Here is a 115,343-nt window from a genome sequence, read left to right as displayed (position 1 = left end):
TTGGTCATTATATAGCAGAAGGAAGAAAGCTTTAACTCTCGAATAGAGAAGACTTTCGTTATTTGGGAAAGAAGGAAGAAAGGAGGAGATTAGTTGGGCTTTTCCTCTCCTTGTGCGTGCGCTAATCCCGATCACCCTCCCAACAAAAGATTTTTCCTATCATTAATCTGCTCCCATTCCGCAGGAATCTACCGAATTAGTTTCAGCAATTGAAAACCTCATAAATATCGAGGGCGGTTGCTATAGCAATATAATTAAATCAGAATTGGTGCAAATATTTGGTTTCTGATTTGAGCGGGCTGCTTTTGTTCGGAGGTTTTGTGCTGGTTGTCTCCACAGGAACAAAACCGTTTGCAAACAGCTACAGCAACTGTCGCTGATGGGGGGGCGGCTTTAGCCACAAAAACACAACTGTGCCTCAAGCCGATAAGTTTCCGTTTTGGAATATTTTATCAAGTTGACGCCCGCCATCGGGTCAATGCTAGCGATTGGTGCTGTTTGCCACAATTTTAAGTAAGGTACGATCGACAGTGGAGTTATGTCAGGGCGATCGAAGAACTGTATCCGGCTTCTGACACCCCACTACGACGATGGGGTCGATCGCGCCAATCGCCTGTCACTCAGAATCTGGCAGCATCTCAAGCACCATCTCGCTCTCGAAGCTGCCAAGAATTCACCTGAAATGTAGCCCCATATTACTCAACTGCAACAACTGACAGCTAAATGGTTTAACGAACACCTGACAAGATATTCACGGACAACACATGACTTGGAGCCCTAGTAAACTGTCCCGCATTTAAACAGTTAACTGTTTACTTTTCCCCTCTGCCATTCCCCAACTCCGACACTTCCACCTTCTCCCCCTCCCCCGCTCTGCCATAATGAGCCATTTATAGGCGTAGCAGCTTTATTTGTCTTCGCTCAACTCACCAAACATTAAATTATATAAATTAAACTTGACTTGGAGTCATAAAAAAGTTATATAAGGCTTTTTTATGGAAGACAAATCGATTTTTTTGCTATATTAACCTGCAATTAAGAAAATAATTGTGGTTAAGTGAGGAGTTGAACGGATGAAAAACTTGAATTGCTGGAATAAACCCGCTGCATTGCTGGGCGCGATCGCGATCGCAACCGGAAGTTTGCAGGCCAATGCCATCGGTGTTGCCGCCCCATCAACATCCACTGTCAGTCAAGATGCGGAAAATATTTCCTTTGAAGATAGCGCCACGTTTCAAATAGCCCAGTCTGGCAACCTTTGCCGTAAAGTCACTCCCAAAGAAGGTTTGACCGTTCGCCAGAACCCAGACCCCAAATCCCCTAGAGTTGGCGGGGTAGGACTTAACACTCAGGTAATGCTGTCCCAAGGCGCTACTTCTGTTAAAGCCTCCGACGGTCGCCTCTGGATTCAAATTAGCGCTCCCGTCACAGGGTATGTAGCTAGCGGCTATCCCAACGACGAAAGTAATTTAGGTTCGTGCACAATTAGTCAAACTCCTTCCCCAAGTCCCGCACCGGCACCAGCACCAGCACCAGCGCCTGCACCAGCGCCAGCGCCAGCACCAGCACCAGCACCGGCGCCAGCGCCAGCACCAGCACCAGCACCAGCACCGGCACCAGCGCCTGCACCCGCACCAGCAGCAACACCAGCACCAGCGCCTGCACCAGCGCCTGCACCAGCACCAGCGCCTGCACCAGCACCAGCGCCTGCACCAGCACCAGCGCCCGCACCAGCACCAGCGCCTGCACCCGCACCAGCACCAGCACCAGCGCCCGCACCAGCACCAGCGCCTGCACCCGCACCCGCACCAGCACCAGCCCCAGCAACTGGCCCAGTAAGTCTGTGTCGGCAAGTAGAACCTCGCGTAGCGCCGAGGGGTCTAGCTATCCGCACTGAGCCTTCAAAGACTTCTGTGGTTAAAGGCGGTGTAGCGGCTAACGGTCAAGTAACGCTTGTGCCGAATTTCCAGTTAGTGAAAGATAAGAATGGAGAAGACCGCAATTGGGTTGAGATTTCAGCCCCTGTGGCCGGATTCATCTCGGCTGGAAATTTGATCATGTGCAAGTAAACTTCTGAGTTCGATCGCTCTTTTTGACTAAAAGAGCGATCGACACCGAAAATAGTTTTAAGATTGTCGCGCAGCCAGAAAACAACGCGGAGCCCAGATTGCTTCCTGGATTTAGGCAGGAATAACTTATTTCTGTCGCGAGTCAGAGTTTTGCTGCGATATCTTTGGGGTTGGAGACGGTAATTTTGCGATCGGCAATGAACTGTTTAGCGTTAATTGCTTCGTAGTTCGATCGGGCGGCGGGCTGCCCCATTGCTGCGATGGGAATTTGGATGCAGGCGAAAACAGCTAGGAAAAAGAGCGATCACTTCACAATTGATTGCTTCAAGAGGCTTCAGCTTGTGCGAGAAATTTTTGTCTCCGAGATGCGAAAGCCGCCAAATCTGCTTCCGTGAATTGAGTTTGCTGCCATGAGGGGCGGGCAAGCAGTCGATCGCACCAAGCTTTAATTTTAGGATAGCCGTCTAGGGACACATCAACCCAAGATAGCAAGGGCACGACGGTACCGGCAACGCACTCGGCAAACGTGACAGTGTTGCTAGCGAAAAAATGGCGATCGTCCAACAAACCTTCAAAGAATTTCAAGACAGTATCGACTTTTTCCTTAGCCTTTGCGATTTCCTGCGGTTGGGGAGTTCCCCATCCCATTTTTTCACTGCTGAGGGGGTAAAGTGCCGGCGCAAGTTCGTTAACCGTGACCAATTCTACCATTTTCACAACTGCCAAATCTTTCGGTTCTTTTGGCAGCATTGCCGGTTCTGGATACTTCGCTTCTAGATAGTCAAGAATTGCCAGAGACTCGACGACAGTGAAGTCATCATCGACCAAAACAGGGATGCGGTGAAAAGGATTCATTGCGACAAACTCAGGCTGCAAGTGATCGCCGTCCAAGTGGATTTCTACCAATTCAAAGTCGAGGTTTTTTTCTAAGAGGGCGATCCAGACGCGGCGGGAGTTGGGGGAAATGGGAGTGTGGTAAAGTTTCATGGCGGTTGCTATAATCAAAATATCATCATAACAAACTTCTAAAGATGCTATTATTGGCTGATTATTGGCTGATAGTGACTTCCTGACGCACAGACGAGGTAATAGCCTCTACTAGAAATAACCGCTCGCTAACTGACAATTTAAGCGTTAATTTCACTAATTCTTGAAAAGATAAATTTTGTGAATTTTCCGAATAATTATCATTTCGATCGGGAGAAAAACTCTCATCAAAACTTAAAGGTTTGGTATTCTGCTCTAAAGTTGTCGTCATGTCTGCGTGGAGAAGCTCTAAAAATTTAATATCGTTCCCTAGATCGGCAGCCTCATCCTCATCTACTTCTTCAATTACTTGCAAACGTTCTTTATAGGCATTGATTTGATGTTCAATGGCTTCTATAATAAACCTTAAATCTTTAAATGATAAATTCATGATACTTGCCTTGGTAAGAATAAATACTCATTGGCCGACTTGAGTTGAAAATACCCAAAAGATTATTTTTTCTATGCAGGTAATTTGATATAAAAAACTAATCAAATATACTATTAATTATATTAGGAGGTTGGGTTTATCTACTTACACCCAACCTCCTCTTAACTTATTCTATTTTACAGAAAAATGTGCCTATGAGGTGAAGTGCCTCTTTGTATTTTTCTAGAGTCATCGGTCTACTGGGCTGGAATAACCAATGACCGTCCCGGTCATTCACTAATTCCAGTTCTGGTGGAATGTCAGTGCCGAGGTCTAATTTATACCAATTTTTTCCTGAGCCTGGACTCTCAAAGGTTGATATTCCTTCTGACCGAGACATTCCTCCTGACAACCTTCCTTCTTTTAAAGTAGGCATAACCCATAATTCATCTTGCTGTTCATAAACGGTAATATCTTTATTGGGTCTGACATTATCCATTCTAGGTGAACTAGCATTCCCCTGTCGATACAGCGCAACGGGTGTTTTAGGCATCTTTAATCTCCTGAAATTGTAAAAAATTAACTGTCACGCAGGGTGAGGTTTTTGGGTATAACCTCGCTGATTACAGAGGCACGGGGGCCTTATAGATTGTGCGTTTAGTTAATTTCGCTTCAGAGTTAAAATTATGCCTACAGTAAAAGCACTTCCCAAAATAACAGGGCAGGCCCAAAAGCCCACCCCATCAAACGATCGACTATCGATTAGTAATCGAAGTCGCCGCCGCCCATGCCGCCGCCAGCGCCAGCAGCAGCGCCATCCTTCGGTTCAGGCTTGTCAACGACGATGCACTCGGTTGTCAGCACCATGCCAGCAATAGATGCGGCATTTTGCAGAGCAGAACGAGTTACCTTCGCGGGGTCAACGATACCAGCTTCAAACATATCGACAAACTCATTTGTCGCTGCGTTGAAACCAACGTTGAACGGCTTTTCTTTGACGCGCTCAGCAATCACAGCGCCATTCAAACCAGCATTTTCAGCAATCCGCTTCAGAGGAGCAGCCAGAGCCCGTGCCACAATCAAAGCACCGGTCAATTCTTCGCCCTTGAGAGTGCTGTTAGCCCACTCTTCCAATTGAGGAGTCAGGTGAGCCAAAGTTGTACCGCCACCAGGAACAATTCCTTCTTCTACTGCAGCTTTGGTTGCGTTGATCGCATCTTCCAAACGCAGTTTGCGATCCTTCATTTCTGTTTCGGTAGCCGCGCCGACTTTGATGACTGCGACGCCGCCAGCCAATTTGGCCAAACGTTCTTGCAGCTTTTCTTTGTCGTAGGAAGACTCGGTTTCGTCCATTTGACGGCGAATTTGTTCGCAGCGGGACTTGACGGCTGCTTCGTTACCTTCGGCAACAATTGTGGTGCTGTCTTTGGTGATGGTGATGCGGCGAGCTTTGCCGATCATGTCAAGCTTGGTGTTTTCCAGTTTCAAACCGGCATCTTCGGTGATTAGTTGACCGCCGGTCAATACGGCGATATCTTCTAACATGGCTTTGCGTCGATCGCCAAAACCGGGTGCTTTAACAGCAGTCACGTTCAACACACCGCGCAGTTTGTTGACAACGAGGGTAGCTAGAGCTTCTTTCTCAATGTCTTCTGCAATGATCAACAGCGGGCGGCCGGAACGAGCTACTTGTTCGAGCACGGGTACTAAATCTTGTACCAGAGCGATTTTCTTGTCTGTCAGCAAGATGAAGGGTTCTTCGAGAATCGCTTCCATCCGTTCGGTGTCGGTGACGAAGTAGGGAGAAATGTAGCCTTTGTCGAAGCGCATCCCTTCGGTGATTTCCAATTCGGTGGTCATAGACTTCCCTTCTTCCAGGGAAATCACGCCTTCTTTGCCCACCTTGTCCATTGCGTTGGCAATCATTTGGCCGACTTCATCGTCGTTACCAGCAGAGATGGAGCCGACTTGAGCGATGGCTTTGGAATCTTCTACTTGTTTGGCGTGTTCGGCAATTTTTTCTACCAAAAACGTGGTTGCTTTGTCAACACCGCGCTTGAGGGCGATCGCATTTGCGCCTGCTGCTACGTTACGCAGACCTTCTTTGACCATTGCGTGAGCCAAAACGGTAGCAGTTGTGGTGCCGTCGCCTGCTGCGTCGTTGGTTTTGGAAGCTGCTTGACGGATCAGGGCAACGCCTGTATTTTCTACATGGTCTTCTAGTTCGATTTCTTTGGCGATGGTAACACCGTCATTGACGATCTGAGGAGCTCCGAATTTCTTTTCGAGAACAACGTTACGGCCTTTGGGGCCGAGGGTTACGGCCACTGCTTCGGCCAAAATGTCCATACCGCGTTCGAGGGCGCGACGTGCATTTTCGTTGTAGATGATACGCTTAGCCATAGTTTTTGGGGATGAGAGGGTTTGAGATTTTGGATTGGGGATGATGGATTTTAGTCATTTGTCCCGTGTCATTAGTTGTTTGGCGGCGTTCGCTTTAAACTAATGACTGATGACTAAGGACTGATGACTAATGATTAATTAGTTAACGATCGCCAGAATGTCTTTTTCGGCTAGCAAGACGTATTCGTCTGTGCCGAGTTTGATGTCGGTGCCGGCGTACTTCGAGTAGAGAACTTTGTCGCCGACTTTGACTTCCATTTCAATGCGGGTGCCGTCGTCATTGCGCTTGCCAGGGCCCACGGCCGCGACTTCGCCTACTTGGGGCTTTTCCTTAGCTGTGTCGGGCAGAAGGATGCCGCCGGCGGTTTTTTCTTCGCTAGCGCTTACTTTTACGAACACGCGCTCGCCTAATGGTTTAACGGTAGAAACACTCAGTGATACTGCTGCCATAAATAAATCTCCAGATTACAGATCCTAGTCAGTCAGCCGTCAGGGTCGCTATGAAAGCAACAGCCGACTGCTTACAACTGACATATTAGCACTCTCGACTCCTGAGTGCTAATTTAGCTTTAGTCAGGGTCGATCGCAACTTAGTTGTCAGTACGGGTTCCCGAACCGAGACTGAGTTGGAGGGAAGGAGAGGGGAGAGTGGGGGCTGGGGTGATGACTTTAGACCGCTAACCAATTACTTTTGATTGATGAAGACAATGACAGAAAATAACGAAGAATCTTGCAGCCAAGGCTTGCGCGCTTGCGTCCAAAGCCTGGGAATCGATCGAATCGAGCGACATATTTTTATCTGTGCCGACCAAACCGTGCCCAAGTGCTGCGATCGGCAAACCAGTCTGGAGGCGTGGAATTACTTAAAAAAACGCTTGCAAGAATTGGGGTTGGACAAGCCCAGTGCCGATCGACCAACCTGTGTCTTTCGCACGAAAGCCAATTGCCTGCGAGTGTGCGCGTCTGGCCCGATTATGGTAGTCTATCCAGACGGAGTGTGGTATCGCGACGTTACTCCCCCCGTCATTGAGAGAATTATTCAGGAACATCTCCTCAACTCCAAGGTCGTTCAAGAATACGCTTTCTTGACTCATCCTTTGCCTGTGCCTGCTGAGGCCCAGCCAAACATTTAAGTATAGCGCTGTTTAAAGTACAGGGTTATAGGTAAAGTGTTAAATTTAAGGTTAAGGGTGAGAAATTGAGACAGTTTGGCGTCCGGGCGATCGCACCTGCTACAGCTCAATAAAACTATAGTTAGGTTCTTGTCTTCCCTGTGCGGCTTCCCGTGTTCCTTGTGTTTCTCAAAAGGTACAGTAACAAAAATAGATCGGAGGAACTGTGAAATTTTGTGCAAAAATTTCTCAGTGGCCGACACTAAGCAGGTTGCCAAACTACACTAGAAACAGTTAAATACGTAAGTAGGGAGCCTGCTTAAATTTCTCTATATCAGAAGTATCATTTAAAACCGGGGCATTAACCTGAAATTGAACCGATCGAGATTAAATATTTAACTTGGGCTCTGTTAGGGAGTCTCCAATCAATCAAGGCTGATCTTGATAGGGCGATCGTCCATTACTGGTTTGGGCTGCATTCCATGTCGTAAGACACTCACAAACAGCCGTCGATTATAGGTTGGAAAGCGGTAATACCCGCCCCGCTTTCCCTCACCGCCATCCCTTCAGTTGATCGTCGTCCTCCACCCCCAGCCGGGTGGCGGGGGACTGACGGAAAAAACAGAAGTGAAAACAAGGAAGTGTGCGGGATACTTTAGCGGGAATAAACATGACAAAGGACAATAATTCAGGAGAACAAAAACGGCTGATGCTGGTTGACGACGACCCCAATTTGATCTTGCTGGTCAAGGACTACTTGGAGTTTCGGGGTTACAACGTCATTACAGCAGAAAACGGCAGAGACGCTCTGGAAAAACTAGAACAAGAAGTTCCCGACTTGATTATCTGCGACGTGATGATGCCGGAAATGGACGGCTACACTTTAGTCAAACACATCAGAGAAGACCCTCGCACGAGCTGGATTCCGGTTCTTTTCTTGTCCGCAAAAGGTCAAAGTTCAGACCGAGTAAAAGGCTTGAGCACTGGGGCTGACGTTTATATAGTCAAGCCTTTTGAACCTGAAGAACTGGTAGCCCAAGTGGAATCTTCTCTGAAAGCAGCATCCCGCTTGATTCGCCACTCAAATCCCGGTATGGAGAGTGGCCCAAAAATTAAGGCGCGCCGCAATGTCGAATTGACTCCCACTGAGTTAAAGGTGGTACAGTTGCTAGCGCAGGGTATGGCAAACCGCCAAATCGCAGACGTGATGAATGTCAGCCAGCGGACTATCGAAAGCCACGTCAGCAATATGCTCGGCAAAACAGGTCTGCACAACCGGACAGAGTTAGCTCGCTGGGCTCTTGAAAGCAAAAAGGCTTGAGCCGAGGTAGTCTGCGCTAGGAAATCAGGGGAGCAAAATCTACTGCTATGCGCTTCGGTATGCCTGCTTGGCGGTACGGCTGTACGGCGGTAGTTTGAAGGCGCCATTAACCTTGACACGCCAGCCGGTATTGAGTTACTAGGCGTATAGTTTGTGAGGGTCCCTCGCTCAAATGCAAGCAGGTTTAAAAGAACCCTCTGGCGGTAGAGCCGAAAATATGAAATACTGGGGAGATGGAGTTTTCTGAAGTCTAATCTATTGCCTCAGTTAGCTCCATGTTGCTAAAATGTGATATTTAGATTAACTTCTTTCTACAATTATTAGGTCTAAGTTTCTATGACAAACTTAATGAACCGCCTTTCTATTTTTGTGGACGGGAACAATATGTTCTACGCTCAACAAAAGAACGGTTGGTTTTTTGATCCTCGCAGGGTGCTCGAATATTTCAAAACTTCGCAGCCGAATGTCATCTTGATCAATGCTTTCTGGTATACGGGTCTGAAAGACCCCCAAGATCAAAGGGGATTTCGAGATGCTTTGATCAGTCTAGGTTACACGGTTCGCACTAAAATTCTTAAGGAATATTACGACGATGCTTCGGGCAGATATTCTCAAAAGGCTAATTTAGACATAGAAATTGTGGTTGATATGTTTAATACCGTGGATCAATACGACCAAGTTGTGCTGTTTAGCGGGGATGGGGATTTTGAGAGGGCGATCGAGCTACTCCGCTCGAAAAATACTCATATTACTGTGGTATCAACCGAAGGAATGATTGCTAGAGAGTTACGAAATGCTACAGATAGGTATATAGACCTAAATGAAATTAGGGAACATATCGAGAAGATGGATTATTAGTCAGTAGTCATTAGTTATTAGTCATTAGTCATTAGTCATTAGTTATTAGTCATTAGTCAGCAGTCATTAGTCAGTAGTTATGGGTTAGGGGTTATTAATTATTCGTTATTGGCGCGAGACAGGGGACTGGTGACTGGAGGCTAAAATCCAGAAAAACGGACAAGTAAAAATCAGGAAAACACTTTTTAGAGCTATGAAAACTCAACCAAGTCAAGACCGGATTATTATTTTCGATACGACTTTGCGAGACGGAGAACAATCTCCGGGTGCATCTCTGAATGTGGATGAAAAGCTGACGATCGCTCGCCAGTTAGCTAGATTGGGCGTGGATGTGATTGAAGCGGGTTTCCCTTTCACCAGCACGGGAGATTTCGAGGCAGTCCAAAAAATAGCCCGATCGGTTGGCACGGAACATGGGCCGACAATTTGCGGTTTAGCACGGGCGAGAAAGCCGGATATTAAAAGAGCAGCAGAGGCTCTGAAACCAGCCGCCAATGCGCGAATTCATACGTTTCTGGCTACGTCTGATATTCACTTGGAGCATAAGTTGAAAAAGACGCGGGCTGAGATTCTGGAAATTGTGCCGGAAATGGTGGCTTACGCTAAGTCTTTTGTGGATGATGTGGAGTTTTCCCCGGAAGATGCTTGTCGATCGGAACCGGAGTTTTTGTATCAGGTTCTAGAACGGGCGATCGCAGCGGGTGCGACTACTGTTAATATTCCCGATACTGTAGGCTACACGACTCCGAGCGAGTTTGGGGCTTTGATTCGGGGAATTAAGGAAAATGTGCCCAATATCGATCGCGCAATTATTTCGGTGCACGGTCACAATGACTTAGGATTGGCTGTTGCTAACTTTTTGGAAGCTGTGAAAAATGGCGCCAGACAGTTAGAATGCACGATTAACGGGATTGGCGAACGGGCGGGAAATGCGGCTCTCGAAGAGTTGGTAATGGCGCTGTACGTGCGGCGCCAATATTATAATCCGTTCTTGGGCCGGCCTGCGGATTCTGAGGAACCGCTGACAAATATTGACTCGCGCCAAATTTACAAAACGTCGCGCTTGGTTTCCAATTTGACGGGGATGTTGGTGCAGCCAAATAAGGCGATTGTCGGAGCAAATGCTTTCGCTCACGAGTCGGGAATTCACCAAGACGGGGTGCTGAAAAATAAGCGGACATACGAGATTATGGACGCTGAGTCCATCGGCTTAACTGAAAATCAAATCGTGCTTGGTAAATTGTCGGGCCGCCACGCATTTCACACTCGCTTGAAAGAGTTGGGTTTTGAAATGGCAGACGATGAGCTAAATAAGGCTTTTGTCAAGTTCAAAGATTTAGCGGACAAGAAAAAAGAGATTACTGATTGGGATTTAGAGGCGATCGCCAACAACGAAGCCCACCAAGCACCGGAACTTTTCCGGTTAGAATTGGTGCAAGTTTCCTGCGGCGACAAATCTCGCCCGACAGCAACTGTCACTGTGCGGAATCCGGCGGGCGAAGAATTGACCGATGCTGCGATCGGCACTGGGCCTGTGGATGCGATTTACAGGGCAATTAACCGGGTGGTAAACGTACCCAACGAGTTGATCGAGTTTTCTGTACAATCGGTCACAGCGGGCATAGATGCGATCGGCGAAGTAACAATTCGCTTGCGCCATGAAGGCAAAGTATTTTCCGGTCACTCAGCAAATACCGACATTATCGTAGCCTCCGCAGAAGCTTACATCAGCGCTTTAAATCGGCTGTATCAGGCATTGCAGCATAGTGCTGAAAAAGCCTCCGAAAAACCAACTCCGATCGGAAATCAAGTTGTTGCAGAAGCACAGCGCTGATAAATTTACTGTCAGCCATTTTTCTTGAAACAAACCGCAGACGAACGCACATAACAGCAGATAGATCTAAATAAATCTGCGTTAATCCGCGTTCATCTGCGGTTAAAAATTAAAATCTTTTTTAGCAACAACAAACCCTAAAAAATGCAAGAAGAAACTTTAAAAAAAGAGCGACAATTCCACGATGCTTGGGCATCCACAATCGATATTGACGGCATTCGAGTCAATGATTACTTTGAAGCTTGTACCGCCCCAGAAAATAGATTTATAGTCCAGCAAATGGGCGATATTACAGGCAAACGCCTGTTAGATTTAGGCTGCGGCGCGGGAGAAAATAGCGTTTATTTTGCGAAAAAAGGTGCGAATTGTGTGGCGGCTGACTATTCTCAGGGTATGGTAGAAGTTGCCTTGAAATTGGCTGAGAAAAACGGCGTCCAAATAGACGGCTGCACGGTGAATGCAATGGCGCTGGATTTCCCGGATAATAGTTTTGATATTGTTTATGCTTCTAATTTGCTGCACCATTTGCCGGAACCATCCAAGGCGATTCGCGAAATGCACCGCGTGCTAAAGCCTGGCGGCAAAGCTTGTTTTTGGGACCCGATGAAGCACAATCCGGTGATTAATGTTTACCGCAGGATGGCTACTGAGGTGCGGACGGAGGATGAAACTCCTTTGGATATTAATATTGTGAATTTTGTCAAGTCTTTGTTTTCGGAGACGGCTTACGATACGTTTTGGCTGACATCGCTGTGGATTTTTTTACGCTTTTATTTGATAGAAAAAGTGCATCCAAATGAGGAGCGTTATTGGAAAAAGATTATCATTGAACAAGAGAGATTGAAACCGGAATACTCTCGGTTAGAAGAGTTGGATGGATTTTTGAAAAAGTTGCCTTTGATGAAGCGCTTGGCTTGGAATTTGGCTGTGGTGGCAACGAAGTAAGACGATTGTAGATTTTAGATTTTGGATTTTCGATTAAAGAATCGGGAATGACTGATGATATCAGTGGTAGGGTGCGTCAGTTTTGAGATTTTAAATCAGCGCCAAAAGTATTATTCTGACGCACCATTTGTTGTCAGGTGCGTCAGTTCCGAGATTGTTTGTTTGGAGCAAAAATAATCACAACTGACGCACCCTACTGAAAACTCTAAAAGAATTACAATAAGTCAAAGCATTTAATTAAGAGGCTAATTATGCCAGAAACTATTACTGCTATCTACGAAAACGGGGTTTTTCGTCCCTTGAGTCCTTTGTCATTGAATGATGGGGAAACTGTGCAAATCACAATTGTAGCGGAAGTGTCGCCGGAAGAACTCAAGGGCGATCGCGAAAAGGCGATTAAGTTGATGGATGTGCGAGGATTGGTGCGTTTGCCAAAGAAACAGGGTAAGCTCGATCGAGCAGAATTAATCAAGCGCGCGCAGCAGTGGCGGGAGTTGATGCAAAAAATGGAACCGCTACCAGGTAAGCCTATCTCAGAAATCGTTATCGAGGATCGTGGCCCGTGGTAAATGCTTATTTTCTGGATACTAGCGCTTTAGTCAAACGATACGTGCCGGAAATAGGCAGTGACTGGATTTTATAGATTACCGATCCTGCTACAGATAACCATTTAGCTATTAGCCAGATTACTTGGGTGGAGGTACACAGCGCTTTTGCACGCCGTCTGCGGGATAGAAGTTTGTCTGCGGAGCGTTTTGATTTAATTGTGCAAAAAGTTAGGGAGGATTTTGAAAATGAATACCGAGTCATAGATGTCGATCAAACTTTGATAGAAACAGCCACCGAATTGGTGATGCAACATCCGCTGCGCGCTTATGATTCTGTACAGTTAGCCTCTGCTTTGCGCTTTCAATCTACTACTCTCCTTTCCCAGCCAGAAACTCAACTAATTTTTGTTTCGGCGGACAACAGATTGCTGGATATTGCTCTGTCGGTAGGGTTGGCTATTGACAATCCTAATAATTATCAGTAATCAAGATGTTTGTAGTGAGGAATGCCAGTCTCCATAAAAATCAGAGGACTTGCATTCCTCACTAGAAACTAATTTGAGTGCGATCGTTATTTAGAGAATTTCTTTCAAAGTTTTAACTAAGATTTGATTCTGTTCCTCCGTACCTACACTAATCCGCAATTTGTCTTCTAATCGCGGCTGATTGAAGTATCGAATCAATATTCCCCGTACTTTCAGTGTTTGATAAATTCTTTCTGCATCGCCGCTTGGTGGCCTAACTAACAAAAAGTTGGTTTGCGAGGGCCAAACTTCAAAGCCTAATTCCTGGAAACTAACGGCTAGTTTTGCTCGCGAAGCCTTAATCTTTTCGGCGTTGGCTATTTTGTGGTCTTGATCTGCGATCGCAGCCGCCCCCACTGCATAGGCTAAAGCATCTACATTATAGCTGTCTTTGATTTTATTTAATTCTGCCAGCAGCGCCGGATTTGCTATGCCAAAACCTAGCCTCAATCCTGCGAGGGAATAACCTTTTGAAAGCGTCCTCAAAACTATAACATTACTGTACTTTTTTGTCAAGTTCAAAGCATTTTCTTCGGCGAAATCTACATAAGCTTCGTCGATGACAATAATGCCCGATAACTCTTTAGCCAGTTTCTCCAAATCTGCAACAGATATCGCTGTTCCCGATGGACTGTTTGGCGAAGCTACAAATGTCACTGCACCCTGGGCTGCTATTAGCAAATCGACTGGTAACTTGTAGTCGTCGGGATAAGGAACTTCAACAAATTCTGCATCTTGAATTGCTGCCAAAGTGCGGTACAATACATAGGTTGGCGCGGGACAAACAATCTGTTTCCCAGATTCGCCCACAGCGCGAACTATCAAATTTAATAAATCGTCGCTGCCGTTACCTACAACAATCCAATCGTCAGCAACTCCCAAAACTTGACTAGCAGCAATGCGGAAAAGTTTGCCAGTCGGATCTGGATAGCGGCGCAGCATTTCTCCGTCTATTTCCTGAAGCACTTTTAAGGCTTTGGAAGAAGGCGGATAGGGATTTTCATTAGAATTTAGTTTAATAATTTTTGTGCCTAGCGGGGGCTGTTCCCCCGGCACATAGCCAGACATTTCGTGGATGTTTTTGCGAAAGTAATTCATCTATTATCTGCGTTAATCTGCGTTAATCTGCCTGCATCTGCGGTTAAAAATATCATATCAAACAATTAGTGACTATCCGGGTTATACCCAAATCAAGTAACTTTTGCATATCCGCTCGATCGTCCACCGTCCAGGCCACAATGTCAACTCCCTGACTCCGGCTTTCTTGAATTAGTGCGGGGTTTTCCAGCAACACGCGATACAGACTGCTAATCAAATTATCCCGATGCGCCACAACTTGAGCTAATTGAGTTTTGTATGCTTCTAGATTAGCAACAATGTGTCCGATCGCCAAATCGCCAGATAGCCGCCGCACTTGTTCCAGAAATCCATCGTTAAAGGAGGTAATAACGCATTTATGTTGGATGTTTTCGCCCTTCAGAGTATTGACAAAATCAGCGACATCTGAATCAGACCACTCACAGTGCGGCTTGACATCAAAGTAAAGAAATTTGTCAACATTTTTGAGGATAGCTAATGATTCTTTTAAGGTAGGAATTTTTTCTTGTGAAAATTCATCGCTAAACCATTTTCCCGCATTAAGTGTCTGCAATTGAGACAGAGTTTTTTCCCTAACTTTGCCAGAAACTCCAGTGATTCTATCTAATGTTGCGTCGTGAAAAATCACTGGTACGTTGTCGGCGGATAGCTGGATGTCAAATTCGATCGAATGAGCTCCACGGGCGATCGCCAGTTCAAAAGCTGCTAAAGTATTCTCCGGGGCGATCGCCGAAAATCCCCGATGTGCAATAATTTCTAAATTCACTATCTTGTGCCCTCTAAAAACTCTGTCACAGTTTGATTAAAAGTTTCCGGTTCAGTCAAAAAAGACCAGTGATTACCCGGTACTTTTGCAACGGTAAGATTTTTCAAGTATCTATTGTATGGCTGCATTTGCCAAGCCATGCGATTTACGCCTTTTTCTGGCTGTACAAACAAAGTCTGGATATCAATATTTTCAGTTAAACCGGCAACTTTCATCACTTCTGCAAATATCTGATTTCTGGCTGTAATCGCAAATTTACTGCCCCAAGTTCCGTCGGATTTTTGTTCGATTTGGTGTTGGAATACCATTTGCTGCACGTCACTCCAATCTGCGTATTCTCCCGATTGTTTTGCTGCTGCTTCTGCTTGGGATAAAGTCGCAAACGGCCCCACACATTTGAGACAGTCTAATTTTCGGTAAACAATTGGCAGGGTGAGTTTCATCGCGGCGGGCAGTTTTGTGATGAAGATGGGGTCTACTAAAATCATACTGCAAAAGCGATCGGGATTTTGCCTAGCCCAAATCGCTGCTAGTTTGCCCGTCCAAGAATGTCCTAAAATGTGGGCGTCTGACCAGTTGAGATGTGCCATCAAAGCTTCTAAATCTGCGATCGCACTTTCAAAAGTATAGCCTGTTTTTGGTTTGCCACTTTCTCCGTGACCCCGCATATCTGGCGCTACAATATGATAGCAGTTGGACAAGTAATTGCCGAAGCTAGTCCAGACAGACGCACTATCTGCTAAACCGTGTAACAGCAGCAAACGCGGAACTTTGTCTTTCCCTGTTTCTGGCTGCCATTCTAGGTATGAAAGTTCGATTTCTGGTAAGTGCAAAGTGTTGCGTGTTGGCATGACTGGCGGTAGTTAATTACTTTGTTGAACACTCGGCGGTTGAAACCGCTGATCATCTACAAACGAAGTCCGCCTTCGCTGACTAAAAAATAAGGCATCCTCATACTAATTTTGGGTTTTCAAACTCAACAAGATAAACTGAGTTTTCTGCGCTTCATCAAAATTGTCATCGCTGACCAAAACTAGACTCTGGCTGCCATCTGGCAAGCGCGGGCCGAGAGTCATCCCCTCTAAATTGTAAAGCGGAATTCCGAGTTGGCTTAAGTCTAGCAGCAACTTTTTCTTAACAGGTTCGACCGCCACTCGTCCTTTGAAACTCTGAATTCTCGAAGTATCTGTAGCCGCCCCAACCGCTAATTGATAAATCCTAGCGCTGTATCCCGACAGCCCAAAAGAACGTTCTAAACTCAGAATCTGACCGCCACCGACAGTTACTAATTCTGTTAAACCGTTCAAAATAGTCATGGGAACTTGGTCGAGATTGTAAAGATTTTCTGAGACTAATTGCGGCGTTTTATCGACGATGATATAGTGTAAAAGACGCAGTTTACTTGCCTGTTCTGGGTCTAAATCTTGCATTAACGGCGCTTCCGTAGCTGCAAACAAACGAAACGGATCGAGACCGCCTGGACTAAATGTTTCTGGGTCGATGGTTAAAGATTCAAAACCTAAATTGTCTACCACTCCTTGCTGCTGTTTTTCATCGCTGGCATCGGGAATATAGCGCTTTGGTATTGGCAAATTTCCCCGCATTTGCCCTGTTTTAAGGTCAAATTCTCCGAGAAAAGGAGGGATACCAACATGAGTAACGCCTTCGCTGGCGACAAATACTGAGTTGCGGGGAGAAAGGGCGATGCCTTCGGGATTGATGGAACCCCAAGAGAAGGTTTCACCGTCTGCTTTTTTGAGGGAGATAACGCCGTCAACGGTAACTTTTTTCAGGCGAATATTGCCGGGGTCACTTGATGTGAGGTCGAGTTGGAGACTGTAAAATCTGGCTTCTCCGTTTTCGCTGGGGTCGTCGGAAAGAGCGTAAAAGCGATAAGCTTTGGAAGTGACTGCGCTAATACCTTTGGGATCGTAGGTAATTCCTGACAAACCGCCGACTGGTACTCCTTCAAAATTGATTTTTGGCAATTGGTATTCGCCCAAAAATTCTAGAGACATTTCTGGAAAAGAGCGGTCTCTAGCAACTACGGGAGTGGGGGCGCAAGCTGTGCAAACAGTTAAGAGAATTAGGGCTAGACTGAATAAGCGTAAAATGCGTTGGCGAAGCCCTCGAAGAGGATCGCCCAGCGTCTTTAAATCCCAATAATTGCTCAGTGCGGTGACATTTATTTTGTTGCTCTTGTTGAACAGTTTGCTTTTGTGCCATCTTTGTGACATAATTTATACCGTTTTGTAGATATGCAAAACTTGATGTTTCCAGAAAAGATGCCGAATCGCGGCCACCAAATTTTGAGAATGAGAAGTTCTGTGCCAATTGGGTGCTTGCTTTTCTTGTGGCTGTGTGCGGGTTCTATTGCTAGCGCCCAAACTAATCCACCAGGCCTCGATCAATTTTCCCCTAATCCTCTAGAAATTACCACACCCGATCCCCTAGCTCCCGCTAACGAATCTTTGAGCAGCACTCAGCGGGACGAACTGACAGCGGCTTTGGAAGAGTTAAACTTAGAAGCAGCGGCTAAACTGCAAGCTGGAGAGGGCGCCGGTGCTTTTGAAATTTGGTTCCGAGAATTGCGGCTGCGGAGGTATCTGGGGCCGGCGGCGGAAATTGCTGCTTTGAGTCGGGTAGGAAGTGTTGCTTGGAGTAACGGTAAAAACCTGGAACTACAGCTTATTACCAAACGGTTGCAAGCAATTCAAAAAGAAGTCAAATCCCAAGTACCACTTAATACTGAGTTGCTCCCCGCCTTCGCTGCGGCTTTTCAGCAGGTGCGCGCTAAAGGGCCGACTGTAGAAGTTTACCAAGAAATTCTCGAAAATGCGCGCCAAAACCAAGATATATTGGCCCAAGGTCAGATTTTGAAGGCGATCGGGCTAATTCACATCAATTGGTTGAGTTACGATAAAGCTGCTCCAGTGTATGAAGAATTGGCAACTTTAATTCAGGAAAACCGCGATTTATTTGCTGCTAATTCTGCTGTGCAAAATTCTGCTGTTGTTGCGGGAAACGGTGCGCCGCCGCAGCCTGTAACTCCTCCAACTGAGGTAGATGCTCTAAGACAGTTGGCCTACGTTTACCAACAGTCAAAACAACCCCTAAAGGCGATCGCAGCCAGGGAAAAACTAGCATCAGTGTATGTCAACCTGCAAAATCCCAGCGCTATACCACCGCTCAAAATTGCGATCGCTAGTGATTACCAAACCATAGGTCAAATCAATTTAGCCGCTCAATACTATCAGGAAGCCTACAATTTAGCCGTCCCCATTCAACAGTATGCCCAAGCTAGCGAAGCTTTGGATAAATTAGCTTTACTTTATCGAGCGCAAAAGCAGTGGGAGCCTACTTTGCGGATTTATCAAATGCAGTTGCTGTTAGAAGAGCGGGCTTACAATTTCTACGGATTGATGAACACTTATGACAATATCGGTCAAGTTTATCAAGAGATGAAGGCTTACGATAAAGCTTTGGAATCCTATCAAAAAGGGTTGGACGTGGCTAAAAGATTGGGACACAGACAAGAGTATTTTGCTAAGAAAATTCAAAAAGTTAACAAGCAATTGCAAAGAACTTCGTAGTTTTCAGCAGGCAATAAGGCCAATTTGCAATGTGAGTAATTTAAATGCAGTAAGGTGTGCAATGCACACCCTACAAAACTACTTTAGACTCGTAGGTTTCTCGCGAGATAGAGTAATATAGTACATCAGTTTCGTAATAACGAGCATTTTTTTCATATTTCATGCCAACTTTCTGTATCACCCGCTGAGAGGCGATATTTTCTGGGCGTGCGATCGCAACTATTCTATCCAACTTTAATATTTGAAATCCATAGTTTAGACTAGCAAAAGATGCTTCAGTCGCCAATCCTTGATTCCAATAAACTTTGTCGAGGGTATAGCCTAGCTCAACTTCCGGTGTCTTGTCCAGCAAAACCAGTCCGCAGCGACCAATCATTTTACGGTCTATTTTATGTACTAAAGCCCACATTCCGAAGTTGTTTTCTTCCCAACTTTTGAGCATGGTATGAATGGCGATTTCTGTTTCTTCTCTAGTTTTAAATCCTCTCAAGTATTTCATTATTTCTGCATCACTGTAGATGCGGTACAGATCGTCTAAGTCGTCTGGCGTAAATTGTCTCAGATACAATCGGGCTGTCTCTATTTCTTGCATGATTAATATAATTTATACGCCTAGATTAGGATACCAGTTTTGATAAGTCTTGCTACAAACATTTTGGTTGGATTTCCTTCCTCAACTCAACTAAACTACTTTTGACTGGTAGATTTTTCGCGAGATTGAATAATATACTCGCTCGGAATGGTCGAGGTTATGCTGGTATCTCATCCCCACTTTTTCCATTACCCGCCGCGAGGCGAGGTTTGAGGTATGTGCAACAGATCCAATTTTTTTGAGTTTCAATACTTCAAATCCATACTTGAGGCTAGCCGCTGCAACTTCCGATGCTAAACCTTTCCCCCAATACGCTTTTGCTAACACGTAACCGACTTCTACTTCAGGTGTTTTGCCTAAGAAGCGAAGCCCCCCGTCGCCGATTAATTGGTTATTTTCTTTATTGACAACAGCCCACAAACCGAAAGCGTGTTTTTCCCAATCTGCGATTATCTGAAATAAATCGGCTGCTGTTTCTTCTCTATTTCTGACGCCTTCGCTCAAATACTTCATCACTTCTGCATCACTGTAGATGCGGTACAGCTCATCTAAGTCGTCTGGTGTAAATTGTCTCAGATACAATCGGGCTGTCTCTATCTCTTGCATGATAAATATAACTTATACCAGTAGATTATAATACCAGTTTTGTCTGCCTACAAACATTTTGGTTGGGTTTCGTTCCTCCAGCCAACCTGCTGTTACAAGAAAACACTCTTTGTGAAACAGGCATTTTGCCTGTTACTGATATTAGTGCCAAATATTCATTCTATTTGTTACAATTATTAACTAGATATATTGTACAGTTTTTGCCATCAATGACTATTTCCTCACCAGTAGCAGACACCAAAAACAGATCCGGCCAGGAAACAGACTGGCGGTTATTCATGAGGTTGGCATCTTACGCAACCCGCAGCAAACGCTTGCTGATTATTTCGATCGTACTATTAGTACCGCTAGCAGTCTCAGGAGCAATTCAACCCATTCTCATCGGACAGGCAATTTCGGTAATTCGCGCGGAACCTACCTACGAATTCCTGCGGGGAGTGCCTTTATCTGCTGCATTGAATATTTTGGCTATTTTGCTCATGCTAACTATAACACTTAGATTAGCACTGCAATCACTTCAAGGCTATTTAGTCACCAAAGTAGGGCAAATAATTACTACTGACATTAGAAATGATTTGTTCGCGCACGTCACATCGCTAGCAGTGAGATTTTTCGATCGCACTCCTGTCGGTAAATTGATGACTCGCCTCACCAGCGATGTAGAAGCTTTGGGAGAGGTTTTCTCTTCAGGGGCGATCGGCATTGTCAGCGATTTATTTTCAATTTTAGTAATTGCCATTTTCATGTTTACCATGCAGTGGCAACTAGCTTTAATGTTGGTGCTGATGATGATACCAATTACCGCAGTCATAGTTTATTTCCAGTACCAATATCGCATAGCAAATTACAATACCAGAGAAGAACTTTCCGAACTAAACGCCCAACTGCAAGAAAACCTGACTGGTATTGGCGTAGTGCAGCTATTCCGCCGCGAAAGCTTCAATTCACAATTGTTTCGTGTCACCAATAAACGCTACATTAAAGCAGTTGACAAAACTATATTTTACGACTCAGCCGTATCTGCGACATTAGAATGGATTGCTTTAGTGGCGATTGCAGGGGTTTTGTGGATGGGCGGCCAAAGAGTTTTAGCCGGTAATCTTAACTTCGGTACTCTCTCTGCATTCATTTTATTTGCTCAGCGTCTCTTCGATCCGCTGCGGCAATTTGCCGAGAAATTCACCGCTATTCAAGCAGGATTTACCGCCGTCGAACGGATTAGCGATATCCTCAACGAACCGATCGAAATTAAAGATCCAACCAGCGAGGAGAAGGAAGAAGGAAGAGGGAAGAAGGAAGAGGGAAGAGGGAAGAAGGAAGAGGGAAGAGGGAAGAAGGAAGAAGGAAGAAGGGCAGGTTATTCACCGTTGTTGATAACTGGACATCCAGAGGCAACGGCTTACAACTTGTCTCCGTTCGATCGAGAATTGGCAGATAATCATCAAAATCCAGCAAGTTCCGAATATCGTTTAGTGCCTAACAATCCCCAATCACCCCCCGCCAATCCCACCTTGCTAAGGGGAGGAGAAAATGCCCAATCGCAGAATTCAGAATCGGGAGAAATCCAATTTGACAACGTGTGGTTTGCTTACAAAAAAGACGAATATGTCCTGCAAAACCTCAATTTCACCATCAAATCCGGCGAAAAAGTAGCATTAGTTGGCCCCACCGGTGCGGGCAAAAGTTCGATTATCCGTCTTCTCTGTCGCCTTTACGAACCTAGCCGAGGACGGATTCTGGTTAATCATGTGGATATTCGGGATTTGCCTCAAGCAGAGTTACGCAGGCACATAGGCGTAATTATCCAAGATGGCTTTCTATTTGCTGGTGACGTGAAGAGCAATATCAGCCTGGGAGAAAGTTACTCGATTGAGGAAATTCAAGCAGCAGCAGAAAAGACTAATGTTGCCCGTTTAATCGAACAGTTGCCTCAAGGCTATGATACGCAATTGCGGGAACGGGGAACCAATCTTTCGGGGGGACAAAAGCAATTATTAGCGTTTGCTCGCGCCGCCATTCGCAATCCCAGTATTTTAGTTCTAGACGAGGCAACTGCTAGTTTGGATGTGGGGACGGAAGCTTTAATTCAACAAGCTCTAGAACGTTTGATGGTGGACAGAACGGCGATAATTATCGCCCACAGGCTCTCGACTATCCGAAATGTCGATCGTATTTTAGTGCTCAAACGTGGGCAGTTAGTAGAATCTGGCAGCCACGAAGAGTTGTTGCAGCTAGAAGGGTTGTATGCCAGTTTGTACAATTTGCAAATGCTGGGAAGTTAATATCTGAAGGAAGAAGGAAGTTCGGCAACGGATTCGCTCCACGGATGTAACGGATGTAACGGATGTCAGGAAGAAGGAAGAAGGAAGAAGGAAGAGGGAAGAAGGAAGAGGGAAGAAGGAAGAGGGAAGAAGGAAGAGGGAAGAAGGAAGAGGGAAGAAGGAAGAGGGAAAATTCTCGGAATCTCGCGATACCCGACTTCTTCAAGAAGTCGGGTATCTAAAATCTAAAATCTAAAATCTAAAATCGGATCACTTGCCCGAAATCATTTTCCCCAGGGTTTCCGGCAAGTGAATTATATGTTGGAAAAGCTGATTTGGGCCGATGCCAAACAATAACTGCATCGCCAGCACAATCGCAGCTAAACCAATCGCTGTACCGATGCTGGCTTTCAATACTTTAAAAGCCCAATTAAACACCAGCCAAGATACAAGTAACGAAGCAATTAAAATAATTAGTTCTATTGGCATATAACATTTTTAACTTGATTTTAACTCTACATAACTTACGCATCAATACCAAAGAAACCGGGTTTTTTATCTGTGTTAAAGGCTTAAATGCAATATTTCCGTAAAAACCCTGTTGCTGCGTCCAAGATTACTCCACTTATTACTTTAAGCAATACTGCCGCGCTTCCGTGTTTCCTTATAAGAAATTCCGACATTTTTTAAGCCGGCTTTAATCATTTGCTGCTCTAACAAAGCGAAAAAGCGACTTCGATCGCCCCCCGTGACTACCGCTTGATTGTGAGCTTCTGCTAGAGTCACCGGATAGCCGCCGCCTTTGTGTACTTGAGCCAGCATCATTCCTAATGCTAAATCTAGCTGTGCTGTATCTTGTGCTACCCATTCCGGCACTTCTATTCTAGCAATTTCGGTGCCAACGTGAACGTAACAGAAATAAACTGAATTGAGCCCGTACAAATCTAAAATTCGAGCTTGGGATTTCCATAAAGGGCTTCTTTGTCCCGGTGACAGGATTGTTGCCCACAAAATGGCATCCCGCAAGGGTTCAAATTCTTGACAAGGTGCTTTTTCGGCGAAAGAAATTGTGGCGGAAAATCCGACGTTCGGGCAATTTGTCATGCAGTCTGGTACTTCGTGGGTGCAAGCTTCAAACCGCAAAAAAGATAAGCTTTCGCTGCTGCGAGAAGCGCTTAAGTATCCTAACAGCGGAATTCCTGCTAAACGCAACTTGTCCCAAGCTTCTAAAATTGGCAGCAAAATTTGATCGCGCGCTTCGCTGGGTAACTGTTCCAAAAACCAATAAATCAGGGAACCGTCTACCATTGCTAAAGCTGGCGCGGGCAATTTATTGTCGTTAACTTTTGCCCAATTGCAGCCCATTTCTGCTAAGGCAATTGCTTCGGAAACTGCCCGCCGGTATCCCATCCATTCTTCGGTTCTAATTCCCCACTGTCGCGAACCGTACAAGTCTTCGGGTTTGTAGAAAACCTCGGGCACACTGTCTAAAACTGGGTGGCGGCTTTGTCCGTAGTGCAGCATGACTGTGCCGACGTTTAGCAGGTAGCAGTAGGCTATTTCGTGATGGTTGGGGGAAATTTGCGATCCGTCTGTGGCAAAGACTGTGTGAGAGGCGGGGGGTGCGGTGATGTAGGTACGATCGGATAATGGCTCGATCGGCGTGGCAGCATTGAATAAAGTGCGATCGCGCCAATTCTCTTGCAATTCCACCAATTTTTCCTGTTCCGCTGCCGCCTTTACCAGCAAATTCTGAGCCACTTCCAAACGTTGGCGAGCCGCGTGAGCTTCCACATTCAAATGTTGGCTCATTCCCTGCATTGCCTTCGCTGCTTTAGTTAAATCGAGCATAGGTTTTAAGTCTCAATATTAGAAAGCTTTCAAGCTGAGAAATTATCAAAACACTTTTCATTTTTTTGTGCCGAAGCTTGTTTTTTGTCATACACGCGGTTTGATAAACTAAAATATTTCATACCAGCCAGAATAAATAGTAGTAAAAAAACCTGGTTTTTGAGGTCAGAAGTACCTGCAATAGTCTAAAAAAAACACATTTTTTTTAGTCGAGATCCTTGCTTTTTTGAGGAATTTCTGTTATATTTATCTTATAATGGGATGGTGAGAAAAATATTATTTTTGCCACCATCCCATTATATTAAAATACCATGTCTACGCCGCAAAAGTCAACAAAAAAGATGTAAAATTTTGTGATTTTTTTTTGACTCTGAAGAGCGAAAAAAATCACACCTGTCAATAAATCTAACATCAACAGTCGATCGGCAGCCAATCTGCAAAATCTCCGGCAAACTGCGACAGAGAAAGCAATTGAACTGGTGGATTTTGAGCCACAGATTCCCGTTCTGGCAAAGTATTGTAACCCCAATCAGCCAAAAATAACCTCACCTGAGATAAATCCGGCTGCTGCTTCACCGACAGCAAAGTTTTTAACCTATCTTCCACAAACCAAATAGTCGAATCTTTGCCAGATGCAGCCAAAAATTCCCGCAAAATTTGGTGTTTCGGCTTGTTGTATTCCTTACCAAAAATTAACTCCGACGGCATTTGTACGCCTGCTAGCTGCAAAAGTTCCCGCACAAAACGGCCTTCCTTCGTAGTGACGATCGCCACTTTCACCGAACTCTCCTGCAACGAGTGCAAGCGATCGGCAACCCCTGGATAAAAGCGGTGCAAAGACAGCCACCCAGCTAAATCCTCAGCAATCCAGTTATCGCGCAATCCATCTAACATAGCGCCTACAGACTGCGCTTTCAAATTATTATCAGTCAATAAATACGGTACTATATTGGGCCACTCTAGCAAAATTTGCTCTGGGGAAATTCCTGTCACCAATGCGCGGATCAGCAGTGGCATTTCCCAACCGGTTTCGATGGCGGGCCGCACTCGGTAAAAGCTCAAAGCTAAATCTGGATCTGGCACTGTTTCGACTGGTTTCCAGATTTGACAGTAGGTACGCCAAGCTGTTTGGAAATATTCGATTAGTCCGTCACAAATCACACCGTCAAAATCAAGAGCTAGAATTGTCGGAAAGTTATTAGTCATCAATCGATTTTAGATTTTAGATTTTGGATTTTGGATTGAAGAATTGAAGAATTGAAGAATTGGAGAATTGAACAAAGCGATATCACTGATGAATCCGGGGACTTTTTAATCGATTTTAGATTTTGGATTTTGGATTGAAGAATTGAAGAATTGAACAAAGCGATATCACTGATGAATCCGGGGACTTCTTATTGGAGACTATGTTTTTTATTTGGACACATCTAAATTCGGGGGCTTGTACCCTGGCTGCTTTCTGTCACTGGATTGAAGAATTGAAGAATTGACTATGCAAACACTCAGCAATGATTGGTCAAGAGTGGTTATTAAAAAGACTGAACTAGCGGTTGAGCGGCAATCGATTCTAGTCCTTGGGACTGCAACAATTGCGTCCACTCGGTCGTCAGCCGCGAATCATCGGGTGCGAGGCGCCGCATTTCGGCTAGAGTAGCAAGAGTCTCGTACCAAATCCCATTTTTAGCATAAGCAATCACCTTAGCCATAGGGTCGGGATTTGCCAAATCTTTCTTGAGATTTGCCTGGGGTTCAATTCGCTGCATCCATCCTTTAACAATATAATCTCCAGAACGCTCCAGAGGATCGCAGGCTAGTGCAAACGACCACACATATCGCTTACCAACCTCAATATTTTTTGTCTGGTCTTTCTCAGAAAGGCTAACTCCAACAATTCCGGCTTTGTCATTTTTGATAGTAGTTTCGTAAACTACTTCGGATTCATCTTCGTTTAGCAAAATAAACTCTACTTGAGCCGCCGGTTGAGAAACATATACAAAAAATGTTGGCGATTCTGTTAGCGTTAAGCCAATATTGCTTTCAGGTACTAAGGGAGTAATGAATAAACCATCGCGTAACTTACAGCCTCTATGCGTCCCCCCTTGTCGGTTGTCGGGGGCTGTTACATCGGGAGGTTTGAAATTAACATTCTGACTCAGCAGAATGGGTGCAGGCACAGCCTGCATCGGTGTCAGCAAACTGGGGAGAGTAACGGCGATCGCCAATACAGTCATCACCAGTGCAGTAAAATTTATAAAACGTTTCATTTTTCCACCAACTTGTAGAAATATTTATAGAGCACATCTCTAAATGTTAACCCGGAGTTTTAGCCCCGGGCGCGATCGAGTAAATGGGTCAATTTTCACATCGCCATCGGCTGACCGACAAAACTTCAAGAAATATCGAGATTTAAAGAGGGGCAACCAGTGGTTGAGTTGCAACTGATTCCAGTCCTTGGGACTGCAACAATTGCGTCCACTTGGCTGTCAGCTTGACATCCCCCGGTGTCTGACGTCGCATTTGGGCTAAAGTAGCGAGAGTTTCGTACCAAATCCCATTTTGAGCATAAACGTTGAGCCTAGTCATCGGGTCGGGATTTGCCAACTCGCTCTTGAGAGTTGCCTGCGGTTCAATTCGCTGCACGAACCCTTTAACAACTAAATCTGCAGCTCGGTCTTCGGGGTCGCAAACCATCGAAAACGACCATACATATCGCTTGCCAACTTCAAGGGATTTGTTGTTGTCCACGGTAGCAGGAATGGTAACTCCAACAATCCCAGATTTGTCTAGTTTAAAGGTTTTTTCGTAGACTACTTTGTCTTCCTTTTCGTTGAGCAAAGTAAACTCTATTTCGGGCGAAGTGTTAGGAATATAAACAAAAATTGTGGGAGAATCTGTTATGGTTAAACCGATATTAGTTGGAGGCACTAAAGGAGTAATAGATAAACCCGCTGGACAAAGCTTGTTGCCGCGATGTGCCCCTCCTTGTCGGTTGGCGGGGGCTGTTACGTCTGGAGGCTTGAAATTAACATTTTGACTCAGCAGAAGCGGCTGGGATTGTGCGCGCATCGGTGCAAGTGAACTGGGGAGGGTAGCTGCGATCGCAGATACGGCGACCGCAAGTGTAGCGCGATGTAGAAAACGTTTCATTTTGTTTTACCTTTCACTATAATTGCAAACACAGGCATTCGCTGATGGCGACAAATATTTTTGAGATGCTAGTCGAGGGCGCAGATACACAATTTATACCTTGACATATCATCAATAACATTAATTAATTCGAGCGGCAAGTGGATTCTCTGTCGGAATAATCATGTTGCCAAGGTCGCAAGTATCATTGAATACAGTTGCTCGGTACGTACTGTAAATTATTGTAACAAATTGGTCGGAGTTTCCGAGTGTTCTAAGATAGAAGAAGTCTCCGGCAGGTTGCAAAGGCGAAACAACTGCTGTTCCAGAAACGAGTCAAACTTTTATGCTCGGATAATGAGTAAAATATCTAACAAAATTCGATCGGCAGCGGCTCAATTGAGTCAAATGTATAAACCATCACTAGCATTGGCTAAGTCTGTATTAATTGCCAGCGCGGCAGTAACATTATCCTTAATGGGGGCCAGACAGCTAGGAATACTCGAACCCCTAGAATTAAGCGCTTACGACCAAATGGTGAGGTGGCGTCCCGAGGAACAGCCAGACTCACGTTTGCTAGTGGTGGGGATTACCGAAGCAGACATTCAGAAACTCAAAGAGTGGCCAATATCCGATCGCAAAATAGCTGAAATATTACAAAAACTCGACAAAATGCAGCCGGCAGTCATCGGTTTAGATGTACTGCGAGACGTACCTTTAGGAGACGGGCGCGAGGAATTAACTAAAGTTTTACAAAAAAGCGATCGAATTATTGGGGTATGTTTAGTCACCGACGGAAGCCCGGACAATCCCGGTTCTCCGCCTGCGCCGGGGCTCCCACAAAACCGGGTGGGATTTGCAGATTTCGGAGTCGATCCGGGTGGCATACTCCGCAGGGCTTTATTATTTATGAAACCGCCGACAATTGAGGGCAACTCTTCTGCCCAAAAACATCTTTGCAATGACGATTCTCAAGTTTTATATTCCTTCAACCTCCAGCTAGCACTCCGCTACCTGCAAGGGCAAAAAATCTATCCCAAACTGGCACCAGATCAATCTTTATGGCTGGGAGAAACCCAATTAAAACAACTAGCAAGTAATGACGGAGGATACAAAAATGCCGATGTCAGGGGATATCAAATATTAATTAACTATCGTTCCCGGCGGCAAGTCGCAAACCAAGTCAGAATTACGGATGTTTTAGAAGGGAAAGTTGACCCGAATTTAGTTAAAGATAAAATAGTTCTCATCGGTTACACCACAGAAACCGTTAAAGATTTATTTTATACTCCTTACAGTGGGCGACAGCAAAGCAACCAATTCATGCCGGGGATCGTGGCACACGCACAAGTAGTCAGCCAAATTTTGAGTGCAGTTTTAGACAACAGACCGATGTTTTGGTTTTGGCCGCAATGGGCAGAAATCATGTGGATTTCGGCATGGTCAATTGTCGGAGGAACCTTGGCATCGCGGATGGCTCACCCAGCGAAGTTGACAGTGACATTCGGAGCACTGCTGTCGGTGTGCTGCGCGCTCAGCTTTGGGATTTTTCTCTTAGGAGGGTGGGTGCCTGTGGCAGCGCCAGCCTTAGCATTAATCCTAACTGGCGGTAGCATTGTATCAGCAGAGAGATTTAATAAAGCCGGATACGGGAAAGCAATTAGCGATCGAGTAAAACAAGTCTTCAAAATCGAAATAGACCAAGCCAAAAAAGAACAGCAAGTCGCAGAAATCACAGAATCGGATTTCTTTAAAGAATTACAGCAAAAGAAAGATAAACTGAGGATTAGCAAACAAGAAACCTCTGAAAAAGCACCTTCCGAACCCCAAGAAATAACTGCCAGTACCCCAGAGCTTCCCAAGGCCGAAAGTCAGACAGACGATTACTTAGCTCAGTTGCAGGAAAAAGCCAAACAGCAGAAGCAGCGCACCGCCGTGACTGAATCGGAAAGTAGCTCAAAAACGGGTGTTCCGAACGGTACTGGTTGTGGTGCTAGTTCAGCCGAAACCAAACCTGATGACGAGTTCAGCGATTTGCAAGCCAAAGCCAAACAGATGCGGCAGCGCAGGGGCGCACAAAAGAGCATAAAAGATGAAAAAATGGATAGTCTAGCTGACAAGGAGGATTTGGGGGGCAAGGAAGAATGACCGAGTACTCGACTGCATCGAGAATTGCATCATAATTATTGATTCTCGCCGTTTCTTACCCTCATACGCATCATGTCCAAAATCATCTCTGTCCACTCTTACCGGGGCGGAACTGGCAAATCGAACACGACAGCAAACCTGGCATCTATTATCGCTCGCGGCGGAAATCGGGTCGCCATTGTTGACACAGACATTCAATCACCGGGGATTCACGTGCTGTTCGGTTTCAGCGAGAGCAACATGGATCACTGCCTGAATGATTACCTGTGGGGCCGGTGTCCGATCGCGGATACGGCGTACAATGTGAGTTCGCTGCTGCCACCATTAGCCAGTAACGGCAACCTCTACCTGATTCCTTCGAGCATTAAAGCAGGGGAGATAGCGCGAGTTTTGCGCGAAGGCTACGATGTGGGACTGCTTACCGACGGCTTTCAAGAACTGATCGAGGTTTTGAACTTAGACTACCTATTTATAGACACGCACCCGGGGCTCAACGAAGAAACCCTCCTCAGCATCACCATTTCCGACATCCTGCTGCTGATTCTGCGTCCGGATCAGCAAGATTTTCAGGGAACGGCTGTCACGGTAGATGTGGCCCGCAAATTAGAAGTTCCCAAAATTTTGATGACGATCAATAAAGCCCCAGAATCCCTTGATTTCGAGGATTTGAAGCAGCAAGTAGAGAGTATTTACAACATCCCAGTGGCAGGGGTACTGCCCCACAGCGACCAGATGATGCTGCTCGCCAGCAAGGGGGTGTTTGTGCTGCACTTCCCTAACGACCCTCTAACTCATGTGGTGGAAGGGATTGCGAAACAGATTGTGGGATAATTGGTGTAGCGAATGTCGATCGCCCGCCCAGGAGTTTCGCTTTCGCTCTCAATTCTTGCGGAGCGATGTCCTCCTGCGTATCCCGAATATTTGGTTAAAGAGTCAAGAGAATGGCGACAAAATGAGATACAAATAGATTATGAGAATTTGTTAAAAAACTTTAGGAGGAGAACTCATGGAATTTGACTTCCGCATACTAATAGTATTGATGCCCGTATTGTTGGCGGGCGGCTGGGCTGCTTACAACATCGGCAGTATAGCTCTCAAACAAGTGCAGAAAATGTTGAACAAGCAAGCTTAAACTCAGCCTCTTTTCAGGTAACTCCACAGCCGACTGTTTTTTGAGATACAAAAACAGTCGGCTGATTTGTGCATTGGCTCTGCTTAAGTGATGGCTGATTGTTGGCGGGCAATTTACGACTGCAGAGAGATGGGGCGAAAACAAAAGAAAAGTTAGATTTAAAAGTTAAGCAGAAACCGGGTACGCTTAAGCAAAATACTTTGTTGCAGCAAACGAGCCTGGGTAAAAAACCTAGCTGTGAAAGTAGGGCGATCGCGTAACTCCGGATTTTGATGTTTTGAGATCTACTCAGGAGTTATGAGTAGAGTTATAAAAATATTTGGTAAGCACGTTATCGCACAAAATATGAGACAATCACAAAAGTATTTGCCCTGACAATCGCCCTCAAAACTACGAAGTTTAACTGGTAGGGAAGATAGGTCAAATTGTCAATGTTAAATTCCTATATCTTTAGATAGATTATGCTTTTTCCCCGATCGAGCGGCATATTACTCCACCCCACATCCTTTCCCAGTCGATTTGGCATTGGGGACTTGGGAATGGAAGCATATCGCTTTATTGACTTTTTAGTAGAGAGTGACCAGCTATACTGGCAGATATTGCCGCTGGGGCCGACAGGATACGGCAATTCTCCTTATTCATGCTATTCAGCAATGGCGGGAAATCCGCTGCTGATCAACCCAGAACTGCTGCGGAACGATCAATTGCTCGCAGATGAAGACTTCGCTAATTTGCCAGAATTTCCGCTCGATTATGTAGACTTCGAGCCGGCGATCGCCCTGAAAGTGTCTTTGCTTAAAAAAGCTTGCGAAAACTTCAAAGCCAAAGCATCGCCGGTGCAGCAAAGAGATTTCTCAGCTTTTTGCGAAAGCAAAGAGAGTTGGCTGGAAGATTATGCCTTCTTTATGGCACTAAAAGATCACTTTGGCGGTGTTAGCTGGAACAATTGGGAACCAGAAATTGCCCGTCGAGAACCCAAGTCCTTAGAAAAGTGGCGCAAGCAGCTAAATGCTGAGATTTATTACTACAAATACGTTCAGTTTGAGTTTTTTCGCCAGTGGACGGAGTTGAAACGCTATGCCAACCAGCGCAATATTCAAATTATTGGTGACATTCCGATTTATGTAGCTCACGACAGCGCGGATGTGTGGTCGAATCCCAACTTATTCTGCTTAGATGAAGCCAGCGGAGAACCAGCTTTAATGGCGGGAGTTCCCCCTGATTACTTCAGCAATACAGGTCAATTGTGGGGGAACCCAGTATACAATTGGGAGAAGTTGCAAGCAACTAATTTCGAGTGGTGGGTGCAGCGTTTTGAAGCGATTTTCTCTTATGTAGACGTGACTCGGATCGACCACTTTCGAGGATTTGACGCTTACTGGGCGGTGAAGCGCGGACAAGAAACTGCGATCGAGGGAGAGTGGATTAAAGCGCCGGGAACAGCTTTGTTGGATCTAATTAACGAGAAGTTTGGCAACTTGCCGATTATCGCTGAGGATTTAGGGGTAATTACTCCAGAAGTGGAAGCTTTGCGCGATCGATACGAGTTTCCAGGAATGAAGATTTTGCAGTTTGCTTTTGGCGCGGGCCCTGGCGATCCTTTTTTGCCTTTCAACTACGATCGCAATTCCGTAGTCTACACCGGCACCCACGACAACGACACGACTGTCGGCTGGTTCAATCAACTGCAAAACTACGAAAGAGATGAGGTTTTGCGTTATTTGGGCTGCATCGATCCCCAAGGAATTCACTGGTCTTTAATCCGCATGGGTTGGATTTCTGTTGCTAATATGGCAATTGTGCCGTTTCAAGATTTGTTGGGTTTGGGTACAGACGCGCGGATGAATTTTCCGGGGAAACCAGAGGGAAATTGGGGCTGGCGGTATCGGCCAGAAGCTGTGAATTGGGAAGTGCGCGATCGGCTCAAAACTATGACTTACATCTCCGGGCGCGCTCCTAATAAACATTGAGCGTCGGGAAGGGGTAGTTGGTAATGGGTAATTGGTAATTGTTAATGGGTAATATCAAATCTGTTAGCATCGGAATTATTCCTATCTATCTACTCTTAATCAGCGTCAATCCCTTGTCATCTGGGGTTAATACATTCTCTTTTTTTTACCGCAGATACAGGCAGATAAACACAGATGAACGCAGATGAATTCTATCAGTTCCGGTTGCACCATCCGTGGTTGACGGTTGACTGGATTTGACTATTCCGATGCAACCGGGTTTGATAGAATGGGTAATTGGTAATTGGTAATGAGTGAATCAAGACGGACATTCTAATTAAACTCTGTGGACTACCCGCTATTACCTATTACCCATTAACAATTACCAATTAACACTCAGCCTTCATTCTGGGGCGGTGCTGAAGGCTTGAGTTCACTTGCTTTAAAAACAACTTCTTTGGCGACTCCAGGATCTCCGAGTTGTTCGGCTTGTCCGTTATTAACAGCAACCATTACCCCGCCGGCGTTACCTGCTACCACTACCAATTGCTTTTGAGCCCCCCAGGTGCGAACAGTCCCGGTCGGCAAAGTTCCCTCAAACTCTGTTTTACCATCGACTTCAACCTGCATCCATGATTCTGCTTTAAAAGTGACGTTAACCATCACTGGTTTATTGCCAGATTTATTTAAATTTTGACCGGTTCTTACTGCTTCGACAGCCTCGTAACTATCCGGTTTCTGATTTTGTGAGGCTCCTGATGCCTCAGCCGCTAAACGAGCTTGTTCTTGCTGCCCAAGCGCTCGTTCTTCGGCTCCCGCACCATTTTTTGCGGTCATAGAACCGCTCATCAACTGAGATAAGACATTGACCGAACAGATAATTAGAAATGTGTAAAAGAGGTAGAGGTGCATCGGCCGCAACTGAGGCGCATCTTGCCAGGATAGCTTGGTTCTCGATCGGGGCGGCGGTTCGATCGGGAAAAATTCGGCAAACTGATTTCCGTCCAAACCCATTGCTTCAGCGTAGCGCTTGATCAAACCCTGAGTGTAGACGGGTTCGGGAAGTTGGTCGAGTTGACCGTCCTCGATTGCTTGTAGCAGATTCCGCCGAATCATTGTTACCACGGCTACTTTGTCCAAACAAATCGACTGCTGTTCGCGGTATTGACGGAGTTTAGTTCCAATTTCCGCTAGCTTCTTCTGAGCTGTTTCTGGCTCTTGGGAGTGCAGTTTCTGCTTAGTGGTTTTGAAGAATAAAAACAATAAATTCTTTGTCATATGCTGTGCTCCGGGGAATTTACTGGCACGCTTATTGATGTTAGGTTGACTAGATTCCATAAATAAATAATTTCCGCATCTTCTAGGGGTCGGCAGCAGCCTGGTGGCAATATTGGCGAACCGGGCCGCTGCAATTGAATCGGGCCAATGGCTGTGCGGTGCAGGCGCACCACGGGATATCCCAAGAGCTCGGCTGTTCGCCGAATCTGTCGGTTTCTGCCTTCTGATAGAATGACTTCTAACAGAGTTTGGTCTTGCGCGCGATCGATAACTTTAACTTTCGCGGGCAAAGTTTTTCTGCCGGACAAGATGATGCCCTGACGCCACGCTTCCAGTATGGGTTCCGGGGGATCGCCGCTCACCCAAACCTGATAAGTTTTGGCGATCGAGTGACGCGGATGGGTCAAACAAAATGTCAGCTTACCATCATTGGTGAGCAAGAGGGCGCCGGTGGAATCTGCATCTAAGCGTCCTACGGGGTGGATGCCTTGACCGGAGCGCAGTTGGGGTGGCAGCAAGTCGAGAACTTTCGATCGGGCCCTTGGATCGCTGCAAGTAGAAACTACGCCTGCCGGTTTGTTGAGCAACAGATAGACCTTTGCGGGTCGATCCGTTGGTTTCACCGGGACTCCATCGACTTGGATGAGATCGCGATCAGGATTCGCTTTTTCTCCTAAGCGAACAATATTGCCATTAACTCGGACTCGTCCAGCTACAATCATCTGTTCTGCAAGACGGCGAGAGGCAATGCCCCACTGGGCTAGGATTTTTTGCAGCCTTTCATCAGACATGACGGGAGTGTAGAAATCCCCAACGAGCCAGCGGTGGGGAGGAAACACGACACGGTTAATTGATTAACCGTACTAGCAATGCTCAATTCCTGATTGGGAATAAATTATAATGCTGACCAATTATTACAGGACGCCCGGCCTGGCAAAGATTGTCCTTGTGCCCGGTGCAGATTGTCCTGATGGCATTACCCTGAATGCTGTGCAAAAACTACGAGGAAAAGACTCGCGGCAGGCACAGGTTTGCACCGTTGGTTTGCGGCTGGTTTGGAAGGTGTGGGTCTGACCCGACCATAAACCAACACTACCATAAATCCCGTACTGCTGGTTAAATTTATACGCTCGATCGCGAAATTTTCATCGGGATCGCACAACTCGTGAACTCCCCAAAGATCCCAAGGGGAGAAAGGTGAGAATTTTTCTGCTTCTGGCGTTGCTGATGCCAGATTTATGCTTGATTTTGGAGTTGATCGGACTTGTGTTCATCAACCCGGTTTCTCAGGAAAATCAGAGGTTGACGGCGATATATCTGTGCAGAAACCGGGTTTTTGAGATTGGATGTGCAAGCTCTAGTTAAATTTCTGTGCTTGAATATTAAGGTTTATATTCTGAAATTGTTTATGACTGTCGATCGAAACTCTCTTCAATTTGACAATAGAGATGGGGCTGCTGGCTCTGGTGGGACTGTTAATCTCGGTGAGGAACCGGGGAGACCTTCGCCGAGTCAAGGCAGCCGGATCGCGAGCGCGGTGCTGTCTCCGGCGGTGCAGTTGTGGCTGCGATCGCAAGTTCAGCAGGTGGACGAGTTGAAGGTGAAAATTGAGGGGAGCGATCGACAAATCTTCAGCGGTGCGATCCCCAAAGTCACGGCTGCAGCGATCGGTGCTGTGTATAAAGGACTACACCTAACTGAAGTTGCCATAGAGGGCTGCGGCATTCGCATCAACCTCGGTCAAGCTCTCAAAGGCCAACCCCTGCGCCTCCTGGAATCCGTTCCCGTGACAGGCGTTTTGAGGCTCAGCCAAGCGGATTTGAATGCGTCGTTGAAAGCGCCTTTGCTGGCTGATGCTTTGAGCGAATTTTTGCTGCCAATGCTGCCGCTGACAGATAGGGAACAGTCGCTGAAGTTGCAAAATTCGCAGATTGTAATTGAGGCGGGTTTGTTGACGCTTTCGGCGGCCATTTTGCGCGCTAGCGGTAGGCAAATTCCTTTGTTATTGCGGACTGGTTTGCGGATAGCCAGCGGTCGCGAATTGATGTTTGAATCACCAGAAATCGAACTCGATGGAGAATTAAAAAGCAGTGATTTAAATGGTTTTAAAATTGATTTTGGGCCGGAAGTTGAGATTGAAGAATTGATTTTGAGTCCGGGGGAGATTGTTTGTCGGGGAGGCATTAGAGTGTTGCCTTAGTTAGTTGACTGTTGACTGTTGACTGTTGACTGTTGACTGGTGATTGTTGACTGTTGACTGTTGACTGTTGACTGTTGACTGTTGACTGTTAGCTTTAACCTGGTTCTTTGGTAGAGCCTGGGAATACTACCCAATGCCCAATTCCCAATTCCCAATTCCCAATGCCCAATGCCCAATTCCCAATGCCCAATGCCCAATTCCCAATTACCGATTAATTAAAAAAGAGTCGATCGCGGGCAACAGTAAAGTCACAAAATAATAGACTAAGGGTGCGGTAAAAACATAACTGTCAGTGCGATCGAGAATGCCGCCATGACCGGGGATCAACTGTCCCGAATCCTTAACGCCGGCGTCTCGCTTCATCATCGACTCAGTTAAATCTCCCAACAGGCTAGCAACCCCAATCAACAGACCAAAAGCAGCCCCAGTATACGGCCACCCCGGCCAGTGTAAATACCAAGAACCGGCGGCGGCGACGGCGATGCTGCCGCAAACTCCAAATACGGCACCTTCAACGGTTTTTTTGGGACTGATGTGGGACAGGCTAGTGCGGCCGAAGAATTTGCCGACAAAATAAGCGCCAATGTCAGCGGCCCAGATGCAGAGGAAAGCCAGCAGCAGCGAAGTCAATCCTAAAGATATGTGGCTGGAAGTTGTCCAAGACGCCGGCGAGTATATGTTAACGGGCAAATTGCTTGCTACTGCTTGCGAAAGTTGGGCTGTAGCGAGATTGGCCGGGTCGAGACCGACTCGCAGCCGTACCCAATAACTGGGCAAATAACCGCCGTAGAACAATCCTAAAACTGAAGCGGCAATATCGGCGATCGTCGATAACTTCGGTTGGAACAGCAAGTAGAAACAGATGAAGGTTCCAGCTAGTGGAAACATCGCATCTACGAGTTGCGGTGCAAGGGCCGCCGTAATTAGCAGAACTTGACTGACAACTAAGGTAGTTTTGGCAGCGGGTGCAATGCCTTTAGCCCTGGCTAATTGAAAATATTCCAATTGACCTAGGTAAACGATGATCCCGAAGCCGACGGTGAAGTACCATCCGCCCAAAATAATCATTCCCAAAGCAAGGGCGATCGCAACTATTCCACTCAGGATACGAGACCAAGGCATAAAATGAATTTCTCTTGCAGACGGCGGTGGATCATTCGATTTTGGATTTTGGATTTTGGATTTTGGATTTGAGATTTTTCTAGAGCACGAGTTGATCCCTTGCACAAATAACCCTTATCCCCCATCGGTCATCCAATATCTCAAGTCAGGCGGTCAATCCAGCTATGGTGGCCCCTATTCTTAAGTATGAAGGTTAAGTGAACTTAAAAAAGATTAAGAATTACATTTAGGAATGGGCATAGGGCATAGGGCATGGGGCATTGGGTATGTACTCCCAGGCTCTGCCGAGGAACCAGGTTAAAGTTAACTGTCAACAGTCAACTAACTTCTAATCAAGCTTTTCGCCGCTGAGAATAAATATGGGATTGACGGCGGCAAAGGTTTGACTGAGGCCGCGAGTCTCCAAGCGGTTGACGGCGGACTGGACTACTTCAATGTTGCGGACTTGTAACTCGGCGAACCCTTCGGAAAGGGCGTAAAGATTCTCTAAATTCGATGCTGTGGCGACAACTCTACCGTGGGGTTGCAAGTACCGCCAGACTTCTTGGAGAATGGCTTTAATGGGGCGACCTCCTTCGATGCAGACTCGGTGGGGGGGTTGGGGCAGGTTTTCCAGGCATTCCGGGGCACTGCCTTCTATGACTTCTACGTTGTGGAGCTCGAATCGATCGCAATTTCTGCGAATCAAGCTTGCTACTTCTTCGTCCCTTTCGACAGCGATAATCCGACCTTTGGGACACAGCAAACCTGTTTCTACGGCGATCGTACCAGTACCTGCACCGATGTCCCACACGACTGAATCTGCTTGCAGCCGCAAGTGGGAGATTAACAGCAGTCGGACTTCTCGCTTACTCATGGGAATTCCCGGTAAACGTTCAAATAAGTCATCCGGGATGCCTGGAGTGACGTAGGGCCAAAGCATAGTTATATTTTTGATTTTTGATTTTTGATTGAAGCAAGACCGAAGTTGGAACTCGCGGAAGAAGTAGAAATTCTCCCAATTTCCCCCAAGCCTTAATATTTACTGTCGCACAACCTTGAGAGTTTGGAGGTTTCTATCGCTACAACCTGTGATTCTTCCGCCGGCGGCCAGGATTTGTTGCAGGTAGTCAACGGCTGCTGGGGTAATGATTTCACCGGGCATCAGGACTGGTATGCCTGGGGGATAGGGACAGATGAGTTCGGCGCACAGGCGATCGACTGCTTTGTCTGCAGGTACTGTTTCCGCTGGAAAAAAGAAAGCCTCACGGGGGGAGAGGAGAGGGGGAGAGGGGGAGATTGGGAGAGTGGGAGATTGGGCAAATCTTCCATCGGACATCGGACTTCTTCTCTCGGACTTCTTCTTTCGGACTTCTTCCTTCTTCCTGACATCCGTTACATCTGTTACATCCGTTACAGAATCCGTTGCCGAACTTCCTTCTTCATGACATCCGTTACATCCGTTACATCCGTTACAGAATCCGTTGCCGAACTTCCTTCTTCCTTCTAAAATCGTAAAAGCTTTAACTAGATTGTCGATATCTGTTTCTGTATTGCCCAAGCTAATAATAAATGTTAGATGTTCAGGCATGGGAAGTTCTGCGGTGACTGCGAATTCCGAGTGCAGAATTTCATCGGCGGCAAATCCTGTGATTCCTAAATCTGATACTTTTACTGTTAGCCTGGTGCGGTCTAATGCTGCAAAACCCGGTGTATTTAACGGTTCTAAAACTGATAAGCCGGGAATTTGACTGATGCGCGATCGCGCTTTTTCGGCTAGCAGTAAAGTTTTGGTCATTAACTGTTCGCCGTAGAGTGCGATTTGTTGGCGGGCTGCGTCTAGGGATGCTAATAATAAGTAACTCGGACTGGTAGATTGTACTAGCTGCAATGCTTTGTTTAATTTTTGGATATCTATGCGAGATCCCTTGACGTGCAGCATGGATGCTTGTGTCATTGCACCGAGGGTTTTGTGGATTGATTGTACAGTTAAATCGGCGCCGACTGATAGTGCTGGTTCTGGCAAGTTTGGATGAAAGTTAAAGTGGGCGCCGTGGGCTTCGTCTACTAATAACGGTATGTTGTATTGATGGGTAATTTGGGCGATCGCCCGCAAATCTCCGCAGACGCCGTGATAGGTTGGGTAAACCATCATTACTGCTTTGGCGTCGGGATGTTGTTCTAATGCGGAGGCTGTGGCTTCTGGGGTGATGCTGTTGGCAATATCCCAATCCGGGTTGTACTCTGGATTGACAAAAATAGGAATTGCACCGGATAAAATTAAACCAGAAATCGCCGAGGAGTGGATATTTCGAGGTAGGATAATTTTATCGCCGGGGCCGCAAGTTGCTAAGATGGCGGCGATTATTCCGCAAGTCGAACCGTTAGCCAAAAACCTAGTTGATTGGGCTCCAAATGCTGCGGCGGCTAAGTCTTGAGCTTCGGCAATTGCACCTTCTGGGTTAAAGAGATTGTCTAATTCCGGCAATTCGGGCAAATCCGATCTAAATACTGCCGCACCGAATAAGTCAATTAGGGGTTGAGAGATTCCTTGTCCGCGTTTATGTCCGGGGGCGTAGAATGGGGCGTGTGGGTGATTTGTGCGATCGCGCAAGGCATCTAATAGAGGCGTTTGTTCTTGAGAGTTTGCTGGTGACACGCTTAATTTTGATTTGAATATTGGGAATTATAGCAACCGCCGAGGTTTCACTGGACGTTATTAATTGCTGAAACCGTTGCTGGCAATTCCGCGATCGCATCGACTGCTGCCTTTTTCCTTGCAATCGCCCACAAGCAACACTGTCTCAATTTCAAACTTCTCTAAAATGACTGAATATGGACTGCTTAAGTATGATACCCAAACAGTTAAAAATTCTGGCTACTGCTTTACTTATGGTTTGTTTAGGGGCAGTGGTTTAAGTTAAAGCACAAAATTATACCACAGTCTGCGGCTATTTTTCAGCTTACTGTTGTGAGGAAGTTTTGGGCGATCGCGCACTACTGTCACAAACTACCAAGACGCTTTAACCGATTGACCCAAAAGCTATCAAAGTTAAGCTTTAATTCAAGGTAGATTATTGAGTCGCGATCGCCCCCAGTCTTACCCTAATTGGTTTTGCCAATTCATTGCATATTGTGCAATCAGCTCTGCCTGGTCAGTCCAATTAACGATTTGACGTGCTTTAATAAAGTCCACGTCGTTGCCAGAAATACAGTCATCTAGCTTGATACCCGCAAACACACCCCACTTCATACCGTGCACCAAGATAAAGAGTGCAATATCAGGATGAATCACTAGATCGGGATTGTTAACTAAGTCTAGCGATAGCAAATCCGAATATTTCCGATAATTGTGAAGTAGGGTTAGTTGCACATAGCCTCGTCCGTAGAACGGATAATAATCTAGAGATTTGCGGTGGTTTTCAGCTTCTGGTTCGCCCAAATAATAGGATTCTCGGACGGGTTCAAAACTATCTGCTGTTTCATGCTGAACAGTTGCGAGAATGTAAGCAATTTGAGCTTGAGAAGTAATTCCTTGGCGATGAGCTTCTTTGATAATTGCCTGCACCGCCGCTTGTTTATCACCACCTTTCCAATCAGGTAACATTCCAGCACCCTGCTTGGCATCGAGTAAAGCTTTAGCGGTTGTTGCCCCTAACACATCTGGGCCATCAAGTTTACGGCTGGCTTTAAAACTTCTTAAGGCTTCTTGCGTTTGAGGGCCGTAAATCCCATCAACAACCTCTAAAAGATGATTAGCGCGTAAGATGGTTTGAATTTCTGCACAGAATAGTTGATCTTCAACTAACACTCCAGAGTTAATATCATCAAAAGGAATTGATTGCTTTTGGTCAATTACATCTTGGAGTTTCAGGCCGGATGGTTCGCTGGAAACAGCACGTGACTGTCCAGAAATTAACTGTGTTAGTTTAGTTTGGGTTACAAATCCCGCAATTCCATCAACCTGCAAGCCTTGTTCAGCCTGAAATTTTCGGATTGCGGCATCAGTTTCGGTGCCAAAGATATCATCTGTTGTAACTGAAATGCCAACGTTGGCTAAATCTTCTTGAAGTTTGCGGACTCGTTCTCCCTGCATTGGGGGTGCAACCAGTCGCAAATCACCTTGTTGGTCACTGCTGTAGGGGGCTGAATCAATTCCAGGGGAAAGGAAACTCACATGAAGGTGATCGTCATGTCCATCCCAAAATTCTACTCCTGTAATTTCTGGATCGTTGAATAGAATTATTTTAATACCCAAAATAGGATTATTGTAGAATAAATCTACCAATTCTTGAGTGCGATCGCGAGAGTATTCAGGAGCGCGCCAAGTAAGTCCAATTTCTGCATCAGTGTTAGCAACAAGAGAAATATCAACATCAAGTCCGTTGTCATGAGAGCTATGACCTGGTGTTGGCCCTTCTGCTGTACTGATATCTCCGATGCCAATGCGGGGTTTAGGATATTTTTTTACCCACTCATTACAGACATATTTAAGAGCCTGAATCACTTCTGGACGACCATAGCAATTGTCTCCGTAACATTCATAGCCATCTCCATTGGCAGGCAGATGCTCAAAAAAACCTCGTGTTCCCCAACTAAACTGCTCAATTTCTTCTGCGGTGAAACCAATATTTGCAGTGCAGTGGGTATGGTTATGCTGCAAGGTTTCAGAGCGTTTGCGATTGATTTCTAATACCATTGTTAATTTCCTTTTTAGAGTGTGTTTTTCTGTTGCAAGATCGCTTTTTAGGAAGGCGATCTTCGCCAATGCCAATGGCAAGATAACGGAATGGTTAACATAATGACTCCTTAGTAACAGCCGATCGCAACCACTAGATCCCCGAAAACAAAGTTCAGCTTTGTCGATCGTGCAAATACCTGACCCACTTCACGAATCCTTGAGAATTGCTATAGTTCGATCGCCCAAAAACCAGCGATTTTCCCCACAGGCTGATGATTGCGATCGGCCAAAGTGCGAACAGGCTTACCCTCCGCAACATCCCAGAGTGCGATCGTCCGATCCCAGCTTCCAGAAGCCAGCATTTTACCGTCAGGGCTAAAGGCGACACTCTCAACCCAGTCCTGATGGCCGATCAAAGTTTGAATCGGTTTACCCGTCTCCATATCCCAGAGTCCGATCGTGTTGTCAAAACTCCCAGAAGCCAGAGTTTTGCCATCAGGACTGAAGGCGATACTCAAAACCCCTTGGTGATGGCCCCTCAAGCTTGCAAAAATTTGACCCGCAGCCAAATCCCACAGTATGATTTTGTTGTCAAAACTGCCAACAGCCAGAGTTTTACCATTAGGACTAAAAGCAATACTCAAAACACAATTCTTGCTATCGGTCAAAGCGCCAATCAGTTTACCCGTAACCACATCCCAAAGTTTAATAGTTTTGTCGCTACTCCCAGAAGCAAGAGTTTTACCATCGGGACTAAAGGTAAAACTCTCAACCCAACTCTGATGGCCGGTCAAGGTGTGAATGAGTTTACCAGTAGCCACATCCCAGAGTTTGATAGTTTTGTCGCTACTGGCAGAAGCAAGGGTTTTACCATCAGGACTAAAAGCAATCTTCAAAACCCAATTTTTATGACCCGTTAACCTGTCAATAGATTTACCAGTAGCCACGTCCCAGAGTTCGATCGTGTTGTCGAAACTTGCAGAAGCGAGGGTTTTGCCATCAGAACTAAAAGCAATACTCAAAGCTCCTTTCTGAGCGCCTCTGAAAGTTTTAATAACTGTGCCGGTAGCCACATCCCAAAATTTGATACTTTTGTCGAAAGTCCCCGCAGCGAGGGTTTTACCATCGGGGCTAAAAGCGACACTCCAAACAGAACGCTGTTGCTCTGCCGAGGGATCGATCTGCTGGATCTGTGCCACATCCTGAACTTGAATAATTCTGTAAGACCCCAATCTTGTTTTTTGATTAAAAAGTAAATTTGCATCAATACTACGCATCTTAATTGTCGCTTTTTCTACCGATCGCCACTGCCACCCTGTCAAGCAATACGCTAATATCAATGCTAAACTAGAAAAACCCATCACTTTTATGAAAAGATTGTGGTATTTTTGTTTGCGAAATATCGCCTTAAACTCCATAGCTGATTTCCTCCCTTAACCCTGAATAAGATTTAGATGCTTCTACTTTGACCATCTAATAGCCGCGATTTATGCGATCGCACAAATGGCGGTCTTCTTTACTAAGATTGACATTAGGATTATTGAAATAATCGCGCATCCAAAAGCAACCATGCTTTAATAAAGCATCGAGTTCTAATCCCTCCAAATTCCACAAAATCATCGTCGTATCATCGCTACCCGATGCCAAAGTCTTACCATCAGGGCTGAAACTAAGACTGCGAACCGGCGCAGTATGCCCCGGCAGAGTAGCGATCCCAGTGCCATCGGGTTTCCAGAATTTCACCGTCTTATCGTCACCCGTCGAAGCTAATATTTTCCCATCCGGGCTAAAACTGATACTATTAGCTGCCACCCTATGCCCCGTCCACCTTTTGAGCAAAGTGCCATCTGTTTTCCAAACTTTAAGCGTGCCATCATCGCTAGCCGTGGCAAGAGTCTCACCATTTGGGCTGAAACTAACGCCATAAACCTGAGCCTCATGCTTCATAGTATTTAGCAAAGTTCCATCCATTTTCCACAGTTTGACAGTCTTATCAAGGCTTGCTGAAGCAAGAGTTTTACTGTCAGGACTAAAACTAAGACTCAGAACTAAACCGCTATGTTTAGAAAGAGTATTGAGCAAGGTACCATCGGGCTTCCAAAGCTTCACTGTGGTGTCATAACTTCCAGAGGCGATCGTTTGACCATCTGGGCTAAAACTAACGCTCGAAACTTGAGCTTTATGACCAGAAAGGGTATTCAGCAACGTGCCATCTTGTTTCCAAAGTTTTACTTTGCTATCCAAACTACCAGAGGCGATCGTTTGACCATCGGGGCTAAAACTGACGCTATAAACTGGTGCTTGATGCCCAGAAAGGGTTTTAAATAAAGAGCCGTCTCGTTTCCAAACTTCAGCAAAACTATTAGCACTGCCGGAAGCCAATCTGTCCCCTTTGGGGCTAAAACTAACCCCCAAAACAATATCCGTTTGCCCCGTCAAAGTTTTACGTAAGCTATTATTCAACTTCCACAGTTCAATGCTATTATCAATGCCGGCAAAGGCAAGAATTTGACCGTCTGGGCTAAAAGAAGGGCTCCGTCCAGTTAAAGTATTCAGCAAAGTACCATCGCGTTTCCAAACTTTAACAATATTGTCAGCACTTGATGAGACGAGCAACTGACTGTCTGGGCTAAAACTAACCTTGAAAATATAAGTATTATGCTCAAGAGTTTTAACTAAAGTGCCATCGGGTTTCCAAATTTTTACCGTCTTGTCTTCACTTGATGAGGCGATAACCTCACCATCCGGGCTAAAACTAACACTCATAACCGGCGCTTTATGACCCGAAAAACTTTTCAGTAAACTGCCATCGAGTTTCCAAAGCTTGACCGTTCCATCCGCACCACCAGAAGCAATAGTCTGTCCGTTTGGGGTAAAACTGACGCTATACACCGGCCCTTTATCCTGAATGGTTTTGAGCACTGTGCCATCGTATTTCCAAAACTTAATTGTCTTGTCCGCACTAGCAGAGGCAAGAGTCTTGCCGTCGGGACTAAAACTAACATTCAAGATCGGCCCTTTATGCCCAGAAAGGGTATTGAGTAAAGTGCCATCTGATTTCCAAAATTTAACCGTTCCATCGGCACTAGCAGAGGCAATAATTTGACTGTCGGGGCTAAAACTAATGCTATAAACTTCGTTGGTATGACCAGAAAGGGTATTGAGTAAAGTCCCATCAGATTTCCAAAGTTTAATCGTATTGTCTGCACTAGCAGAGGCAAAAGTTTGATTGTCAGGACTAAAACTGATGTTATAAATAGTAGCTTTATGAGCTTTCAAGCGATTGAATTTTCTGATGCGATAAATAACAGATTGCAGGGCTGACACAACCTCCTCCTGCGTGTTTGAAGAAACCCAAACTGCCTGTTTCATTATTTTTCTGGCTTTTAAAGCTTTTATCAAAGCATCTAATTCTCGCTCTGAGGTAAAAAGTTGTTCAGCCGATAGCGCTAAGCTTCTGCTTTGGGCTTGTAGATTTTGATTCCATTGATAAAAGAGAAATCCTAATGTCACAGCAAAGGCTGTAGCAATCAGGCTAATTTTGCGGCGGAGGTTGTTGCGCCGGCGCCGGAGGCTGCGCTGTAAAAATTCTGCCTCTACTTCGTTAAACCAATTTTCTTCGTATTTGAGATGTTCGTCTAATACTTTCAGATAAGGGTTGGTATCCCAGAGAAATTCTTCTTGTTTTTCTTGGCTGCGTTTTTGGAGGCTGGGTTGGCGCTTCCAGACTTTAATTAAAGTTGCATTAATCTGGTCAAAAACGTTTTGACAAGAGAGGAGCCTGCTGTCTATAAAATTAACAATTGGTTCTATTTTTTCTTGAAAGTTCAGTGGTTTTTCTTTGCTTTTCCACTCGATAGCTGCTGGAGTGAGCCTGCGCTGCAAAATTAAATTTTCTTGATTTTCTCGTTCCCAAACTATTAGCTTTTGCCATCCTCGCATCAAGACATCGTGGGCGGGTTCAACATAGCCTTTGCCTTCTGTATCTCGCCCTTTTACTAATAGACGTGCGGCACAAAATTGCTCGATGGCTGTTTGGACTCGTTGATTTTCCGGTTCGGGATAAATTAATTCTTCATCTAATACCCGCCGGCGAGCTAATTCACCACCGCCTACAGCTACCATTCGCAGCATGATGTGGCGGATGGTTTTTGCATAAGCACGATCGCTTTTAAGTAATTCTTCATATTCGGCGTCTGCTCTTTGGGTGAGACTGCGTGTAACTCCGCCCAATTCTTCATAGTCTTCTTGAGTAATTGCCCGATTATTTCTTTTCCCTTCTCTGACGTTTTTAATATAGTTAAAATAAAGTTCGCTCAGGGTGAAAGAAAGTAAAGGTAGTGCTCCGGGCATTTGTGCGACTTCATCAATTAATTGCTCTACCAACGTGGCCGGTTCAAAATACATCACCTTAGCAGCAGCAGGATCGACAATCGCTTGGCGTAATTCTTCCCGTGTCATGGCTGGAACAACAAATCGTGATTTTTTCCAATAGGGTTTTAAGGCTGTATCTCTAAATTGAGGTTCAAAATCTGAACGTAAGGTTATGACTATTCGCAACCAATCCGGGAGTGTTTCTAAGGCTTTTGCTAACCACTTTAAAAAATTTTCTTGTTCTTGGCTATCTTGGCTGAGAGTCACTAATTCTTCAAATTGGTCAATGACTAACAGCAATTTTGTCTGAGGATTAAAGTTTTTCCATGCACTTAGTTTGTATAACAAGCTTTGCAAAGTGTGTCCTGCTTCCAAACTGGGATAGTTAGTGCTAGTTTCAGGTAAGTATTTGTCAGAAACAAACTCGTTAGAGATAAGTGATTCTGTTAAATTTTCGTTTTCTAGGGCTGAGTTTAAAACACTGAAAGGAGACTCACCCGGACGAATAGGAGAGAGGATGCGCCAGTTGGGTTGACTTTTTTTCAATTGGGGAAGTAATCCAGCTTTGACTAAGCTAGATTTCCCGGAACCTGATGCGCCTAGAACCACAGTTAAGGGATGTTCTATGACGAATTTAAATAATTTTTCATTTAAAGTTTGTCGCCCAAAAAATTTGTCGCTATCTGCTTCTTCAAATGATTGTAATCCTTTGTAGGGATTGGTATTTTCATTGAGTTTGGGAGCGGGCGGCAATTGATTAATGTCAAAACCAGGAAGAATAAAAATATATTCGCCCTTATCATGGTGTTTTAACTGTGCAAAACCAGGGGTTTGTTTAGCTGCTATTTTGCCGAATTCTGATTGTAAATAGGCATAGAGTTCTGTTGCGGTAATCACGCCATCTTTGGTAAGGTCTGCTTCTCCCTCAAGCGCCTTGAGTAAAAGTTCTGCAAAGGGAGAGTGATTAGAACTTTCGCTTCGCTGTCCAAACCGATACAGGGAGTCGGCGGCTTTTTCATCATGCGCTGCTGAGGTAATGACTTGCTGGGCGCAGCCTGATGTGTAGCGAGCGTACCGTTCGCGATATACTTTTTGCGATCGCACCGCCTCCCGATGAACTGCCGCCCAGCGAAAAGTGCCAGCAAAGCAGCAATCCAGGATAATTAACGAATGGCGGCATGGCAGTTGGATTAAGCTATCGTGTAATCGCTGCATCGACAGCCAAGTGTCGCTATCATCTCGTTCGCCATCTTGAGGAATCAAAAAGCCAGCCGGGCCTTCTGCATTATCCAGTCCGTCTAAGGCGATGCCATGTCCGGCAAAGTAGAACAAAATGCGATCGTCCGCTGCAACTTGCACTTTATTGCCATCCGGAAAAACCAGTATTTTCTCAGCAAAGCCTGCCAAGAGATCGCTGATATTAGACAGAGTGGCATCTGTATCTAACAGTAACAAAACTTGGTATTGATACTTTTCCTCGATCAGATTGGCAAGTTGTTGAGCATCATTGGCTGCTGTTTGCAAGGGGGGGATGTTATTAATATAGCGATCGATACCAATCACCACTGCCAGACTGCGTTTAATCTCCGACATTCTTTAATCCCCCCGACTAAGTTATTTCAAATTTCAGTTTAATGCTGGTAAAATTGTTAACAAAAAACTAATTGCTAGTTTTTTTAAACTGATAGAGTGCCTGTTCCTTTGACTGACTCGTTGATTTTTGATTCGCTGGTTGTTGCACGGGAGAACGAGGCCAGAAACCAATTAAGCCAATAGCGGCTGCGATTAAAAACGCAACTAGCCCAATTCCTAAACCTGTTATCCTTGAATTATTTTGTGTTTGAACGTTTAGCGTATCCGAGCCAACTGGATGTGAACTGGTGAGACTGTTCGAGGCTGGAGAGGAACTTTCTACGGGAGTTTTGGCAAGCTGTTGTGCAACAGGTAAAGGGTTAACTGTATTTTTAACCACAGGCTGAGAATTCATACTCTCTGGCTCATCCTCTACTATTGCCGCCACCAAAGGCTTTACTAATAACTGAGTATTGCCATTAGGACTTGGGAAAAGAGCCGCTGCCAGAGCATCTAACCCAGCCTGATGTGTAAAGTAGCTAAGATGGTCGCACGCAGTATCCGGTAATAGGATTTTGGGTGCAGGAGAGCGATTAGCACTGACATTTTTGATGCTAGTTAAAGCAACGGCAATATCATTAGGCTGACTGAAAAATGCCAATTCTACAACTCTGTCTTTAGTTTGGCCAAAAAGGTTGGTCAATAACCGCTGTAAGGGATTTGATTCCTTGTCGGGTTGAAATTCTAGAGCTTTTGAAACAATTGAGCGATCGCCAGCAATAATTGTATAGGGAACCCCTGGGTCGGGATTTTCGGCAAGTTTTTTCAGAAAAGGAGAATCCGGTCGCATTTGCTCTAGCGAGTAATCGTTTGCTTCTAAAAACTCCAGTAATTGAGCAACAATTTTGGTCGGCCAAATAATTCTCGAAAGTTGATTCAGCCCTATCCCAAGCGCTGTGAAAACCCAGTCCTGTACTGTAGGCCAAGGAGAACCCCCATTAGGTGTCCCTAACATCACCAAGTGCTGTACGATCTGATTCCCGCCTTCTCGCTCGATAAACCACCGAGAAACCAAACCCCCCATCGAATGAGCCACAATATGCAACTGCTTGCCGTGATTTGCTCCCAAACCAACTGCTTGCAATTTTTGCCCTAATAGGCGGCTATTTTCCTCAATAGTGGTTTGGATATTCTCGTAATCAAACGTCAAAACTAAGTCATAAAGTTCTGCAATCTGTCGCTGTTGTCCGTCCACTTCTACTACCGTCTGTCTGACACTAGGAACCATACTTTGCGTGTCCCCTATAATCCCGTGAATGTAGAGAAGGATGCGCTGGGCTTTTGCAACTCTAGCTTTAACTTGCTCTTGATTTTTTTCGTAGCTGACATCACCTTTTTCGCTGACCTCTGCTACAGCTAAAATAGGATATTCATAAGGTCTTCCCAATTTTTGATGGGCGACTTTTTCAAAGAAAATTCGGATTGACCCGTGAAGGCTGCGACTGCTAACTGTTGGTTTGGGTAAGCGTTCCAGCGTAATCTCTGTTTTGCCATCTTCAGTTCTCGCCCCTCTTCCTAATGGCAAGAAAAATTCCCCATCATAAGCAAAAGGTAAGATATGCTCATTTTCCGCTAATTCTTGATTGACCAACAAGTTGAGAGGGGTTGTTGGTGTCACCGCTTCATAATCTTCTACATCGCTTAACTCCAAAGCACTTAACCCTGGATCAGTGCCTCGGCTGGTTGTAAATTGGAAAGATTCACTCACGCGATTTTGTTGCCGCAAAATCGCAGGTAAAATCAAATTCCCTAAATCTCGACTCGCTTGCGGTACAGTGGTGAGATTCACTTTCGCTTTTAAAGTTGGATGAGCCTGAACTTCGACGGCACCCTGTTGTAAGGCAGTGCTGCGATTAGCGTTAATGGGTTGAGCATCTTGAGGTCGGACAATTGTAATTGTGACTTCCTTCGTCATCCAATCATCATAATTTCCCTTGGCTCTCACGGCTTCGCGAGTATTAACTTGTGCCATCAAGCTATTTAGAGTTCCCTCAGTTTCTCCAAGAGAACGAGTCAGTTTAGGCGGCGCTAGTCCATCTTGTTTTAGCAAGCTAGCATCAAATTCTGTGCTACACACAATTAGCTTGAGAATATCCTTATACTCAGTGATTCCTTGTTCAAAATATTCGTCAGGGACTTGAAAGACAATATCATCAAAGCTGGTAATACTAGAGGGATTTTCTGAAGTTTTTGGTGGGAGCAAGATACTGCTATCTCGGTCAAAAAATGGAGTATCTACAGAAAAACTTTCGGAAAGAACGATTACATTACAGTACAACTTCTTGTCACTTTTATTTATCAGTTTTATTTGGATATTTGGCGCTTGCCACTCGCCATTGTCATAGTCGTAATCGACACGCATCTCAGATGACGAGATGTTTCCGTCTCTATCCCCTGGCGAAGATTCTTGCTGACCGCAAAGCAGAATTATTTCCATTTCCACCTCGTCGGTTTTAATGCGGCTAGTCGCCGGAGTGGAGAGTTGTAAAATGTTATTCCAACGCGCAATATGTTCTAAACGATAAATCACCTGTAAAGCAATTTCATCTGTGTATCCCGACTGATTTGGTTCTTCGGGAATCGGAGCAACTAAAGGCCGGTTATTATCAGGCTGTAAAATCCAATACTGACCGTGACTGACTAACAGATGGTAATCTGCATCTTTAGCTTCATTTACCTGCTGCACATACAAAGAAGGTTTGTTGCCAATTGCTGCTTTTGACAGTGCTTCTTGCAGATTTTTGATGCCTTGGACTTCACTTTCATCGCCCTTAATGTAAATTTTCAACGCTGGCAACGGCAAACTTGTCACTACTGCCCAATAGCTCTCAGTTTCTGATAAGCTGTCTTGACCGTTAATAATTTCTACTTGGCTGCGTTGTGGCAATACCTGAGTTACTCGTGCTTCGCCTAAAGCTTCTGAAAGTTGGCGCAACTTTTCGGGACTGCTGCCATAGGGAAAAAATGCTAGTCGCGTATCTCCCCCATTAAAGGGTTTAGGAATTCCGTGAATAGACCCTCCATCAATTACCCAATTCCGAAGGTTTTGACTGTGAGTTAAGGTGAAGTAGTGAGGTCGTTCTTTAATAGCACCGCCCAAAAAAGGTTGGTCTAAATCCTGCCTGTCGGTTGCTTCTACTTGAGGCGACTGTTCTTTGACTTTGCCGGTCACGAGAGCATTCATATTTCTCGCTAAATCTCGATAGGTTATGCTACCATTGGTTCGCTGTAGTGTTTGCAGCAAAAAGTAAGAGAAAGCTCCTCTACTTTCTCCATCCTCAGTTTTGTATTCTTTCGCCAGTTCGTAGTCTCTACAGGCAGAGAACAAAATGTGTTTTCCCTTGGGCAAAATGACACCAGTTGTCTTTTTTTCTGATTGTTTAGCAGTGCTTAGTATTTCCTGAATTGCTGCTGCGTCTTCGGCAAAAATAAACGTGCTTAACGGTCGCTCCCGCGAGTCTACTAAGGCGCGCCTTACTGTTGTTTCGGGGGGTAAGTCTCTGGTTCCCGAACCGGAGTGGCAGCAGTCAAGAATGACCACAATCCGAGGTTCTTTTAGGGCTATTTTGGATATGAGGTAGGCTAGTTCTTTATCAGCTAAGTCCCGACCATTTTCTGCACGGCTGTCATAGCACACTAAAGTTTCGTCTAAGCGGTCTGCCTCTAATTCCCAAAATTCCTCTGGTGATTTCTCTTGAGCGCCATGACCGGAATAGTAAAATAAGACAACATCTTCGCTGTCAGCGTTGCACAAATGCTGCTGAAAACCGCTGATAATTGCCTGACGAGTGGCATCTTGATTGAGCAGTATCCAAGGTTGGTCTGTAGGCTCTATAAGTTTCCATTCGCTATCTTGAGTAATTCGCTCTCCCAGATAAGCTTCTATAGCTTTAATATCGTTAACACAACCTTTTAAGGGAGGGACGAGAGGATTAGATGCGGGAGAATAGTTGTCAATACCAACTAACAGCGCGTAAATGTTTTTTGCCATAACTGCCTTGTTTAATTAAAGTGTTTAAATGGGTTTTAATCGTTAATTGCTAATATTTTCTAGCTATTAACGATTCTAGGAAATGGAGAAATGACACCAACTCTCACTAACGGGAAATAAAATGTACCCAAAATCTTCCATCAGGGATGCAGGTATCTTTAATCATTCCGTAGGAGTAATGCAGGAATTTACCCTTTTCATCGTTTCCGTCTGGCTCATTGCGATCGTATCCATCGGCGAACCATTCCCCATAAGGATCGTGAACAATGAAACCTGTGCTGTCATAGCCAACTAATACAATGATGTGACCATCGTTCGGGCCCCCTGTGTTACCAGTAAAGTAGCCGTGAACAACGGTTGGGTTTCCATTAGCTAACCAGTCTTTGACTTCTTCAATAGTGGCCGTTTCAGTGTAATTATCTTTCGCTCCATAGTCGCGAACAATTTGAGCAAGATCGTAACCACTATGCCTGCTTAATCCTTGATCTAAGGCATAGTTGTAAAGCTCATCCTCAAACTGCCCCTCACTGTGCAGACGAGGAATCTTTAGATACTCCAAACACATCGCTATTGAAGTAACATTGCAGGAACCATCAGGGTTGATTTCATTATCTCTCTGAGATTTGTAAGGAATAGGCAATTTAATTTCATCGCGTTTTGGATAAATTCTGGTAGTGCCTTCAAAAACTTCGGCGTGTTCTCCAAAAATATATCCATTCCAAGTATTCTCAACTGGAGTATCAGCTAAGGTAATTTTTAAATGACCGCGCTCAACTTCAAATGAGGCAACTCTGAGGGTGACGCCGGCTTTGAGATTGTGTTTTTCTGCCGGCAACAAAGCATCGGATTGCAACGGTTTATTTTTAAGGAGAGTATCTTGGATAATTTTCACCTGAATTGAGGGAAGACCTTCCGCTCCTCGCGTTGCTACTTTATCAACTTCGAGGAGTTCGGTAGCTGTTCGTTTTCCCAAAAATCCTGGTTCATAGCAGCGATTTAGTTTTTGGAAGCGTTTTAAAACAGCAATAGAAACAGGGCCAAAGATATCTTCTACTGTGGGAGAGAGTAGCCCTTGAGCGCTCAGAATCTCTTGGATTTCCAAGCTTAACTCTTGATCGGCTACTATTTTGCTGACATCGTATTTGATATTTGTCTCGACAAAATCTTGGAGATGCATTTTTTATGCCCCTTTATGCCTCGGCTTTCCTTGTTGCATAGACCGAAACAGATTTGGATTGGGAGAAACTTTTTGCTTAATCCTAAAAATCTGTGACAGCGTAGGTTCAATCGTAAGAGAATAATCCCCAAAAAGTTCCTAGCTTTTAGTTGAGTCTTAAATTAGCCAAAAGGCCAGCTCCCAACTGGCCGTAAGTACAGGACAGAACCTGTACTTTTGGCTAGGTGTCGTGCAAAACTACAGGCTGGCAAGGCTTTTCGGAGGGCGATCGATTGCGCGATTTTAGATTTTAGATTAAAGAATTGCTCCCACAGGCTGTAGCGATCGCACGTGATGAGTACGCTACGCTTTTTTCAAGGGTTCACGGCCTGTACCGGAAGCCTGTGCCAAAATTGCATTCCGTCAGCATAAAAAATAAAATACAGATAAACCCGGTTGCTGTCATCTACTCCAAACAGCCGATATAAAATGCACCTAAATTCTACTTCAAATAAATTTTCACTATTTAGGTAGATGTCGTATTTTTAGTTTTTTACCTACGATGATTGTATCGAGTTATTAATAGAATTGCCGTGATTTTTCCCAACCCTACTCCATTTCCAGGCCCGCAAATTCCCAGTACCGAACCGGGGCTGCCGACTATACCGGCATCGCCACCAGTGCCGGGCCCCGTACCCGAACCGATTCCCGGCATTGTACCGGAACCGGTACCTGCGCCAATTCCTCAGCCAATTCCCGAACCGGTGCCGGAAACTGTACCATCTCCAATTCCTCAGACAGTGCCGGGGCCTATTCCTCAGACAATCCCTGAACCTGTTTAAATTATGTTTTAGTCGATCGCGAAATTTAAGATTGTTTGTCAGGTCGATCGCAAGAACCGGTTTCTCCAAAGTCCCCAATATTTTTGTGGCATATCAGACTTGAAAAAACTCGGTTTTTGCGTAGATTATCCATTACTTGAAGTTGAGCGCAGTCTCTTTACAAAGGTCAACAGCACCCAAAGCAGTCCATTTGCCGTCATCGTATTCGGCCATGACATCAAAAACACAGCCCGCATCCGAACCCTCGTAGTCAGCTTGATTCCACTCAAAATCTGCCTTTTCCCGATCTGGAATCGGGGCGTCTAACTCGTTTTTTCCCCAAGCCTCCTTATCGGGAGGAGACATATAGATGGCTGTCATCGTCTTGCCACTGTTGTTAATCACCGAAATTTTGACCATCTGAGCGAAAACGCTAGCTGCTGTGAGCCCTAACAGGGGTAGCGACAGCCCCACAGCGATCGTTACTTTGCTTAACCATCGGTTAACCATTGAGCCATCTACCTTAAGTTGTATATTTATTCAAGCTTAGCAGTGGAAGTTAATACACACAAGTCAGATATATTGCTATTCCTTATGATATTTTGATACAGTGATATGTTTCTAAATAGCTATGCTTACTGCCGGAATTGTCGGACTGCCTAATGTTGGCAAATCTACTTTGTTTAATGCTCTGGTTGCTAATGCCAAGGCGACTGCTGCTAATTTTCCTTTCTGTACGATCGAGCCAAATACGGGTATCGTGGCAGTGCCAGACGAACGGTTGAAGGTGCTGAGCAATATTTCCAATTCCGTGCAAACTGTGCCGACGCGGATGGAATTTGTGGATATTGCGGGTTTGGTGAAGGGGGCGAGTCAGGGGGAAGGACTGGGAAATCAGTTTTTGTCTCACATTCGGGCTGTGGATGCGATCGTCCACGTTGTCCGCTGTTTTGACAATGATGATATTATTCACGTTGCGGGTTCTGTCGATCCCCAGCGAGATATTGACATTATCAATCTCGAATTAATTTTAGCAGACTTAGCTCAAATTGAACGCAGGCTCGATCGCACTCGCAAGCTAGCCCGCAACAACAAGGAAGCTCAGGCCGAAGTTGATGTGCTCGAAAAATTAGTCGTGGTTTTGAATGCGGGGAAACCAGCGCGGCAGTACAATTTCACAGATGAAGAAGCTGAATTAGTTAAAGGTTTGGAATTACTGACCAACAAACCAATTATCTATGCTGCTAATGTGTCTGATGACGATTTAGCAACAGGAAATAGCTATGTCGAACAAGTGCGGGAAGTAGCAGCTAAAGAAAATGCTAAGGTTGTCATAGTTTCGGCACAAGTTGAGTCAGAATTAGTGGAGTTATCTGAGGAAGAACGAACGGATTTCCTAGAATCTCTGGGGGTAAAAGAAGGTGGCTTGAAATCTCTGATTCGAGCTACTTACGAATTATTGGGTTTGCGGACTTATTTTACTAGCGGCCCGAAGGAAACTCGCGCTTGGACGATTATCGCCGGAATGCTAGCACCGCAAGCTGCGGGGGTTATTCACTCTGATTTTGAACGGGGTTTCATCCGGGCCGAAACTGTAGCATATGAAGATTTGGTTGCTACGGGCGCGATGAATGCAGCTAAGGAAAAAGGCTTAGTTCGCAGTGAAGGAAAAGAGTATGTTGTACAAGAGGGGGATGTGCTGTTGTTCCGATTTAATGTTTAGCTTTTTTAAGGAGATGAACACATGGATATCGTTTCGCTGGCAATTGCTTGGCTAGTTACTTCGGTGAGCTTTTTTATCATTTCCAAGTTGCCCATCGGGGTAGATATTGACACTTTTGGAAAAGCGATGATTTCGGCTGCGGTTTTTGGATTGCTGAATGCTTTGGTGCGGCCGCTTTTTGTGGTTTTGGGTTTTCCTTTGGTGTTGGTAACTTTTGGTTTGTGGATAATTGTTATTAACGCGATTATCTTTGGATTGGCGGCTTGGCTAGTGGATGGATTTCGCTTGCGCTGGGGAATTTGGAGTGCTTTGCTGGGTGCTATAGCCCTCGGTTTTATCAACTCTTTGCTCTATGAGCTGTTGCGGACTCTGCCTAGTGTAAGGTAGATCCGGGTAATGCGGGGGGCGCAAGGAAGGGGCGGGTTTATTCATCCTGTTAGTTATTTATCGCCAATATTTCAGGTGAAACCCGCCCCGACGGCAAATATTTTAGGTTTAATTCCCCCATATCAGGTATTTGTTTTTTGGTATTGGTTGAGTTATTAGCCTTCGCAGTAGTCGATAAATTTGTCGGGAACTAGGCGCAATTCGCCCGATCGAAAGCGCTCGATCGGCATCCAAAATGCAGTATGCTCCCCATCTCCGTCTGCAAAGGCTAGACTCTCCAATTGATAAAATTTGGGATCGACAAATTCGCACTGATAGAGTTGTATTAGTTCGTGTCCGGCTTGGCCATTAAAAATAAAAAAATTTTCCAAACAAGCCAAATATTTGATATTTGTTAACTCGGCTTGAATTTCTTCTTGAAACTCTCTTTGCAAAGCGTCGATGCTGTGTTCTCCGAATTCTAGACCACCGCCCAGGGCTCGGTAAAATGTGTCTTGTTTGACCGGATCTTCGCATTCTGACACGAAAATGCGATCGCCCGATTGAATTAATCCTAAAACAATTACGCGAACTTTACCTTTTTCCATAATTAGTCATCAGTCATTAGTCATCAATCATTAACTGGTTCCTAGGCTCTGCCTAGGAATCAATGTCCAGAGGCTCTGCCTCGCTTTCGGAGCAGCAAAATAGGAGGCATATCCTTTGGATATGTGTTACCAGGCAGAGCGTAGTAACGAGTAGAATCCGCCCCTAATGAGTAATCACTAATGACTAATTATCGGCGGCAAAAGTCTCTCGACGGCGACTGGTGTCAACGGGCCAGTTTCTATTTTCCCCGCCAATAATGAGTTTTTCAATGGTTACGAATTCTTTGCTGAGTTGCTGGAAAACATTAATCAAGACATCGAGGCCAATTGCATCGCTAGTACCCAAATCAAACCAGCAGCGAGCCCAAGAACCTTGATACTCCATTTCTCCCATATTGTGCATCAAAGCCATCATGCTTTGGTCGGCTAGATTAACATCGTAATTCATCTGACTGATATCTAAGCCTTCATCTTGAACTTGCAAATTTTCTGCATTAAATCCTCCCAGTTTTCCCAAGAAAAACCAAGAGTCAAACACTTCTTCAACATACTGTTTTTCACCGTTTGAAGGCACGTTGCTGAACTTGAGCCAAATCCAGAGGTCAAAGGGGTTAAACTCGCGAAACTCTACTTGCATAGTTTTTTGTTGTTTTTATAGTGGTGGTAAGGCTGCCGGCCCCCAGACTCCATCTGCATCTCTGATTTTATCGCGCATCGGGTCGCAGGCGCGAGATTGGCTGTCGAGACGGTTGCGGGTTCTGCACTGCTGAAAGAAGATTTCGGCTACTAAACTGCGCGGCAGTTGGTCGGGTTTTGCTAAGGCTGCATCGAAGTTTTTTCTGGCTTCCTCAAGTAAGGTTTTGTTGCCGTCTTTCCTCTGGGATTGGGAAAACAAAATTTGTGCTTTTAGATAGAGAACTTCGGGATTATTTGGCGTTTCTGCTAGAGATTTATTGGCAAACTCTAAAGCACGATCGTACTTTTTCAAGTCTCGATAGCCTACGGCCATGCCGCGATAAGCTAAGTAGCGGGGAGAGGCTTTTTGTTCGAGTCTTTGAATTGCTTCGTTGGGGTTGGAAAAGGGCAGGTTTGTGGCTAGCATTAAGTCCATGTAGCCTTTGATCAGGTTTAGTTCTGGGTCGTTGGGCGCTATTTTCTCGGCGGCCTCTAGGTATTGAAATACTACTCGCAATTTACTCAAAGCTTGGGGCGCGCCTTTGGCTGTTCCTTCTTTGGCTATAATGTTCGCCCCTTCTAGAAAGTGACCTGCTGCTGTGTAAATATTGCCGCGCAATGGATTAGTTTTCGCCAAATTTTCGCCGACTTCGCGGGTTTTTTGCGCGTAGGAATTCATCGAGTTTAAGTCCTGCTCGATGTAGGAGAGGGAGGCTGCCATTGCATAGGCTAGTGGCTCGTTTGGTTCGGCTGATAGTGCTTGTTGAATTTGAGTTTTTGCTTGTTTGTAGTTTCCTTGCTGAAACATTGTTTTGAAAGCGGTTTCGGTGTTGGGCCCGATCGCCTGCGGGTTGCTGCTGCGAAAGGGATCGCCCGCTACTGCTGAGTTAATGCAGATGCTGAGGGCGATCGCTCCTGCACAGGCGATCGCCCGCACTGTCTGTTTAGAACTTAACATTTGCTTGCCCAGCGATGCTAAAGGGGTTTTCGTCATCGTCAATTCTCTCAATGTAATATACTGTAAACTAGAAACAAGAGAGTTAAATTTTCAGGCTTTCGGGCCGCGACCAAAAAAAGAGCGAAATTTGCTTGATTTTTTGTGGTTGTTGAGGTATATTTTAATAATGGAAGTGTGACTTGTAATATATTAAACGACAGATTTCCATTGTTAAAGTATACCATGAAACAACAAAAAAATCAAACGCCAATCCTGAAAAAAAAGGAAAATTTTGTAAAGATTTATGTAAAATAATTGTGTGCGATCGGCCCCAGCCAAAAACAGCCTTAACTATCAATAGCACAACCAGAAGTTCCCAGATCCAACAATAACTATTTTTATGATTGTTGACTGTTGACTGTTAACAACTGCCAACTGCCAACTGCCAACTAACAACTGCCAACTGCTAACTAACAACTGCCGTTAATGCTTTATCTAAAAAACTTAGTATATCATCCTACCGCCTGTCCGAATCCTATTCTGAAAAATATTAACTTAGAACTGCCCTCGCAGCAAATGGGGCTGATTGTGGGTCGCAGCGGTTCTGGCAAAAGTACGCTATTAGAAATATTAGCAGGTTTAGCGGAAAAAACTAGCGGCGACATCCGTTGGCGGGAACAAGAATTAACACCAGAACACTTGCAACAGTTAGGAGGTTTAGTGTTCCAGTTTCCAGAAAGGCATTTTTGCGGAGGCACAATTTTAGAAGAATTGCGGTTGGGTCATCCTGAATTGGGACAAGAACAAATTAACTCAGCAATGGCAGAGGTGGGACTAGGACATTTGCCTCTGCGCGCTTCCCCCCACGCTTTGAGCGGCGGACAACAGCGCAGGGTAGCCCTGGCGGTGCAGCTAATTCGGCAGCCACATTTGCTACTTTTGGACGAACCGACGGCGGGTTTGGATTGGTCGATGCGACGGCAGTTGGTAAGCTTGTTGAGTAAGTTGAAAAGTCACTGGACTTTGTTGATTGTTACTCACGATGCTAGCGATTTGTTGGGTGTAGCCGATAAATTTTGGACTTTAGACCACGGGGATTTGCAGGAGGTCGATCGGGCTAAATTAGAAGCTAAGGAAACGAGTTTTGTTAGTCATTAGTCATTAGTCATTAGTTAGTGCGGGTGGGTCTACCGCATTATGAAGCATTTTTAAGTACAGAGAATTTGCAGAGCTTACAAAAGAGTGGGAATAGAAGATGAATCAGATTACAATGCCTATGTTGCCCCAGATGAACGACTTGTGGCAAAAAACGCTGAATTGGCAGCCGGATGAGTCGCAGCAACAACAATTTCAGCGACTTTATGAGTTAATAGTCGAGGGAAATCGCTCCTTGAATTTAACTCGAATTACTGAGCCGATCGATTTTTGGGAAAAACATTTGTGGGATTCTCTGCGGGGAATTGCGAGACTGCTGCCAGCTAATCATAATTCGGCGGAAAATCCCGAATTAGGCGCCGAGTCGGTTCAGAAAGCGATCGATATCGGGACAGGTGGGGGTTTTCCGGGTCTACCGATCGCGATCGCCATGCCGGAACTATCAGTTACTTTGCTCGATTCTACTCGCAAGAAAATTGATTTTTTGGCAACAGTTGTGCCATCTTTAGGGATAGAAAATGCGGCGACTTTGTTGGGCAGATCCGATGAAATTGCCCGACAGCCGCAGCACAAACAAGCTTATGATTTAGCCGTTCTCCGAGCAGTGGGAGCAGCTCCTCTCTGCGCTAAATGCGCGCTGCCTCTGCTAAAAAATGGCGGTTTGGCTGTACTTTACCGTGGGAATTGGACGGTGGAGGAAGAGACGGAGTTGCAAAGGGCGATCGAGCATTTGGGCGGCACAGTTGAGTCAGTCGAAGCATTCACAACGCCGACGAGTCAGGGGGCGCGGCACTGCGTTTACTTGCGGAAAGTTGTACAGCAGTTCGAGCGTCCCGTTCGCTAGTAGGGACACGGCACTGCGGTGTCCTGTATTTCATCTGCCGTGTCCTGTATTTCATCTAATTGAAAACTACCCGATCGCCTTTTCGTAGCGCTTGTTAATTTCCGCCCAATTAACAACATTCCACCAAGCTTTTAAGTAGTCGGCGCGCAAATTTTGGTATTTGAGATAATAAGCGTGTTCCCAAACATCGTTACCCATAATTGGATAGTTGCCATCTATCAAAGGAGTGTCTTGATTTGCCGTAGTTGTAATCTCAAGTTTGCCAGCTTTATTGCGGACTAGCCAAACCCAACCGCTGCCAAAACGCTTGGCGCCGGCATCGTTAAATTTTGCTTTAAAATCGTCAACACTGCCGAAATTTTGCTGAATTGCTGTGGCAATTGCCCCTGTGGGTTCGCCGCCGCCGTTGGGACTCATGATTTCCCAAAACATACTGTGATTTAGGTGTCCGCCGCCGTTGTTACGCACGGTTGTGCGAATATCTTCAGGAACTTTGCTCAAATCTCGCAGCATATTTTCCGCAGTGATATTTTTGAGTTGCGGGTATTTGCTGACAGCATCATTGAGGTTTTTAACGTAAGCGGCATGGTGTTTGTCGTGGTGAAATTGCATTGTCCGCGCATCGATGTGCGGTTCTAAAGCATTGTATTCGTAGGGCAAAGGCGGCAGTGTAAAAGGGCCGGGGGTTTGGGCTATTTTTGGGCTTTCTGCAATTGGACTTGCTTGCGGTACATTATTTCCTGACGCTTGGCAAGCACCTGCGGTAATAGCTCCGACGCTGGCCGTCAGCAAATACAAGAAATCTCGGCGTTTGAGAGTCATAAAAAGTACCTAAGTGAATTATTAACTGTTTTATCTCAGATTAAAGCAAAATGGGAGTGAGTTGAGAAAAAAAGTTGTATCGCCCGAATGGATGAGACGGATGGGCGATGGTTGTGAGAGTTCCTCAAGTATAGGCTAATTGTATGCGCGTAACTAACTCACGTGCTCCGGTTCACCAACCCGGTTTCTGTCTCGAAACCGGGTTTTTTTGCGATTATTCTTGGGACAAGCGTTGGATGGCTTCGCCTCCAAAAAGCCGATCGGCTGCTTGGAGAATACCGGGAATTTTAGCAGCGTGGGGACTGTGCGCTAGACAGCGACGCAAGTCTAATTCATCGAGGCGATCGGCTTTTTGGCCGGGGAACCAGTGGCCCCCATTACCTAAAAGGTTGTAGCGCATCTTGCAATAGTCGATCGTATCGTAAGCCTGCGCCAAATTCCACAGCCACAGAATTACATAAATATTAATACCTCCGGGAGTATTTTCGATACTTGGTAAACCGACGTGCCAAGTCTTAAACCAATCTTCTCCTAATTTATCAATTGCTGCTTTTTCTAATTTTTCTAATATCGGTGGCAAAATTTCATCGGCTCTATCTAACAATTCTACAGCTTTAAGATGCTCGTTAAAATCTTCAGGTTTGGCGGCGCCCAAACTTAAAGTATGTACTTGCGGATGCGACAAACAAAACAAATCATTAAACACCATCGGACTCAGCGGATAGCACAAATCTACCAATTTTTGCGGCGGGCTGTAAAGTTGACCGCCTTTGTCGGAAGGACTGATAATAAAAACGCCCATATCGTGACGTTTAGCAGCTTCTATAGCCTGCCAATTACTTTGATTGATGTAGTACCAGTGCAAGTTAAGATAATCAAATTGATTAGTTTCAATTGTTTTGACAATCACATCCGTCGGGCCGTGAGTGGAAAAACCAATAAACCTAACTTTGCCTTCTGCTTGCAACTTTCTCGCCACATCCATGCAGCCGCCCGGACGCATAGAATCCTCTAGCAATTCCCATGTATTAATGCCGTGTAGCGACAGTAAATCGACGTATTCCAGTTGCAAATAAGCTAAGGATTTATCAAATTCTTCGCGAAACTCTTGGGAGTTTGGTTGGGGATTAACTTTCGTTTGCACTATCAACTTTTCACGGGGAAAGTTCGGCAAAATTCGCCCCAACTGCATTTCGGAAGTGCCGTAACCGCGAGCAGTTTCTATGTGATTTATGCCGCATTCAATCGAGTAGCTAATCGTCGCTTCTAGATTTTGTTGGTTGGCTGGTGGAATTTCATTGGCTGGCACGTCTTGCCATTTGTAATGATATCTCATGCCGCCGCAGGAAAAGACAGGCATGGATAATTCTGTGCGACCGAATCTGCGATATTGCATCATCATAATTAAAGTCAAAGCTATAGCAGAAGGAAGTTCGGCAACGAGCAATGTACGGGATGTAACGGATGTAACGGATGTCAGGAAGAAGGAAGTTCGGCAACGAGCAATGTACGGGATGTAACGGATGTAACGGATGTCAGGAAGAAGGGAGAAGGAAGATGTAACAATCGCACTGGTTTTACTGATTAAGAACTTCTTAATAGTGTTGGCGGTTGCTAAAGGGTAAGAAACCTTGTTTTTGGTATTTTTGCGGGTGGTAAATCCCATATTCCAGCGTTCTCCTGAACAGGCAAGATGCCTGTTCTACAAAGAGTTCTTGCAGCATTCTCCTGAACAGGCAAGATGCCTGTTCCACAAAGAGTTTTTGACCACCAGTGGGCAGTTTTGACTATTTAGAAATCTCCCGTACTACGGGTTTTCCGTCTTGGATTTCGCCGACTAAAACCAAATCTGTACAGTCTACAAACAAACCATTTTCTAACACACCGGGAATGTTATTCAAGGTTTTTTCCATTTCTCCGGGGTTGGCAATGTCATCAAATTTGACATCGATTACCATATTACCTTGATCGGTAATTACCGGGCCTGCTTTTTTCACGCCCATGCGGAGTTCGGGTTTGCCGCCCAATTTTTCAATGGCGCGCATCACTGGTGTTAATGCCATCGGTATAACTTCGATGGGTACGCGAAAAGTTGAACCCAATTTATCTACCATTTTGGAACTGTCAACTACTACAATAAACTGAGCTGCGAGGTAATCGACTACTTTTTCGCGGGTGTGGGCTGCGCCACCACCTTTAATTAAGTTGAGGTGAGGATCTACTTCATCAGCGCCGTCAATAGCAACATCAATTCTGTCGATTTCATCTAGTGTTGCCAGCGGAACTCCGTACTGTTTGGCTAACACTTCTGATTGAAAAGATGTCGGCACTCCTTTGATATCTTTGAGTTGACCGGATTTTATGCGATCGCCCAATGCTTGAATAGTATAAGCTGTAGTTGACCCGGTGCCGAGTCCGACAATCATACCAGATTTTACGCGATCGGCTGCAGCAAAGCCGACTTGCTGTTTCATCAATTTTACGGGATCTTGTTCTGTGGTCATGTTCGGTACTCCTTAATAGTTTTAAGATTATACCATTTATTATGGATTTATTTAACCGCAGAGAGCGCAGAGAACGCAGAGAGGAAGAAGAAGAAGAGAGGGAACTCGCAAATTATTTCAAGTGGGAACTTCTCTCTTTTTTCTCTCCGCCCTCTGCGTCCTCTGCGGTTAAATAAAAAAAATATAGTTCACAAATCGGTGGATAATTGCCACAATGAAAATCGGCTTTCTCGATCCCGAAATTCGTCAAGCTGTCCCAGGAACCAGATTAAAAGTATTTTCAAGCATGAAAGTACACCAAATAGACGACAATGATAACAAGCTTTTTTTCGGTCAACTTTACCGCCAGTGCCAGGAAACAGAAGGCGTCGAGTACGTCGGTTCCTTACCGCAACCCGAACTCGTCCGGCAACTGCGTTCAGTCGCGGTTTTAGCTTACCCGAATACCTATTTGGAAACCTCATCTATTGCCGTGATGGAGGCGATGGCCTGCGGTTGCCGGATTGTGACGAGTGAATTAGCAGCTTTGCCGGAAACAACTGCTGGATTTGCCCGTCTAGTTTCAATGTCAGGGGTGGAAAATTTTGCATCGATAACTAATTGGAAGCGGGCGGGCAGCGCAGATTGGGAGGGATATACAAGGCGGTTTTTAGAAGCCGTAGTTGGAGTTTTAAATGAGGACACGGGTGCGGGTGGCGCAACTGCTGAAAATCATCTGAGACAGCAGGTAGAATATATAAATCGAGGGTGTACTTGGTCTGTGCGATCCCGACAGTGGGTAAAATGGTTGAATATTATTAGTGTAAAACCTGTAAGAGTGGCAGAGCAAATGATAACGGAGTCGTTGGTGGATTTAGAATCAGCTCAAGCATATTTTGTAAAGGGAAATCGGCTGAAAGATACAGGTGATCTCGGTGGCGCTATCGAGAATTATCAGAAAGCTTTAGAGTTAAATCCAGGAGATGCGGAAGTTCATAAAAAGTTGGCGGAAGTTTATGTTTTGCAAGGAGAATTTGAAAAGGCGATCGCCTCTTGCAATCTTGCTCTTAAATTCAAACCTAATTTTGCTGCCGCTTACTTGACGATGGGAAATGCCCTGCACAGTCAAGGAAAGCTGGAAATTGCAATTCAATCTTACTTGCAAGCTTTAGAAATTCAGCCGAAATTTGCTGAAGCTAGCGCGAATCTCGGCAGTATGTATTACAAGTTAGGACAATTAGAACAGGCGGCCAATTATTACCAGAAAGCTCTGCTAATAAATCCTCAATTGTGTTCGGTTAATATGATGCTGGGCAGCGTTTTGCAGCAGCAAGAAAAGTTAGATGCAGCCATTGCTTGCTATCAAAAAGTGCTGCGTCTACAACCGGGAGATGCCAGCGCTGCTGAGAAACTATCGAGTTTAATCGCACAAAAAGAGCGGGCCACTACTGACAGCAACTTTATCGAATTAGAAACAGAATCAGGCGAAGCGCAACCAGTATCTGTCAACAAAGATGAAGGCTACGGCTTGCAGCCTTCGAGCATCAATTTGCCGCCAGCGCCCACCACTGAAACTTTAAATACTCCCTTTACAAACCCCGCCCAACTTTCGGAACAAGTTACCTCGCTTAATGTTCCAGATAGCGGACAAGTTGCCAATTTTCAAGAAGTAGAACCCTACAAAGAACTGGCAGAACAGTTTTTAGTTCAAGGTAAAATTAAAGAGGCGATCGCAGCTTGTCAGCAAGCCCTAAAAATTCGACCGGATTTCATCCATGCTTACGTAACTTTAGGGAATGCTTTGCAAGCAGTAGGCAAAACAGAAGCTGCAATTCGATCGTATTCTCAAGCCCTAGAATTGCAGCCAAATTTTGCGGAAGTGCGCGCCAATATCGGCAGTATGTATTTCAAAATGGGGCGTTTGGAAGAAGCGATCGCCCATTACCAGCAAGCCATTGCCCTCAGTCCCGATTTAGCGGGCGCTCACTGGAACTTAGGGAAAGTATATCAGAAACACGGCAACATCGAAGCAGCGATCGCCTGTTTTAAAAGAACATCCGAACTCAACCCGCAGCTAGTCGGTGCAGACTTCCACTTTAACTTAGGTAATCGACTTTTGGGCCAAGGAAAGCGCGATGAAGCCATCGAATGCTACGAAAAAGCGATCGCCATTAAACCGGATTGGGCAGAAGCCTACGGTAACATCGGCAGCGCGCGATCGCAACAAGGCAATCTCGACGCCGCCATCGCTTACTATCAGAAAGCTGTAGCTTTAAAGCCACATTTAGAAGTTTTGCACTTCAATATAGCCAATTCTTTTTTACAGCAAAACAAGTACGAAGAAGCGATTACCAATTACCAAAATACTCTGAAAATCAAGCCTGATTGGCCGGAAGTTCACGCTAACCTCGGCAGTTGTTTTTCCATGCAGGGGCGGCTGGAAGAAGCTTTAGTAAGCTATCAGCAAGCCCTGGCATTAAAACCGAGTTGGGCAGAGGTTTACTGCCGGATGGGACACATTCAGAAACAAGATAAGCCGTTGGAGGCGATCGCCAATTTTGAAAAGGCGATCCAATGCAACTCCAAATATAGCGAAGCCTACCAACAATTGTGCGACTTGCTAAGCCATTCCACCAACCTCGCCGGAGCCCGTAGCATAGCTGACAAATACTGCGAAAACTGCGGCGAGAATGCCCCAATCATGTCAGCTACAGCCTACGTCTTTTCCTACCTGCAATCAGGTGTCAGCCAACAGGCAATTCAAAAACTCGAAGAAATCGAAAAACTATGTTACGAAAAGGTCGAAACCTTTAGCGTAATCGAACTAAAACTGCTCTACGAAATCTTCCTGTTTGCAGTTTCTCACCTGCGAGACAACCGCGAAAAAAATGCCAGTTTTTATCGACTCATTGCCAAAGAATACTACCAAAAAGCCGTCCCTAAGCGCCAGGAAATTAACAGAAGCAACCTAGCAAATTATCAAACAAAAGAACAGCGCGCTTTAAAAATCGGCTTCCTTTCCAAACACTTCCGCCGCCACTCAGTAGGCTGGTGCAGCGAAGCTTTAATTCGCGAATTAAGCCACATCACCCCCCACGTTCACCTTTACGTCACTGGGAAACTCCACCGAGATGAGGTTACGCAGCGGTTTGAAGACATGGCGGGCAAGTTTTACTGGCCTAAAAAATATCCAAACGGCTTTGCTGATGGCGGTGAAATCTTCGCCGAAGTAGCGCAAGACAACTTGGATGTTTTGATAGACTTAGACTCGATGACTGTGCCCACAAATGTCGAAGTGCTGTATCAATATCCTGCGGGCATTTGCGTTTCTTGGCTGGGATTTGACGCACCCTACATTTCAGATAATCACTACTTTCTATGCGACGAACACACTCACCCCCCTGGTGTTGAAAAAAATTACTTAGAACAGTTAGTAAGATTGCCTGCTTGTTCGGTAGCAATTGGCGCACTGCAAAGCATTCCTGTGAATCGAGAGGCGATTAGAAATGCTCTCGGAATTGGCTTAGATCAGATGACTTATCTGTGCGTTTCGCCAGGGAGAAAAACGAATCCCGAAATGGTACGAGCTCAAGTTACAATTCTTAAGGAAGTACCAGATAGTGTGTTAATCCGCAAAGGTCAAGGCGACCCCGAGGTTATTCACAGCACTTACCGCGAAGAATGCGATATTCAAGGAGTAGATTTTGCTCGGATTAAGTTTATAGGGCAAACCAGAAGTGAAGAAGAACACCGGGCTATTTATTATGTAGCCGACGTGCTTTTAGATTCCTATCCTTACAACGGGGGGACTCACAATTTAGAGGCTTTGTGGGCGAATTTGCCAGTGGTAACTCGATCCGGCGACCAATATCTTTCGCGCATGGGTTACGCTTTTCTGAAAAGTGCAAATGTTGATGTTGGTGCGGCGTGGAGTTGGGAGGAATACACGCAGTGGGGAGTTAAGTTTGGCCGCGATGCTGGTTTCCGAAATGCGGTGAAAGAGCATTTAATAAAATCTAAGCAGCCAGAACATCTCGCACCGTTGTGGAATCCTAAAAAGTTGGCTGAGGATATGTATAAGGTGTTTCAAAAACTTTTGTCAGTTGACGGTTGACTGTTGACTGTTGACTGTTGACTGTTATTAGAAGGAAAAATTTCCGCATCTATCACTCTTCCCCTCTTTCTGTGAAGTCTTGTAACAATCTTCGTGGAAATGCGTAAAAATTCCGCGCCGAGTCTGATAGATAAATAGCTGATTCATAGTACCGCGATCGCACTAACTTTATGCCAGTTAGGGCGATCGCTTTTTTAGTAATACCAGTTTCAAAAAAGAATGCAACTGTAGACAAGCTCCAAACCAGCAGCTTCATCATTAATTCCCCAATCTAAAATCTAAAATCTAAAATCTAAAATCTAAAATAACCTGATTACTCACTAATTGCCACTCGATCGCGCCCGCCAGACTTAGCTCGATACAATGCCTTATCCGCAGCTTCAATCAACATTTTCGGGGAATTTTGACTTGGCGAAACGGCCGCAACTCCCAAGCTGAGAGTCACACAATCGCCGACAACAGACTTGATGTGGGGAATTGCCAAAGCTTTGACGCGGCTGCGGATTCCCTCCGCAACCGCCTGTGCAGCCATGACATCTGTATTTGGCAAAATTACCGCAAATTCCTCGCCGCCGTACCTAGCAGCCAAATAGAGGCGTTCTGCGGGTGCGTTTGTGCAAGCATCCCCGATCGCCCGCGCCACTTGCTGCAAACAAGCATCCCCGGCTTGATGGCCGTAATTGTCGTTGTAAAGTTTAAAACAGTCAATGTCGCACAGAATCAAAGATAGCGGTTCCGAAGAGCTCGACTGCTCCCATTCTCGGTTGATCACCTCGTCAAAACGGCGGCGGTTAGCTAGTTGAGTTAGACTGTCCAAATTCGCCAACCCGTCCAACCGCTGGTTGGCCGCAGCTAACTGCTGGTAAAGTAAAGATTGTTCGATCGCGATCGCCACTTGAGTGCCCAACTGACTCAGCAAATCCACATCAAACTGCTGCCACTGGCGGGGTCCCGAACAGTGGTGGGCAATCAGTAAACCCCACAACTTCGGCACTTGACAAGAACTGTTACCTTCCCTAGGTTCTATTCCCTGCTGGACAATCGGCACCACCAAATTTGCCTTCACCTGACAAGTCTCCAAAAATTTAAGGTGACACTCGCTCAAATTAGAAGCATGAATATCTTCTATGGCGCGAATGCGACCCTTTAAATACTGTCCGATGTAAGTATTGGCAAAACAGCAATCATCAATTCCCATCCCCTTCAGTGGAATCCATCCTTCTGCAACCGACTCCACCACCACATCTCCGTTCCAGTCGGGTCGGAAGCGGAAAACCAGCACGCGATCAGTTGCCAAAAACTCCCGCACTTCCGCTACTGTAGTGTTGAGAATATCTTGGAGATCCAGAGAAGAACGGATGCGCGATTGAATCTGCCCGATCAGGCGTTCCCGTTCTATTTGTTGCCGCAGCGCGACTTGGGCTTGCTTACTTTTAGTAATGTCCCGACCTTCCGGCAGCAACAATACTATTTTGCCCGTTTCATCCGCGACAGGTTTGAGAGAAAAATCAACAGTTGCCGTCCGACTTACACCTTGAACTTCCACTTCATAGCGGACAAATTCACCTTTTGCCGATCGAGAAATCGCCTCTTGCAACTGTTCCTGAACTTCCTCAGAATCTCCCCACCAAGGCAACAGCCAAAACGGTTTATTTGCCACATCCCGTAGCTTAATTCCCGCAAAATCCAGAGAAGTTTGGTTAGCTTCCAGCAGAGTGCCGTCCGGTTTCAATAAGCTCACAAATTGGAAAGAAGAATCAAAAATTGCCCGAAAGCGTCTTTGAGAATCTCCCAACATTGCCGTCACCTTTTCGCGAGAGGTAATATCGCGGAAGCGCCACACCCTGCCAATAATATTTTGTCCGACTCGAATTGGCTGCGTGTAGCGCTCAAAAGTGCGGCCGTCTTTAAATTCTAGAATATCGCAACCTTCCGACTCCGCATCACTATAAAATTCTTTAACTCTCTGCAAAAAAGCTCTCGGATCTTTCACTTGCTTAGTGAGAAATGCCAGCCGCAGCGTTCTATCCATTGAATTTCTAACTTCTTCATAAATTCCCCACATTTGAACTAATTTTTCGTTATAGCTAATCATTTCTCCGGCCGTAGTAACGGCGAGAATGCCGTCGGCGGTTGCTTCTAAGGTAGCGTGCAGCAGAGAGCGCGATCGCTCTAATTCTGCTGCGGTCAATTTTCGTTCCGTGAGGTCTCGGACTGCTTTCACCTGTACTAAACGACCTTCCCAAAATACAAATTTGCTGCGAACGTCAGCGGGGAAAGCAGTTCCATCTCGCTTGAGAAAAACAGTTTCACAGACTGTATTACTGGCTGCAGAAATCATTTGCGGCGCCTGTTTGTATGATTTCGGCGACAGTAGTTCCAGCAAGCTCATTCCCACCATTTCCGCAGGTTCGTAACCGAAAAGTTGGGCAAAATTACTGCTAACGCTCAAAATTGTGTCGCGGTCAGCCACGGCAACTGCTTCAAAATAAGCTTCGCATTCGAGCAATCGCGATGCTGAGTGGCGGCTGCCATTTTCGGTAGCAGAATAGCTGTTGTTAATTAACTGTTGCAATTGCGTATTGGCAGAGTACAAAGCGGTCATGGCTTGCCTGTACATAGCAGTACGTTTCTCGACTTTTTCGGCGAGGCGATCGCGATATTCTCGCAGTTCTTTTTCGACTTTAATTAAATCAGTTATATCTACTGCAAACACGATTACGCCAGCGACGTTACCTGTTTCATCCCGGTAAGGTATTTTATCTGTCCGCACCCAGCATTTTTGACCCGATGCTGTTGGTAGTAGTTCGACTTGGCCCTGCTTGGGAACGCCGGAATTGATTACTTCCAAATCTTCTAAATAATATTGCTCTGCTTCGTCTGGATAGATTTCATAAAAAGATTTACCTTCTAATTGAGCGGCCGGCAAACCTCTCGATGCAGCGGCGGCTTGATTAATTCGCAGCAGGCGACTTTCGGTATCTTTGAGCCAAATCATCGCTGGCACGGAATCAAAAATTATTTGCTGTTCTTGTTGCTGCAGGCGTAGTTCGGCTTCTGCTTGTTTTCTTTTAATTATTTCTTTTTGCAGTTTGTGGTTAGCTTTTTTGAGTTCAGCAGTGCGTCTTTCTACTCTTTCTTCTAGTTGATCGTAGTATTGGGCCAGCAAGTTTTGCTGCTGTTCGTGCCGCATTGCTTCTAATTTTAACTTTTCGCTAGCTGACAAACTTGAGGAGACAAAATCTGCTAATATTTGGGTAAATTCGTGTTCTTCTTCCGTCCAATCACCGTGGGAGCCCTGGCGTTCGGCGCTGACTATTCCCAACCTTTGACCTGCTAGCATAATCGGTACGTTTAAAAGGGAAGTCGTGTCCTGATCGAGCAAATAAAGACCCACAAGTTCTCGCGTTCTGGGGTCATTTTCTGCTGCCACAGTAGCGATCACACTTGCAGATTTTAGAGCTTGAAAATATGCCGGACAGTCTGCGGCTGTGATGATTATTTGTACGGAATGGAGTCTAGTATTTTGTTCGTAAAGGTCGATGCAGTGAAGCTGTGTTTTGTCTTCGCCGTATAGCCAAATACTGGCTCGATCGCAGTTGACAATACTGACAGCGGTTTCTGTTACTTCGCGGATGAAGTCTTCTATATTGTGGCGTTCTTTAAGTTGACTTTTGGCTAATTTTGCGATCGCTAAAGTTGGACTGCGCCAATTTCCTCTCTGGTTGGGCGGCATGGGTGACTGCGAAGCGGCGTTAATTTCTTCGCAAACTAACAGTACAGCCGGCCGTTGGAAATTGGCAATTGAACGACCATTAGTATTTTCCTCTATTTTCCAATCTACCGCCGGCATTGGGCGCGCGGTTGCTTTTACCTTAATAATCTTGCCGTCTTTGCAAGTCAAGCAGCCTTCCCAACAGGCAATTTTTGGAGTTGGCGTACCGTTTTCCGGCTGGGCCAATCCAGCAAATTCTGCCTGCATTTTGCCTTGCTCTTGGCAGTAAAATATGTTAAAAATTGAATGACAAATTAATTCCTGCGATTTGTAGGCGAGGCGAGACGCACCGAATTGATTGAGCGAAAAAACTCTTCCCAAAGCGTCTAGAACGAAGTAAATGCCCGGAAAATTATCGTAGAGAGTTCCATACCAATCTTGTTCGACTTGTTGGCTGCACGAAAGTTTTGCTGTCGCGAAGTCGCCGTCCGTGTCGATCAAGTGAGAATAGTTGGTTTCGGGGTTGCTGGAATTACTTTTTTTAGCAAACACTTTTAGCTTAACTCGACTGTAATTAATTTTACTTTCTGGAATTTAACTTTTTTGTGAAACTAAATTAAACCTGTTGTTTGAAAAAAGTTACAAGTTGTAACAAAAATACCACTTGTCCAGCGTGCTGGTTTTCGCTTCCCCATCCAACCACTGTGTTTGTTTGTAGCTGGTACACGGTCTGCAGACGATATTTCCCGCTAGTTGCAATGCCAGCAGGTTTAGCTACAATTACCCGGTCTGTACTTTTAGCATCCTAGACAATAAAAAAAAACCGACAATCAATGGTTTTAAGTATATATGATAACACTCAAATACCTAGTATTGGGATTGACTTACTTCGGATTCGGTTTGGGATATTTGCCGGGGCTGCGGATGAACCGGGCGGCGGTTGCAATTGTCGGGTCAGATGAGTGCGGTGGCTTTGGGGATAATCGACCTGAAAACTGCTTGGGAGGCGATCGACCCAAGTACGATGTTTTGTGTTGGGAATGACGATCGTGAATATAGTTAATTTGACTGTTTAATAAATATTTATAATACTTAAGTTAAGTAAATCTTATAATGCACAATCGACCACGAGCTTTAGTCCTATAGTTTATACTTAATCTTGTCCAGCAAACGCTAAGGAGGTAAGAAAGAGTGACTACCCTAAAACCCGCTGCGAAACCCAGACTTAATTCTGCGTTCAAACAACTGATGTCTTTACACTGGGTAATGTCAGCTTGCTATTTAGTGCTGTTTATTAGCGGTACTTCTATGGCTCAATTGCCAGGAGAATTGTCTATTCGAGGCCCCCTTTACGATTTTCACAAATCCGTAGGAGTGCTGACAATGGCTTTGCTGACTTGGCGGATTTTAACTTTGCTCCGCGTATGGTGGAAAAAATATACGAAACGCCTGCCAAAGTTTACGAAGGAATGGTACAAAAATTTTGCTCTGCACGTGAGTTTGTACCTTTTTATGTGGCTAGTTCCGGTTGCTGGTTTCTTACTTACTAACTCTTACAAAAGTAACAATGTGAAATTTTTCGGAATTCTTTTGCCGGATCTGTTTCCGCAGGATTCCGCAATGGTTGATGTGGGAAGTAGTTTGCATTTTTGGCTGGCGTACACGTTTTTAGCCTTCGTGATTTTGCATATTTTAGCTCAGAAGAAAGTTGTAAGGGCTAATTGGCGCAGGTTGGCAAATTTTGTTCGGACTAAGTTCGCAAAGCCTCAAAAGGTTGGATAAATTTGCGATGGGGTACTCTTCTCAATTGGTAGCGGTAGGGTGCACGCTGCCTACCGTACATAATTAGTTGATGCGTCCACGACTATTTAGGATAAGACTATTTAGGATAAATTGACTGCAAAACTCGCTATTTTCCACGGCGATATTCTGAAACTTCTCCCATCGTCTGACTTCTGGGGCAAATTTATGGGTTGTTCTAATAAATCGACAGGCTGGCTAATCGCCAAACCCAAATCGCTCTTTAATTCCAAATTTGCCTCTTCACCATGACATTCGCAACACCGCAAAATCCAGACATTAGAATCGTCTTCCGATTGTTTGAAAGCCATCAAAACTAAATTGTCGGCAGACAAATCCAAGAAATTCCCCACTGCAGGTAAACTCTTGTTTCGATTTTCTCCCAACTGCGGCAACACCTTTACTAACAGCGGCAAATTCAACTCGTACCCGCGCCGAACTGTGCCCGCCTCTTGCCAATTTCCGCTGTGGGGATAGACTGCACAAGTAAATTCCGAAACTCCTACATCTGCTTGTTCATCAGGCCAAGTCGAACCCCGAAGCAATGTCAGCCGAATTTGATTTGGTTGAAGGTCGCAACCGTATTTGCAATCATTGAGCAAACTCACTCCAAAACCGTCATTGCTGATATCAGTCCAGCGCAAAATCGGCACTTCCCATTTGGCTTTTTCGGCGGATGTTTGCGGCTTGGTGGTGCGCTGAATCGCACCGCCGGGAATTTCGCAAGTTGCAAAATCTGCTTCTACATTTAACCCAAAGGCTGCTTTTACTAAAACGTGAGTTTCTTGCCAATCTGCAACTGTCTTGATTTTCAGCAGCGGCGAACCTATTTCTACTATATAATCTTGACAAAACTCTGATTTGCCAATTTGTCGGACTACGCGCAAACTCTGCCGCAATTCCCCCTCCTCTACCCAAGAAATATCTTTCAGTATCGGCGCGGGTAACAGATGTTTTTCATAATTTGGATCGATGTTCCAAGCATCCCAATATTGGCCGCTGTCTTGAAATGCTTGCAGTTGATTGCCACCGGCTGCATTCAGGACTTCTCGGTTATTTACTTTATCCCAAATGCTCGATAAATCCCCAGTTTTGCCGTCTACTATTGCCAGAATAAATTCATTTTCTAACACCATTTCTGCGGTTGCAAAATGCGTTTCTTGACCAGGTGTGTTTTTTTGTGATATACTGTATGTAAGTTTCGATAACTCTATCTTTTTTTCAGTTTCTGGACTCGCGGACGCATTATCCACAGTTTGAGCGTCTTCGCGACACAGCCAAAACACCTGGTAGCCAAGGGCGGGGATATTATTTGCCCAGAATAACAGTGTAGATTGCAATTGCGGTCGATCGCCCCTGACAATCTGCGAAGCCAATCGCCGTCGGGAAAAATCGTAAATTTGCCAATCTGAATCAGCGGAATCGGGAAGCGGTACGGCGACAACCTCAGAGCGATCCCAATTGAGAGTATTGAAAATTAAAATCGGTTGAGCGTCGGGCTGCGGAGGCGAAGGGAGAGAAATTTGAGCCGAGATTGCATCCAGAGATTTTAGCAGGATTTCGCGACAAGTGCGATCGACCTCAGCAAAGGCTAGATTAGCATCCGCATAAACTTGGGCGATCGCAGAACCGGGCAAAATATCGTGAAACTGGTTAAACAAAATTTGTTTCCAAGCTGATTCTAACTCAGATTTCGGATAAACCGCACCAGTACAAATCGTTGCCAGCGAAGACAGCAACTCCGCTTGGTAGAGTAATTCTTCGCAGCGGCGGTTTTGGCGTTTTTGGTCGGCGCGAGTCGTGTAGCAACCCCGGTGGAATTCTAAATAAAGTTCGTCTTTCCAAACGGGAAGAGTTTTGAGTTGTGAGATGGGAAGATTTGCACCCGAAATTGCCGACAAGTTTGACAATTTTCGCGCCCCCAAATTCTCCTGATTGTCCGATTCTGCAACATCACTTTCTGGCTTAGTTGTCGTAACTTCCGGCAAAAACTGACTCTCAATCAAAGACAAATAATCAACCGCTTTTGCAAACTCCAACCTTGGGAAAAAAGGCGACATTTTCCAGCGTTTCGCCACCTCCAACATATCACGAGTCGGGCCACCGCCGTGGTCGCCAACCCCAGGCAACCAAAGAGCATCTTGCAAATTAGTTTTAGCTTGCCAGTCAAAAGCATAACTTGCCATTTTCACAGATTCTATACTTTCGCCAATTGGAGGAGACATCATGCTAAATATTTTAGTACCGTCCAATCCTTCCCACCAAAATGCACTGTGGGGAAATTCCGTTGTATCGTTCCAACGCAACTTTTGCGTCACAAAATAATCAACTCCACCTTGCCGCAAAATCTGAGGTAATTGCCACCCAAAACCGAAAGTATCCGGTAGCCAAGCCACCCGCATCAATTCCCCAAATTTTTCTTTTGCATAACGCTGTCCGTAAAAAACTTGCCGCACCATTGATTCAGCAGAAATCAAGTTTAAATCCGGTTCTACCCACATCCCCCCGACAACTTCCCAACAACCCGCCGTCACCTGTTTTTTGATCGCTGCAAATAAGTCCGGCCGATGTTCTTCCATCCAAGCATAAAGCGCCGGAGTAGAATGACAGAAAATTAAATCGGGCAACTCCGATTGCAATTTCAATACCGACTCAAAAGTTCGCTGTGCAGCTTCCCAAGTTTCCGGTACAGGCCACAGCCAAGCCAAGTCTAAATGAGCGTGACCCACCAAATAGATTTTACCTGTATATATAGATTTCCGCTCGCCAATTTCTCCTATATATATAGATGTAGCGTTGCCATTTTCTCCAACCTCCGAAACATCCTCCCTTCTTCCTCCCTCTGCGCCCTCTGCGCCCTCTGCGGTTCCCTTATCTAAATCCCCAGAAAAAGAGGTCAGAGCACCACTTTCTCCTATATATATAGATTTAGCCTTGCTATTTTCTCCAACCTCAAAAACCTCATCTTTTCTTCCTTCTGCGATTTCTGCGGTCTCTGCGGTTCCCTGATCTAACTCCCCCGAAAAAGCCCGCAGATATCCCAGCAAATTGTGCCGCAAAACAGACAGCGATCGATCGAACTTTTCGCGATCGCACACCGCCGACCAATCAATCAAACCCATTGCCAAATCAATCTCAGATTTCAGCATTTCCCCCTTGACAAACATGGGGCGACTTGCTATTGTTTCAGTGGAGAGGTATTGGGAATTTACATTTTCTAAATTTTGAGTTAGCGAATTTTGCAAAATCTCTAATTCGGCAGCCACAAAACCCGGATCAAAACAAGAAGAGTCAGCAGATTCGTACAAACAAATCGATCGCACTAAAGCGCCGTTATCGTGACCCGGACTTACCAACCGCAAAATCACTAAAAATTCATCTCCGGGATTTGCCGACGAACTCAACAAAACTCGATCGGCAAAATCAAATAAATCTCCCCGTCCGACTAACTCGCCGTTGACAAAAATTTGAGCATCTTCTGCCCACCAAGTCAAACTCAGCAGCAACCGCAAACCAACCACAGGATAGCCGTGCAAATTATCAGGAATTACCAATTGCTGGCCCAAATACAAAACTTGCTTCCCAGACGGCCAAGCAATATGTCCTTTGCTGTTAAGTTCGGCAACAGGACTGTTACAAATATTTACTGAAGAGACAGCAGAGTCAGAATCGCAGTACCTCCAACCAGACTGAACCTCCACTTGACTGAGGCGGCGCAACTTCTCGACAGTGGCAGAAATATTGTTGCTAGCAGGTGACACAGAAGCGCTCATATTTCGCTAAAATAGGAATTGTGTATTAATCAAAAATCGGATTGAACCGCCCCGACGCAAAGGACGCGAAGAAATAAAGGTTTCAGAGGGTTTGAAGCTGCGATTAAGATCTCGCTTTGATTTTACAGCAATATTCAGCAATTCCGGCGCGAATCAAAAATCTGAATTCAATAATAAAACTTATGTCCAACGGTTACTACGGCCCATACCAAAGCCGACTATTAAATTTTATATCGAAACAGTCCCGTCAAGTCGCTGACAATTGCGATCGAACTTGGCGTCAAATTAAAGAAACAACTCTCACCGCTACCCAAATTCTGCTTTATCCAGCTTATTTGCTGGTGCAAAGTTCCCGACTGCTAGGCAGACAGTTGCGGGAATCAAGTCAAAAAGTAGATTTACCGGAACTGCAAGAATTTGGCGGTGACGAAAATCCCGATGGGCAACAAAATTGGTATCAGGGCGAAACTTCCGAGGAAAGTTCGATCGCCGAAATTTTGCACCTCGCCGAAAATTTGCTAAACTCGTCGCAAACTGCGAAAACTTTAGCCAGCTTCCCGCTGTTAATTAATCAGGGAAATACTGCTAGCGATTTACCTCCGGCTATCAATTTTAGCGGACAAATCACCAAGCATCAAACAACTTCCGTATTAGAACACCCGCTTGCTAAAACTGAACTAAAACCGCAACCAAAAGTTGAGGGAATTGCCAGTTTTATCCCAGCCCGCACTTTAGTATTGGTGGGAAAAGAAAATCAGATATTAGATATTTTGACACCCGAACAGCAGGAAATGCTGGAAGGTCGCATAACTTGGGAAATTGCCAACAGCGGGCCGGAACGGCGGGAAATTACCCAAAAAGAATTAAAATTTAATCTCGGTTTGGAGTCGGCAGCAAAAAAAGCGCAGTTGCCGCCGATGCGTCGTTTTTGGGAATTGATGGCATGGCTTCAGACGAGTCCGGTTGCCCTCAAAAGAAATCAATTTGGAGAATCAATCCTCGCAGTTAAAAAATCGATCGACCGCAATGCCATCCTAGTCCAAAAAGCCCGCGCGCAGATTGAAGCAAAAACCGTACAGCAGTCAATTGCGGCATCGAATTCGATCGACCACAATACTCCAAAACTAGAAACTAATTTTAACACCAAGTTCGATCGACCTTCTACTCCTCTCTCCTTTGTTACATTACTTGATCGCGCCGCAGTCAACCTCGAAGAATTTACCCTGCCGCCAGCGGCAAAAACAATCGCCGCACCCACAGAAGCCTCCGCAGTCAAAATTAATACATCCGGCACAAACGCCAATGTAGATTTGTCCGCCCGCGACATCCTCGAAAAATACGCTCGAAACATCGAACAAATTATTTGGTCGTCAGTAGACCACCTTTTGGGCAAAGAAACTGCAGCCAGTGATAATACGGAGAAATCAGTCGCAATTCAGTATTATTTGAAACAGCGCTCAAAACTAGAAAACACACAAAATAGCCCAGAGGTCGATCGACCCTGGCTGAATTGGCAAGACTTATTCGGGGAAGCAGCACCTCAACATTTAATCGAGGGAAGTTCCGAACCCGATGTAAAAGCTCAAAGCCCCATAGCACAAGCCAGCCCAATAGTCAAGGAGAAAATTGCAGAAATAGGAGAATTGGCAGAAGGTCGATCGACTGCAGTCTCAATCTCCCCTTACCCCGAAGCACTTCACCGCCTGCTGGGGCAGCTAAAACAGAGCTTGCTGACAAAAAGCCCAAATAGTCAACCCCAAACCGCATCTGATTTATCTGATTTAGCAGTTACTCAAAAAAATAGCTCTGCACTCGCAGCAGAATCAACCCCAGGGCGCGCGCCGGAAACCCAAGTGCCAAAAAACACAAACTCGAACACCGGACAAAACAACCAATTCCCAGCAGCAATCACCGCGCAAACCCGCAGATACACCCCCGCAACCCCCGCAAACCGCGCTGCTGCTGAACCCAAAAATCCCAGCGCAGGCGTCCCACCGGAGGGCGAATACTTAGAAACAAAAGCAGAATCGATGGGATACATTAAGCACCCCCTAGAACAAGTGCTCGAATGGCTCGATCGAGTTATGCTGCGGCTAGAAAACATAGCTGAGCAACTCTGGAATTGGGCAAAAATCAACTTGCCAAAAATCCTCAAAAGCAAAGATAAAATTGACTAATCTTTAGCTTATGATAAAAAAGTTGCTGCAACAGCAGCAAATCAGCTCAGTATTATGCCATCTTTGGAGACTCCCACAGTGCTAACCCTCAAAATCGTAGTTAATGTAGTTGTTTTATTTTTTGTTTCCCTGTTCATATTTGGATTTTTGTCCAATGACCCAGCCCGGAACCCCAACCGCAGAGACATGGAATAAACAAGTTATCTCGGCCGCAGAGTAGGGGCGCGTCACCGCAGCCCCTGCAACAGCCGACAAACCAGCAAAAATTAGTCGAACAAAACTTGACCGCAAGCATCCAGGATACAAGCCCCCGGATTCATTCCAACGCACAAACTCAGGACCCAGAAATAAAAAACCTGTATCCGATAAAAAAGTCGCCGAATTGATCCGTGGGGTCAATGCTTCAAATCTAAAATCTAAAATCTAAAATCGATTGACCTCGCACCGCCAGCGAGGTTATCTTGTGGCGGAAGCAACTTCTCAAATCAGCCATTTTCAGGCACGCCAAAGCCACTGCAAATTTTAGATGTCAGATTAATCTCTAAACAGTTGCCTTTTAGATGCAAAATTTTCAATAATTTGCACCCTATAAAATCTAAAATCTAAAATCTAAAATCTAAAATCGGATGACTTACCTGTTATAACTATGCCCTATCCGGTACCGCCGCCAGAACCCCCTGGCATCATCTACATCGCAAAGCCAAAAAAAGTCGCCCTCACTGTCGCGGCCGGCGATGGAGACACTCGCAGCAACCCCGCAGAAATACCGGAACCAAGCCCAGATATCGTTCAGCCAGAACCCACACCAGCCCCAGCAGAACCCGCAGCCACACTCCTCGGCACAACCCCAGCCACCGACCAGCCTCCAGAAATCGCCGACCCCCTAGCGGAAGTCGAAAGCGGCGACGCAGTTCTGGGATTTCAGCGTCAGGCCCCTGTGGGAGAACCCGCAACAGGGACTGTTGAGCAAGATTCCTCGTTTACGGCTTACCAATTGGGTTCGGTAGAAAATGCCATTGCCATTCGGAATCGGGAACGAACCGCAGAGGCGCAGAAACAACAGGAGACGAATGTTGTCGGAAAGCAGGAAAGTTGGTATCAGGCCCAAGGCCGGCAGTTAGAAGATAACTCTCCCGAACCTGCTGAAATTCCCGTTCCCGAACCCGCGCTAGAACCAGCACCTAGCGGGCAACAGGAGTTCGACATTCCCGCACCAGGCCCAGCCCCTGCACCCAGAACACCCGCTGCGCCGAAACCGAAACCGAAACCAGCCGCGCCGCCGGGAGTCCGCACCGCCCCTTCTCAGCGGACGGTTCCTTTTCCGGTCACTCCGGCCGATACTATTGAAGTTAAGGCCGACAGCCAAGAATTCGACGACAAGCAGCAAATTGTCACGGCGGTGGGTAATGTCGTTGTGCGGTTCCGGCAAACTGTGATTGATGCCGATCGAGCGATCGTCAACTTAGTCACCCGCCAAGTGGTAGCATCCGGCAATGTCGCCTATACCCGCGGGCAACAAGTAGTTCGTGGCCAGCGGATGGAGTTCAATCTCGGCCTCAACAGCGGCGCAGTCGAACAAGCACGCGGCGAAATATTCCTGCCCGCAGCAGGTACCGAATTGACCCCCACACTGCCGACAGATATCAGTGCCGGGACAATTCTGGAACAACCGCTGAGCGATCGAATTACCAGCCAGCAGCCCGTGCGCGGAGTCAAATCCCCCGGCGCTGCTACAGTGACTATCGGCGGCGGCGGACAGCTAGCAGCCCCCCAAGTTACTGGTGCCGTCAACCGCATCCGCTTTGAAGCCGAACGCATCGAACTGCTGCCAGACGGCGCGAGGGTAGCAACCAACATTCGGCTTACTAACGACCCGTTTTCCCCGCCGGAATTTGAATACAGGGCCCGCAGGGCGACGATTAGAAGGATTTCGCCCACGGCTGAGGAATTGGTCACAACTAAACCGCGTTTGGTGTTCGACAACCGCGTGAAAATACCCGTGTATCCCCGCAGGCAAGTGTTTGACAGCAGGCAGCGGAGCGGCCCGTGTTTGACCTTTGGCTACGACGGGGGCGAACGGGGCGGTTTGTATGCCGAGTGCGGTTTTGAGGTGTTGCAAAACGGGCCGGTGCGGCTGACTCTGACGCCCCAAATTTACCTGCAGCGGATTGTGGCAGAGAACGGCGGTAATCCGTTTTCTCCCGACAGCTACGGGCTGAAAGCGAGGTTGGGCGCTAGTCTCGGCCGGCGCACCAGGTTGGACGGATCGGCAATATTTCTGAGTTTGGAAGATTTCCCGAATTTGCCGGAAGACAGCTTTCGGGGCAATTTGCGCCTGCGACAATTGATCGGCACTCACACTCTGGCAGCAGAATACAGTTATCGCGATCGACTGTTCAACGGTTCTCTGGGCTATCAAACCGTGCAGAGCAGCCTGGGGGCAGTCCTCACTTCCCCAGTCATCCCACTGGGAGGCACTGGCATCAATCTCAGCTACCAAGCTGGGTATCAATTTATCAATGCTGACACCGATCGAGCAGACTTGCTCGAACCAGTGCGGGAAAACAACCGCGTCGATCTGGGCCGTTCCCAAGTCAGCTTCGCCTTGAGCCGCGGCTTCAACCTGTGGGAGGGCGAACCGCTGCCGCGCACTCCCACCCAGGGTTTGAGGTATACGCGGACGCCAGTGGTTCCTTTCTTGCAACTCGCCTTGGGACTCCGGGGAGTTGGTACTTATTACAGCAGTGGCGATCGACAAAATTCCCTCGCCCCCAGCGTCGGCATTCAAGGGCAGTTCGGTCATTTCTCCCGCCCTTTCCTCGATTACACTGGGTTTAACGTGACTTATACCCAGGTGGGGCGCGACGGTATCTCGCCGTTTTTATTCGATCGCTTAGTGGATTTGAGAGTCCTGTCTTTTGGACTTGTCCAGCAAGTTTACGGAGGCTTTCGAGTTGGATTTCAAAGTGCTATTAATTTAGAAAGCGGGGAAGCAATCAGTACGAATTACACTTTAGAATACAGCCGCCGCAGCTATGCAATTATTTTGCGTTTTAACCCTGAGCGTCAAGTCGGCAGCCTGACTTTTAGAGTTAGCGACTTCAACTGGAACGGTACTCCCGAACCTTTTTCCGGGGACGCGCGAACTGTAGAAGGAGGCGTGCGTTTATCCGATTAATTCAATTGGAAATTGGTAATTGGTGATTGGTAATTGGTGATTGGTAATTGGTCATTGGGAATTTGGAACCAACAGATAACAGTCAACAGATAACAGACAACAATCAACAGAAAACAGTCAACAGTCAACAGAAAACAGTCAACAGAAAACAGTCAACAGTCAACAGACAACAAATGACAGAAGTGACCGCAATATCTGCACAAGCAGCGGCTCTGCTGGTTCACTACGGTTTTGACCTAGGTGGCAAAAAAGCCGAGAAATTGGCGGGTGAATGGCTAGCCAAGTATCCCGGCTATTGGCTGCGTTTAGCAGTGGTTGAAGCGCTTTATCAAGGCCGCTACAAGGCTGTTTCTGTGGGACAGCTATTGAGTATGTGGCACCGGATAGGTGAACCTCTCTATCATTTCAATCGCGAGTTTGAACGCTTGGTATGCAACAATTTCCCTCAAAATTTAACCGGTGAAAGTCCTGATCAACTGTCACCGGAAGATATACTTTTATCAAACCAGGAATCGGAAGTCAGTGCCGCAGAGTTAGATTTTCGTGGGCCGTCAGAGGCGCAACTCGATCGGGCGCTTCATGCAGAAGTCCCAAACACAGAAGCAGAGGAAACAGGAAAATTACCTGCAGCGGACGATCGTACAAAAGAAAATACAGAATTTGTAGTATATGAAGATGTGGCTGTTACCGCCCTCGCCGATCGAGCCGAAGCTGAGCACAAATTAGCGGACAAACCTGTGGCAAAATCATTCCCAGTTGTCAAACACACTGATTTTCATACCAAGTTAAAAGCGATTGCCAGAGAAGGCAGAAGAAAGAAGGGAGAAAGCAGAAATAGACTGTAAACTTTGTAAACTAGATAGTTATTTGTCACTCTTCACTTTTGGGACTGCCTCCCATCCGAATTTCCGAACAAAAAGATGCTTGTTCGGTACCGTTAGCTTGCTTAACAACGCTAGTCCGCAGCCGCAGGTTGGGCATGAGATACCAAAGCCTTTCTTCCGCATGGAGGGTGTCTGATTCTGTAATCAATGTCAGCACGTCGTCGCCCATCACGTAGCGGCTGTTACCCTTATCTTGCAACACTTTGCCTTCGCTGGGATTGTCGGGATTTGGTACGATCGCTAGTATTGTAGAACCGATTTGTTTAGCTTTGTCGCGATCGGGAATACCGTCCCAACTAATCCGAACGCTGGTTAGCCCAGTTGAATCCGGGTTAATCGAGTGTTGTTGGCAAAGTTTGACGACTGCTGCATCGCTAGCTGTCAGTAGTTCTATTTTGAGGTCGGATTTACCGGCCTGCAATTCTCCAGAATTGAGATTGTGTACGGTACGCTGAGAAAACCATTTGCCTGCACTTAACTCGAAAAACTCGATAACATCCATGAAATTTGTCTCTAAAGTCAATACTGCTTTATTTGCGATCGCCACTTGCGCGCTATGGAGTCAGAAACCCGGTTTCTTCCTACGTACCTAGCGGTCAAACCAATGATTTTGTCTAGAAACCCGGTTTAATAGTGCAAGTCCTTTTCTATATTTTAGAGGAAGGGGGCGCACCTGCAAAGCTTTCTGAGAGCTTTGGGTGAAACAGATTGCAGATGCCTTTGAGGTAGGAAACCCAACCAGGGGGACATCTGCCTCGCTGAGGCGGCCGACTTGACAGAAAATTAGAGCATCCGCCATCATATTTCGTTATAAAAAGTCTTTTTTCGCACTTTAAATAGGATTGCGATACCGGAAATTTTTTAGCTTTGACCGAAAGCATCCAGGATACAAGCCCCCGAATGAATCCGTCCAGAAATAAAAAACTTGTATCCGATACACAAGCCCCCGAATTTATCCGTGGGGTCAAGGCTTCAATCTAAAATCTAAAATCTAAAATCTAAAATCTAAAATCGATTGACAGTGTTGATCGATCGACCCTCATCGCCCAAATACCAGCTATGTTAAGAAAAACAACGGTATATGTGAGCTTTTGTCGCTCAATCGGTAAATTGGGCGTTGCTGAGTTGAATTATATTGGCGGCGATTTATTGTAATCGCACTGCTTGAAAATTCTCAAAGCAGACTCCGACTAAAAAACAAGCAATTCATCGAACCATCACCAAACCGAGGACAGCAAGCCCATAGCATAGAGCATTTAAATATGTCATGCTAAGTCTAAGAGAAAAGATTCTCGATCGGCTTTTCGGTAGGGTGCAGCTAGCGATCGTATACATTTAAAGAACACATCCGTAAATTTATGACCGAGTTTACACAAGGGCTGGATAAAATGCAGCCCGCAGAACAGACGCACTACCTGGGAATATTGCCCAGTCAGCTAGCAGCGACTTCAGACTCAGAAAAATTATACAGCTTACTAACAGATTACAATTTTATTAAAGCCAAGCTGTCAGCATGGGGAGTACAGGCGCTAATAGAAGATTACGATTTAGCAACAAGTCCCGATATTATTATCTCAGACCAAAAAGCCGACCAACTCAAATTAATCCAAGAAGCAATTCGGCTGTCTGCCCACATTCTATCCACAGATAAAACCCAACTAGCCACCCAACTAATAGCCCGCTTGATGTGCTTTGAAAGTCCAGAAATTCAAGCACTGCTAGCACAGGCAAAACACCAAACAACCCCCTGGCTGCTACCGCTAACGCCCAGCTTTACCCCTCCTGGCGGGAGATTGTTGCGTACCCTCACCGGACATACAGACTGGGTACAAGCTGTAGCAATCACCCCCGACGGCAAGCGGGCAATTTCTGCGTCCTCCGACCACACTCTCAAAATTTGGCACTTAGAAACAGGAGAAGAACTTTCCACCCTCAAAGGTCATATTACCTACGTCAATGCTGTAGCTGTCACGCCCGACGGCACTAAAGTAATTTCCGGTTCTTGGGACAATACGATTAAAATTTGGGATTTAGAAACTGGACAAGAAATATTTACCTTTGCAGGCGATACTTTTGCCGTAGAAGCAGTAGCAGTAACTCCCGACGGCAAGCGAGTAATTTCAGGTTCTTGGGATGGCAGTATTAAAGTTTGGGATTTGACAACCAGGGAAGTAATTTTTAACTTCAAAGGTCACAGCAGTTTTGTCCAGTCCGTAGCAGTAACTCCTGATAGCAAACGGTTAATTTCCGGGTCGGGAGACAACAGCATAAAAGTCTGGAACCTAGAAACAGGAAAAGAACTTTTTACTCTCACCGGTCATGCAGACTGGGTAAAAAGTTTAGCAGTTACTCCCGACGGCGAACAAATAATTTCCGGCAGTTACGACGGCACTGTTCAAGTCTGGAGTTTGTCAGAAAGAAAGCAACTTTTCACTTTAGGAAAACACAGCAGTTTCGTTCAAGATGTCGCAGTCAGTCCCGACGGCAAACGAGTAATTTCGGCTTCCGGCGACAAAACGCTGAAAGTTTGGAATCTGGAAACAAAAGAAGAACTTTTCACTTTTACCAATCACATCGCTCCCGTGAATGCTGTAGCTGTTACCCCCGACGGCCAACGGATAGTTTCTGGTTCCTCTGACAAAACTCTCAAAGTTTGGCACTTAGAAAGAGGCAAAGAAAATTTATCATTTGCCGGTCACGATGACTGGGTAAATGCTGTAGCAGTGACGGCGGATGGTACGAAAGCGATTTCCGGTTCTGGAGACAACAGCATTAAAGTCTGGAATATCAAAAACGGACAGGAAATTTTTACTATTTCGGGACATCAAGATTGGGTAAAAGCGATCGCAATTACACCGGATAGCAAGCGAGTAGTTTCGGGTTCCGGCGACAAAACGGTGAAAGTTTGGAATCTAGAAACCGGAAAAGAAATCTTTACTTTCACTGGTCATACGGACTGGGTAAATTCTGTGGCAGTGACGGCAGACGGAACGATGGCGATTTCCGGTTCTGGAGACAAAACTATTAAAGTTTGGAATCTAGAAACAGGAGAGGAACTTTTTACTTTTTCAGGTCATGAGGACGGGATAAAAGCTGTGGCAGTTACTCCCGACAGCAAGCGGGTTATTTCGGCTTCCGGCGACCAAACTCTGAAAGTTTGGAGTTTGGGTAAAGAAAAGAATATTTTGGCAAATTTATGGAATTTAGCCGTCAAAAATCTACTTTTCACTCTCAAAGGTCATGAGAGTTTTGTGAATGCTGTGGCAGTTACGGCGGATGGCAAATGGGCGATTTCTGGCGGGCGGGAACACAATTTGAAAGTTTGGGATTTGTTAAGTAGAAAAGAAGTTTTTACTTTGGCAGGTCATGCTGATGCGGTAACATCTGTGGCGGCTGTGGGAAATAGAGTGATTTCTGTTTCGGATGACAATACTCTCAAAGTTTGGGATTTGTTGAGTCGAAAAGTAGTTGCTAGTTTTATGGGAGATAGTGCTTTGAAAGCTTGCGCTATTGCACCGGATGGGGTGACAATTGTGGCGGCGGAAGCTTCGGGACAGGTGCATTTTTTGAGGTTAGAAGAGGGAAAATAGTCATTAGTCATTAGTCATTAGTTATTATGCCGATCGCACTTTTGCTAAACTTTAAAAGTGCGATCGCCCTTTGCCCCAATCAAGTCTACAATTATTCCGCGTCAATACCCATCGATCGCAGTCTTTCTGCCAGTACAGCAGCCCAAAGTGCGATCTTTCTCAATACAGCGGTTCATCAAAAAAAAATCTCATTCAGCATAGAAAATAGGGCAGACACCGCCCGCCCTACAAAACTACTTCCTCAGCAACTTCACCCCGCGAATCGAATAATCCAAAAGCTCAATTGGGTGCATTAAAGTAACAGTCTTTCCCTGCAACTCCAAATGCTTCTTAATTTGCAAAGAACAACCCGGATTAGAAGAAGCAATCAACTCCGCGCCAGTATTCAGCAAATTCTCCACCTTTTGCACTCCCAATTCATCAGCAATTTCCGGCTGAAGCATATTGTAAACCCCCGCACTCCCGCAGCACAAAGCCGCATCCACAGGTTCTTTTAGCTTCACCCCAGGGATTTGTTGCAGCAACTGACGCGGCTGCAAACTAATCTTTTGCCCGTGCAACAAATGACAAGCATCCTGATAAACAATTGTCAAATCTCCCTCAATCAAAGGATTGAGTTTTGCCGTAATTCCCGCACTTGCCAAAAACTCTTGCACGTCCTTAACATTAGCAGCAAATTTCTCAGCTTTCTCCCGATAATCAGGGTCATCTGCTAAAATATGACCGTATTCTTTCAAAGTGTGGCCGCACCCAGCAGCGTTGATAATCACAAAATCAACACCCGTATTTTCAAAGCTATCAATCATTTGTCTCGCCAAAGCTTTCGCCTGTTCCGCTTGCCCTTGGTGTTCCGGCAAAGCAGCACAGCATCCCTGACTTTTAGGAACCACAACCTCGCAACCGTTAGCCGTCAAAACTCGCACAGTAGCTTCATTCACTGGCGAAAATAACAGCCGCTGCACGCAGCCTAAAATCACACCGACTCGATAGCGTTTCTCCCCTTGTGCCGGAATTACCTCTGGTAAATTATCCCGGAAAGAATCGACAGTAACTTTCGGCAAGATTGATTCCATCGCCGCCAAGCGGGGGAATACTTTTTTCAGCAAACCTGTTTTGCGGACAAGTTTTGGCAGTCCTAATTTTTGATAAATAAACAGCGGTACCAGCAAAGGCCGCAATCTGTGAGGATAAGGGAAGAGATTAAAAATCAGAGTACGAATTACATTGTCAGAAAAAGTGCGTTCCTGATTTCTAGTAACTTGGTGGCGAGTTGCGGAAATTAACTTGTCGTATTGAACTCCAGACGGACAAGTTGTAACGCAGGCCAAACAGCCCAAACAAGTATCGAAATGCTGTGAGGTTGCTTCGTTTAAAGGTGCGTCGCCTTCGTTAATGGCATCCATTAAATAGATGCGGCCTCTGGGCGAATCCATTTCTTTGCCGAGTACGCGATAACTCGGACAAGTTGACAAGCAAAATCCGCAGTGTACGCAAGTATCGATTAATTTCGGATCTGGCGGATTGTTGGCGTCGAAACCAGGGATTTCGAGGGTTTCTAAGTGGGGATTTTGTGCTAGAAAATTGCTTTCTTTGGCAGGTCTTAAATCGTCGCTGGGAACTTGAGATTTTTCTGAAGTTTGCATATATATTACCTAATTTTTTTTTTTCGTAGCAAGGATTTTAGTCAGTTTAATGGAATTTATGCCGAAGCTTTATATGTAGGTTTGCAGCGCGAAATTTGCCGCTATAAGTAGCGTGTAAAACCACTTTTTACAGAAGTCCTGAACGAATCAAGTCCTGACAACAAACTTTAAACTAAATACCGCTTTTGACACTCCCCAGCCTGAAGGCTTGGGGATTCTTCGATCTACGACATGACTTGCTGATGCAGGATTTCTCCAGCAAAAGTAGAGGACTCATCTCCCAAAGCGTTACTTGGCTCAAGACCAAAGGTTCCGGTATGCCCTACCGTACCCAATCCTCGACTGAGGATGTTTCTAGCTGCATTGAAATCCCGGTCTAAGCTACAACCACACCGACAAACGTGAGTTCTAGTAGATAGTGTTTTCTTGACAAGTGCACCGCAGCTAGAGCATTCTTGGCTAGTATATGCTGGGTTCACAGCCACAGTGACTCTTTCAAATACCTTTCCAAAGTATTCAATCCAGACACGGAACTGATACCAAGAAGCATCGTTAATAGACTTAGCCAGACAATGATTTTTCACCATATTTTTAATTCTCAAATCTTCGTAAGCTATCAAGTCGTTTGACTGAACTACGCACCGTGCAAGTTTGATTGCATGGTCTTTACGTTGCCTGCTTATTTTGAGATGGCGTTTTCCTAAAATCTGTCTAACCTTGCCTCTGTTCTTTGAACCTTTTACTTTTCTTGATGTTCGACGTTGGAACCGCTTCAGAACTTTTTCACCTTGACGGAGGAACTTGGGATTTTCAACCATTACCCCATTAGAATCGGTGTAATATTCCTTTAATCCTACGTCTAAGCCAATAGTGTTCCCAGAGGGTTCTATGTTTTCTTTTCGGTCAACATCAACACAAAACTGAACATATATGCCGGAAGCCCGTTTCACCAATCTCACCCGTTTAATTTGGCCGCCTGAGTAAAAATGCAAGTCCCGTGTTCCTTTTAGCTTTAATTTCCCAATTCCTTTTTTGTCGGTAAATTTGATTGATTGACGATCTTCAGCCAATTTCCATCCCGTGGATTTATACTCAACTGAGCGACAATCTTTCTGGAATTGCGGATACCCTTTTTTGCCAGGAGTTCCTTTCTTGCAGTTGTCGTAGAAGCGGGAGATAGCAGACCATGCTCGTTCTGCACTCGCTTGTCTTGCTTGAGAGTTGAGTTCCGAAGCAAACGGAAATTTATGAGCCAGTACCGCACAGTATTTGTTCAAATCGTACTTATCTATTTTTCTGTTGTCCATCCAATAGCGTAAACAGCTATTGCGAACAAATTGGGCTGTACGAATTGCTTCATCTACCGCTGAGAACTGACTCTTATTTCCGTAGGTTTTGAACTCAAAGACTAGCATTGCTTTACCTCCTATTTTATACTAACTTATTTGGCACAAAATAGATGGTATTGCAACAAGGTTTTACAATTAAAGCCTTCCTAAAAGAACGGGGTTTTTAACCCAGTTTTCTGATAAAACGATCGGGACTCAAAAGATTTTCCGGGTCAAACTGCTGTTTGATCCGGCGCATTAAATCGATCGCACTTCCATTATAGCCCCAAACATCTAACTGCTGCTTGATGTCGGTCGGGGCTGCTAAAACAGTCAGAAAACCGCCTTTAGCTTCGCACCCTCTGCGTACCTGCAACAACGTATCCGCCGTCGCATTCTCAAACCGCAAAACCCCCAAACCGCTGCCTGCATGAATCCAAGCGTCCTGTACCGGCAATTCGTTAATGGCCGTTACAGCTTCCGAGGGTCTGATTCCTATTTTGCAAATAATTGCCGACTTTCTGCCAGAATCCCACATTGTTTCTGGCAATCTTTGCCATAACTGATGCTCATCATTTTCGCAGCAGCTAGTGCCTTGCAAACCCAACTTTTCGCCAACTTCCAGTAAGCGGGCTGATTGTTGTTTAACACTTTCTGCGATACTTTGAAATCTGACGATTAATCCCGTGCCTTTTCCTAAGCCTAATTTTGCGACTAATTCAGGTGACAGCAAATCAACGGCACTTGGTGTCAAAGCAGAGGATAATAAGATTTGAGCCGTTTGGGACAAAGCATTAATTTCCCCTGTCAGCACTACGGTTCCCGATGATTCAGGCAGCGGATAAACTCGAAAAGTTACTTGACTTATGACGCCCAATGTGCCGTAAGCACCAGTAAACAGTTTCATCAAGTCGTAACCGGCGACATTTTTAACAACTCGACCTCCGGCTACCGCAATTTTACCGTCCGATCGCACAAAGGTCATTCCCAACAGCAAATCGCGCACCCCGCGATAGCGATGCCGCAAGGAACCCGCATCAGCAGTAGCGACAATGCCGCCCAAAGTTGCCTGTTGCGGATATGCTGGATCGATCGGCAAAAATTGACCTGCTGCAGCTAAAATTTGCTGCAAATCCGCAAACTTCATCCCGGCTTCTGCCGTCACAGTTAAATCGCCCACAGCGTGTTCTACAAGCCGGTTCAGACGCGCCGTGCTTACGGCAATTTTGACTCCCTTAACTAAACCACCCCAATCAAGTTTGCTGCCACTGCCACAAGGCAAGACTGCACAGCGATTTTGTCCAGCCCAAGCAATGACAGCCGCCAGTTCTTCCTGAGTATTCGGGTAAACAGTACAATCTATTTTCGTGTCGGGGGCAAGTGCTTTTTCTACCCGTTCTTGCCAAAATAGCTCTGTATCTTGCCAGCGACAGATGCCAGCAGCCCCGACAATACTTTCTAATTCTTGTATGCTTACGTAATTTTCGGTAGAAAAAGATTTCATGAAGGTTATCAGACGCCCGGTAAAAAAAATTATCAAAACACTGCCTAAAACCATTAAATATTAATACGGGCCCGATATTCAAAACATGAAGAAACAAATGTCTCAAAACCGACTTTCTCTCGGAATTACCGGTCTCAACGAAGTGATTGGCGGCGGCCTAATTTCTCAACGCTCTTATCTGGTGCGCGGCGGCCCGGGTACTGGCAAGACTACACTGGGCTTTCACTTTTTGGCAGCAGGTGTGGCTCTGGGAGAAACTCCCCTGTTTATTACTTTAGGAGAACCGGAAGCGCAATTGCGCGCCAATGCCGAAACTCTCGGTTTTGATATTGAAGCGATGGCGTTCCTCGATTTGAGCCCATCCTCAGAATTTTTTACAGAAGTTCAGACTTATGACATTTTCTCGCCCTCGGAGGTGGAGCGAGAACCGACTACACAAAAGATTATCGAGCGAGTCCAAGCTGTCAAGCCACAACGGGTGTTTTTGGACGCGATCACTCAATTTCGCTACTTAGCTGCGGATGAGTTTCAGTTTCGCAAGCAAGTTTTGTCTTTTCTGCGGTTTTTGGTGGAAGGGGGGGCGACGGTGGTGTTCACCTCCGAAGGCACATCAACAGCTCCCGATGACGATTTGCAATTCATCAGCGACGGAGTAATTTATTTAGAACTATTGAAAGAAGGACGTGCCCTGTCTGTCACCAAGCTGCGAGGCTCCAACTTCCGCAGCGGCCGCCATTCGCTGCGCCTGACTCAGGCTGGTATGGAGGTATATCCGCGACTGCTGCCGGATAACTTTCAACAGGATTTTGTTGCTGAAGCAATTTCTTCTGGGGTTCCAGAAATTGACGAACTACTGCACGGGGGACTGGAACGGGGGACTGTGACGGTGATTAGCGGGCCTAGCGGCGTGGGTAAAACGACGGTGGGCATTCAGTTTATGAAGGAAGCAGCAGGAAGGGGGGAACGATCGGTAGTTTACATTTTTGAGGAGTCAAGTTCTACTCTGCTGCGCCGCTGCGAATCAGTTAACATCCCGGTTGGGGCGATGATTGGGCAAGGAAGTCTTTCGGTGATACCCGTGGAACCTTTGCTGTACTCGCCGGATCAGTTTGCCTGTATGCTACGGCAGGAGGTGGAGCAGGAAAAGACGCGGATTGTGATGATTGACAGTATTTCTGGCTATCAGCTTTCGATGCAGGGGCAAGATTTGGTGAACAATTTGCACGCTTTGTGTAAGTATCTGAAGAATATGGGAGTCACCGTTATCTTGATTAATGAGGTAGAAGCCATTAGCGGAGATTTTCGGCTGAGCGAGATCGGAATTAGCTATTTGGCGGATAATCTTCTGTTTATACGCTATCTGGAACGCCAACTGCATAATAGGACAGAAATCCGCAAGGCGATCGGAGTAATTAAAAAACGAGTCAGCAATTTCGAGAGAACTCTGCGAGAACTCGAGATTACTCGCTACGGCATCAAAGTCAGCAAACCGATACGGGGGCTGCGCGGCATTTTGAGTTCGGCGCCGGTGTGGATTGAGGGGGGAGCGGATGAAGATTGAATCGGGGTTTGTCCTGCTGTTTCTGGGCAAGTGCAGCTAATTTTGCAGTCGTGAATCTACTAATGAGTAGGGGGCGCACCGCGCACCTCACCACTAGCTGTAGGGGGCGCACCGCGCACCTTACCACTAGCCTAATTCCTAGAAAACTTAAATATATTGGTAAATTTGTGTATTTTTCGACTTTTATCGTAGTGTAGTTTTCAATTCTAGGAAATACAGTAGGGACACAGGGTACGCGGCCGTGTCCTGTGTCAGATCATCTGTACTTCACTTAAGTGAAAACCGATGTAATCCCTCGCCGAAAAGTAAGCTAATACCAGATAAAAAAAGAAGCCAACTTTAGGCCACCTCCCAACCCATATATAATCAGTCACTCGCCATTGTAAAATCTAAAATCTAAAATCTAAAATGGTATAACCCGTATTCACAGGAAGCTGATAAATGACTGGCAACTCAATAATTTTAGCCGTAGACCGCAATCAGCGAAACTTGGAACTATTAGCACAATTTCTCAATAAAGAAGGATACCAGATGATCGCGGCTTATAACTTTGAAGATGTTGCACAAGCTATCAGTCAGCCTGCTAGGATCGGGATGGCTTTAGTAGATATTTCTGGTTTCGATCGCCGGATTTGGGAGTGCTGCGAACAACTGCGAAATCACCAAATCCCTTTTCTGATACTCTCGCCCAAACAAAGCGCTGCCATTCAGCACGAAAGCCTCTGCCACGGGGCTCGGAATATGTTGGTAAAACCTTTGATCGTTAGAGATTTGCTGGGAATTGTTCACAGCTTGCTAGGAGAATCTGCGTGAGTCAAATTTTATTGCTTGTCGAACAGAAAGAAAATCGCCGCTTGTTATTAGAATGGCTAGCAGTTTATTATGAGGTATTGCTGCCAAACTCAACAGAAAATAGTGAGGAGTTTTTACCATTTAATCAATCTTTTGATCTGGGGATAATTGACGGTATTTCGCTGAAACGCCACTGGCAATGGGTTGCCGCCCAAAAACAGGCAGAACACCCGGTATGCTTGCCTTTTCTTTTGATTACATCCCGCTCGGATGTAGGGATGGCAACGCAATTTATTTGGCAAAGTATTGACGATTTGATTATCGCTCCGATCGAGAAGATAGAGTTGCAAGCGCGGGTGGAGATTTTGCTGCGATCGCGCCAGTTGTCTTTAACTCTCAAATTGTCTCACGACCAACTCGATCGCACTCTGCAAACAGCCCAGGAACTCAACGAGATGAAAACATCTTTGTTGTACATGATTGCCCACGACGTTCGCAATCCTTTGAATTTCATCATCGGCACTACACAACTTCTTAGCAAGTACAAGTTGACATTAACAGAGGAGAAAACACAAGAACTTCTAGACAAAACTCAAGCAGCCGCAAAAGGCATAGATTTGTTATTAGATGATGTGCTGCTGCTGGGGCGTGTTGAGTCAGGAAAAACAGGCTTTTCCTTGCTACCCATAGACTTAGCAAAGTTTTGTAATGAGTTGGTAGGGGAATTTCATAGCAGCCTGAAGTTGAAACCTGAAAATGATCGGGTAAGCCTGATTTTTGTAAATCACCATCCAGCCGCGATGGCGTGTTTGGAGGTAAGCTTGCTGCGGCGAATTCTGGGCAATTTGCTGTCCAATGCTATTAAGTATTCTCCCCCAAATACCGAAGTAATCTTTGAATTAAAACTTACTGAAACTGAGGCTATTTTTTCGGTACAGGATGCAGGAATTGGCATACCTGTCGCCGACCAAGAACGGTTATTTAATTCATTTTACCGGGCTAAAAATGTCGGTCGAATTCCCGGTACTGGGCTGGGGCTGAGCATTGTTAAAAAATGCGTGGACTTGCACGGTGGCGAAATTACTTTGACCAGTGAAGAAGGCGTCGGCAGTACATTTATAGTAACGCTGCCGATCGCCAAACCTGAAAAAAATCAAATCTCGCCTACAACGCCTTAAACTAGATGCAGGCATTATATTGGGATATTCATCGATGGATTTGACGCCCCGGTGAGACTCTACCTGGTAGTGTGACCCTGAGATGTATCCTCAAAAAGCTGAATAAAACTCTCGCTATTTTACAACGCCAGAATGTGAAGAATCATTAACAGTCGCTGGTCAACTGATGAAATTTAGCATCGTCGTTCCAGAAGCTATCAACCAGCCGGAGAATTGGCGATCGTTCCTCAAAGCTCGATCGGCATCGTAAAAAATGTTGAACGCACCCAAAAAATAATTAGATACCATTCAAAACTTATCCGAGTAGCCAGACTTTATATTTCTGAAAAAACGCGAGCGAACAACCGTCACATCTGAGATTATCTGAGTGAGTATTTTAACACTTTAAAAATGGTTAATGAACTCTTTTAGGAATTATTTTCGGACTCTTGTGCCGTACAATCAATCAAGAGTTGAAGAGCGATCGCATGAGCTTTCAGGTGGACAGTCCAACTGTTCAACTATTAATGGTTGAAACCTGATGTCTCCAGGTTCAATCGCCACTCTTCTCCACCAAGCTGGCAACAAGAGCAGCCAAAACTTACCTAAAGACACAGAACGGTGCTCGTGAACAAAAACCAACGTCAGGAGAGCCACGAGTCGTAAAACGGCTGAGAGCGCAAACACCCCTGGCAAGCCACCGAGATTGGTCAAAGTGGCGAGAAAGCCACCTACGGTGATTCCCATTGCCCCAGTGACACCAGGAACCGCGGCCGCGATCGCAAAGTATATCGACTGATTCAACAGCGGTGCCACCGACATCATCAGATTACCACTGCACAGGTCGATCGCCGCCCACGTCCCACCGCCGATTATGTGCAACAGCGGGAACCAGACCCATAGGAAAATTGGAGCCGTTCCACCTTCTAGCCAGAGTAGAGGGGTCAGAGCCACCAAAACTCCCACTACTAGCATAATCGGGCGATTCCCAACCCGGTCAGCCAGCTTCCCCCAAAAAACCAGCATCAGCAAGTTAGCACCAGCACCTAAACTGCTATAGAGCGTTACCACGCTGACATCTATATTTAGGTCATCCAGCAAGTAAAGATTAAAGAAGGGCGCGCTGACGTTAACGGCAAAGCTCCATAGACCAGAGTAAAGCAAAAACTTTAAAAAATTGGCTTCCTTGAGAAAGCTAAAAATTGTCCCTGTGGATGATTTTTCGCCTGTATCTAAATGGACGTGTACAAGCTTTGGGTTCACATCGGTCATAAAGAACTGACAACCTAGACTGATGAGGCCAAGTACAATTCCTAAAACCAAGATGGCACTGTAACCTTGGAGCTTCCCACCGGGCCAGTTCGATACCACTAGAGCCAGCAACGGCACACCAATGAGATTCGTCAAGCTGACAGCACTATTGCGAAAGCCAAAATACCGCCCGCGCAACTGCTGAGGTACTAACGCCGCCAACCAGCTCAAGAAGGAAGCCCGACCTAAAGATTCTAAGACTTGAGTTACCCAGATGATTGCCAATGTCAACTGCACAAGCTGATGTCGGGCCAGATGAAATGAGCCTCCCCACCACAGGGCTGGCACGAGAATCAGCCACAGCAGTCGCGACATTCCGAAAATGTAGAACGAATACCAGTGGCGGCTTTGTGTTCGGTCTGCTATATAAGCTCCGAACGGTTGGAGCAAATTTACCAATTGAGGAATGGAGGAGAGCATACCAATTTCGACTGGACCAGCCCCCAAATCGAGCAAGAAATTACTGAGCAACGCGCCGCCGATGATGCTGTAAAAAAGCGTAGCAAATACACCGTCCAAAGTTAGGGCTCTGAGGCTTGACCGAGTTTCCGGTTTGGAAAGTTTTAGAGGTCGATTGGTCAGAAGTACCGTCTCTGGTAAGGCTATATCCTCTTGGATTTCTTCCTGAAGAGGGAGAGGATTCGTTCCTACTAAGCTGTATTCTTCTTGTTTTTCGAGCATACTAGATAGCCAATAGATAAGCTGCGTAGCAGCTTAATTGTATAATATAAGATTAAGTATTTTAAGGAGCACAGCCATAGAGGTCAGGTAAAAATCCTCAGTCTAAAAACCCCAAAGAAAGATTACTTCAAGAAATCAAATAAAATAAGACGATCCAACTTAGATAAAAGAAATTAACTTTATTAAGCAGTGAGGCAAAATTGTCAAGAAATAGCTAATTTTTTAGAAATTTTCTATGCGACATTAGCTTACTGTATGGTTCATCGCGATCCAGATAAAATAGAAAAATTTTCCGATGGAAGAAGTCAAGGGAACTTGCGAAAAGCCACCTCTGAGTAAGGAAAAATGTTGCTAAAAATAATAAGGATTAAATCTAAAGTTCTAAAGGAGCAAGGGTGCTCAATAACTCTTCTAGGATAAATCGCAGCAAAGATTGAGTTGCTAATATTAAACCTAATCGAGATTGGGCGAGTTTGGGCTGTTCTATTTTAACTTCTCCCCAAATTCGGCACTGGCTGTAAAAAATCTGAAATGCTTCGCTCAAACTATTGGCTAATTTGAAATAATTGACAGGTTGTTCGCGTTTATTTACCTCAAAAATAGGATATAAATAGTCAAGCACTATTAAGAGTTGCGAAATTAAATTGCATTCGGCTGGATGCACTAACCGCAGTCGATCGCCCTCGTCAATCCAAGGGATAGGATTTGGACTCGCCAGCGACCAAATTTGCGGCGCTGTAGCGACATCGGGCTGCGCGATCGAAATTATCCGATCGCGGTGGGCCATTCGCAGCAGGGAACAGCAGCGCGCGTGGCTGTACTGAATGGGAAACAGTCGATCGGCTGACACAACAGGAGATAATATTCGAGATTCTGGAAGGGGGAGGTGCGTTTGAGCTAAACGCTGCAACCAGACGGCTAAACCTGCATCAGTCAACTCCATCTCGATAATTCCCCCCGGCGCGACTTTAACTGCGAAATCTGGGTAGCACAGCGGTTCGAGAGTTTCGACCAACTCGGCCGCGATTGTCTGCGGTGTCTGCTGCCAAGTTTTAGCCAATTTCAGGGCGATCGCAGACACGTACAGCACCCGCGCGCTATCTTTACTGCGATTTAACGGAATTTCCCCTAGTGTCCCCTGCTGGCCGATCGCCCTTTGGAACCTTGAAAGCAAGAAACACTTCACTGTAACTTCCGGGCACTGCGAGATATTTGCTGTATCCATATCGGCTGATCCTACGGTAACAGCGACGGTTGACTGTTACCGCTTGCACTGTTCTTGTACGTTAAACTGCTGATGTCAGAGATAGTTGATCGGCTTCCCCAGGCGGGGCTACATCGAATTAATCAGCTTTCTAGCGATTTTTGGGCTAAATATACAATAATTTACGACAAATTTTTTGCTGAAATCTACCATTTTGATGTATTTTTTGCTACATTAAATTTTTCGGTAAAACTAAGAAAAGTCAGCACAGTTAAGAAGCGTGCAAGCTCGATCGGGGGTTGGTTGTCTCACTTTGTATCGCACTGCTGGCAGAAGCTGTTTTTCTCACTGATAAAATATATCCCAGAGCCTCACTTATGCAATCAACTTCCACACCTCTAGAGACTATCGATCGACCGTTTATCACTTGGCAGCGAATTATCGACTGGGCCCAGGAACACTACCGCTGCCGGACTTTTAGCAAAGACGAGCGGATTCCCGCAAGACCCGGACTGCTGTATTTAGTCCAGAAGGGTTCTGTGAGGCTCGTAGGCAGCGCTCAAGTGAGCGCTGCGGCGACGAAGTCGAAATCCGTTGACAAAACTACAGAAGAAGCTTTTTTGGGCTTCGTCGGCGCAGGCCAGCCCTTTGAACTGGTTGCTCAGTCTCCGTTTACTCTCCAAGCTTACGCCCACGCCGATCAAACTCACGTAGTGTGGATGTACTGGCATGACTTGGATAATTGGCCTCACTTCCGCAGGGAAATTTTGGATGCGTTTCGCTACCAGCACCAGCGGAAACTTCTCTGGCTGAGCACTTTGGGACAGCGCCGGACGATCGACCGACTGTTGGGATTTCTCACTTTGTTGATCGAGGAGTTCGGCGAACCTTACGTAGGTGACGACGAACCGGATGTGGTTCGGGGCTACCGGCTGCCTTGGGCCTTGACTCACGCTCAAATTGGCAGTGCAATTGGCTCGACGCGGGTGACGGTGACGCGACTGATGGGTAAGTTGCGATCGAAAGGTTTGATTAATACTGAGGATGATAATTTAATCTGTTTGCCGGCTAAGTCTAACCCCCAAAAGACAAAAAACCAAAAGCAGGACGTAGAAGATTCCCTGGAAGATTCCCTGGAAGATTCTCTGGAAGATTCCTTGGAAGATTCCCTGGAAGATGAAGATTCTCTCGAAGAATCTGCATAAAATCCTGCGGGAAATTGCCAACAAACAGCGCGTCACTATTAGTTTTGGGCAGTCGCGCTCGATCGCTCGACAGTGTACGATGAATTGTGTAAACTTTTCCCGTTCTCCAAAGGTGCGACTGACAATGACCGATGACAAGCAAAAATCTTCAATCCCGAATAATCAGCAACGGGTGGTATTCTGCGACTTTGACGGCACGATAACTGTTGAAGAAACTTTTGTGGCAATGCTCAAGCATTTCGCACCGGAACTGTCGTCTCAACTGATGCCTGAAATATACGCTAGAAGGCTGAGTTTGCGATCGGGAGTGCGACAGTTACTAGAGTCTATTCCCTCGGAACGTTACGGGGAAATTGTGGAATTTTCTAGCGGAAGGCTGATGCGGCCGGGATTGTTGGAATTGCTGGATTTTTTGGACGAGAAAAAGGTAGATTTTGCGATCGTTTCCGGCGGTCTTCGGGTCATGGTAGAGACGGTAATGGGCGATTTGGTACACCGGGCGAGGGTAATTTACGCTGTGGATGTGGACGCTAGTGGCCCTCGTTTGCAAGTCAATTCTGAGTTTGAAGGAGATGAGGAACTGGTGTCTAAGGTGCGGGTGATGGGCCAGCACCCGGCCGAGGAACAGGTGGCAATCGGAGATTCGCTGACGGATTTTAATATGGCTTTGCAGGCTTCGTCGGTGTTTGCGCGCGATCGGCTTGCCGAGTATCTAGACGAACAACAAAAGCCTTATACTAAATGGGATAATTTTTTTGATGTGTTGGAAAATTTGTCCCAAAAATGGAATTGAAACTATCGCCTTTCTCAGGTAATATAAATTCTGTTTGCATCGGTATTGTATGATGTTAAATTTTGTAGGGGCCCGTGAGCCAACAATAATTGCCCATAATAAACAATATAATAAACCCGCCCCCGTGCAGATAAGTCCGATGCGACCGAATTTGATATAAGCTTTGCACGGATTACCCTACGTTTAGATAGGCCAGCGCAATTCCTATTAAAGTAAAAAGTAGATTAAAAACTGAGGATTTATAAAAAATGAGTCGCGATTTAAGATCGGATTTAATTGCAGCAGCCAAACATTTTTACGATCGCGGTTGGATGGTTGGGACTGCTGGGAATCTTTCAGCCCGCTTACCAGATGGCAGCTTTTGGATTACTGCTAGCGGCCGCGCGAAAGGGCAGTTAACTGAACAAGATTTTATCAGAATGAACTCAGACGGCACAATTGTCGAGCAACCTGTTCCAGACAGTCGCCCTTCGGCCGAAACCAGCATTCATTTAGCCGTTTACAATTGTTTTCCAGACGCTAAAGCTTGCTATCACGTCCACTCCATTGAGGCAAATTTAGTTTCTCGGCTTACCGCAGGAGATGCCGTGCCTTTACCCGCGATCGAAATGGTGAAAGGTTTGGGGGTGTGGGAGGAAAACCCGCAAGTGTCTATACCCCTCTTTACAAATTATTTAGAAGTCCCTAAGATAGCCAAGGAAATTTGCGAATTCTTTGCCATTTGTGCGCCCTCTGTACCCGCTTTGTTAATTCGGGATCACGGCATCACAGTCTGGGCAGACTCGCCAGCCGCCGCCTACAATTACGTAGAAATTGTAGAATACATTTTTCGCTATACGATCGCAGCCCGCCAATTAAATTTAGATTTGAACTTTTAGATTTTAGATTAAGCGGTGCATGGATTCGGAGGGTTGGGGATTTGAGATTAGGAAACGAGAAAATATTCAGAATAGGCAACAATTATGGCTAAATATACCAGAATTTTATCCATAGATGGAGGTGGAATTAGAGGAATTATTCCCGCGCAAATTTTAGTTAGCGTTGAGTCAAAGCTACAACAAAAAAGTGGAAACCCTGATGCGAGAATAGCTGACTATTTTGATTTAATCGCCGGCACGAGTGCGGGAGGCATTTTAACTTGCATCTATTTGTGTCCAGATGCCGAAAATCCTAGCAGGCCTCTGTGGGCTGCCCAAGATGCTGTTAATTTTTCGATTAAGAGTGGCCGCGACGTTTTTCAGACTTCATTTTGGCAAAAAGTCAGATCTCTAGATGGTTTGAGAGATGAAAAATATCCCAGCGATCCCTTAGAAAAATTATTTTGGGAAAATTTTAGAGATTACAAACTCAGCGAACTACTAAAACCTTGTTTAATTTCCAGTTACGACATCGAAAGGAGAAAAGCTCACTTTTTCGATCAAATAGATGCTAAAAAATCTCCAGAAGAAGACTATTTTATTAGAGATATCGCCAGAGCAACATCGGCAGCTCCCTCTTATTTTGAGGTTTCTAAAATCTACTCTTTTAGCAATGAATGCTACGCTTTAATTGACGGAGGAGTATTCGCAAACAATCCCGCACTTTGTGCCTATGCAGAAGTTAGAAATAAATTCAGAATTCCCGAGGAGCGCCCCGACAAAGGCCCGACAGCCAAAGATATGGTAATTTTATCCTTGGGAACCGGAGAAGCTCAGAAAAAATACCCCTACGAAAAAGTAAAAAATTGGGGTCAGATTGAGTGGGTTGAGCCTTTAATTAATATCATGATGACGGGAGTTGCGGAAACTGTAAATTATCAACTAATCCAAATTTATGATGCGGTTGAAAGACAGAATCAATATTTGAGAATTACTCCCGATTTGAGCCACGAACAACCGCTGCCGATTGATGATGCCTCGGAAGAGAAGATATCGGAACTGCTGAGAATTGGCAAGGATCAAGCCGAAAAGTATAATGAACAGTTGGATAACTTTATCGACTTATTGCTTGCTCAGTAGTCAGTCATATTGTAGGGTGGGTGGGCGCGGCGATTAAGTTAAGTCACCAATAAATAATCTTAAACCGCGCCTAACCCACCAACCGCAGGGTTGACAGACAAAAAATATATGTTGACAAATCGTGCAATAATTGCTGTACAATTGGCTAAATCTCTATTTAGCAATGCTTCGCCCTGTTTGCAATTAATCGCGAGCCGTCAGTAATTGGTTAAAAAATACCAAGAAAAGCGCGATCGACATTTAGATGAAACCTTCAATAACAGGTGGTTTCAGCGGTTTTTCGTGACGTTGTTCCTGGGCGGCCAAGTGCTGCTACGCATACTCCAAGGCAAAATTGACCGCCGCAAAATCATGGAACATTTAGTAACAGTAGGCCTGGATTCTTTCCGATCCGTGCTGCTAATAGCCTTTTTTGGCGGCATGATTTTTACATTTCAATCAGCCAGAGAATTGGTTCGCTTTGGGGCGGTTGGGGCGATGGGAGGTGCGTTTGCTGTGGCATTTTGTGGCGAATTAGCACCACTTTTAACGGCGGGCGTGGTGGCGGGACAAGTAGGTTCGGCATTTGCGGCGGAGATAGGAGAAATGCAGGTGACGGAACAAATAGACGCCCTGTATATGTTAAGAACAAATCCGGTTGACTATTTAGTAGTGCCGAGGGTGATAGCTTGCTGCATCATGCTGCCGATTTTAACAATTTTTTCGGTAGCGGTGGGGATTTTGGGGGGGCTATTTGTAGCGGTTAATTTTTATAATTTGGAACCGTCGGTGTTTTTGGAATCGGTGCGGACTTTTTTGGGGCCTTGGGATTTAGTAAATGTGGTGATTAAAAGTTTTATTTTTGGGTTGATAATTGCCCTTGTCGGTTGCGGTTGGGGATTGACGACGGTGGGCGGAGGGAAAGGAGTAGGCCAAGCTGCAACGGCGTCAGTGGTAACTTCTTGGGTGTTGATTTTTGTGGCGGATTTATGTTTATCGCTGTTGATGTTTCACGAGTTAGGAATTCCTAGAAGTTGATAATCTTGGCGATTATAGCAGGAGTCAGGAGTCAAGATGCTTAAATATTAAGGGTTTGAATAATCATCAACGCCCTACGCCGCCAAGACGATTGCTATAAAATCAACATAAAGATTTTTTAAACCGCAGATGAACGCAAATAAACGCTGATAAAATTGCATCAGCGTTCATCAGCGTTCATCCGCTGATATTTGCGGTTTAAAACTCTCAACTTGAGATTTTAAATTGGAGAAAGGAGGGCGATACACTCGAATTGCCTCAATAGGAACTTTCCCATCTGTTTCGGGGACGATTTCGAGGGTGTGTTTGGAGTTGCTCAAATTCTGAGCCAATGTTGTAGAATACTCGCGGCTTGAATCTGTAATTTGTGGAGGAACGTATGAATCAACAAACATTGGTCGCACCTGCCAGGAAATCTCAAAGCCTTTAGGCGTCGGTTTTTTAGAGTATTCATAATAATTTTTTAGCCACCAGTTTCTCGGTTCCATCACGACGCGACCAGAGTTTGAGACAAACATTTCGTCGTTTGTACCGCTGCCGTCGTAACCTGTTTTAGAACCTACAACGTCAAATTTAAACTTGCTGGCGTCGCTGTTAATCTCAGTAATTATGGCTTTCCAATCTTCGACGATTAGCGGTTTTTGGCTGGATACTTGGATGATTGCTGGCCAAGGAACGCCAGGACTAGCGCTAGGTCTGGTGATGCTGTAAAGTTCAGGAAATTCTGAGGGTTTTTTGCCGTCGATCGCAATTCTAGCAGAAATTGCCTTGCCGTTGAAGGTTTTATCGGCGATCGCATCTATTCTATTTCCTTCAAATTCTAAAACCAACTTGCCATCTTGCCACTTAACATCGCTGCCAACTGTATAGGTTTTCACTAAATCCTGCGGCCGTTGAGGAGAATTTGGATTGTATCGCAGGTGCGGTTTTATGAGAGCAGCTAGGAGAAAATTTCCCCAATCGTTGAGGTGAATGTTGTCACTCAATAGCTGTTTGGGCTGCAAGCGATTATCTTTCAAATACCGCATCCAAGGTTCACGAATTTCGGCTATCTCGCAGCCGTATTTATCGGCCAACTCCGGTAGCCATTTAGTAGAATGAGTGTTGTGCCATTCGTATCTGCTGACTAAATTTGGATCGTCGCTGTTGCCTGTCGGCATCCAGTCAATATGGTCTGAATGCAAGAGTATTTCGCTAGCAGTGCGGCTGCGGACATTGGCAATTATGGCTTCATAATCTTCACCGCCTCCGTAGACGTGAAAAATGAGCAAGTCTGGATAAAAAGGATACAAATCGTGTTCGCTGGGACGGATTAAAATCGGGGCGGCAAATCCTCCGAGCGCCCGATTTTCCACAATCAAATCTGCATTGGGAAATCGCTGTCTCAAATCCTTCACTACATCTTGCCACCAATCTTGCTGAGTGATGGATTGACCGTAAAATAGGATACGCACTTGGCGGCGGTCTGTTGGGGTGCTAGCAGCAAGTAGCCCCATCGTCCTTTGAATCCTCGCTCCAAAAGTAGCACTATTTTCAATAGGAGCGGGTGGGGGGAATGGCGTATCGGCAGCTATTTTTTTGATGAGCGGAACTAACAGAAAGCTCAGACACAAAAAAAGCAGCCACAAGTAGCGATAAATCTTGGATTTTCTGCTATTTCCTGGGTGTTTTGCCATTGTTTTATTTTTCCCTGTCCGTTTCACTTCGCTCAAGGCGACTGTGGGATGAATGCTACGCCTCTAATCAGTAGCTGTAGCGTGCTTATGGGCGCACCTCACCAGTAGCTGTAGTGTAGGCTGTATGGAAATATATTACCAAATTGAGCGCGACAAAAAGTGATATAATGCCAGCTAATTAATTGCAGGAGATCGATCGCACGTCAAATGGATTACAAAACAGCCCGCAGTTTTCTGATCGACCAAGGAACAGCCCTGGAAACAAAGAAAAATCCCGACGCCTTCCTGATGCGTCTCAAACAAGGTCAACCGCCCGTACCCGGACAGGTGACATCGATTTTATTAGCTTTAAAAATATTGTTTGAAGGCCTGCAAGAATCTCCAATGCTCGATCGACAATTAATCTCGGCACTGCATTTACTGTCAGTAGAAGGTTTGCAGCAATTTGAAGCTGGACTCCGCAGAGGAGTTTCTTGGCCACCGCTGCTGAAGGAAGACTTAAATCGAATTGCGATCGCAGTCAAGAATATCTTTTCCGGCGTCTGGCAATAATTAGCTCGGCAACCACCGATCCCGATACCCACCGCCAGCAAACTTAATTTTTCTTCTACATTTTTTTCTACAATTATTTGTAAAATTTTATGTTAATCTTGCTACATTTACCCTCGAATTGTGGCATCTTAATATAAGAATCAGTTCTCACAAACACTTGGAGAGACTACCATGAACGCCGAAGAAAAAGCTAGACAACTAATTGCACGAGAAAGGCAGCATAGCGAACACTTGCACGAATCTATGCTCAATCGTTCCTCCCACGAGCTAGAAACACATGGGGAGGGAATTGCTGAAGAAAAAGCCAGAGAATTAATGGCTCAAGAAAGGCAGCACAACGAACACCTGCACGACTCTATGTTAAGCCGTTCTTCCCAAGAGGTAGAGGCATCGATCGCACCCGACGACACTGAAAAATAATTTTTTTTTAACACAACACTTAAGGACACCAACCAGGAAACCGGGTTTTTATACCATTTTTTATACATAACAAAGGGCTGTAAAAATGTCTTTGTATAAACAACCCGGTTTCTGCGTCTCGGAAGAGTTTAGTACAGCAAAACTATACTCAAATCGAGGAAGATGGTAGGTGAAATCAAAACAGCCCCTGCTCATTTGGCAGCCTCTATCACAAACATCCACGCGCGATATATAGCAATAGAAAATGCCAAGTTCTACTGCTCGCGAAAGCTTTCGAGGGATGCCAAAAGAGCTGGCAGTCCCGCTAGCACGGCCGACACCAGAGCCTCATCTTTGTAAACTCGCGATCGGAGAATACGGGTACTTTTAGACGCAGAGGTGAAAGACCCTCGCCGTTGAAAATTTCCGGTTTCAACCCGCCCTAAACTTTTTGTTTCTCGCGTCACGCACAACATAGCAGTATCCTCAATTAATCCCTAGATATGGGTTCGTAAAGTTTCTCAGGGCTTGGCTCAATATTTTTATTATTACTCAGATAGGTAACAGAGAGAAAACTATGAAATAATTATTTACCAGAGGCAGGGATCAAGTAAAACTGCATAATAACTCTTATTAATTTGTTACAGGCTCATCCTGTTTCAGCCGATCGCCCACAGCGACTCAGCCACCAGGCAGCAAAATCACCAATTTTATAGGAGGAACGTGGATCAATGATGCTAACTCTTAATCCAGCAACAGTCATAACTCAAATCAGGCCGACTGTCGAAAGCTTGCGCGACGGAGACTACCGCTACCGAGACTCCTTTGCAATCGATCGACCTTTCAGAGAAATCCAGTTTCGCAAACAAGACAGATACATCACCGGCAGCGATTCAGACAAACGCACGGGCAAAAGTTACTGCTTCCGGGGCATCCCCCAGCAAAACAACATTATTAACATCACGATAGCGATCGAAATTTCCCCAAAAACCGCACAGCAAACCGAGTGGAAATTAGCACCGGGAAACCCCATTGATTTCGACAGGCTTTATCCCCTGCAAGCAGGGCCAGGATTAGAATTGTACAAATGTTTGACAGCATTTTTACCCGAATTGAAGGAATAGTTATTGGTTACTTCTTAGTGATTATTTCTTAATCGCTTTGGCTTGTTAATAACCAATGACATTCGTTAACAGTCAACAGTCAACAGTCAACAGTCAACAGTCAACAGTCAACAGTCAACATTTAACTCCCTAAGAACCAGCATTTTCCAATTCTTCCCGCAGCATTTCCCGGTATACTTTCGGCAAACGAGAACTCATAGAGTTGTTCTCAATTCCATATCCCAAACTCGTCCAAGTTCCCGAAAGCATCCGCAATACCTCAGTTAATCTTTCCTGCCGCAACATCTCAGGAATATCAGCTTTCCAAAACTTGCGATCGCTCAACCAAGCATAAACCACAGCATCCTGATCTTCTGGTTCAAAACTGTAATCTTCCCAGAATAAAAAATTAGCACGACGCGCCTGATAGCGCTTAGCCTTCTCCTTCCAAGTCGTAGTTAGAAATTGATACCTGCCCGCAGCGGTAGTACACCTGCCTCGATTCGGGCCATTAACAATCTTCACGCACCAGTCAGGATGGCGGCTCAAATCTAATATATATTTGCCACCGTAAACAACGTGATAAGGGCGAGAAACATTCGACTCGCTAGCAGAAATAGTACGCATCAACGCCCGAATGTAAGGATCGCCGGTTTTAATAGCCAGCGGCGGGAATTTTCCCACCCCGCTTACCGACTGCGACAACTGCTGATTTCCCCGCAAACTGTCAACCAAAAAAACACCGCCGCCAATCACAGCGCCGATTAAAAGTATAAATCCGAGGATTTGAATCTCCGATCGCCTCAGCAAACCTCTTTTGCGATGGCTCAATTTCTCAGCTTCTAGCCAACTCATTTCCATTTCCGAAATTTCAACCCATTTTCGAGCCACCCGCATCCGGCGCACCCGAAAATCGTATTGATATAGCGGCGCGGCTACCAGCGTTAAACTCGATAAAACCCCCGCCAATTTAATCAGCCAGAAATCTAATTCACCGGCTACGGCAACATTTGTCAGAGTAGATATTCCTGTTAGTAACTGGGCCGGATCGATCGATCGCGCTGGCCAATAAAAAATCGCAAGTTGCACCAACAACGACAGATTAAATGCAAAAAAAATCACTACAACAGCATTCAAGCCTTCTCGCAAGTGCGATCGAATACCAATGTGCCTGCGCTTGAACTTGCGCGCAACGCGAAAGCGCCCCGGCAGCATAATTAGTAAGGGATTTAAGATTTTGACGGCGAACAAGTGAAACACAAAAAACACAGGCAACTGAATCAGCCAAGCCGCCAGCAGTAGAGTCAGAAAGCCGATATTGTCGCTGATAAAAGGAATGCCCCTGCGAAGGACAAAACTAAAACTCTGAGCGAGAGCAAATGCCCTTAACCACGAAATCGGATAGGGGAGCCAAGCTGGCCACTTGAGAGTTTTCATGCTGAGAGAGGGAAATTTCAACGGCGAATCGTAAAACTATTAAGATTTTGCCAGATTTGGCGATCGGAAAATTGTTGTAGGCTGCGTCAGCCCCAATCTTTGACCCAAATCACATCTTGCACCATTCTCGATAAGCCTTTTTTGGGCGGGCAGGATAAGCCTTTTTTGGGCGGCCTCTCCTGCCCAACCCCTACTCCCCACAAGAAAATGCACTTTTTGTGGAACAGGCCGGACAGCCTGTTCTTGACAATGGTGCAACATCTCCGATCCAAATCAAATTGTTTTTTGTCTGACGCACCGAACCCAAGCGAGCCTAATTCAATCAAATCACACTGGCAAACAACTCCTCAAAACTCTTTTGCGGAGCCTCCGACTTCGCCACAATTTCCACAACCTTGTTGCGAGAAGTCGGCTGAAACAGCGCCTCCACGCACACTTGGGCTACCTTAGTGCGGGGAATGCTGCTCTCAAACATTTTGTCGGCACCAGTCATGACGATCGCATCTGAATTATCCTCATTTTTGAGACCGCCCGGACGGACGATCGTATAAGTTAGGCCGCTTTTTTGCAAATACTCCTCGGCTTGCTTTTTCCAAACCAGAATCAACCAGAACAAATTCAGCGGGTGAAAAAACTGAGAGACACACAGAGAAGTCACAAGCACAAAATGCTCAATTCCCTTAGCCTTGGCTGCATCCACCAAATTTTTAGTACCTTCAAAATCCACCTTGTAAGGCGCTGTCGGGTCAAAACCAGGGGCCGCCCCTGTCGCGCACAGCAATACCGTACTATCGCCGATCGCATCGCCCAGGGAAGTCGCATTTAATACATCCCCGATCACTAACTCAGCCTCCGGTGGTAAAATTTGTCTAGCTGTGTCTAGATTTCGGACTAAGGCGCGCACGGGAATACCTCGCTTGACCAATTCTGCGACGATGCGGCGGCCAGTCTGACCTGTGGCTCCTGCTACAAATGCTTTCATATGTCGAGTTATGCTGAACTAGGGTAAGTTTTGTTACTATCAATTTCTCAATTGTAGGGAGGAAACTCCCTTAACACATCCCCAACCAGATTGATTGGCGTGTATAACAGGAGAGCATAATATGAAGCAGGATTCCGCTGAATATCAAACAGTTGAAGCTTCTGACGAAAATTACTACCCAGATGCGAGTTTCCAACAGCCCGAAAGTGGCAGCGCGGATGCAGGAGAGGAAGTTGAGCCGATTTGGTTTCACACGCATTTTGAAGACAGCATGGAGATGTACGCCGATGCGGAGACGGTGGCGAAGCATTTGAACAACCACAAGACTTGGTTTTGCCAGTGCGCTTCGCCGATGAAGGCCGAGCCGATCGGCGAAAACGGCTATGATTTATTAATCGGGCGTTTTGGGGCTTTCGGCTACCGCGTTGAGGCGAGAATTGGTTTAGAGTTGCTGCCACCTGACGCTGAAGGCTGCTATTTGATTAAGACTATTCCGGTTCCGAATTATACCTCGCCTGGGTATGAAGTGGATTTTCGATCGGCAATGAAGCTAGTGGAGATACCGTCTCAGGAGTTTGCCGCCGATTGGCCGAGCTCGGAACGTGCTAAACTGCCGCCTGCGATTACCAGCGCTACCTGGAAGCTGGATTTGGCTGTGGGAGTTTGCTTTCCCAAGTTTATTCGATCGATGTCTCAACCTTTAATAGAAAAAACCGGCGATGCGCTTTTGGAAAAAATTATCAAACAAGTTAACCGGCGCTTGACTTATAAAACTCAGGTTGTTTTTCACGAAAGTTTGGGCATTCCTTTTCCGAAAAATCCTAAGAAACATTAACAATACTTAGGCTCTAAGCTGTTGTGCATTTAAATTGTATGTTAAGTGCGGGAGTTCCTGCCCAACCCCTACTCCCCACAAGAGTAAAGATTTATTTTACTCTGCCATTTAAATGCGGATTAGCTTAACTCACATTTGTAGGGTGTGCACTGCACACCTTACTCATAAGTGCGATCGTAATAACTCATACCATTTTAGATTTTAGACTTCGGCGTGAGCGCTCAGTCGCACAAGTTTAGATTAAATTATGGGGAATAACTGATTGTGTATGGGTTGGGAACACGAGCCTACAGTTGCTTTTTTGAAACTGATATCACTGTCTCCGGGTGCTTAGGGCGTGCCTTATGCCTATGTTTTTGAATTCAACACTTGCTTGAGCAGTTAATCCCAATCATCAAGTTATTGCTAATCAAATTTAAGGGTAAGGTGATGATTGCATTTGACATATAGCAATCCTTGCAGGAGTCGTAAATTTTTCACCCCACCCCAACCCTCCCCGAACCCGCTGGGAGTCCGTAGGAAATTCACAAATTATTTAAGATTGCTACATACTGATTTCTTATCAGTGGAATTAATTTTTATTATGATGGGTCAATTTACCACAGGGTTGGACACAATAGTTTCAAGTCAGATGCCATCAAGTTCGACAGCATTATTATTAAAAGATTCTCCTTCTGTTATAATGCTTTCCCCCCCTTATTTCCTCATGATTAAGCAATGTAGCCGACGCAGTTCAAAGGTGGCTCCGATCGCCATCGGAAACTAGCAAGTGTCTCAGATCACAAAGCCGATCGATCCCCCTCACTGCCAAAAACGTAAAATTATGTAACATTAAGTGAAGAGTTATCAAAGAACTCTTGCCATATCCCTAGAAAGTTATGACAACGAAACTAAGAGGTACACACACAGAGAAAATGGAGAGAGACTTGCACCAGTTGAGGGCAGACCAAGAACTGATTCTCAACCAAGTAGACAATGCGATCGCTCTGTTCGACTCGTCTGACTGCTTAGTTTTGTTTAACAAAAAATTGGCTGGAATCTGGCAACTCTCCCCAGAATGGCTGGAAACAAAGCCGAAGTGCCACTTGCTGTTTGCGGAAATTGTCGATCGGGGTTACTTGTCTGTTCAGCAGTGGCAAGAGTTTCAGCAAGCACTCGAAAAATCTCAGGATGAAAGTTTATCATTTTATTTCGAGCAATCCAATGCGGTTTGTTTGGAGGTGTGCGCCACGATTACCAACAGCGGCGGACGGCTGTTTACATTTCGAGATGTTACGGTATACCAAAACTCCCAAGCTAGCTTGAACGCAGAAGTCAGGCGGCTGAGGTTTCTTTTAGGTTTAACCGAACGTCTGCAAAAATCTGACAGTTTGCAAGAAATAGGTCAGTTTGCCCTCACCTATTTAGTAGAGGCAATGAATGCAGCTTTCGGAGATGTCAAGGTGATTAATGGCAAGGGAAACGATCGGCAAGCGTCGGGGATTTGCAACCAAGTTTCTAGTCAATTTTTGGCTACTTACGGGGAACCTGTAGTCGCAGGAATGCAAGAATTGCTCGACAAGGGCATTCCCTACGGTATCGGTTTGCTGTGGGAAGTGGTGAAAACTGGTAAACCTGTGTTTGTCGAGGATTATGCCCAACATCCCCATGCCGTGCCGGAATTTCGGCATCCGGGAATTGGACAACTGGGTATTTTTCCGATCGCAGCTACCAACGGCACGATCATCGGCGTACTGACGCTGGAGTCCCGCAACGTCAAAAAACTACAAACCGCCCTCCACCAAGAAGTGCTGGAGGCTGCTTGCCGGACTCTGGGGGCGGCGATCGAGCGGGCTCAGACACAAGAGAACCTGCGCCAAGTTAATGAAGAATTAGAGTATTCTTCTCAGTTGAAATCTGAGTTTTTAGCGTCAATGTCCCACGAATTGCGGACGCCTCTCAACAGCATTCTCGGCTTTTCTGACTTGCTGCTGCGGCAAACGGCCGGACAGTTGAGCGATCGACAAATCAACTATGTAGATCTGATCGAAAAAAGCGGCCAGCACTTGTTGCAGCTAATCAACGATATTCTCGATCTTTCTAAAATAGAAGCGGGGAAAGTAGAACTAAATTTACAGCCTGTTCGCGTTCAAGAACTCGCTACAGAATGTCTGAAAATGATGCAGCTACGGGCCGAGAAAAAGCGAATTGGTTTGTCTTTAGAACTCGACTACCGCATTACTAAAGTTTGGCTCGACGAACGGCGAGTTCGACAAATTGTAATTAATTTACTTTCCAATGCCATCAAATTTACCCCCGAACAGGGACAAGTTAAACTCAGCGGGCGTCTGGCCTACGGCAGCGAAATAGACGGCGACTACCGGCCGGATTGTTCTCCTGTAAATGCCAGCACTCCTTATTTGTGTTTAGAGGTGAAAGACTCCGGCATCGGCATTCCTCAAGACCGCTGGCACTTGCTATTTCGACCTTTTCAACAGGTGGATTCTTCCCTGACTCGGCGCCACGAAGGTACAGGTTTGGGTTTGGCTTTGACTAAGCGTCTGGCAGAATTGCACGGGGGAACTGTTTCTTTTCAATCTGTTTGCGATCAGGGAAGTCTTTTCCGCGTTTGGCTGCCTTTGACGGAGATGCGTCAACAGTTGGGAAACTTTGCTTCTTGTGCTTTGGATACCAAGTTAGTTCCTGCTTCTGCGATTGCTTTACCAATTGCCAGGAAGCGGATTTTGGTTGTCGAAGACCAGCCTTTTAATCAAATGTTAATTTCTGAGGTGATGGAATTGGAGGGGTACGGGGTAGAGATACTCGCGGATGGGAAGGCTATGGCCGATCGTATTCTCGCCGCCTCTGCGGCCCCGGAGTTGCTGCCGGATTTGATTTTGATGGACATTCAGTTGCCGGATGTTGACGGCTTTGAGTTGATGCGCCGAGTTAAAGCAGATCCTGTCTGGGACTCGATACCGATGATTGCCGTGACAGCGATGGCGATGCCCGGTGACAGTGAGCGATGTTTGGAAGCTGGCGCTTCTGCTTATTTGAGCAAGCCACTGGATTTGAATTTGGCGATCGCTACTGTCCGTTCTTTTCTCGGCTAACAATAATTATTTGCAGTTCCAGCACTGCCATTTATGATAATTGATAACAACAAAGGTTAAACTCAATAGTAGATAAATATCTATATGACTTGCCCGCACTTGCCTCCGAAAGCCTGTTCCTACGAAAAATATCGAGTTTAGTAAGGAGAAATATACAAATCAACCAGTTTTCGAGCTTCCTCACGCGCAACTGCCGAGCTAAATTCGATATATTATATCATATTCCATGTCAAACAAGTCGCCCTGCATCATGTTGGTTGATGACGAGCCAGCTAATCTGACTTTACTGGAAGAGTTATTGCTCATGAAAGGATACGCTACAGTATCAGCACTATCTGGCGATGAAGCGCTCTCCCTCGCCCGCGCCTCTCGACCTGATTTAATTTTATTAGATATTATGATGCCGGAGATGGACGGCTTTGATGTGTGCGAGATCCTGCGGAAGGATACGGCATTGCAAACTGTACCGGTAATTTTTTTAACTGCCCTCGATGACGATACCTCTCGCATCAAAGGGTTAGAAATGATGGCAGATGATTATTTGACAAAGCCTTTTAACAGTCGTTTGTTGCTGGCCAAAGTTGAAAATATTTTGCAGTTGAGTCAAATGCGATCGCAAGCTGTATCTTCCCAATTCCACCAGCAGGTAAAAGAGCAAAGCAAACGCCAAATCGCCGCAGCTTGGGAAGCCAACGAATATCTTTCAGAAAAATTTCAGCTATTTGTGCCTGAGCAACTTCTCGAACGAATTGCGCCGCAAGGAATAGAATCTATTCAGTTGGGCAATGTCACAGAAGAAGAGCTGACTGTTTTATTTTGTGACATTCGCGGGTTTACTACGATCGCCGAATCTCAACAAGCTCGCGAGACTTTTGAATGGTTGAACGCTTTTTTTACTAAAATGAACGAGTGCATCACGTCTCACGGCGGGTTTATTGACAAATACCTAGGCGATGCAATCATGGCAGTATTTGACAAGCCGAATTCTCACGCTATGGATGCGATCGAAGCCGCAGTAGCAATGCAAGAAACTTTGCAAGAATTTAATGCCAGTCGCCACAAATACAATTTAGAATCTCCAGTCAATATTGGTACGGGAATTAACACAGGTATCGGCATGATCGGCACTTTAGGTTCCGATCGCCGCATGGACTCTACAGTTATCGGCGATGTGGTAAATACAGCTTCTCGGTTAGAAAATTTAACTAAAATATACGGCTGCCAAATTATTGTTAGCGAAAATGCCATTGTTCATGCGAGAGAATTTCTAAATGGCATAAGTTCCAACTCCCACTCGAAAGAAAGTCTATTATTAAAGTGCGACTTAGAAGTGGAAACACAGGATAGTATGATTTCTACTTCTGGGGCGACTGCTGCTGACAGCCATTTGCCCAGCAACAATTATTACTATCGCTGGATCGATCGAGTAACCCCGCGCGGCAAGCAGCAAGCTATTGAAATCTACGAAATCTGGAGCGCCTCCTGTCCAGACTCGGAGGCAAAGCAGCTTACCCAGGGTTTATTTGACAAAGGAATTCAAGGATGGCAATCCGAAAGATTTGTCGCGGCCTTGGGATATTTTCAGCAACTAATCGAACAAAACCCTGCGGATACAGTTGTCCGTTTTTATATAAATCGCTGCCAGGAAAAACTAGGTTTTCTACCTGCAAATAGCAGTTCATAAACATTTAACTTTTAGGGCGGGCTATAAGCCCAACCCCTACTCCCCACAATAGTTTAGAACTCTGGAAAAAGTCGCTAACTATCCTCCATTGCATCTACGTTGCGTCAGTGCTTTCCCTATCAATGAAAGATTTATGCAATAACTCTACTCTAATTGGAATTAGCATCAAACAGTGGTCAAAACTTGCTCTCTCAACTTCCCGATCAACTCATTCACCCCCCCCGTATTCAAACGGTAACTCAGAGGATGACCGATCAAATAAGCCGAACTTTCAAACAAAACATCAATTTCCACCAAACCATTTTCTCGCAAAGTTTTGCCAGTCGAAACCAAATCAACAATTGCCTCCGACATACCAGTAATAGGCCCCAACTCCACAGAACCGTAAAGCGGCACAATTTCCACCGGCAAATTCAAATTGTGAAAATATTCCCTTGCACAGTGTACGAACTTAGAAGCAACTCTACCGTGAGGAGGTAAATCCACAGTTCGTCGATAAGAACTAGATTCCTTCACCGCCACCGACAGCCGACACTTGCCAAATTTTAAATCAATTAAATTGGCAACTTTCGGCTTTTTTTCCCGCAAAACATCATAGCCAGCAATCCCCAAATCCGCTTGACCGTATTCCACATAAACCGGCACGTCGTGCGTCCTTACTAGCAAAGCTTTGGCAGTGCCTGTGGGGTCATAAATTTGAAGTTGTCGGTTAGAGGAATCGAGAAAAGCACTGAAGTCTAATCCAACCGATTTAAACAGCCGAATGCTATCTCCTAACAATCCGCCTTTGGGAAGTGCAACAGTAATCATGTCAATTTTTAGAGTGTAAATTTCTCAATTTGGGAAAGGGGCGATCGCGATCTAAGCATAAACAGCTTTTACCAAACTCAGAATAACACATAGAGTTTATAGCGAAAAATAAATTTCGGGTATTGCTCGATCCTTTGTTTGGGTATATATTATATTTAGTAAGTTTTTATTTCGTCACGTTTTTCAATGGCGGTCGGTATGGAAAACAATCAAGAATTTGACGGAAATTTTCACAGTGTAGACCCGGATTCCCTGAAAAAGATTACAGTAGATGAAATCCTCTCAGGCGGTGGTGTAGAGAGGGAGGAAATGGACTATACAGTAGCTGTACCTAGCGCTAACCAGGCCAGGGTTCCCAGAGACAGAGGCT

At 45.5% G+C, this 115,343-nt stretch carries 94 protein-coding genes (2 of these 94 only partly in view); 46 read left to right on the top strand and 48 right to left on the bottom strand.

Annotation, left to right across the window (positions count from 1 at the left end):
• Positions 1-8 carry the start of a lysophospholipid acyltransferase family protein gene (locus QUB37_RS05570; protein ID WP_333159896.1) on the bottom strand. The gene continues 874 nt to the left of window position 1, outside the view, so the window shows 8 of its 882 coding nt (coding positions 1-8); it begins with the start codon at positions 6-8; the stop codon falls past the left edge of the window.
• 319 nt (positions 9-327) lie between these two features.
• Between QUB37_RS05570 and QUB37_RS05565 the strand changes: the two genes are divergently transcribed.
• Both QUB37_RS05565 and QUB37_RS05560 read left to right on the top strand, forming a co-directional pair.
• Complete coding sequence (locus QUB37_RS05565) at positions 328-513, top strand: hypothetical protein (RefSeq protein WP_333159894.1); 186 nt, start codon at positions 328-330, stop codon at positions 511-513.
• 560 nt (positions 514-1,073) lie between these two features.
• On the top strand, positions 1,074-2,069 hold the full coding sequence (locus QUB37_RS05560) for an SH3 domain-containing protein (RefSeq protein WP_333159892.1): 996 nt from the start codon (positions 1,074-1,076) through the stop codon (positions 2,067-2,069).
• 324 nt (positions 2,070-2,393) lie between these two features.
• Here QUB37_RS05560 and QUB37_RS05555 read toward each other — a convergent pair whose 3' ends face one another.
• The 5 genes from QUB37_RS05555 to groES all read right to left on the bottom strand — a co-directional run bounded on the left by QUB37_RS05555 (position 2,394) and on the right by groES (position 6,318).
• Positions 2,394-3,056, bottom strand: coding sequence for a glutathione S-transferase family protein (locus QUB37_RS05555; RefSeq protein WP_333159890.1), 663 nt, complete (start codon positions 3,054-3,056; stop codon positions 2,394-2,396).
• A gap of 61 nt (positions 3,057-3,117) precedes the next feature.
• Positions 3,118-3,486 (bottom strand): hypothetical protein, encoded by a 369-nt coding sequence (locus tag QUB37_RS05550; protein ID WP_333159888.1) that lies wholly within the window; start codon positions 3,484-3,486, stop codon positions 3,118-3,120.
• Between the two features lie 166 nt (positions 3,487-3,652).
• Entirely contained in the window at positions 3,653-4,018 is a 366-nt protein-coding gene (locus QUB37_RS05545; RefSeq protein WP_333159886.1) for a Tse2 family ADP-ribosyltransferase toxin, read from the bottom strand.
• A 209-nt stretch (positions 4,019-4,227) separates the two neighbouring features.
• Positions 4,228-5,868, bottom strand: coding sequence for a chaperonin GroEL (gene groL, locus QUB37_RS05540; RefSeq protein ID WP_333130301.1), 1,641 nt, complete (start codon positions 5,866-5,868; stop codon positions 4,228-4,230).
• A gap of 138 nt (positions 5,869-6,006) precedes the next feature.
• A complete protein-coding gene (gene groES, locus QUB37_RS05535; RefSeq protein WP_332945088.1) occupies positions 6,007-6,318 on the bottom strand; it encodes a co-chaperone GroES in 312 nt (103 codons plus the stop codon).
• A gap of 257 nt (positions 6,319-6,575) precedes the next feature.
• Between groES and QUB37_RS05530 the strand changes: the two genes are divergently transcribed.
• The 7 genes from QUB37_RS05530 (at position 6,576) to QUB37_RS05500 (ending at position 12,971) form a co-directional block, all read left to right on the top strand.
• A complete protein-coding gene (locus QUB37_RS05530; RefSeq protein ID WP_333159884.1) occupies positions 6,576-7,001 on the top strand; it encodes a ferredoxin in 426 nt (141 codons plus the stop codon).
• Positions 7,002-7,650: 649 nt separating this feature from the next.
• Positions 7,651-8,301, top strand: a complete 651-nt coding sequence (locus QUB37_RS05525; RefSeq protein WP_333038438.1) for a response regulator transcription factor — start codon at positions 7,651-7,653, stop codon at positions 8,299-8,301.
• Between the two features lie 336 nt (positions 8,302-8,637).
• Complete coding sequence (locus QUB37_RS05520; protein ID WP_006633075.1) at positions 8,638-9,159, top strand: LabA-like NYN domain-containing protein; 522 nt, start codon at positions 8,638-8,640, stop codon at positions 9,157-9,159.
• A 193-nt stretch (positions 9,160-9,352) separates the two neighbouring features.
• Complete coding sequence (locus QUB37_RS05515; protein WP_333159881.1) at positions 9,353-10,993, top strand: 2-isopropylmalate synthase; 1,641 nt, start codon at positions 9,353-9,355, stop codon at positions 10,991-10,993.
• Between the two features lie 144 nt (positions 10,994-11,137).
• Positions 11,138-11,938: a class I SAM-dependent methyltransferase gene (locus tag QUB37_RS05510; protein WP_333159879.1), complete on the top strand. Its 801-nt coding sequence runs from the start codon at positions 11,138-11,140 to the stop codon at positions 11,936-11,938.
• A gap of 251 nt (positions 11,939-12,189) precedes the next feature.
• Positions 12,190-12,507, top strand: a complete 318-nt coding sequence (locus QUB37_RS05505; RefSeq protein WP_333159877.1) for an antitoxin family protein — start codon at positions 12,190-12,192, stop codon at positions 12,505-12,507.
• Positions 12,508-12,632: 125 nt separating this feature from the next.
• The gene (locus QUB37_RS05500; RefSeq protein ID WP_333159875.1) at positions 12,633-12,971 is read left to right on the top strand and encodes a type II toxin-antitoxin system VapC family toxin; all 339 of its coding nucleotides are present in this window, start codon (positions 12,633-12,635) and stop codon (positions 12,969-12,971) included.
• A 90-nt stretch (positions 12,972-13,061) separates the two neighbouring features.
• Here QUB37_RS05500 and hisC read toward each other — a convergent pair whose 3' ends face one another.
• The 4 genes from hisC to QUB37_RS05480 all read right to left on the bottom strand — a co-directional run bounded on the left by hisC (position 13,062) and on the right by QUB37_RS05480 (position 17,111).
• Positions 13,062-14,108, bottom strand: a complete 1,047-nt coding sequence (gene hisC, locus QUB37_RS05495) for a histidinol-phosphate transaminase (protein ID WP_333159873.1) — start codon at positions 14,106-14,108, stop codon at positions 13,062-13,064.
• Positions 14,109-14,160: 52 nt separating this feature from the next.
• On the bottom strand, positions 14,161-14,874 hold the full coding sequence (locus QUB37_RS05490) for a glycerophosphodiester phosphodiesterase family protein (RefSeq protein ID WP_333159871.1): 714 nt from the start codon (positions 14,872-14,874) through the stop codon (positions 14,161-14,163).
• Positions 14,874-15,725: an alpha/beta hydrolase gene (locus tag QUB37_RS05485; RefSeq protein ID WP_333159869.1), complete on the bottom strand. Its 852-nt coding sequence runs from the start codon at positions 15,723-15,725 to the stop codon at positions 14,874-14,876. Before QUB37_RS05485 ends, QUB37_RS05490 begins: the two co-directional genes overlap by 1 nt.
• Before the next feature lie 105 nt (positions 15,726-15,830).
• Positions 15,831-17,111 (bottom strand): esterase-like activity of phytase family protein, encoded by a 1,281-nt coding sequence (locus tag QUB37_RS05480; protein ID WP_333159867.1) that lies wholly within the window; start codon positions 17,109-17,111, stop codon positions 15,831-15,833.
• 33 nt (positions 17,112-17,144) lie between these two features.
• Here QUB37_RS05480 and QUB37_RS05475 point away from each other — a divergent pair, with 33 nt between their 5' ends.
• A complete protein-coding gene (locus QUB37_RS05475; protein WP_333159865.1) occupies positions 17,145-18,467 on the top strand; it encodes a tetratricopeptide repeat protein in 1,323 nt (440 codons plus the stop codon).
• A gap of 70 nt (positions 18,468-18,537) precedes the next feature.
• Here the strand turns inward: QUB37_RS05475 and QUB37_RS05470 are convergent, their stop codons facing one another.
• Together QUB37_RS05470 and QUB37_RS05465 are read right to left on the bottom strand one after the other, a co-directional pair.
• Complete coding sequence (locus QUB37_RS05470) at positions 18,538-19,059, bottom strand: GNAT family N-acetyltransferase (protein ID WP_333159863.1); 522 nt, start codon at positions 19,057-19,059, stop codon at positions 18,538-18,540.
• Positions 19,060-19,149: 90 nt separating this feature from the next.
• Complete coding sequence (locus tag QUB37_RS05465; protein ID WP_333159861.1) at positions 19,150-19,665, bottom strand: GNAT family N-acetyltransferase; 516 nt, start codon at positions 19,663-19,665, stop codon at positions 19,150-19,152.
• Between the two features lie 209 nt (positions 19,666-19,874).
• Here QUB37_RS05465 and QUB37_RS05460 point away from each other — a divergent pair, with 209 nt between their 5' ends.
• Complete coding sequence (locus tag QUB37_RS05460) at positions 19,875-21,947, top strand: ABC transporter ATP-binding protein (protein WP_333159859.1); 2,073 nt, start codon at positions 19,875-19,877, stop codon at positions 21,945-21,947.
• Positions 21,948-22,009: 62 nt separating this feature from the next.
• Entirely contained in the window at positions 22,010-22,168 is a 159-nt protein-coding gene (locus QUB37_RS05455; protein ID WP_333159857.1) for a hypothetical protein, read from the top strand.
• A gap of 28 nt (positions 22,169-22,196) precedes the next feature.
• Here QUB37_RS05455 and QUB37_RS05450 read toward each other — a convergent pair whose 3' ends face one another.
• The 5 genes from QUB37_RS05450 to QUB37_RS05430 form a co-directional block, all read right to left on the bottom strand.
• Positions 22,197-22,415, bottom strand: coding sequence for a hypothetical protein (locus QUB37_RS05450; protein ID WP_242720424.1), 219 nt, complete (start codon positions 22,413-22,415; stop codon positions 22,197-22,199).
• Between the two features lie 144 nt (positions 22,416-22,559).
• Positions 22,560-23,777: a DNA double-strand break repair nuclease NurA gene (locus tag QUB37_RS05445; RefSeq protein ID WP_333159853.1), complete on the bottom strand. Its 1,218-nt coding sequence runs from the start codon at positions 23,775-23,777 to the stop codon at positions 22,560-22,562.
• A gap of 411 nt (positions 23,778-24,188) precedes the next feature.
• Positions 24,189-24,983 carry an HAD hydrolase-like protein gene (locus tag QUB37_RS05440; RefSeq protein WP_333159851.1) on the bottom strand — a complete coding sequence of 265 codons (795 nt, stop codon included), beginning with the start codon at positions 24,981-24,983 and terminating at the stop codon, positions 24,189-24,191.
• Positions 24,984-25,306: 323 nt separating this feature from the next.
• Entirely contained in the window at positions 25,307-26,041 is a 735-nt protein-coding gene (locus tag QUB37_RS05435; RefSeq protein WP_333159849.1) for a DUF928 domain-containing protein, read from the bottom strand.
• Between the two features lie 142 nt (positions 26,042-26,183).
• A complete protein-coding gene (locus tag QUB37_RS05430; protein WP_333159847.1) occupies positions 26,184-26,924 on the bottom strand; it encodes a DUF928 domain-containing protein in 741 nt (246 codons plus the stop codon).
• A 336-nt stretch (positions 26,925-27,260) separates the two neighbouring features.
• Here QUB37_RS05430 and QUB37_RS05425 point away from each other — a divergent pair, with 336 nt between their 5' ends.
• The 4 genes from QUB37_RS05425 (at position 27,261) to malQ (ending at position 32,153) form a co-directional block, all read left to right on the top strand.
• Positions 27,261-29,051: a CHASE2 domain-containing protein gene (locus QUB37_RS05425; RefSeq protein ID WP_333159845.1), complete on the top strand. Its 1,791-nt coding sequence runs from the start codon at positions 27,261-27,263 to the stop codon at positions 29,049-29,051.
• Positions 29,052-29,123: 72 nt separating this feature from the next.
• On the top strand, positions 29,124-29,882 hold the full coding sequence (locus tag QUB37_RS05420) for a MinD/ParA family protein (RefSeq protein ID WP_333159843.1): 759 nt from the start codon (positions 29,124-29,126) through the stop codon (positions 29,880-29,882).
• A 175-nt stretch (positions 29,883-30,057) separates the two neighbouring features.
• Positions 30,058-30,183, top strand: coding sequence for a photosystem II protein Y (locus QUB37_RS05415; protein ID WP_333157538.1), 126 nt, complete (start codon positions 30,058-30,060; stop codon positions 30,181-30,183).
• 461 nt (positions 30,184-30,644) lie between these two features.
• Positions 30,645-32,153 (top strand): 4-alpha-glucanotransferase, encoded by a 1,509-nt coding sequence (gene malQ, locus QUB37_RS05410; RefSeq protein ID WP_333159841.1) that lies wholly within the window; start codon positions 30,645-30,647, stop codon positions 32,151-32,153.
• 375 nt (positions 32,154-32,528) lie between these two features.
• Here malQ and QUB37_RS05405 read toward each other — a convergent pair whose 3' ends face one another.
• Complete coding sequence (locus QUB37_RS05405) at positions 32,529-33,410, bottom strand: RodZ domain-containing protein (RefSeq protein WP_333159839.1); 882 nt, start codon at positions 33,408-33,410, stop codon at positions 32,529-32,531.
• Positions 33,407-34,201, bottom strand: a complete 795-nt coding sequence (locus tag QUB37_RS05400; RefSeq protein ID WP_333159919.1) for a pseudouridine synthase — start codon at positions 34,199-34,201, stop codon at positions 33,407-33,409. Before QUB37_RS05400 ends, QUB37_RS05405 begins: the two co-directional genes overlap by 4 nt.
• A 617-nt stretch (positions 34,202-34,818) precedes the next feature.
• Here QUB37_RS05400 and QUB37_RS05395 point away from each other — a divergent pair.
• Complete coding sequence (locus QUB37_RS05395) at positions 34,819-35,610, top strand: DUF2993 domain-containing protein (RefSeq protein ID WP_333159837.1); 792 nt, start codon at positions 34,819-34,821, stop codon at positions 35,608-35,610.
• 204 nt (positions 35,611-35,814) lie between these two features.
• Here the strand turns inward: QUB37_RS05395 and QUB37_RS05390 are convergent, their stop codons facing one another.
• From QUB37_RS05390 to QUB37_RS05355, 8 genes are all read right to left on the bottom strand, one after another.
• Positions 35,815-36,732, bottom strand: a complete 918-nt coding sequence (locus QUB37_RS05390; RefSeq protein WP_333159836.1) for a phosphatidate cytidylyltransferase — start codon at positions 36,730-36,732, stop codon at positions 35,815-35,817.
• A gap of 328 nt (positions 36,733-37,060) precedes the next feature.
• Positions 37,061-37,654: a precorrin-6Y C5,15-methyltransferase subunit CbiT gene (cbiT, locus tag QUB37_RS05385; protein WP_333159834.1), complete on the bottom strand. Its 594-nt coding sequence runs from the start codon at positions 37,652-37,654 to the stop codon at positions 37,061-37,063.
• Between the two features lie 99 nt (positions 37,655-37,753).
• Positions 37,754-39,370 (bottom strand): aminotransferase class I/II-fold pyridoxal phosphate-dependent enzyme, encoded by a 1,617-nt coding sequence (locus tag QUB37_RS05380; RefSeq protein WP_333159832.1) that lies wholly within the window; start codon positions 39,368-39,370, stop codon positions 37,754-37,756.
• A gap of 441 nt (positions 39,371-39,811) precedes the next feature.
• Entirely contained in the window at positions 39,812-41,410 is a 1,599-nt protein-coding gene (locus QUB37_RS05375) for a penicillin-insensitive murein endopeptidase (protein WP_333159830.1), read from the bottom strand.
• Between the two features lie 209 nt (positions 41,411-41,619).
• Complete coding sequence (locus tag QUB37_RS05370; protein WP_333159827.1) at positions 41,620-42,810, bottom strand: WD40 repeat domain-containing protein; 1,191 nt, start codon at positions 42,808-42,810, stop codon at positions 41,620-41,622.
• Positions 42,811-42,865: 55 nt separating this feature from the next.
• Positions 42,866-47,359 carry an nSTAND1 domain-containing NTPase gene (locus tag QUB37_RS05365; RefSeq protein WP_333159825.1) on the bottom strand — a complete coding sequence of 1,498 codons (4,494 nt, stop codon included), beginning with the start codon at positions 47,357-47,359 and terminating at the stop codon, positions 42,866-42,868.
• 67 nt (positions 47,360-47,426) lie between these two features.
• Complete coding sequence (locus tag QUB37_RS05360) at positions 47,427-51,389, bottom strand: caspase family protein (RefSeq protein WP_333159823.1); 3,963 nt, start codon at positions 51,387-51,389, stop codon at positions 47,427-47,429.
• A gap of 106 nt (positions 51,390-51,495) precedes the next feature.
• Positions 51,496-52,566 carry a C39 family peptidase gene (locus QUB37_RS05355; protein ID WP_333159821.1) on the bottom strand — a complete coding sequence of 357 codons (1,071 nt, stop codon included), beginning with the start codon at positions 52,564-52,566 and terminating at the stop codon, positions 51,496-51,498.
• 572 nt (positions 52,567-53,138) lie between these two features.
• Here QUB37_RS05355 and QUB37_RS05350 point away from each other — a divergent pair.
• On the top strand, positions 53,139-53,387 hold the full coding sequence (locus QUB37_RS05350; protein ID WP_333159819.1) for a gamma-aminobutyric acid A receptor, epsilon-like protein: 249 nt from the start codon (positions 53,139-53,141) through the stop codon (positions 53,385-53,387).
• Positions 53,388-53,519: 132 nt separating this feature from the next.
• On the opposite strand, the gene QUB37_RS05345 is transcribed toward QUB37_RS05350, so the two are convergent.
• Complete coding sequence (locus QUB37_RS05345) at positions 53,520-53,876, bottom strand: hypothetical protein (RefSeq protein ID WP_333159817.1); 357 nt, start codon at positions 53,874-53,876, stop codon at positions 53,520-53,522.
• Positions 53,877-53,997: 121 nt separating this feature from the next.
• Here QUB37_RS05345 and ychF point away from each other — a divergent pair, with 121 nt between their 5' ends.
• Entirely contained in the window at positions 53,998-55,089 is a 1,092-nt protein-coding gene (gene ychF / locus QUB37_RS05340) for a redox-regulated ATPase YchF (RefSeq protein WP_333159815.1), read from the top strand.
• Positions 55,090-55,110: 21 nt separating this feature from the next.
• Positions 55,111-55,476 carry a phage holin family protein gene (locus tag QUB37_RS05335; protein ID WP_333030414.1) on the top strand — a complete coding sequence of 122 codons (366 nt, stop codon included), beginning with the start codon at positions 55,111-55,113 and terminating at the stop codon, positions 55,474-55,476.
• A gap of 155 nt (positions 55,477-55,631) precedes the next feature.
• On the opposite strand, the gene QUB37_RS05330 is transcribed toward QUB37_RS05335, so the two are convergent.
• The 3 genes from QUB37_RS05330 to QUB37_RS05320 form a co-directional block, all read right to left on the bottom strand.
• Complete coding sequence (locus QUB37_RS05330) at positions 55,632-56,063, bottom strand: NUDIX domain-containing protein (RefSeq protein ID WP_333159812.1); 432 nt, start codon at positions 56,061-56,063, stop codon at positions 55,632-55,634.
• 184 nt (positions 56,064-56,247) lie between these two features.
• A complete protein-coding gene (locus tag QUB37_RS05325) occupies positions 56,248-56,700 on the bottom strand; it encodes a DUF3531 family protein (RefSeq protein WP_333038358.1) in 453 nt (150 codons plus the stop codon).
• Between the two features lie 15 nt (positions 56,701-56,715).
• Positions 56,716-57,732 carry a Sll0314/Alr1548 family TPR repeat-containing protein gene (locus QUB37_RS05320; RefSeq protein ID WP_333159810.1) on the bottom strand — a complete coding sequence of 339 codons (1,017 nt, stop codon included), beginning with the start codon at positions 57,730-57,732 and terminating at the stop codon, positions 56,716-56,718.
• A 429-nt stretch (positions 57,733-58,161) separates the two neighbouring features.
• On the opposite strand from QUB37_RS05320, the gene QUB37_RS05315 reads away from it, so the two are divergent.
• Positions 58,162-58,833 (top strand): energy-coupling factor ABC transporter ATP-binding protein, encoded by a 672-nt coding sequence (locus tag QUB37_RS05315; protein ID WP_333159808.1) that lies wholly within the window; start codon positions 58,162-58,164, stop codon positions 58,831-58,833.
• Between the two features lie 97 nt (positions 58,834-58,930).
• The gene (rsmG, locus tag QUB37_RS05310) at positions 58,931-59,674 is read left to right on the top strand and encodes a 16S rRNA (guanine(527)-N(7))-methyltransferase RsmG (RefSeq protein WP_333159806.1); all 744 of its coding nucleotides are present in this window, start codon (positions 58,931-58,933) and stop codon (positions 59,672-59,674) included.
• A gap of 66 nt (positions 59,675-59,740) precedes the next feature.
• On the opposite strand, the gene QUB37_RS05305 is transcribed toward rsmG, so the two are convergent.
• A complete protein-coding gene (locus QUB37_RS05305) occupies positions 59,741-60,496 on the bottom strand; it encodes a Fe-Mn family superoxide dismutase (protein ID WP_333159804.1) in 756 nt (251 codons plus the stop codon).
• A 214-nt stretch (positions 60,497-60,710) separates the two neighbouring features.
• Positions 60,711-61,895 carry an aldo/keto reductase gene (locus QUB37_RS05300; RefSeq protein ID WP_445300005.1) on the bottom strand — a complete coding sequence of 395 codons (1,185 nt, stop codon included), beginning with the start codon at positions 61,893-61,895 and terminating at the stop codon, positions 60,711-60,713.
• On the opposite strand from QUB37_RS05300, the gene QUB37_RS05295 reads away from it, so the two are divergent.
• Positions 61,855-62,016 (top strand): hypothetical protein, encoded by a 162-nt coding sequence (locus tag QUB37_RS05295; RefSeq protein ID WP_333159921.1) that lies wholly within the window; start codon positions 61,855-61,857, stop codon positions 62,014-62,016. The two genes, QUB37_RS05300 and QUB37_RS05295, sit on opposite strands and share 41 nt — an antisense overlap.
• Positions 62,017-62,283: 267 nt before the next feature.
• Here QUB37_RS05295 and rpiA read toward each other — a convergent pair whose 3' ends face one another.
• The gene (rpiA, locus tag QUB37_RS05290) at positions 62,284-63,000 is read right to left on the bottom strand and encodes a ribose-5-phosphate isomerase RpiA (RefSeq protein WP_333159802.1); all 717 of its coding nucleotides are present in this window, start codon (positions 62,998-63,000) and stop codon (positions 62,284-62,286) included.
• Positions 63,001-63,214: 214 nt separating this feature from the next.
• On the opposite strand from rpiA, the gene QUB37_RS05285 reads away from it, so the two are divergent.
• Entirely contained in the window at positions 63,215-67,093 is a 3,879-nt protein-coding gene (locus QUB37_RS05285; RefSeq protein ID WP_333159800.1) for a tetratricopeptide repeat protein, read from the top strand.
• A 52-nt stretch (positions 67,094-67,145) separates the two neighbouring features.
• On the opposite strand, the gene QUB37_RS05280 is transcribed toward QUB37_RS05285, so the two are convergent.
• The gene (locus QUB37_RS05280; RefSeq protein ID WP_333159798.1) at positions 67,146-67,352 is read right to left on the bottom strand and encodes a hypothetical protein; all 207 of its coding nucleotides are present in this window, start codon (positions 67,350-67,352) and stop codon (positions 67,146-67,148) included.
• 54 nt (positions 67,353-67,406) lie between these two features.
• Positions 67,407-71,360, bottom strand: a complete 3,954-nt coding sequence (locus QUB37_RS05275) for a PAS domain S-box protein (protein ID WP_333159796.1) — start codon at positions 71,358-71,360, stop codon at positions 67,407-67,409.
• Positions 71,361-71,657: 297 nt separating this feature from the next.
• Between QUB37_RS05275 and QUB37_RS05270 the strand changes: the two genes are divergently transcribed.
• Both QUB37_RS05270 and QUB37_RS05265 read left to right on the top strand, forming a co-directional pair.
• Entirely contained in the window at positions 71,658-71,852 is a 195-nt protein-coding gene (locus QUB37_RS05270; RefSeq protein ID WP_333159794.1) for a hypothetical protein, read from the top strand.
• Between the two features lie 204 nt (positions 71,853-72,056).
• On the top strand, positions 72,057-72,590 hold the full coding sequence (locus tag QUB37_RS05265; protein ID WP_333159792.1) for a cytochrome b: 534 nt from the start codon (positions 72,057-72,059) through the stop codon (positions 72,588-72,590).
• 101 nt (positions 72,591-72,691) lie between these two features.
• Here the strand turns inward: QUB37_RS05265 and QUB37_RS05260 are convergent, their stop codons facing one another.
• The gene (locus QUB37_RS05260; RefSeq protein WP_333159790.1) at positions 72,692-76,381 is read right to left on the bottom strand and encodes an alpha-mannosidase; all 3,690 of its coding nucleotides are present in this window, start codon (positions 76,379-76,381) and stop codon (positions 72,692-72,694) included.
• Positions 76,382-76,563: 182 nt separating this feature from the next.
• Here QUB37_RS05260 and QUB37_RS05255 point away from each other — a divergent pair, with 182 nt between their 5' ends.
• From QUB37_RS05255 to QUB37_RS05240, 4 genes are all read left to right on the top strand, one after another.
• Positions 76,564-78,558 carry a hypothetical protein gene (locus QUB37_RS05255; RefSeq protein ID WP_333159788.1) on the top strand — a complete coding sequence of 665 codons (1,995 nt, stop codon included), beginning with the start codon at positions 76,564-76,566 and terminating at the stop codon, positions 78,556-78,558.
• 78 nt (positions 78,559-78,636) lie between these two features.
• Positions 78,637-78,753, top strand: a complete 117-nt coding sequence (locus QUB37_RS05250) for a photosystem II reaction center protein I (protein ID WP_039887172.1) — start codon at positions 78,637-78,639, stop codon at positions 78,751-78,753.
• A 451-nt stretch (positions 78,754-79,204) separates the two neighbouring features.
• The gene (locus tag QUB37_RS05245) at positions 79,205-81,736 is read left to right on the top strand and encodes a DUF3769 domain-containing protein (RefSeq protein WP_333159786.1); all 2,532 of its coding nucleotides are present in this window, start codon (positions 79,205-79,207) and stop codon (positions 81,734-81,736) included.
• A gap of 173 nt (positions 81,737-81,909) precedes the next feature.
• On the top strand, positions 81,910-82,581 hold the full coding sequence (locus QUB37_RS05240; RefSeq protein ID WP_333159784.1) for a hypothetical protein: 672 nt from the start codon (positions 81,910-81,912) through the stop codon (positions 82,579-82,581).
• A 25-nt stretch (positions 82,582-82,606) separates the two neighbouring features.
• Here the strand turns inward: QUB37_RS05240 and QUB37_RS05235 are convergent, their stop codons facing one another.
• A complete protein-coding gene (locus QUB37_RS05235) occupies positions 82,607-83,122 on the bottom strand; it encodes a phycobiliprotein lyase (protein ID WP_333159782.1) in 516 nt (171 codons plus the stop codon).
• A gap of 856 nt (positions 83,123-83,978) precedes the next feature.
• Here QUB37_RS05235 and QUB37_RS05230 point away from each other — a divergent pair.
• Positions 83,979-86,210 carry a hypothetical protein gene (locus QUB37_RS05230; protein WP_333159780.1) on the top strand — a complete coding sequence of 744 codons (2,232 nt, stop codon included), beginning with the start codon at positions 83,979-83,981 and terminating at the stop codon, positions 86,208-86,210.
• Between the two features lie 233 nt (positions 86,211-86,443).
• On the opposite strand, the gene QUB37_RS05225 is transcribed toward QUB37_RS05230, so the two are convergent.
• The 3 genes from QUB37_RS05225 to QUB37_RS05215 all read right to left on the bottom strand — a co-directional run bounded on the left by QUB37_RS05225 (position 86,444) and on the right by QUB37_RS05215 (position 90,685).
• Positions 86,444-87,853, bottom strand: a complete 1,410-nt coding sequence (locus QUB37_RS05225) for a heterodisulfide reductase-related iron-sulfur binding cluster (protein WP_333159778.1) — start codon at positions 87,851-87,853, stop codon at positions 86,444-86,446.
• A gap of 224 nt (positions 87,854-88,077) precedes the next feature.
• Positions 88,078-89,268 (bottom strand): transposase, encoded by a 1,191-nt coding sequence (locus tag QUB37_RS05220; protein ID WP_333159776.1) that lies wholly within the window; start codon positions 89,266-89,268, stop codon positions 88,078-88,080.
• 97 nt (positions 89,269-89,365) lie between these two features.
• The gene (locus QUB37_RS05215) at positions 89,366-90,685 is read right to left on the bottom strand and encodes an FAD-binding oxidoreductase (protein ID WP_333159774.1); all 1,320 of its coding nucleotides are present in this window, start codon (positions 90,683-90,685) and stop codon (positions 89,366-89,368) included.
• 97 nt (positions 90,686-90,782) lie between these two features.
• On the opposite strand from QUB37_RS05215, the gene QUB37_RS05210 reads away from it, so the two are divergent.
• From QUB37_RS05210 to QUB37_RS05200, 3 genes are all read left to right on the top strand, one after another.
• Positions 90,783-92,246: an ATPase domain-containing protein gene (locus tag QUB37_RS05210; RefSeq protein ID WP_333159772.1), complete on the top strand. Its 1,464-nt coding sequence runs from the start codon at positions 90,783-90,785 to the stop codon at positions 92,244-92,246.
• 441 nt (positions 92,247-92,687) lie between these two features.
• Positions 92,688-93,059, top strand: coding sequence for a response regulator (locus tag QUB37_RS05205; protein WP_333107926.1), 372 nt, complete (start codon positions 92,688-92,690; stop codon positions 93,057-93,059).
• Positions 93,056-94,216, top strand: a complete 1,161-nt coding sequence (locus QUB37_RS05200; protein ID WP_333159769.1) for an ATP-binding protein — start codon at positions 93,056-93,058, stop codon at positions 94,214-94,216. The genes QUB37_RS05205 and QUB37_RS05200 overlap by 4 nt, the downstream gene beginning before the upstream one ends.
• 159 nt (positions 94,217-94,375) lie before the next feature.
• Here QUB37_RS05200 and QUB37_RS05195 read toward each other — a convergent pair whose 3' ends face one another.
• The 3 genes from QUB37_RS05195 to QUB37_RS05185 all read right to left on the bottom strand — a co-directional run bounded on the left by QUB37_RS05195 (position 94,376) and on the right by QUB37_RS05185 (position 97,412).
• Entirely contained in the window at positions 94,376-94,504 is a 129-nt protein-coding gene (locus tag QUB37_RS05195; RefSeq protein ID WP_333159767.1) for a hypothetical protein, read from the bottom strand.
• A gap of 153 nt (positions 94,505-94,657) precedes the next feature.
• Positions 94,658-96,187, bottom strand: a complete 1,530-nt coding sequence (locus QUB37_RS05190) for an MFS transporter (protein ID WP_333159764.1) — start codon at positions 96,185-96,187, stop codon at positions 94,658-94,660.
• Positions 96,188-96,560: 373 nt separating this feature from the next.
• Positions 96,561-97,412: a DALR anticodon-binding domain-containing protein gene (locus QUB37_RS05185; protein ID WP_333159762.1), complete on the bottom strand. Its 852-nt coding sequence runs from the start codon at positions 97,410-97,412 to the stop codon at positions 96,561-96,563.
• 356 nt (positions 97,413-97,768) lie between these two features.
• Here QUB37_RS05185 and QUB37_RS05180 point away from each other — a divergent pair, with 356 nt between their 5' ends.
• The 5 genes from QUB37_RS05180 (at position 97,769) to QUB37_RS05160 (ending at position 102,403) form a co-directional block, all read left to right on the top strand.
• Entirely contained in the window at positions 97,769-98,596 is an 828-nt protein-coding gene (locus tag QUB37_RS05180; RefSeq protein ID WP_333159760.1) for a Crp/Fnr family transcriptional regulator, read from the top strand.
• A complete protein-coding gene (locus tag QUB37_RS05175) occupies positions 98,568-99,389 on the top strand; it encodes an HAD-IB family phosphatase (protein ID WP_333159757.1) in 822 nt (273 codons plus the stop codon). The genes QUB37_RS05180 and QUB37_RS05175 overlap by 29 nt, the downstream gene beginning before the upstream one ends.
• A 248-nt stretch (positions 99,390-99,637) precedes the next feature.
• A complete protein-coding gene (gene mtnB / locus QUB37_RS05170) occupies positions 99,638-100,267 on the top strand; it encodes a methylthioribulose 1-phosphate dehydratase (protein WP_333159755.1) in 630 nt (209 codons plus the stop codon).
• Positions 100,268-100,351: 84 nt separating this feature from the next.
• Positions 100,352-101,386 carry a patatin-like phospholipase family protein gene (locus QUB37_RS05165; RefSeq protein WP_333159753.1) on the top strand — a complete coding sequence of 345 codons (1,035 nt, stop codon included), beginning with the start codon at positions 100,352-100,354 and terminating at the stop codon, positions 101,384-101,386.
• Between the two features lie 204 nt (positions 101,387-101,590).
• Positions 101,591-102,403: an MlaE family lipid ABC transporter permease subunit gene (locus QUB37_RS05160; protein WP_333159750.1), complete on the top strand. Its 813-nt coding sequence runs from the start codon at positions 101,591-101,593 to the stop codon at positions 102,401-102,403.
• Positions 102,404-102,573: 170 nt separating this feature from the next.
• Here QUB37_RS05160 and QUB37_RS05155 read toward each other — a convergent pair whose 3' ends face one another.
• Positions 102,574-104,079, bottom strand: coding sequence for an SGNH/GDSL hydrolase family protein (locus QUB37_RS05155; RefSeq protein ID WP_333159748.1), 1,506 nt, complete (start codon positions 104,077-104,079; stop codon positions 102,574-102,576).
• Positions 104,080-104,286: 207 nt separating this feature from the next.
• Here QUB37_RS05155 and QUB37_RS05150 point away from each other — a divergent pair, with 207 nt between their 5' ends.
• The 3 genes from QUB37_RS05150 (at position 104,287) to QUB37_RS05140 (ending at position 106,154) form a co-directional block, all read left to right on the top strand.
• Entirely contained in the window at positions 104,287-104,631 is a 345-nt protein-coding gene (locus QUB37_RS05150; RefSeq protein ID WP_015174589.1) for a hypothetical protein, read from the top strand.
• 171 nt (positions 104,632-104,802) lie between these two features.
• Entirely contained in the window at positions 104,803-105,051 is a 249-nt protein-coding gene (locus QUB37_RS05145; protein WP_333159746.1) for a hypothetical protein, read from the top strand.
• A 710-nt stretch (positions 105,052-105,761) separates the two neighbouring features.
• Positions 105,762-106,154: a hypothetical protein gene (locus QUB37_RS05140; protein WP_333159744.1), complete on the top strand. Its 393-nt coding sequence runs from the start codon at positions 105,762-105,764 to the stop codon at positions 106,152-106,154.
• Positions 106,155-106,283: 129 nt separating this feature from the next.
• On the opposite strand, the gene QUB37_RS05135 is transcribed toward QUB37_RS05140, so the two are convergent.
• Both QUB37_RS05135 and QUB37_RS05130 read right to left on the bottom strand, forming a co-directional pair.
• Entirely contained in the window at positions 106,284-107,570 is a 1,287-nt protein-coding gene (locus tag QUB37_RS05135) for a glycoside hydrolase family protein (protein WP_333159742.1), read from the bottom strand.
• A gap of 322 nt (positions 107,571-107,892) precedes the next feature.
• Positions 107,893-108,552 (bottom strand): NAD(P)H-binding protein, encoded by a 660-nt coding sequence (locus QUB37_RS05130; RefSeq protein WP_333159740.1) that lies wholly within the window; start codon positions 108,550-108,552, stop codon positions 107,893-107,895.
• A gap of 121 nt (positions 108,553-108,673) precedes the next feature.
• Between QUB37_RS05130 and QUB37_RS05125 the strand changes: the two genes are divergently transcribed.
• The 3 genes from QUB37_RS05125 to QUB37_RS05115 all read left to right on the top strand — a co-directional run bounded on the left by QUB37_RS05125 (position 108,674) and on the right by QUB37_RS05115 (position 114,163).
• On the top strand, positions 108,674-109,387 hold the full coding sequence (locus tag QUB37_RS05125; RefSeq protein WP_333159738.1) for a DUF1997 domain-containing protein: 714 nt from the start codon (positions 108,674-108,676) through the stop codon (positions 109,385-109,387).
• 878 nt (positions 109,388-110,265) lie between these two features.
• A complete protein-coding gene (locus QUB37_RS05120; RefSeq protein ID WP_333159736.1) occupies positions 110,266-112,479 on the top strand; it encodes an ATP-binding protein in 2,214 nt (737 codons plus the stop codon).
• 226 nt (positions 112,480-112,705) lie between these two features.
• Positions 112,706-114,163 (top strand): response regulator, encoded by a 1,458-nt coding sequence (locus QUB37_RS05115; RefSeq protein WP_333159734.1) that lies wholly within the window; start codon positions 112,706-112,708, stop codon positions 114,161-114,163.
• A gap of 165 nt (positions 114,164-114,328) precedes the next feature.
• On the opposite strand, the gene hisG is transcribed toward QUB37_RS05115, so the two are convergent.
• Complete coding sequence (gene hisG, locus QUB37_RS05110; protein ID WP_006633153.1) at positions 114,329-114,973, bottom strand: ATP phosphoribosyltransferase; 645 nt, start codon at positions 114,971-114,973, stop codon at positions 114,329-114,331.
• A gap of 198 nt (positions 114,974-115,171) precedes the next feature.
• On the opposite strand from hisG, the gene QUB37_RS05105 reads away from it, so the two are divergent.
• A protein-coding gene (locus QUB37_RS05105) for a hypothetical protein (protein WP_333159732.1) crosses the window boundary here: on the top strand, positions 115,172-115,343 show its 5' portion. Its footprint extends 86 nt past the window's final position; 172 of the gene's 258 nt are visible here — the first part of the coding sequence; it begins with the start codon at positions 115,172-115,174; its stop codon lies beyond the right edge, outside the window.

The sequence above is a fragment of the Microcoleus sp. AT3-A2 genome, from assembly GCF_036705685.1.
Lineage (GTDB): Bacteria > Cyanobacteriota > Cyanobacteriia > Cyanobacteriales > Microcoleaceae > Microcoleus.
Note: the sequence above shows the minus strand (reverse complement) of the source record. Positions and strands in the feature narration are given on the sequence as shown.

Excerpts from the sequence above, each read along its gene's own strand:
- QUB37_RS05560 (WP_333159892.1), top strand. The coding sequence starts at position 1,074 with ATGAAAAACTTGAATTGCTGGAATAAACCCGCTGCATTGCTGGGCGCG.
- QUB37_RS05555 (WP_333159890.1), bottom strand. The coding sequence starts at position 3,056 with ATGAAACTTTACCACACTCCCATTTCCCCCAACTCCCGCCGCGTCTGG.
- QUB37_RS05550 (WP_333159888.1), bottom strand. The coding sequence starts at position 3,486 with ATGAATTTATCATTTAAAGATTTAAGGTTTATTATAGAAGCCATTGAA.
- QUB37_RS05545 (WP_333159886.1), bottom strand. The coding sequence starts at position 4,018 with ATGCCTAAAACACCCGTTGCGCTGTATCGACAGGGGAATGCTAGTTCA.
- groL (WP_333130301.1), bottom strand. The coding sequence starts at position 5,868 with ATGGCTAAGCGTATCATCTACAACGAAAATGCACGTCGCGCCCTCGAA.
- groES (WP_332945088.1), bottom strand. The coding sequence starts at position 6,318 with ATGGCAGCAGTATCACTGAGTGTTTCTACCGTTAAACCATTAGGCGAG.
- QUB37_RS05530 (WP_333159884.1), top strand. The coding sequence starts at position 6,576 with ATGACAGAAAATAACGAAGAATCTTGCAGCCAAGGCTTGCGCGCTTGC.
- QUB37_RS05525 (WP_333038438.1), top strand. The coding sequence starts at position 7,651 with ATGACAAAGGACAATAATTCAGGAGAACAAAAACGGCTGATGCTGGTT.
- QUB37_RS05520 (WP_006633075.1), top strand. The coding sequence starts at position 8,638 with ATGACAAACTTAATGAACCGCCTTTCTATTTTTGTGGACGGGAACAAT.
- QUB37_RS05515 (WP_333159881.1), top strand. The coding sequence starts at position 9,353 with ATGAAAACTCAACCAAGTCAAGACCGGATTATTATTTTCGATACGACT.
- QUB37_RS05510 (WP_333159879.1), top strand. The coding sequence starts at position 11,138 with ATGCAAGAAGAAACTTTAAAAAAAGAGCGACAATTCCACGATGCTTGG.
- QUB37_RS05505 (WP_333159877.1), top strand. The coding sequence starts at position 12,190 with ATGCCAGAAACTATTACTGCTATCTACGAAAACGGGGTTTTTCGTCCC.
- hisC (WP_333159873.1), bottom strand. The coding sequence starts at position 14,108 with ATGAATTACTTTCGCAAAAACATCCACGAAATGTCTGGCTATGTGCCG.
- QUB37_RS05485 (WP_333159869.1), bottom strand. The coding sequence starts at position 15,725 with ATGCCAACACGCAACACTTTGCACTTACCAGAAATCGAACTTTCATAC.
- QUB37_RS05480 (WP_333159867.1), bottom strand. The coding sequence starts at position 17,111 with ATGTCACAAAGATGGCACAAAAGCAAACTGTTCAACAAGAGCAACAAA.
- QUB37_RS05475 (WP_333159865.1), top strand. The coding sequence starts at position 17,145 with ATGTTTCCAGAAAAGATGCCGAATCGCGGCCACCAAATTTTGAGAATG.
- QUB37_RS05470 (WP_333159863.1), bottom strand. The coding sequence starts at position 19,059 with ATGCAAGAAATAGAGACAGCCCGATTGTATCTGAGACAATTTACGCCA.
- QUB37_RS05465 (WP_333159861.1), bottom strand. The coding sequence starts at position 19,665 with ATGCAAGAGATAGAGACAGCCCGATTGTATCTGAGACAATTTACACCA.
- QUB37_RS05460 (WP_333159859.1), top strand. The coding sequence starts at position 19,875 with ATGACTATTTCCTCACCAGTAGCAGACACCAAAAACAGATCCGGCCAG.
- QUB37_RS05455 (WP_333159857.1), top strand. The coding sequence starts at position 22,010 with ATGTCAGGAAGAAGGAAGAAGGAAGAAGGAAGAGGGAAGAAGGAAGAG.
- QUB37_RS05450 (WP_242720424.1), bottom strand. The coding sequence starts at position 22,415 with ATGCCAATAGAACTAATTATTTTAATTGCTTCGTTACTTGTATCTTGG.
- QUB37_RS05445 (WP_333159853.1), bottom strand. The coding sequence starts at position 23,777 with ATGCTCGATTTAACTAAAGCAGCGAAGGCAATGCAGGGAATGAGCCAA.
- QUB37_RS05440 (WP_333159851.1), bottom strand. The coding sequence starts at position 24,983 with ATGACTAATAACTTTCCGACAATTCTAGCTCTTGATTTTGACGGTGTG.
- QUB37_RS05435 (WP_333159849.1), bottom strand. The coding sequence starts at position 26,041 with ATGAAACGTTTTATAAATTTTACTGCACTGGTGATGACTGTATTGGCG.
- QUB37_RS05430 (WP_333159847.1), bottom strand. The coding sequence starts at position 26,924 with ATGAAACGTTTTCTACATCGCGCTACACTTGCGGTCGCCGTATCTGCG.
- QUB37_RS05425 (WP_333159845.1), top strand. The coding sequence starts at position 27,261 with ATGAGTAAAATATCTAACAAAATTCGATCGGCAGCGGCTCAATTGAGT.
- QUB37_RS05420 (WP_333159843.1), top strand. The coding sequence starts at position 29,124 with ATGTCCAAAATCATCTCTGTCCACTCTTACCGGGGCGGAACTGGCAAA.
- QUB37_RS05415 (WP_333157538.1), top strand. The coding sequence starts at position 30,058 with ATGGAATTTGACTTCCGCATACTAATAGTATTGATGCCCGTATTGTTG.
- malQ (WP_333159841.1), top strand. The coding sequence starts at position 30,645 with ATGCTTTTTCCCCGATCGAGCGGCATATTACTCCACCCCACATCCTTT.
- QUB37_RS05405 (WP_333159839.1), bottom strand. The coding sequence starts at position 33,410 with ATGACAAAGAATTTATTGTTTTTATTCTTCAAAACCACTAAGCAGAAA.
- QUB37_RS05400 (WP_333159919.1), bottom strand. The coding sequence starts at position 34,201 with ATGTCTGATGAAAGGCTGCAAAAAATCCTAGCCCAGTGGGGCATTGCC.
- QUB37_RS05395 (WP_333159837.1), top strand. The coding sequence starts at position 34,819 with ATGACTGTCGATCGAAACTCTCTTCAATTTGACAATAGAGATGGGGCT.
- QUB37_RS05390 (WP_333159836.1), bottom strand. The coding sequence starts at position 36,732 with ATGCCTTGGTCTCGTATCCTGAGTGGAATAGTTGCGATCGCCCTTGCT.
- cbiT (WP_333159834.1), bottom strand. The coding sequence starts at position 37,654 with ATGCTTTGGCCCTACGTCACTCCAGGCATCCCGGATGACTTATTTGAA.
- QUB37_RS05375 (WP_333159830.1), bottom strand. The coding sequence starts at position 41,410 with ATGGTATTAGAAATCAATCGCAAACGCTCTGAAACCTTGCAGCATAAC.
- QUB37_RS05370 (WP_333159827.1), bottom strand. The coding sequence starts at position 42,810 with ATGGAGTTTAAGGCGATATTTCGCAAACAAAAATACCACAATCTTTTC.
- QUB37_RS05365 (WP_333159825.1), bottom strand. The coding sequence starts at position 47,359 with ATGTCGGAGATTAAACGCAGTCTGGCAGTGGTGATTGGTATCGATCGC.
- QUB37_RS05360 (WP_333159823.1), bottom strand. The coding sequence starts at position 51,389 with ATGGCAAAAAACATTTACGCGCTGTTAGTTGGTATTGACAACTATTCT.
- QUB37_RS05355 (WP_333159821.1), bottom strand. The coding sequence starts at position 52,566 with ATGCATCTCCAAGATTTTGTCGAGACAAATATCAAATACGATGTCAGC.
- QUB37_RS05345 (WP_333159817.1), bottom strand. The coding sequence starts at position 53,876 with ATGGTTAACCGATGGTTAAGCAAAGTAACGATCGCTGTGGGGCTGTCG.
- ychF (WP_333159815.1), top strand. The coding sequence starts at position 53,998 with ATGCTTACTGCCGGAATTGTCGGACTGCCTAATGTTGGCAAATCTACT.
- QUB37_RS05335 (WP_333030414.1), top strand. The coding sequence starts at position 55,111 with ATGGATATCGTTTCGCTGGCAATTGCTTGGCTAGTTACTTCGGTGAGC.
- QUB37_RS05330 (WP_333159812.1), bottom strand. The coding sequence starts at position 56,063 with ATGGAAAAAGGTAAAGTTCGCGTAATTGTTTTAGGATTAATTCAATCG.
- QUB37_RS05325 (WP_333038358.1), bottom strand. The coding sequence starts at position 56,700 with ATGCAAGTAGAGTTTCGCGAGTTTAACCCCTTTGACCTCTGGATTTGG.
- QUB37_RS05320 (WP_333159810.1), bottom strand. The coding sequence starts at position 57,732 with ATGACGAAAACCCCTTTAGCATCGCTGGGCAAGCAAATGTTAAGTTCT.
- QUB37_RS05315 (WP_333159808.1), top strand. The coding sequence starts at position 58,162 with ATGCTTTATCTAAAAAACTTAGTATATCATCCTACCGCCTGTCCGAAT.
- rsmG (WP_333159806.1), top strand. The coding sequence starts at position 58,931 with ATGAATCAGATTACAATGCCTATGTTGCCCCAGATGAACGACTTGTGG.
- QUB37_RS05305 (WP_333159804.1), bottom strand. The coding sequence starts at position 60,496 with ATGACTCTCAAACGCCGAGATTTCTTGTATTTGCTGACGGCCAGCGTC.
- QUB37_RS05295 (WP_333159921.1), top strand. The coding sequence starts at position 61,855 with ATGGATAATTCTGTGCGACCGAATCTGCGATATTGCATCATCATAATT.
- QUB37_RS05300 (WP_445300005.1), bottom strand. The coding sequence starts at position 61,895 with ATGATGCAATATCGCAGATTCGGTCGCACAGAATTATCCATGCCTGTC.
- rpiA (WP_333159802.1), bottom strand. The coding sequence starts at position 63,000 with ATGACCACAGAACAAGATCCCGTAAAATTGATGAAACAGCAAGTCGGC.
- QUB37_RS05285 (WP_333159800.1), top strand. The coding sequence starts at position 63,215 with ATGAAAATCGGCTTTCTCGATCCCGAAATTCGTCAAGCTGTCCCAGGA.
- QUB37_RS05280 (WP_333159798.1), bottom strand. The coding sequence starts at position 67,352 with ATGATGAAGCTGCTGGTTTGGAGCTTGTCTACAGTTGCATTCTTTTTT.
- QUB37_RS05270 (WP_333159794.1), top strand. The coding sequence starts at position 71,658 with ATGATAACACTCAAATACCTAGTATTGGGATTGACTTACTTCGGATTC.
- QUB37_RS05265 (WP_333159792.1), top strand. The coding sequence starts at position 72,057 with ATGTCTTTACACTGGGTAATGTCAGCTTGCTATTTAGTGCTGTTTATT.
- QUB37_RS05260 (WP_333159790.1), bottom strand. The coding sequence starts at position 76,381 with ATGAGCGCTTCTGTGTCACCTGCTAGCAACAATATTTCTGCCACTGTC.
- QUB37_RS05255 (WP_333159788.1), top strand. The coding sequence starts at position 76,564 with ATGTCCAACGGTTACTACGGCCCATACCAAAGCCGACTATTAAATTTT.
- QUB37_RS05245 (WP_333159786.1), top strand. The coding sequence starts at position 79,205 with ATGCCCTATCCGGTACCGCCGCCAGAACCCCCTGGCATCATCTACATC.
- QUB37_RS05240 (WP_333159784.1), top strand. The coding sequence starts at position 81,910 with ATGACAGAAGTGACCGCAATATCTGCACAAGCAGCGGCTCTGCTGGTT.
- QUB37_RS05235 (WP_333159782.1), bottom strand. The coding sequence starts at position 83,122 with ATGGATGTTATCGAGTTTTTCGAGTTAAGTGCAGGCAAATGGTTTTCT.
- QUB37_RS05230 (WP_333159780.1), top strand. The coding sequence starts at position 83,979 with ATGACCGAGTTTACACAAGGGCTGGATAAAATGCAGCCCGCAGAACAG.
- QUB37_RS05225 (WP_333159778.1), bottom strand. The coding sequence starts at position 87,853 with ATGCAAACTTCAGAAAAATCTCAAGTTCCCAGCGACGATTTAAGACCT.
- QUB37_RS05220 (WP_333159776.1), bottom strand. The coding sequence starts at position 89,268 with ATGCTAGTCTTTGAGTTCAAAACCTACGGAAATAAGAGTCAGTTCTCA.
- QUB37_RS05215 (WP_333159774.1), bottom strand. The coding sequence starts at position 90,685 with ATGAAATCTTTTTCTACCGAAAATTACGTAAGCATACAAGAATTAGAA.
- QUB37_RS05210 (WP_333159772.1), top strand. The coding sequence starts at position 90,783 with ATGTCTCAAAACCGACTTTCTCTCGGAATTACCGGTCTCAACGAAGTG.
- QUB37_RS05205 (WP_333107926.1), top strand. The coding sequence starts at position 92,688 with ATGACTGGCAACTCAATAATTTTAGCCGTAGACCGCAATCAGCGAAAC.
- QUB37_RS05195 (WP_333159767.1), bottom strand. The coding sequence starts at position 94,504 with ATGGTATCTAATTATTTTTTGGGTGCGTTCAACATTTTTTACGATGCC.
- QUB37_RS05190 (WP_333159764.1), bottom strand. The coding sequence starts at position 96,187 with ATGCTCGAAAAACAAGAAGAATACAGCTTAGTAGGAACGAATCCTCTC.
- QUB37_RS05185 (WP_333159762.1), bottom strand. The coding sequence starts at position 97,412 with ATGGATACAGCAAATATCTCGCAGTGCCCGGAAGTTACAGTGAAGTGT.
- QUB37_RS05180 (WP_333159760.1), top strand. The coding sequence starts at position 97,769 with ATGCAATCAACTTCCACACCTCTAGAGACTATCGATCGACCGTTTATC.
- QUB37_RS05175 (WP_333159757.1), top strand. The coding sequence starts at position 98,568 with ATGAAGATTCTCTCGAAGAATCTGCATAAAATCCTGCGGGAAATTGCC.
- mtnB (WP_333159755.1), top strand. The coding sequence starts at position 99,638 with ATGAGTCGCGATTTAAGATCGGATTTAATTGCAGCAGCCAAACATTTT.
- QUB37_RS05165 (WP_333159753.1), top strand. The coding sequence starts at position 100,352 with ATGGCTAAATATACCAGAATTTTATCCATAGATGGAGGTGGAATTAGA.
- QUB37_RS05155 (WP_333159748.1), bottom strand. The coding sequence starts at position 104,079 with ATGGCAAAACACCCAGGAAATAGCAGAAAATCCAAGATTTATCGCTAC.
- QUB37_RS05150 (WP_015174589.1), top strand. The coding sequence starts at position 104,287 with ATGGATTACAAAACAGCCCGCAGTTTTCTGATCGACCAAGGAACAGCC.
- QUB37_RS05145 (WP_333159746.1), top strand. The coding sequence starts at position 104,803 with ATGAACGCCGAAGAAAAAGCTAGACAACTAATTGCACGAGAAAGGCAG.
- QUB37_RS05140 (WP_333159744.1), top strand. The coding sequence starts at position 105,762 with ATGATGCTAACTCTTAATCCAGCAACAGTCATAACTCAAATCAGGCCG.
- QUB37_RS05135 (WP_333159742.1), bottom strand. The coding sequence starts at position 107,570 with ATGAAAACTCTCAAGTGGCCAGCTTGGCTCCCCTATCCGATTTCGTGG.
- QUB37_RS05130 (WP_333159740.1), bottom strand. The coding sequence starts at position 108,552 with ATGAAAGCATTTGTAGCAGGAGCCACAGGTCAGACTGGCCGCCGCATC.
- QUB37_RS05125 (WP_333159738.1), top strand. The coding sequence starts at position 108,674 with ATGAAGCAGGATTCCGCTGAATATCAAACAGTTGAAGCTTCTGACGAA.
- QUB37_RS05120 (WP_333159736.1), top strand. The coding sequence starts at position 110,266 with ATGACAACGAAACTAAGAGGTACACACACAGAGAAAATGGAGAGAGAC.
- QUB37_RS05115 (WP_333159734.1), top strand. The coding sequence starts at position 112,706 with ATGTCAAACAAGTCGCCCTGCATCATGTTGGTTGATGACGAGCCAGCT.
- hisG (WP_006633153.1), bottom strand. The coding sequence starts at position 114,973 with ATGATTACTGTTGCACTTCCCAAAGGCGGATTGTTAGGAGATAGCATT.